The sequence below is a fragment of the Streptomyces sp. NPDC048191 genome, from assembly GCF_040652655.1.
Classification (GTDB): domain Bacteria; phylum Actinomycetota; class Actinomycetes; order Streptomycetales; family Streptomycetaceae; genus Streptomyces.
In genome coordinates, this window is sequence record NZ_JBEZMO010000011.1 from 56,742 (window position 1) to 172,084 (window position 115,343).

Consider the following 115,343-nt stretch of genomic DNA (forward strand, 5'->3'; position numbering starts at 1 on the left):
CGGCTCCTCGGCAATCTCGGCATCGGCATGAGCTACGGCTGGTGGATGAACAAGCACACCCGCCACCACGCCAACCCCAACCACGAGGAACTCGACCCGGATGTCGCCCCGGACATCCTGGTGTGGTCCAAGTCCCAGGCCCGCGACAGCCGCGGCCTGGCGCGTCTGATCGGCGGTCACCAGGCGTGGCTGTTCTTCCCGCTGCTGACGCTGGAGGGTTTCAACCTGCACGTCGCGAGCCTGCGGGCGCTGCGCTCGCCGTCCATGAAGCACCGGGTGCCGGAAGGCGGTCTGCTCCTCCTGCACCTCGCCGCCTATGTGTCCGCGCTGTTCCTGGTGCTCTCGCCCGGCAAGGCGGTCGCGTTCCTCTTCGTGCACCAGTGCCTCTTCGGCGTCTACCTCGGCTGCACCTTCGCACCGAACCACAAGGGCATGCCCACGTTCACCGGTGACGAACGGCCGGACTTCCTGCGCCGCCAGGTCCTCACCTCCCGCAACGTACGCGGCGGCCGGTTCACCGACGTGATGCTCGGCGGGCTCAACTACCAGATCGAGCACCACCTCTTCCCGAGCATGCCCACACCCCATCTGCGGCGGGCCCAGGTCATCGTTCGCCGGTACTGCGCGGAGATCGGCGTCCCGTACCACGAGACCGGCCTGATCCAGTCCTACCGCGAGGCCCTGACCCACATGCACCGCGTGGGAGAACCGATCAGGCAGCGGCGCCGGGCCGCCTGACCGCTGCCGGAACCGTCCGCGCAGGCCCGGGTCCCGCCGCAACGTGATCATGCGCGCGCGGGACACCTACGACTACGGCTTCACTGACCGGGTGTGTACGGCCCCTCCGTACTCATCCCGACCAGGAACCGGCCGTGTTCCCCCCGATCCCGCTCGCGTCGGTGGCGGCCGAGCGACCGATGGGGTGTCACCGGGGTACGCGCTCACCCCGGCGGCGTGACCAGCCCCGCCTCGTACGCGGTGATCACGAGCTGCACCCGGTCCCCGCCACCGGCGTGGCCACGGTCGGCGGCGGGGCCGGGTTTCGCAGCGGTCCGCGTGGGTCGCGGCACGTCGGCGCCCTCCCGGACCCCACCAGGTGCACGGCGGACCCGACGCGGCGGCCCACCTGGGCCGCCCCGGCCCGGAGCAACGGCACCGCGGCGCGCCGGGCCGAGGAGGTGTCGTGGGAGGCCGGTCCGGCAGAGGCGCCGCGCGGAGGCACATCGGCGGCTTCTCGCCCGGCACGGAGGAGCGGCTCGGTATCGCCGCCGCGTCGCCCGGCGATCCGCCGGTGCGGGTGTTCGCCGAGCCGGTCGAAGGCGCGGGTGTTCGACGAGCCGGTCGAAGGCATGCACCCGGTGCGACTTCCGCCGGGACAGCCTCGTCCACGGCACGGGTCGACCGCTGTCCGCCCCGGTACGGACCGGGACGACGACGCGGGAATGCCCGGGGGCCCTGTGCGGTTTCCACGGGCGCGTCCGGAACCGTCGGCCGACCGGCCGGAACACAGGACAGCACCGGGAATGTACGAGCGTCCCGCACTGTTGTGGCCAGTGCTGACATGCTCGGATCAATTCCGGGGTGTGGGTGAAAGGAGACTCTCATGGCACGCAGCACCGTGCGTCCCGTCGTCAAGCTGAAGTCGACGGCGGGGACCGGCGTCACCTACGTGACGCGCAAGAACCGTCTGAGCGACCCCGACCGGCTGGTCCTGCGCAAGTACGACCCGGTCGCCGGCCGGCACGTCCTCTTCCGCGAAGAACGCTGAACCACGCCGCCACCCACCAGGGGCGGACGGCCACAAGGAGGCACCCATGAGGCCAGGCATCCATCCCGAATCCCGGCTGGTCGTCTTCCGCGACCGAGCCGCCGACGCCCTCTTCCTCACCCGGTCGACCGCGTCCACGGCGAAGACCATCGTCTGGGAGGACGGCACCACCTACCCGCTGATCGACGTGGAGACCTCGTCGGCCGGCCACCCCTTCTACACCGGCACCGCACGGGTCGTGGACACCGCAGGCCGCATCGAACGCTTCCAGCGCCGCTACGGCCGTCGCGCCACGCCCCGCCGCTGACCGCCGTGTACTCCTGAACACGTGGAGAACCCAGCCATGAAGGTACGCAAGTCCCTGCGCTCACTGAAGTCCAAGCCCGGCGCCCAGGTGGTCCGCCGCCGGGGTGTGGTCTTCGTCGTGAACAAGAAGAACCCCCGTTTCAAGGCGCGCCAGGGCTGACCCGCCGCGCCGAGCGCAACCGGCCCGGCCCCGCCACCCGCGGGACCGGGCCGTCAGCGTGGCCCCGGACATCCCGGAGCGCCGAACCCGACGGTCGGTCCGGCCCGTGTGCCCAACGCGCCGCGTGCCACCCGGAGTTCACGGCGCGAGTGCTCGCGGCCCCGGCGCGGGGGACGTGCTCCGGGGCCCCCAACGCCGCGTCGACCTCACCGGGCACCGGCTCGCGACCGATTCTGGATGATCTCTTACCAGTGTCTTCACGGTCGTGGGCGGTTCCCTGCATACCGTGGCCGTCATGGGCGGTCGTCGGCCGTGGCGGCCTTCGACCGGGTGGGGGGAAGCGCATGTCGGCTGGTCGCCGTGCGGTGCTGGCCGCCGTGGCGGGAGGGCTGCTCGCCGGTTGCGCGGGCCCGAAGAACGACGGCGCCGCGCCCGCCTCCGCGGCGCCGGGCACGGGCGGGGGCGCGAGGGCCTCGCAGGCTCCCCGCGCCGTCCCCTCGACCACGGCTTCCGCCACGCGGCCTCCCGTCACCCGCGCGCAGACCGTGGCCCGTTACGGGCGCAGCACACCGCACACGTGGGGCTTCGACGCCCCGGGCGTGGTGCACTCGCTGCCGCACACGACCCGTGACATCGCGCTGACCTTCGACGCCTGCGGCGGCCCGGGCGGCAGCGGCTACGACCGGGCGCTCATCCAGTTCCTGCGCACACGGCACATTCCGGCGACCCTGTTCATCAACTCCCGCTGGATCGACGCCAATCCGGCGCAGTTCCGCCACCTGGCCGCCGACCCGCTGTTCGAGATCGCCAACCACGGCACCCGGCACCGTCCGCTGTCGGTCACCGGCCGTTCCGCCTACGGCATCCGCGGCACCCGCAGCGCGGGGGAGGTGTACGACGAGGTCGCCGGCAACCGGGCCAGGCTGACCCGCCTGCTGGGCGCTCCGCCCCGCTTCTTCCGCTCCGGTACCGCCTACTGCGACGACGTCGCGGCACGCATCGTCGGCGACCTCGGAGAACGCTTCGTCAGCTTCTCCGTCAACGGGGACGGCGGCGCCACCTTCACCGCCGAGCAAGTGCACACCACCGTCGCCTCGGCCCGGGCCGGTTCCATCGTCCTGTGCCACATGAACCATCCCGAAGGCGGCACCGCCCGGGGCATCGCGCTGGCGGTCCCGCACCTCCAGGCCCGCGGCCACCGCTTCGTCCGCCTCTCGGACGGCCTGCACCGGCGGTGATGTCCGGGACCGGTGTGTGCCGGACGTGACCGGTCCTCGCGCGACGCGACGGCAACCGCACGCTGCACACCACTCGTCACGGCGCCCACGTAGGACAACAATGTGTCCCAGAGGCAGACCGGCCGCCGGGAGGCGTCATGAGCACATCAGCGGAGCCCAGGGTGTCCGGCCTGGAGGTCAGGTCCATCGACTACGTCCCGCTGAACGAGCGGCACGGCAAGCTCTGGCATCTGGGCCCGCTGTGGTTCATGTCCAACGCCCAGATCGCGACCCTCGCCGTGGGACTGATCAGCATCACCGAGGGCGGCAACCTCATCTGGTCCCTGCTGGCCATCGTCGCCGGCACGGTCATCGGCACCTTCTTCATGGCCTTCCACTCGGCACAGGGCCCCCAGCTGGGCCTGCCGCAGATGATCCAGTCACGCCCCCAGTTCGGCTATGTCGGCGCCCTCCTGGTATGGCTCTTCGCCTATGTGCAGTACGCGGGATTCAACGTCTTCAACAGCATCCTGGCCGCCGACTCCCTGCACACCACCCTGCACGGCAGCGTCAAGCTGTGGGTGGTCGTGGTCACCGTGGTGGCCCTGGTCGTCGCGCTGGTGGGCTACGACATCATCCACAAGGCCGAGCGGCTCCTGACGTACACCTTCCTGATCGTCTTCGGCGTCTTCACCGTCGGTGTGCTCGTCACCCTCCACTACCCGGCGGGCTCCTTCGACCTCGGCGCCTTCAGATGGACCCCGTTCCTCGCACAGTTCGGCGTGGTCGCCGGCTACCAGATCAGCTGGGCCATCTACGTCTCCGACTACTCGCGCTACCTCCCGCCGGACGTCACGGTCCGCAAGACCTTCTACTGGACCTACTTCGGCTCCGCGCTCGGCGGCATCTGGCTGATGGTGCTGGGCACGCTGCTCGCCGCCTGGGCGGGCAAGGGCTTCGACACCATCAGGTCGATCAACGCCGCCGGCGACAAGGTGTTCAGCGGCTTCGGCGCCGTCGTGCTGCTCTTCGCCGCGCTGGGCCTGGTGTCCGTCACCGCGCTGAACATGTACGGCGGTTCGCTGACCCTGATCAGCGGCATCGACTCGTTCAAGCGCGTGCGCCCGACACTCGGCGTCCGCCTGCTGACCATCGGGCTGACCGCCGCGCTCTCCCTGATCGGCGCCCTGGCCGCGACCTCCAACTTCCTGGAGAACTTCAACAACTTCCTGCTGCTGGTGCTCTACCTGTTCATCCCGTGGACCTCCGTGAACCTCATGGACTACTACGTGGTGCGCCGCGGGCACTACGCCATCGCGGAGATCTTCAACCCGCACGGCATCTACGGCCGTTGGGGATGGCACGGCATCATCTCCTACCTGGTCGGCTTCGCCGCCATGATCCCCTTCTTCTCCGTCGGCACCCTGTACGTCGGTCCCGCCGCCAAGGCGCTGGGCGGAGCCGACATCTCGCTGTTCATCGGACTCCCGGTCGCCGCGCTGCTGTACTGGTGGCTGACCCGCTCGATCGACGTGGCGGCCGAGACCCGCGTGGCCCAGGCGGAGGCCGAGGCGCTGGAGCAGGCGGCCCACGAGCACCGCGAGCCCTGAGGCCGACAGAGGCGGACGCGCCCCCGGCCGCGGCCCGCGGCCCCTGGCGGACGGGCCTGATCAGCAACGTCCTCAATCCGAAGATCGCCGTCTTCTCCACCGGGCTGCTGCCCACGCTGGCCCCGCCGCACCTGCCGCGCGCCTGGGCGATGGCCCTCCTCGTCCTCCTGCACGCCGCCCTCACCGTCGCCTGGCTCGGCAGCTGTGTGGTGCTGCTGTCCAAGGCCGGTCCGCTCCTGCGCGGGCCACGCGTCGGCGGCGCCCTCGGCCGAACGACCGGCGTCGTGCTGATCGGCTCCGGCCTCGTCGTCGCGGCCTCCTCCGGCTGAGGGGACCGAGACACGGGTGCCGGGGGCGCCCCGCCCCGCCGATGGCCGCGCTCCGCGCCAACCTCGCCGTGCCGATGATGCCGGTGCCGCGCCCGCCACGCCACGAACGGTTCGCCTGCCACGAGAAGGGAGGCGGACGCGCCCGCGCGGACAGCCCGAGGACCACGCCGGCACACCCGCCGGCCGTGCGCGGCGGAGTCCCGGTTCCCGGCGGCGCGCACCCGGCCGGGACAATCCTCGTCATGAACGACGACATGGACGACGCGGAGGGCCGGCCGGCCCGGATCGAGCGGCTGCTGGAGAGCGGCGAACGCGAACTGGTCCCCGCCTGGCGCCGGGCGACGCGTGGTGAGCCGCGCTGGACGGTGACGGCGGTGATCCTGGCCGCCGTCGCCCTGCAGCTGAGCCTGCCCCACCGGCTCGTCCTCCTGCGCCCGGTCTGGGCCCTGCCCGCGCTGGAGCTGGTGCTGCTGGCCGGACTGATCGCGGCCAATCCCCGGCGCGTGGAGCCCCGTACACAGTGGCTGCGGTACCTGGGCCTGGGGCTCGCCGGTGTCATCAGTCTGGCCAACGGCTGGGCGGCCGTCCGGCTCGTGGGGGATCTGGTGAGCGGCCGCGGGGGAGACGGCGCGGTCCCGCTGCTGTTGACCGGTGGTGTCATCTGGCTGACGAACGTCATCGTCTTCGCCCTGTGGTACTGGGAGTGGGACCGCGGCGGCCCCATGGCCCGGGTCCGGGGACAGCACCAGTACGCCGACTTCCTCTTCGTGCAGATGCAGAGCCCGGAGGTGGCCCCGCCGGACTGGGAACCGGCGTTCCCGGACTACCTCTACCTCTCCTTCACCAACGCCACCGCCTTCAGCCCGACCGACGTGATGCCGCTGTCCCGGTGGGCGAAGATGCTGATGATGCTGCAGTCGTCGGTGTCCCTGGTGACCGTGGTCCTCGTGGTCGCCCGGGCGGTCAACATCCTGAAGTAGGGCGGATCACCGCCCCCATGTCACAACCGGCGGGGCTGTCTCGTCCTGATCCCGGAGAACGACTTCGGGATCAGGAAGGTGATGGTCATGCGCGTGTTCGTGGCAGGCGGTACGGGAGTTCTGGGGCGGCGGCTCGTACCGCGGCTCGTGGCCCACGGCCACCAGGTGACGGCCACGACGACGAGTGCGGCCAAGCTCGGTCAACTGCAGAGGCTCGGCGCGGACGGTGTCGTCATGGACGGACTGGACGCGGCGTCCGTCGGCCAGGCGGTCGCGGCCGCCCGGCCGGATGTGATCGTGCACCAGATGACCGGGATCAGCCCCGCGCACGCCGGCAAGCCCGATCTGAAGCACTTCGACCGTTGGGCCGAGCCCACCATCCGGCTGCGCACCGAGGGGACCGATCATCTGCTCGCCGCGGCCGAGGCGACCGGCGTACCGCACTTCGTCGCCCAGGGCTACGCCAACTGGAACGGAATACGGCGGGATGGATGGGTGAAGACCGAGGACGACCCGCTGGACCTGTACGAGGGGACGCCCGCGTACGTGGCGATGGCGGCGCTGCGGCACGTCGAGGAGTCGGTCGTCGGGGCGGGCGGCGCGGTGCTGCGCTACGGCGGGTTCTACGGCCCGGGCGCCACCGACGACCAGGTCGAACTCATCCGCAAGCGGCAGTTCCCGCTGGTCGGTGACGGCGGCGGGTACGCCTCGTGGGTACACCTCGACGACGCGGCGAGCGCCACCGTCCTCGCCGTGGAGCAGAAGGCCAGGGGCGTGTTCAACATCGTGGACGACGACCCCGCACCGGCGAGCGCATGGCTGCCGTACCTGGCACGGTGCACGGGGGCCAAGCCACCGATGCGGGTGCCGAAGTGGCTGGCCCGGCTGCTGGCCGGGCCGGTGGTGGTGACGATGATGACCGAGGGCCGCGGCTTCTCCAACGCCAAGGCCAAGCGGGAGCTCGGCTGGGAGCTGAGCTATCCCTCCTGGCGTCAGGGCTTCAAGGAGGGGCTCGCGTGAACCGGGTCGAGGAGTTCGAGGAGCTGCGGCCGCTGCTGTTCTCGATCGCCTACCGGATCCTGGGCAGCGTGACCGAGGCCGAGGACGCGGTCCAGGAGACCTGGGTGCGCTACGACCTCTCCGCGACCCGGCCGGTGTCGGCCAGGGCGTTCCTCTCGGCCACGGTCACCCGGATCTCGATCGACGTGCTGCGCTCCGCCCGGGTGCGGCGCGAGGAGTACGTCGGACCCTGGTTCCCCGAGCCGCTGCTGACCGACCCCTACCAGGACCCGGAGCACTCGGCGGAGCTGGCCGACTCGCTGTCCATGGCGTCCCTGCTCCTGCTGGAGCGGCTCAGCCCGCTCGAACGGGCGGTCTTCGTGCTGCGGGACGTGTTCGCGTTCGGCTTTCCCGAGATCGCCTCGGCCGTGGGGCGCTCCGAGGCGGCCTGCCGTCAGCTCGCCGTACGCGCGCGGCGCCACATGGAGGCGGGCAGGCCCCGCTTCGAGGCCGACCGGAAGGAGCGCGACGAACTCGCCGAACGCTTCTTCGACGCCCTGAAGGAGGGCGATCTCGACGGGCTGCGGGATCTGCTCGCCGGCGACGTGTCGATCGTCGCGGACAGCGGTGGCAAGGCTCCGCAGTTCGCCCAGGGAGTCTTCGGTGCCGAGCAGGTGCGCCGGATGCTCGGCATGTTCGTGCCGCCGTTCCTCGGCATCGGCGGACGCGTGGAGCCGCAGTGGATCAACGGCCGTCCCGGGGCGGTCTTCCGCGACCGCGACGGCAAGGTCGTCAACACCTGGACCGTCGAGGTCCTCGACGGGCAGGTCCAGACGATCCGCGCGGTCAGCAATCCCGACAAGCTCGGACACATGGGCCCCGTCGCGGACGCCTGGGCCCTCCTGCGCGAAACAGGACTGGCCCGCCAGGATGGGGGCGCCCCGGGTCCGAGGGACATGTTCACCACGCACCAGCCCGCACCGGAAGCAGACCAGGAGAGCCGGATGTGACCAGGACCGGTGTCCCGGCCGGTGTGCCGCGCACGGCGGACATCGGAGCACAGGTGGCGTTGTCGCTGCGCGAGACTTCGTGAGGCGACGAGGAACTCGGCGGTCCCGGGAGCGGGACCGCCGAGTGCTCAGTCCAGCGTGCCGGGCCCGTCGAGGACCCGGAGCAGTACGGCGGCCTCCGCACGCAGCCGCGCGGCCCGGTCGGCCTGCGCGGGCGCGGTGAACCGTCCCGCGAGCGTGAGCCGTTCCTCGGCTTCGGCCCGCACGATGTCGGTGATGTTCCGCTCGCTCAGCTCACGCCGTGCGGCCTCCGAGGTCCCGACGCCGACCGGCACCTGTTCGAGAGCCGAGCCGCGCAGCTCGGACGCGCCCACCGGCACGGCCTCGGCGTTGTCCAGGGCGGCGAGGGCCGAACGCAGGGCGCTCACGGAGACCTTGTCGCGGGCACGCATCGCTTCCCGCAGGGCTTGACGCATGTGAAGGCGCAGGGACATGCCGGTGACCCTATGGCTCTGCCCCCGCGATCCTCAAAGGGATATCCCCCTCCCGGCGCGCCGCGAGGGGGATCGGCGGCCGCGATCAGGCATGCGGGTCGAAGGGGATTCCCGAGGGCATGGAGTTCGCCAGCCCGGACTGGAAGTCCCCGTCCTTGATCTTGATGGTGGCCTCGCCGAAGTCGGCGCTCATCAGCTTGTCCCGGAAGCCCGGAGGATAGCCCTCCCAGCCCACCAGACGGGGGTAGAACCAGCCGCCGGTCACGTTCTCGGGCGGCTCGTCGTTGCTGTTGGCGAAGCGGAAGTCGTGGGTCGAGAGGCCGTCCTTGTGGTAGACGACCTTCGGGTGGGTGCCGTCGAAACGGATGGAGGAACGGTCGGCCACCTGGTAACCGGTGTGCTGGGACACCGAGACGTACCGCACCTCGTTGTCGTTGATCCACACCACCACGTGCTCCCAGTCGTGGGTGTGGCCGATGGCCAACGGGCCGTAGGTCGCCTGGTCCTTCTCGAAGTAACTGGCGTACACCACGGCGCACCAGCCGTTGTCGCACTTCTCGCGCGAGTAGGTGTTGGCGTTGGCGAGTTGGGCGTAGTCGTGGCAGTGGCCGTTGACGTCGCCGCCGAGCGCCAGACCGGGGTTGATCGTGCCGTCGGCGCCGATGGCGGCGGTGGCGTAGCAGCCGTCGCCGTCGTAGTCGTAGGCGGGGGAGAAGGTCTGTTCCAGGCCGTCGGCGTTCTGCGGCAGCAACTGCAGTACGGCGGCGTCGGCGCGGCCCGGGACCGCCACGGTGAGGGCCAGCGCGGCCGCCGCGGACACCGCCGCGGCCGGGGCGGAACGGCGCAGGCGCCGTGGACGACCGCCGGCTGACGCCGGGGAACGGGACTTCCTCGCACGGGACAGGGGGATGCGCACGTCAACTCCTGATGCTTGAGCGCGGGGGACGGATCCGGAGGGGCCCGGTCAGCAGTAGAGGTTGCCGCCCGGGGGGACGCCGAGGATCTGGGTGAAGCGCTGGTAGGCGTCGACGCGGCTCTGGACCTGGGCAGGGTTCTTGCCGTCGCATTCCAGGGAGCCGTTGATGCTGCGGATGGTCTGGCCGAATCCGGCGCCGTTGACGATGGCGTTGTGCGGGGTCATGGTGCCCGGGCCGGACTGGGTGTTCCAGTACCACAGGCCGGTCTTCCAGGCGACGGAGGCGTTGTTCTCCACCTGCCAGGGGTTGTTCAGGAGGTCGATGCCCAGTGCGTCGCCGGCGGCCTTGTAGTTGAAGTTCCAGGACAGTTGCAGGGGTCCGCGTCCGTAGTAGGCGGCCTGACCGGCGGGGCAGCCGTAGGGCTGGCTCCAGTCGCAGTAGGTGGGGTAGTTGGCGGTGTTCTGCTCGACGACGTGCACCAGGCCGCCGGTCTCGTGGCTGACGTTGGCCAGGAAGGCCGCGGCTTCCTGCTTCTTCACGGTGTCGCTGCCGGTGCCCGCGAAGCCGGGGTAGGCGCTCAGGGCCGCGGTGAGCCCGCTGTAGGTGTAGAAGGGATTCCGGTTCGGGAACATCTGGTCGAACTGCGCCTCGCTCACCACGAAGGCGGACTGTGCCGTCTCGCTGCCGCGGGCGAGCGTGCTCCATCTGCCGACGACGGCGTCGTCGGCGGCGTGGCTGGGGGCGGCGGTGAGCAGACAGGCGGACAGGCCGAGGGCGGCGGTGAAGACGGCCGTCGGACGGGATATGGCCATGGGTGGGGGGTGGCCTTTCGCGTGGGGGAGGGAAGGGACCGGGCTGCAACCTAAAGGTATGGACCATTTCAGTCAAGGGGTGAAGTAAGACTGGAGGAACGGGAGTTGACCCGCCGACGCCCGGTCATGTCACAGCGCTGCGGCCTGTTTCGTCATAGGTGTGCCACCACGAACCGGACCGAGGAGAGACCCTGTGTCCACAGATGAAGTGACGCGCAACAAGGAGACCGCCACGCGCTTCCACGACGCCGTGAACAGCGGCGATGCGGAGGTCGTCGCGAAGGCCATCGACGAATTCGTCAAGCCGGACGTGCTGTTCCACGCACCGGTACCGACGGGCACGACGGGGGCACGGGCGCTCAAGGACGTGTGGACCGTGCTCCTGCGCGCGTTTCCTGACATCCATGTCGCGGTCGAGGACGTCATCGCCGAGGGGGACAGGATGGCGACCAGGAACACGGTGACCGGGACCCACCTGGGCGAGTTCCGGGGACTGGCGCCGACCGGCAGGTCCGTCAGCTACGGCGAGATGTTCGTCTTCCGTTTCGAGAGCGGCCGGATCGCCGAGATCTGGGGCATCGTCGACGTCCTGTCGCAGATGAGGCAACTCGGCGCGCAGTGAAGGCCTTCGGTTCCACGCCTTCCGGAACCCCGTGTCGCGCACCCGGCCGCCGCTGCGACCGCGTGCGCGAGCGCGTTCTCCGGCCTTCTTCGCTCCATGATCGCCGGAAGTGGTGAACCGGGCGCCGGTGCCGCATGGGCTCCCGAGGGCTCGGGCATGCCCTGGCCATGCGTCCCCTCGTGATCATGTCCGCGCCGGCCGCGGCCTTCGGCCCCCGCGTGAAAGGGCGCGCGTACTCCTTCGACTCGCACGCCGCCGTCACCGTCTACGCGATCAGCCATCAGCCCGGCGGCTGCCTGTACCGTGCGATCCGCACCGACGACTACGCCAACTCCTGGGAGCGAGACCGGGAGTTCGACGGCGTCAGTGACACCACGATGGGACGCCGGCCGGGCTGAAACCGAGATGCGACCTCTCACGACGGCCGGTGCCGCGTTCCTGTTCCTCGGCCTCTCCCTGAGCGCCTGCACCACCAGGGCGGACACCTCGCCCCGGCCCACCGCGGACGACGTGGTCAGGGCCGCCACCCGGCCACTCACCGACGACTGCCTCGTCCACCGGGGTCTCGCCCCGCCCCGCCCCGCCCCGGCGGCCCCGCACCCTCGACCGCCGAGCAACGGCGCGTCGACGCCGCGCTGTTCGGGGCCGGACCCGCCGAACTGTCCCTGCGCCTGCCCACCGGCTATGTGGTGCGCGCCCACACCGACGGCTGTCTCGCGGCCGCCCAACGGCGGCTGTACGGCGACCAGGTCCGCTGGTTCCGCACCTCGGTGGTCGTCGACAACCTCGGCCCCGAGGCCACCGCGACCCACCACTCCCTGGCTGAGGTCCGCGCCCGGCACCGCACCCAGATCGCCGAGTGGCGACGGCTGCGGGTGCGTGCCGTCAACGAGGCCACTGCGCTCCTGACCCGTCGTCCATGAACTCGACGACGCCGACGACACCGACGTGTCGCACCTCGGGTGACACACACCTCGGGTGACACACACCTCGAAAGGACTTTTCTGTGTGTGGACCGACGTCGATTTCCAGGGACTGAAGATCGAGCACAGCGGTGACGACCACTGGTGGGAGGGCGACATGGCCGGGCACGACTCCTCCTGGGCGAACCACGGCATCTCCGGACCCGGCGTGAAGGACCACGTCCGGATCTACTCCGGCCGCGAACTGTCCGGCCATGTGACCCTCTGTCTGGCCCCGGGCCAGGAGGTCGGCCACAACGCCGCCGCGAACGACCAGGGCGGCTCCCACACCTGGACGATGAGCTGCTGAGCGCTGCCGCTGCCCCGGGCGTCCCGTCCTAGCGGGCGGCGGACAGGGCTTCCAGCATGCTCCGGGCGGTGACGGTCGCGTCGTAGTCCTCGCTCACGCCCGGAACCAGGATGATGTCGCCCTCGATGTGCCGCGCACGCAGGGGCGCGATGGCCTGGTACGCGTCTGAGTCCCACCAGGCGCGCGCCCGGTCCATCGAGGGGAAACCGATCACGACGACGTGGCCGGGCCACGCGCCCTCCTTCACCTCGTGCGCCGCGCCGTGCACGAGGAACCGGCCGCCGTACGGCTCGAACGTGGCGGTGACCCGCGCCATGTACTCGGCGATCTCCGGGTGCGGGGCCGCTTCCTGGAGATGGGCGATCGCGTAGGCCGACATCGCGTGTCCTTCCGGCTGGTTGGCTTGCTGCTGACGTCGACCATGCTGCCGCCGGGGCGTTCCGTGGTCGATGACCTGCCAGGTAATGAACTCGATGCCGGCCAGGCCGCAGGGACGGGATCCAGCCACCGGGGCCGTATCCAGGCCGACGCCCTGACATGGTGTTTTACAGTGGCTGGCATCAGTGCCGGCGATAACACCTGTGAGGTATGCGCGACCATGCCGACTGAAACGCTCGAGTTTCAGGTAGAGGCCCGTCAGCTGCTGCAGCTGATGATCCACTCGGTCTACTCGAACAAGGACGTCTTCCTGCGTGAGCTCGTCTCCAACTCCTCCGACGCGCTGGACAAGCTGCGCCTGGAGAAGCTGAGGGACGACACGCTGGACGCCGACGTGTCCGATCTGCACATCGAGATCGACATCGACAAGGACACCCGCACCCTCACCGTGCGGGACAACGGCATCGGGATGTCGTACGACGAGGTCGGACAGCTCATCGGCACCATCGCCAACTCCGGTACCGCGAAGTTCCTCCAGGAACTCCGGGAGGCCAAGGACGCGGCCGGGGCGGAAGGGCTCATCGGCCAGTTCGGTGTCGGTTTCTACTCCGGTTTCATGGTGGCGGACGAAGTCACCCTGCTGACCCGGCGCGCCGGCGAGACCAAGGGCACCCGCTGGACCTCGCGCGGCGAGGACACGTACACGCTGGAGCCGGTCGACGACGCGCCGCAGGGCACCTCGGTCACCCTCCACCTCAAGCCCGCCGACCCGGAGAACCAGCTCCACGACTACACCTCCGCGTGGAAGATCAAGGAGATCATCAAGCGGTACTCCGACTTCATCACCTGGCCCATCCGGATGGTGCCCGAGGCACCCGCCGCGGCCGGGGAGAGCGACGAGGCGCCCGAACCCGAGACGCTCAACTCGATGAAGGCGCTGTGGGCGCGCCCGCGTGACGAGGTGTCCGACGACGAGTACCACGAGCTGTACAAGCACATCGGCCACGACTGGCGCGATCCGCTGGAGACGATCCGGCTCCAGGCGGAGGGCACCTTCGAGTTCCAGGCCCTGCTGTTCCTCCCCGCACACGCCCCCCACGACCTGTTCACCCGGGACTTCAGGCGCGGTGTGCAGCTGTACGTCAGGCGCGTGTTCATCATGGACGACTGCGAGGCGCTGCTGCCGCCCTACCTGCGGTTCGTCAAGGGTGTCGTCGACGCGGCCGACCTCTCGCTCAACGTGTCCCGCGAGATCCTCCAGCAGGACCGCCACATCGAGATGATGCGGCGCCGGCTCACCAAGAAGGTCCTGTCCACGGTCAAGGACATGATGGCCAAGGACCAGGACCGCTACGCCACGTTCTGGCGGGAGTTCGGCACCGTCCTGAAGGAGGGCCTGGTCACCGAGCCGGACAACCGCGATGCCATCCTCGCCCTGGCCTCGTTCGCGAGCACGCACCACGACACCGAGCTGACCACGCTCAAGGGTTACGTGGAGCGGATGAAGGAGGGACAGGACGACATCTACTACCTGACCGGCGAGTCCCGTCAGAGCATCGAGAACTCCCCGCACATGGAGGCCTTCCGGGACCGGGGCATCGAGGTGCTGCTGCTCACCGACGCGGTCGACGAGGTGTGGGCGGACGCCGTCGGTGAGTACGAGGGCAAGAAGCTGCGGTCCGTCGCCAAGGGCGTCATCGACCTCGACGCCAAGGACGACGACACCTCCGAGGGCGAGCGGGAGAAGCAGACCGAGGAGTACGCCGGTCTGCTCGGCTGGATGAAGGAGCAGCTGGACGAGGACATCAAGGAGGTGCGCCTGTCCTCCCGTCTCACCGTGTCCCCGGCCTGTGTCGTCTCCGACGCGGGCGATCTGACCCCCGCGCTGGAGAACATGTACCGCGCGATGGGCCAGGAGGTGCCCCGGGCCAAGCGGATCCTGGAACTCAACCCGGACCACCGGCTGGTGAAGGGCCTCAACCAGGCGTACAAGGAACGCGAGGACCGCACGGACCTCACCGAGACCGCCGAACTCCTGCACGGCCTTGCGGTACTCGCCGAGGGAGCCCAGCCGAAGGACCCCGCCCGCTTCGTCAAGCTGATGGCGGACCGCCTGGAACGGGCGCTGTAGCCGTCTCCTGCGGATGCCGGCGGCCTGTCCCGGGGGAACGGGACAGCCGCCGGGGTCCCGCCGGGACGGGGGATCAGGTGCCCGGTTCCAGATCGGCAGGCAGATCTGCTGTCCGCCGCCGTCGCAGGTAGCACAGGGCGCTCGCCGCGACGAGCAGCGGCCAGAGCAGGTACCAGCCCGCCATGACCAGGAGCGCGGCGACCGCGACGAGAGCGAGGAGCGCGCAGCGGTGGGACAGGCCGCCGCGGGGCAGGAGCCGTAGCGCGGCGGCCGTACCCAGCGCGTACACCGTCACGAACGACCCGGTGGTGAGCAGCACGAGCGGCTGCGGGCCCACGCCGGCCATCGCGGTGGCGGCGAGCGCGAGGCCCGACAGCCCCGACACGAGCGCCAGGCTGCGGCGTGGTACCTCGCCGACGCTGCCGCCCCGGGCCAGCCAGGCGGGCAGCGCGCCGTCCCGGCCGAGCGCGGCGCCCAGTCGGGCCGCGCCCGCGAAGTAGGCGTTCATCGTGCCGAGGGTGAGCAGCAGCGCGGCGGCCGCGGCCAGCACGTGGACCGTACCGCCGATGCCGAGGGCCAGCAGTTCGGCCAGCGGGGCGTCGGAGGTGCCGGCGGCCGGGCCGAGCACGAGGACGCTGGTGGCGGCGACGGCGAGGTACAGCACGCCGACGACGGCGACCGCCAGGCCGGTGGCGCGGGGCAGATCGCGCGCCGGGCGGCGGAAGTCGGCGGCCAGGTGGGTGATGGCCTCCCAGCCCGCGAAGCTCCACACCAGCAGGGCCGCGGCGGAGCCGACGGCCGGCCAGCCGTGCGGCGCGAACGGGTGCAGGTTCCGCGGGCGGGCGTGCGGCAGCGCGGTCCCGACCGCCGCCAGCAGCAGCGTGACGAGCAGCACGGCGAGCGCCAGTTGCAGACGGCCCGAGACGGTCAGACCGAACGCGTTGGCCACCGCCACCAGGATCAGCAGCACCGCCGCCGTGACCAGCACGGTGTACCGGCCACCGCCGAGCGCGCTCGCCACGTACGCGCCCGCGAACATCCCCGCAGCCGGCGCACCGGCCGGCACGGCGAAGTAGAAGCACCAGCCGACCACCGCCGCGGCCCGCGAGCCGAAGGCATGCCACACATAGGTGGAGACACCGCCGCCGTCCGGATAGCGGGCGCCCAGCGCGGCGAACGTGGCCGCGAGCGGCACCGAGACCAGGACCAGCCCCAGCCAGGCCAGCAGCGAGGCCGGCCCGGCCGCCCGGGTGGCCAGCGCGGGCAGGGCGATCACACCGGTGCCGAGGACCGCCCCGATGTACAGCGCGGCCCCCTGCCAGAGGGTGAGACTCCCGGACCGCCCGGCGGAGAGCTCGCGTGCGGCCGTCGCCTCGGTCACGCCGGAGCCTGCCCGGACCGGCGGAAGTCCATGGTCCAGTTGGTCTCCCAGGTCAGGCCGCCGTCGGCCGAGAACGCCTGCTCCCAGTGGGCCGACGCCCGTGTGATGTGCGACCAGACGAAGCGGCAGCGCACCGGGGTGCCGTCGTGCGTGTCGTCCCCGTGGAACTCGCCCCGGCCGTCGGCGTCGAACCGGCCGACGACAGGCGGCTGCAGCAGTCCGGTACGGCTGCTCACCCAGTTCAGGGACCACTGCGCGCGGACCGGGTCGAACAGGCGGAGCGTCAGGCCGGTGACCCCTTTCGTCGGGAAGCTGATCTCGTCGAGGTTGGCGGCCCCGCCGAACAGCGTGCCGTGGCACACCGTGGTGCCCGGGAACTCGTCCCACTCGCTGCCGCCGGTCAGCGGCGTGACGAGCCGCCGGTTCGTCACGTCCCAGGTGCCCACCAGGAAGTCGAAGTCCCCGGCCCCGGGCCTGCGGGTGGCTGCATTGCTCATCTGTACATGTCCTTCGCTGTGTCCGTGCGTGGGACCCACGCCCGGCCCGGAAACTAGCCCGGCTCCCCTGACAGCCTGTGTCAGTGGAGTACGGCAGACTCTCGGCATGCGTGCGAGCCGACTGCTGTCCGCCCTGTTGCTGCTCCAGACCCGCGGCCGGATGACCGCCCGGCAGCTCGCCGACGAACTGGAGGTGTCGGTCCGCACGGTCTACCGGGACATGGAGTCGCTCGCCGCGGCCGGTGTGCCGCTCTACGGCGATGCCGGGCACGACGGCGGCTACCGCCTGCTCGACGGTTTCCGCACCCGCCTGACCGGGCTGACCCGCGACGAGGCGGAGGCGCTCGCCCTGGCCGGTCTGCCCGGACCCGCCGCCGACCTCGGGCTGGGCACCGTACTCGCCACCGCACAGCTGAAGTTGACGGCGGCGCTGCCCGAGGAGCTCCGCGACCGGACCGGTGAGATAGGGCAGCGGTTCCACTTGGACACCTCCGGCTGGTACACCGAGGCGGACCCCACCCCGCACCTGGCAGCCGTGACCGACGCGGTGTGGCGGCAGCGCCGCATCCGTGTCCGCTACCGGCGGTGGAAGGCACCCCAGGAGTCGACCAGGACGCTGGACCCCTACGGCCTGGTGCTCAAGTCCGGCCGCTGGTATCTGGTGGCAGCCCGGCAGGGGCGCGTCCGCACGTACCGGGTCTCCCAGATCCTTCGGGCCGAGGTGCTCGCGGACCCCTTCGAGCGCCCGGGCGGCTTCGACCTGACCGCACACTGGCGGTCGTACCTGGCGGACTTCGACGCCCGCCGCCTGAACGCGACAGCGGTCGTACGACTGACCCCGCGGCTCCTCGCTGAGCTGCCCGACCTGATGGAGCCGGCGGTCGCCCGCGCGGCCCAGGACAGCGCCGGGCCGCCGGGACCCGACGGACGGGTCGAGGCCGTGATTCCCATCGAGTCACCCGACCACGCCGCCGGCCTGCTGCTGCGGCTCGGCGCGGAGGCGGAGGTGGTGGCACCGCCCGAACTGCGGTCCCTGATCACACGGACGATCACCGCTCTGGCCGACATCTACCGCGAGCCGGCCACCGAGGGCCCTGTTGGAGAAGCGGGTAGTCTCACCTAGACTGGCGATCCAGAGCTGGACAATCAGTCCAGATCATGTAGGGAGGTCCCCGTGGGAGAGGCGCCGGACCGCCGCGGCAAGGGTGAGTGTGACGGCCACGGCACCGTCGCGTCAGCCTCCGCCGAGGCCGACGAGCACATCATCCGCGAGGCCGAGAAGATCGCCGTGGCGTTGGGCCGCATGTTCCCGGGCCTGTGCGAAGTGGTCCTGCACGACCTGCGGGATCCGGACCACTCGATCAGGGCGATCGAGAACAACCTCTCGGGCCGCGAGGTCGGGGACTCCACGACGGAGTTGGGCCTGGCCCGCATCGAGGACCCCGACTACCCCAGTGTCATCCAGAACTACCCCAACCAGTTCCCCGACGGCCGCCCGGCGAAGAGCACGTCCATCGGCATCAAGAACGCCGCGGGCGAGTACATCGCGGCACTCTGCCTGAACCTGGACGTGTCCGTGCTGTCACCGGTGACGCTGGCGCTGTCCAACCTGGTCGCCACGGACACCGAGCACCGCGAGCAGCCCCTGGAGACCCTGCGGGACCGCAACGCGCGCGAGCTGCGCGAAGCGGTCGAGGCACATGCCGCTGAGCGCGCCGCGACGCCACGGTCGCTGAGCCGCGAGGAAAAGAGGGCACTCGTACGGCAGTTGCAGCGCGACGGCTACTTCGACTCGCGCGACGCCGCGCAGACCATCGCGGACCTGCTGGGCGTGTCCCGGGCGACCGTCTACAACTACGCCAAGTAGCGCAAGCGGTTGACGGGTCTGCTGCACACCTCTCAGGAGACATCTTTCTGTGAACCCCCTCATGAACACCCGTGAGAGCACCACCCCGTCCAGCCCCGCACGGACCCTGGCCGACCCGGACACCCCGTTCGCCGTCGTCGACGTCCACACCGTGCGGCGCAACGTCGCGCGCCTGAGGGACAGGGCCGACCGGCTCGCGGTCACCCTGCGCCCGCACGTCAAGACCGCCAAGAGTCTCGACGTCGCCGCCCTGCTGCACTCCGGCACGCCCTACCCGGTCACCGTCTCCACCCTGGCGGAGGCCGAGGCCTTCGCCGACGGCGGCTACACCGACATCACCTACGCCGTCGGTATCGACCCCCACAAACTCCCGCGCGTCGTCGCACTGTTGCGTCGCGGTGTCGCCCTGCGCGTCCTGCTGGACAGCGCCGAGCAGGCGTCGTGCGTCGCCGAAGCGTCCCGGCAGGCGGGCATCCCCGTCCCCGCCCAGATCGAGATCGACTGCGACGGCCACCGCGGCGGGCTGAAGCCCGACGACCCCGCCCTCCTCACGATCGGCCGTGTCCTGCACGACGCGGGCTGTCTGGACGGCGTCCTCACGCACGCGGGCGAGTCCTACTTCGCGTACACCGCCGAGGAACAGCGCCTGGCGGCGAAGAACGAACGTGACACCGCCGTCGCCGCCGCCGAGCGGCTGCGCGCGGCCGGCCTGCCCGTGAACGTCGTCAGCGTGGGCTCCACCCCCACCGCCCACGCCGCCGAGGACCTCACCGGCGTCACCGAACTGCGCGCGGGGAACTACGTCTTCTTCGACCTGGTCATGGCCGGTCTCGGCGTCTGCCGGGCCGAGGACATCGCCCTGTCGGTGGTCGTCACCGTCATCGGTCACCGGCCCGAGTGCGGCTGGATCATGACCGACGGCGGCTGGATGGCCATGTCACGCGACCGCGGCACCGCCGCGCAGCCGCAGGACCAGGGCTACGGTCTGGTCACCGACCTCGCCGGCCACCTCGTCCCCGGCCTGGTCATGTCGGCGGCGAGCCAGGAGCACGGCACCCTCACGGCCCGCGACGGCGCCGCCCTCCCCGACCTGCCGGTGGGCACGCGTCTGCGCATCCTGCCCAACCACGCCTGCGCCACGGCCGCCCAGCACCGCGGCTACCACATCGTCGACGGCTCCCGCCCCGGCGGCCCGGCACCCGCGATCGAGGCCTTCTGGGAACGCGTCACCGGCTGGTGAGCACCGGCCCCGCGAAAATCGATGTCAGGGGTGCCGCCGGCTCCGCTAGCGTCGGCGGCATGACTCCAGCAGATCTCGCGGCCGTCGTCTCCGACGGCATCCGCACGGCCATCGCGTCCGGACGCCTCTCGACCGAGGTGCCCCAGGAGATCCACGTGGAGCGCCCCCGCCACCGCGGCCACGGCGACTACTCGACCAACGTCGCCCTGCAACTCGCCAAGCCGGCGGGCCTGCCCGCCCGTGCCGTCGCCGAGGTGCTGGCGCCGCTGGTGAGCGCGGCCGCCGGAGTCGCGAAGGCGGAGGTCGCCGGGCCCGGATTCCTGAACATCACCCTCGAAAGCGCGGCGATCGGCGCCCTGGCCCGGGACATCGTCCTGGCCGGTGCGGCCTACGGCCGCTCCGACCGGCTGGGCGGCCTGCGGCTCAACCTGGAGTTCGTCTCCGCCAATCCCACCGGCCCGGTGCACATCGGCGGAGCCCGCTGGGCCGTCGTCGGGGACGTCCTCGCCCGGCTGCTCGAGGCCGCGGGCGCGGACGTGTCGCGGGAGTACTACTTCAACGACGCCGGCGTGCAGATCGACCGCTTCGTCCGCTCACTGCTGGCCGCGGCGCACGGCTCGCCGGTGCCCGACGACGGCTACAGCGGCGCGTACGTCGAGGAGATCGCGGCCGCCGTGCTGCGTCGGCGGCCCGGCGCCCTGGACCTGCCGGAGAGCGAGCGCTACGCCGTGTTCCGGGCCGAGGGCACCCAGCTGATGTTCACCGAGATCAAGACGTCGCTCGCCGCGTTCGGAACGCACTTCGACACCTACTTCAACGAGAAGGACCTGCACGACCGGGGCGACCTGGACGCGGCCGTCGCGCGGCTGCGCGAGGGCGGCCACGTCTTCGAGGACGAGGGCGCGGTATGGCTGCGCACCACGGACTTCGGCGACGACAAGGACCGGGTCCTGGTCAAGAGCGACGGCACGTGGACGTACTTCACCGCGGACTGCGCGTACTACCTGAACAAGCGGTCCCGGGGCTTCGAACGGGTCGTCATCATGCTCGGCGCCGACCACGCGGGCTACGTCGGCCGGATGCGGGCCATGGCGGCCTGCTTCGGCGACGATCCGGACCGGCACCTGGAGATCCTCATCGGTCAGCTGGTCAACCTGGTCAAGGACGGCAGGCCGGTCCGGATGAGCAAGCGGGCGGGTACGGTGCTCACCCTCGACGACCTCACCGAGGCGGTCGGCGTCGACGCCGCGCGGTACGCGCTGGCGCGGGCCAGCGTGGACGCGATGATCGACCTCGACATCGACCTGCTGACCCGTCAGTCGAACGACAACCCGGTCTACTACGTCCAGTACGCGCACACCCGGCCCTGTTCCGTCCTGCGCAGGGCGGCGGAAGCCGGGATCGGCAAGGGCGCCCCGGAGGACTTCGACCCCGCCCTGCTCACCCACGGGCGGGAGGTGGACCTGCTCGGGGTGCTGGCTGAGTTCCCGCAGGTGGTGGCCACCGCGGCCACGCTCCGCGAGCCGCACCGGGTGGCGTACTACCTGGAGGCGCTGGCCGGCACGTACCACCGCTTCTACGACGCCTGCCGGGTCCTGCCGCGGACCGGCGAGGCACCGGACGCCCGTACCCGGGCCAGGCTGTGGCTGACGGAGGCGAGCCGACTGGTGCTGCACAACGGCCTGCAGTTGCTCGGGGTCTCGGCACCGGAACGGATGTAGGCGCGTCCGGCAGGGGCCGCCGGCCCGGTGGTGGCGCGATCCGCGCTACCGGCCGGCGGTCTTCGGCCCGTTCAACCGGCGCGCGGCCGCGACGACGGCCGAGCGGTGCAGCAGCAGAGGGGGAGCGGGCGCGTCCCTACAGCGGCCGGAACAGCCCCGGCGGCAAGGTGCGTTCCGGGCCCCGGACTCCTGCTCCTGTGCTCCTAAGGGAGCCGGAGGCCCAGATAGGTCCAGGACACGCCCGGACGGTTGTGCGGGTCCTCGCGCCGGGCGTGGTGGAGGACGTCCAGGCCGTGCCTGCGGGCGAGGTCGATCGTCTCCTGCGCCGTGACGGGGAACATGCGCCGGCCGACCGGTACCGGACCGTGGCGCAGCGAAAGTATGATCCGGCCGCCGGGAGCCAGCAGGCCGGCCAGGCGGGCCATGGACGAGGCGCGCTGTCCCTCGTCGAGATGCATCCAGACCGCCGTGAGCAGGATCAGGTCGAAGCGGCTCTCCGCGGCCGTCAGGCCGGGCAGTTCGGGCAGCGCGTCGTCGGTCCAGGTGATCTGCTGGTCGGCGTGGAGGCGCCGGCCCAGCAGGCGCAGTTCGACGGTGGGCTCGGCGGCGACGACCCGGTGCCCCCGGGCGGCCAGCGCCGCGGCGTCCCGCCCGCTGCCCGCCCCGATGTCCAGCACCACGCTCGGCCGTGCGGGGAACAGGTGCAGCACCTCACGGTGCACCTCGGCGAAGGTCACGCTCTCGTACTGCTCGGCCAGCGCCTCGGCCGCCGCACCGTATCCCGCGGTGCTGTCCATACCCCGCAACTGCTCCCGCGTCGTGTCGCTGTTCATGGGCGCGACCCTATGGCACCCCTCAGCATCGCCGCCCGAACCAGGGCGGCATGGCGGGACTTGGCAGTCACGTGTCCTCGGCAGCCGGGGTCGGGACTTACCGGACTCGCTGTCCCCCGTGATGAGCAGGCGGTGGCCCCTCCTCCACCTGCGCAGCCGGCCCGGCGACCAGCTGCCCCGGGCAGCCGACTGAACCGGCGGCGGATCAGGGCCGGCGAGGACCGAGGTCAGCGGCCCGGCTCCGGCGTGGCGGAGTCCTATGCTGCGGCGAACTCCCAGACCGCACTCAGAAGTTCGGCCGGAGTCTCGATCTGAGGCAGGTGGCCGCTGCGGGGGATCGGCGTGAACCGGGCGTCGGGTATGGCTTCCGCGAAGGCGCGCCCGTACTCGGTGTCGACGACCCGGTCGCTCGCGCCCCATACGACGAGGGTGGGGTGCGACACCTTGGCCAGGCGCTCGCGGAGGGTGGGATCCTGCATGGCGTGGGGGCCCGAGTAGACCGCCAGCGCGGCGCGGTTGGCGGTCATCACCGCCTGCGCGCCCGGGGGGAGGGCCGTGGGATCGACGGCGAACTTCGCGGGGTCGTGGAAGGCGAGAGCGGACAGCTCGGCAGGGGTCAGGGAGTGCGGGTCGGCGACAGGGTGGCCGGGAACCAGGATGCCGGCGGCGTTGACGAGGACGACCCCCCTGATCCGGTCGCTGCCGAGCAGGGCCATCTCGGCGGCGATCCAGCCGCCGATGGAGTTGCCGACGACGGTCACGTCCGAGAGTCCGAGTTCGCCGAGGAGTTGCTCGTAGACCCGGGCGAGCGTGCCGATGTCGGTGCACCAGTCGGGCCGTACGGTCCCGCCGAAGCCCGGGTGGACGGGGGTGACGACCCTGGCCGGGCGCTGCTCGGCGAGCCGGTCGGCGAACGGGCCGACGGTCTGCGGACCACCGCCACCGTGCAGCAGGAGGAAGGAGCGTCCGTCGCCCTGGTCGTCGAGGGTGAGGTCGAGGTTGCCGGAGGCGAGGGTGAGGGTATGGACGGTGCTGGTCATCGGGGGTCTCCATGCGTGCCGTGGTCGGGGAGGACGGGCCGGCCGCCGGGCGAAGCCGGTGGCGGGGCGAAGTCGGTGGCGGGAACGGTCGCGTACCGGCTCATCACGACGGCGGTCGACTCGGGAGTCAGCTCCTGTCCGCCGGCGATCATGTCCCGCAGGTCGCGGAAGTACTGCACGTAAAGGTCGGGCGTGAAGGTGTTCAGCAAGACCGCCGGCTCGTCGCCGGGGTTGGCGAACGTGTGCGGGGCGCCGGGCGGGATCATGGCGAGCGTGCCGGCCGGTGCGACGTGGGTGGTGTCCCCGACGGTGAAGTGCACGGTGCCGGAGACGACGTAGAAGCCCTCGTCGTGCCGGGCGTGACGGTGCTGCGGTGGCCCCTGGGTGTGCGGGGCGAGGGTGATCTCGCCGATTCCGAGCCGGTGTTGAGTGGTGCTCCCGTCTTCGAGGATGCGCATCTGTGTGGGCCCCAGACGGATCGTCTCGCCGCCCTGCGGACCGACGAGAGAGACCTCGGCCATCACGGACCTCCTTCATGAGAGCTGGCTCTCATGAATCTAGAGGGATGAAACGCATCATGCAAGTGAACTCTCATGAAGAGGGCTGACTAGTATCATGGGCTCGGAGCGACGGAGGAGGGCCCCACGATGGACACGCAGCCCGGCGCGGGCCGCATCAACCAGAAGAAGCGCACGCGCAGGGCGATCGTCGAGGCCGCCCGGGACCTCATCGGCACGGGCGCCGATGTGACCATGCCCGCGATCGCCCGCGCGGCCCTGGTGTCCGAGGCGACCGCCTACCGGTACTTCCCGGATCTCCCCTCCTTGATCAGCGAGGCCCTGGCCGGCACCTGGCCGGCCCCCGCCGACGCCCTGCGGCCGGTGGCGGACTCGGCCGATCCCGTCGAACGCGTCGCCTGCGCCTGCGAGTTCCTGTTGCGGGGCATACTCGCCCGCCAGGGCGCGGTGCGCGCGATGATCGCCGCCACCGTCACCCGCCCCGAATCGGTGAAGGCGCGCCCGGGCATCCGCTTCGGCCTGATCGACCACGCGCTCGAACCGCTGAAGGGCACACTGCGGGCGGCGGACCTCGACGCCTTCACCCAGCTCGAACGGGACCTCGCGGTCGTCGTCAGCGCGGAGGCCCTGTTCTCCCTCACCGACCTGTGCGGCCTCACCCCCGACGAGGCGGTCGCCAGTGCCGTACGCACTGCCACGACCCTGACGGAGGCGGCGCTGCGTGCGATCCGGCGCGAGTGACCGGCACCGCCGGACGGGCACGCCCGGGAGCGAGTGCCTCCAGCCGCCACGCGTGAGCGGCCGTCAGGAGGCCCGAGTCTTTGCATGATCCCGTGCGTTTCTTGGGCTGGACGCGACATGTCGGCCCGCCTGCGTACATGTTCTGGCCCTCGGATGTCGGTGCACGACTCGCATGCTCGTGCCGACTCCCACAGTCCGAGGAGAAGCCATGTCCCGACGTCCGGCCCACCCCGCACGTTCCGTCACGGCGGCAGCGGCCGCCCTGGCCGCGGTCGGTGCGCTCACCGCGGTGGCCGCGCCCGCCTCGGCGCACGTCCCCGCACACCCGAGCCCCGCTGCCCGGCACGTCCTGCTGCTGTCCGTCGACGGTCTGCACCAGTCCGACCTCGCCTGGTACGTCGCCCGCCATCCCCGCTCTGCGCTCGCCGCCCTCACCGCCGGCGGCGTGGAGTACACCCACGCGGCCACCACCAACCCCTCCGACTCCTTCCCGGGCATGGTCGGCCAGGTCACCGGCGGCGACCCGGGCACCACGGGCGTCTACTACGACGACACCTACGACTCCGCCCTCCTGCCCGCCGGTACGACCCACTGCACCGGCGCGAAGCCCGGCGCCGAGGTCGACCTCACCGAGGACCTGGACGAGAACAAGGACTCCCTGGACGCCGGACAGGGCCTGAGCGGCCTGCCCGGCAGCATTCTGCGGATGACCGGTGATCCCACCGGCCTCATCGACCCGTCCAGGCTCCCGGTCGACCCGAAGACCTGCAGAGCGGTCTACCCACACTCGTACCTGCGGGTCAACACCGTCTTCGACGTGGTCCGCACGGCCGGCCTGCGCACCGCGTGGTCCGACAAGCACGCCGCCTACGACATCCTCAACGGCCCCTCCGGCAAGGGCGTCCAGGACCTGTTCGCGCCGGAGATCAACAGCAAGGCCGTCGGCTACGACGCGGGCGACTGGACGAAGGACAACGCCGCGACCGAGCAGTACGACGGCTACAAGGTGCGGGCCGTCCTCAACGAGATCGACGGCTACGACCACGGCCGTACCCGCGAGGTGGGCACACCGGCGGTGTTCGGCATGAACTTCCAGTCCGTCTCGACGGCCCAGAAGCTGCCCGCCTCCGACGGCATGACGGGTGGTTACCGGGCCAAGGGCGTACCCGGGCCCCTGCTGGAGAAGAACCTCGACTTCGTCGACCAGCAGATCGGCGCGTTCCTGACCGAACTTCGCGCACGCCACCTCGCCGACGACACCACGGTCATCCTGTCCGCCAAGCACGGACAGTCGCCCACCGACCCCCGGGCGCTGACCCGCATCGACGACGGTCCGCTGCTCGACGGCCTCAACGCCGCCTGGAAGAGCGCCCATCCGGGCTCCGGCGACCTCGTCGCCCACGCGGTCGACGACGACGCCATGCTCATCTGGCTCACCGACCGCTCGAGGGCCGCCACCGACTTCGCCAAGGCCTATCTGCTCGCCCGGTCCGGCACGGGCAACGACATCGACGGCAACGCCAGGCCGTTCACCGCGAGCGGCCTGAAGTCCCTCTATGCGGGCGCGGGCGCCGCCCGGTACTTCCACGCCCGGCCGGGCGACTCCCGTGTGCCCGACCTGGTGGGCGTCACCCAGTACGGCGTCGTCTACACCGGCGGCAAGGGCAAGATCGCCGAGCACGGCGGCGCCCACGCCGACGACCTCGACGTGCCGCTCGTCGTCTCCGGCGCCGGCGCCCCGCGCGGCGTACGCGTCGACGGGCCCGTGCACACCACGCAGATCGCCCCGACGATCCTGCGGCTGCTGGGCCTCGACCCGCAGGACCTGGACGCCGTCCGTATCGAGCACACCAGCGCCCTCCCCGCGCACTGACCCTCGGCTCTCCCCGCGTCGCTCATGTGGCTGCTCCGGTTGGCGTAGCGGTCCGTTACCCACTTTCGGGTGGCTGCATGAGCATCGGGTGGGGTGGCGCGACCTGGCGGTTGGTTGCCTCGGGCTTGTGTTTTCAAGCGGGCATAGGCCTGATAGAGGCTCAGAGTCCAGCATTCAGGACATAAATGGTCATTGCATGTGAGAGTCATGGATTTATGCAGGATCCGTAATGCCATGCGCGCTTCGCCCACAAAAACGGGCGCAGGTTGGAGGGTGTGGCTGTGCGGCCGACCGGCCGCCGACTCGCGCATCGCGAAGGGGGACCTCGTGTCCGTTTCTTCTTCCGTCCGCCGTGCGACCGCCGTCGCCGCCGTGGCCGCCGCCACGGTGGGCGCTGTGGCGCTCCCCGCCGCTGCCTCCGACCACCAGCCGGGCCACATGCGGCACGGAGTGGTGTACATCAGCGGCGTACAGCACGCCTGGCAGGACCGCGGCGACCGGTCCAACCGCTCCCTGAACAGGCAGTGGGTGGACGTCACCAACAGCTCCCGCCGGGCGATGAACCTGGACAGCTGGACGCTGTCCGACCGGAACGGCCACACCTACACCTTCCACCACACCCTGCTCAGGGGCCGGGCCACCGTCCGCGTCCACACCGGTTTCGGCCGGGACACCAGGACCGACGTCTACCAGGACCGGCGGGCGCGCGTGTGGGACGTCAACGCCGACACCGCGATCCTGCGCGACGACCGCGGCCGCCTCGTCGACTCCTTCTCCTGGAGCCAGAGCCACCGCAATGAGGGCGCCGGCCGGCACCACGCCGGCTACCCGCACGGCGCCTGGCACGTCCACCACGGCGACCACGTCCGCGGCCGCCTGCACTGACACCGGCCCGCGGCGCACGCCGCGGGTGCACCCCCGCCGACACTTCTGAAAGGGCCCGGCCCCGGACGGCCTCCTCGCCGACCGGGACCGGGCCCTTTCCCGTGCCAGGAACCGGACACCGACGGACGCCGCACCCCTCACCGCGGGAGCCTGGTCCCGTGCTCACACGCGCCTGGCCGACCCTGTGCGGCGGGCGTAACCCCTGCTGATCGGGCTCGGAGACACCCGCGTAATGAGCGGTTCGTACGGTCACGAAGGGTGGGATCGGGTCGAGCACAGGAGAGGGGAGGCGCCCGTGGCCGCGCCGGGCTCGCGGAGTGAGGACACGACGAAGGTGCGCACGGTCTGCTCGTACTGCGGCGTGGGCTGCGGCATCGTCCTCGACGTCGGCAGGGGACCGGACGGGCGCCGTACGGTCCTGAGGGTGAGCGGCGACAAGGGGCACCCGGCGAACTTCGGCCGGCTGTGCACCAAGGGCGCCACCACCGCCGACATGCTCGCCGCCCCGGGCCGGCTGACCACGGCCCTCGTCCGGCCGGACCGCGGTGAGGAACCGCAGCCCGCCCGCCTGGCGGCCGCGACCGCGGTCGCCGAGACCGCCCGCCGACTGCGCGCGATCATCGACGAGCACGGCCCCGACGCGGTCGCCCTGTACGTCTCCGGCGTGGCCAAGGACGTCGACCGGGCCCTCCACGAGATCGCCGTCGTCCACGGCGGCCTGGACGAGGCGCGGGCGGCCGCGTACGTCAAGCAGCCCGCCGCCGAGAAGAGGTACGTACGGGACGTGTACTGACCCGGGCCGTACCGGCGTCGGTCCAGCTCGATCCCCGGATTTCACCCCGGCGTGCAGTACCCCGATGCCCGCCTTCGAGCCGCGGGGGACTAGCGTCGTCCCGGCACGGAGCCGCGCCGCATCCTCCGTGTCGAGTCGAAGGAGGACGAACTGCGATGCATGGTCACGCGATGACCGGACTGTCGGCCGGTCAGCTCCCGGAGCTGACCACGGGGCGCCTGCTGGCCACCTGGCACCTGGACGTCCCCGCGCTGCTGCTGGTCATCGCCCTGGGCGCGCTCTACGGCCGGGGCGTCGCTCGGCTGCGCAAGCGCGGCGAGCCCTGGCCGCCCGCCCGCGCCCTCGCGTTCGCGCTGCTCGGCCTGGGCGCGCTGGTGGTGGCCACGATGTCCGGGCTGGCCGTCTACGACCACGTGCTGTTCTGGCCGGCCGCCGTGCAGAACATCCTCCTCGATCTCGTCGCACCCCTGGGCCTCGCCCTGGGCGACCCGTTGCGGCTCGCCGTCGAGGCCCTGCCGGAGGACTCCGCCGCACGAGTGCGCCGCGCCATGACCGGCCGTCTGGTGCGCGTGCTGACGTTCCCCCTGGTCAGTACGGCCCTGGTGCTGGCCACCGAGCTCACGGTGTACTTCACGCCGTACTTCGAGACCGCCCTGCGCGTGGGCTGGCTGCACGAGCTGATGTATCTGCACCTGCTCGTGGCCGGCTGCCTCTTCGTCGTACCGGTGCTGACCCACGAGGAGGCGCTGCCCGCCTGGTGCACCCACCCGGTGCGGGCCGCACTGGTCTTCCTGGACGGCATCGTCGACGCGGTCCCGGGAGTGGTGGTCATGACGCACGGCACCCTGATCGCGGGCGCCTGGTACCTGCACCACGCGCCGGGCTGGTCCCCGGACGTCCAGCACGACCAGCAGATCGGCGGCGGGGCGATGCTCAGCATCGCCGAACTGGTCGCGTTGCCCTTCCTGCTGGCGCTGCTCTACCAGTGGGCGCGCGCGGAGCGGGTCCAGACCGCGGCCCTCGACCGCCGCCTGGACGCGGAACTCGCACCCGCCGCCGCGCCTACCCCGGACCAGTCCCAGGCACCGTCTCCCGAGCGGGTACGTCCCTGGTGGGAGACCGAACAGAACGAGGTGGCCGCGCGGATCCGGAGCCAGCACCGGGAGAGGTGACCCGATCGGCGGCGCAGGGAAACGAGACGTGAGCGGCCGGTCAGGTCTGCCGGGAGTGCATCGGGTTGTTGGCGACCTCGTCCGGGCACTTCCGGCGCCGCGGCCGCGTCCGGCTGTCGCGCCGCCAGTCGGACAGGGCGAGGGCCAGCGATGCCGTCATGCCGACGAGGGCGGCGCCCAGCGCGGTGACGAGGGCGCCGCGGTAGTCGTGGCTCCTGCCGAGCACGAGGTAGAAGAGGCCGGGCAGCGCGGCCGTGCCCACCGCGGCCCCGAGCCGCTGCCCCGTCTGCAGGGCGCCGCCCGCGGCGCCCGCCATGCGGACGGGGACGTCCCGCAGGGTCATGGTGATGTTGGGGGAGACCACGAAGCCGCCTCCGACGCCCCCCAGGAACAGGACGGGGGCGGCGAGCCAGGGCGCGATGCCGAGCGGCGCGAAGCGGAGCAGCAGCGCGGTCGCGCCCAGGCCGACGATCACCCCCGTCAGGCCACAGACGGTGAGCAGACGGCCGTACCGGTCCACCAGCCGGCCGGCGACCACGGCCGCGCCCGCCGAGCCGAGGGCGAACGGGGTCACGGCGAGCCCCGACCGTAGCGGGGAGAAACCCAGGCCGTGCTGGTAGAAGAGGGCGAAGACCAGCCAGACGCCGCTGAAGCCGATGAAGTACAGCGTGCCCACGCCGGCGCCCACGGCGTATCCGCGCACGGTGGAGAACAGACGCGGGTCGAGCAGCGGCTGCGCGCCCCGGGCGACGAGGCGGCGCTGCCACCGGGTGAAGACGACGAGGACGGCCACGCCGGCGAGGAACAGCCACCACAGACTGCCGATGCCGCCGGAGTCCGCATGGACCAGCGGGAACATCAGCGCGAGCACGCCGAGGCCGAGGAGCAGCACACCGGGCAGGTCCACGCGACCCCGTCCGGACCGGCGGGTGCGGGGCAGCAGGCGGCGGCCGAGCAGAACGGCGACCACACCGATGGGCACGTTGACGTAGAAGATCCACCGCCAGCCCTGCTCGCCCGAGGCCAGCGCGAGAATGGCGCCGCCGGTGAGGGGTCCGGCGGCGGAGGAGATGCCGACGGTGGTGCCGAAGAGACCGAAGGCGCGGCCGCGTTCGGCGCCGCGGAACAGCTGCTGGATCAGCGCGGAGTTCTGCGGGGCCATGAAGCCGGCCGCCAGCCCCTGGGCGAGGCGGGCCACCACCAGCAGCGTGATGTCGGGAGCCGCCCCGCATGCCGCGCTGAAGAGCACGAAACAGGTGAGGGCCAGCAGGAAGATGCGGCGCCGGTCCAGGGCGTCGCCCAGGCGGCCGGCGGTGACGAGCGCGAGGGCGAAGGTGAGGGCGTAGCCGGAGACCACCCACTGGACCTGGGCGGGGGAGGCGTGCAGATCCCGTTGGATGGTGGGCAGGGCGACCGCGACGATCGTCACGTCCAGCAGGCTCATGAAGCCGGCCACCAAAGTGACCCACAGGGCCCGCCACCGCTGCGGATCCGGCTCGTACCCGTCCTCCTGGACGTCCGGGTTCCGGCCGCTCGCCGCTGACGTCGTCACCTGGGCTCCTCTCAGCAGGACCCACCCGGATCACGGGGACCCGACCCGGGCGGACCAAGTTCCCGCACCGCGGCATGAGCACACACCACAGACTGCGACCGGCCCTCTCCCGGGAGGAAGTCCTGCCCGGACAGCGGCCCTGATCGTCACCCGCGGTAGCCGGACGGGCGCGGCAGGGAGTTCGTTTGAGCGCGCGAGAACGGTGCACATGTGGGGCAGGGCCGGCGAAGGGAACACCGTCATGGCGGCGACCGACCACGACGAGTCGGCGGACCCCGGTGCGGTGAGACGCCACCGGGCGCTGTTCCGTGCGATCGAAAGACGACGTCACCCGAGGCTGCGCCGCAGCGACATCACGGTCACCGACGAGGCCGCGGTCAGACGCGCCACCAAGGCCGCCGCGCTCGGCAACGCGATGGAGTGGTACGACTTCGGCATCTACAGCTATCTCGCCGCGACCCTCGGAAAGGTCTTCTTCCCCTCGGGGAGCGACACCGCCCAGCTGCTCAGCTCGTTCGCGACCTTCGCGGTGGCCTTCCTCGTGCGCCCCGTGGGCGGCATGGTCCTGGGGCCGCTCGGCGACAAGGTCGGCCGCCGGCGCATCCTGTCCGTCACCATCCTCATGATGGCGGTGGGGACGTTCGCCATCGGTCTGATCCCCTCCCATGCCGCCATCGGCCTGTGGGCTCCGGGCTTGTTGATCTTCTTCCGGCTGGTCCAGGGCTTCTCCACCGGCGGGGAGTACGGGGGCGCCTCGACCTTCATCGCGGAGTACGCGCCCGACAAGCGCCGCGGGTACTACGGCAGCTTCCTCGAACTGGGCACGCTCGCCGGCTACGTCACGGCCTCCGGCCTGGTCGTCGTCCTCAGCAGTGTCCTCAGCGCGGAGCAGATGCTGGGCTGGGGCTGGCGGATCCCCTTCCTGCTCGCGGCCCCGCTCGGTTTCATCGGTCTGTATCTGCGGCTCAGGCTGGACGAGACGCCCGCCTTCCAGAAGCTGGAGGGCGGCCACGTCACGCCGAGCGAGGCCGCCGACGACGTCGAGACCTCGGCCGCCGCCGACCTGGGGAAGATCTTCACCCGCTACTGGCGGGCGCTGCTGCTGTGCCTCGCGCTCGTGGCGGCGTACAACATCACCGACTACATGCTGCTGTCGTACATGCCGACGTACCTGTCCGACGAGCTCGGCTACGGCACCGACCACGGGCTGCTGATCCTGCTGATCGTGATGGTCGTCCAGATGTGCGTCATCAACCAGGTCGGACGGCTCTCGGACCGCTTCGGGCGCAAGCCGCTGCTGATGGCGGGAATGCTCGGTTTTCTCTTCCTTTCCGTGCCGTCCTTCCTCCTCATCCGGCAGGGCGGCGTCCTGCTCATCGCCTTCGGACTGATCCTGATGGGGCTTTCCCTGGTGGCGATGCTCGGCACGATGTCGGCGGCGCTGCCGGCGATCTTCCCCACCCACGTCCGCTACGGCTCCCTCTCGGTCGCCTACAACGTCGCCACATCGGTCTTCGGCGGCACGACTCCCTTGGTGATCACTGCTCTGATCAGCGTCTTCAACACCAGTCTCATGCCGGCCTACTACTCCACGGCCGCCGCCGTCGTGGGCGTGGTGGCCGTCCTGTGCATGAGGGAAACGGCCAACGAACCCCTGCCCGGGTCCCCGCCCGCGGTCGCGACGGAAGAAGAGGCCGCCGCACTCGTGAGGGTCCGGTCCCCCGTCCCGGGGTCCTGAACACGGTCGCGCGGAAAACGCCTTTCGCGCGGGTGATCCGTCGCAGGGGAGGATCCCTAGCGGGTCTCGCGCTCCAGGACCCTGCGGGCTGCCTCGGCCTCCGCCGCCGGCGGGGACAGCTCGTCGAGGGTGTCGAGCTCGTCGTCCGCTTCCAGTTCCCGTTCCCAGGCCGCCGCGAGCTGTTCCTGCTCCGCGCGCGGCTTGGCGCCGATCGCGTCCCGGTGTTCCGGGTCCAGGGCCGCCAGGAATCGTCCGACCGAATCCGTCGGCATACCGTGCTCCTTGTCGCAGGGAAGGACGAGTGCCACTCCTGGCCCAGGATGGCCAAGGGCGACCCGCGCCGGCCGCACGACACCGCGTGGGAACACCCTGATGGCCCCGCCGCTCACCCCGCCTGGGGGCGACGCCCGCCTGCCTCGGGAGAGCCTCCCGCGCAGGGTCCGGGCCCCGTTCCCGCATGGTCGAAAGGTTGCCGACCCCGTCGCCAGGACACGGGCGGCGGCGCCGGTGGCGGCCCGCCGACGCGGCCCGAGCGAAACCGGACGCGCCGAGTGCGGCGCGGTCGTGCCGGGATCGTCAGCCGAAGCGAGCGCGGAATGCCGGCGGTGCGTACGGCGCGGTGGCACGTACCGGACTCGACGCCGTGCCCTCGGCGGGGGTGCTCAGCGCCCGGGCGCCGTCGTTCGCAGGCCGTCCATGACCAGGTCGAGGAGCCGGGCGGCGCGCGGCTGCCAGTCGTCGTACGCGTCGAGCTGCCACAGGCCCGCGATGGCCAGCATGAAGTCGTCCGTGGTGACTCCTGGCCGGATCGTGCCGGCTTCGTCGTTGGCGCGGAGCAGGAGTTCCGCCGCCGACGTGACGGGTGTGGGGGGCGGCTTCGCCGGGCCGCCCGGGACGCTGGTCACCTGCCGGATCGCGTCGGCCATTCCGGCCTTGGCCATGGCGAACTGGGCCAGCCGGTCCATCCAGGCCCGCAGGGCCTCGTCGGGTGCCCGGCTGGCGAGCAGGTGCGCGGCGGCGTCGGCGACCTGCTGCATCTCGTGGCGGTAGATCTCGAGGACGAGGGACTCGCGGTTGGGGAAGTTGCGGTAGAACGTGCCCTGTCCGACGCCCGCCTTCTTGGCGATCACGCTCAGCGGGACGTCGGCGCACCGGGACAGTTCGGCGAGTGCCACGTCGAGGATGCGCTCGCGGTTGCGCTGCGCGTCCGAGCGCCGGGGTGTGTCCTTGTGCTGCGGCACTCGGTCCTCCTCGAGAGTTCGTGGCCGAACCTCGCCCTTGCTAAGCGGACAGTTGTCCGTTACGTTTCCAGGTAGCGGACAGCTGTCCGCTTATGTCCACCATAGCCGTGAACGCGGCCCCGCGGCAGTCGCCGGCTGCCGTTGTCCGGTCCCGGAACACCGCACGTTCGCTTCGCCGTCGCGGCGCAGGCCCGCACGATCTCCGCGCAGCGCTCCACTCCGGCTGCCGGATCCCTCCCGTTTGTACTGGAAATGCGAAAGAAGCAGCTCATGGCCTCATCGACGTCCAGTGTCATCACCTTGAAGATCAACGGCGAGAAGTTCACACTGCCCGTCGACCACCGCACCACCCTGCTCGACGCACTGCGCGAGCGCCTCGACCTCACCGGCACCAAGAAGGGCTGTGACCAAGGACAATGCGGAGCCTGCACCGTCCTGCTGGACGGGCGCCGGGCCGTTGCCTGTCTGCAGCTGGCGGTGGCGGCCGAGGGCCGCGAGATCACCACCATCGAAGGCGTCGCCGACGGTGAGCGGTTGCACCCCGTACAGCAGGCCTTCCTCGATCTGGACGGTTACCAGTGCGGCTACTGCACCCCGGGACAGATCTGCTCGGCGATCGGGGTGATCGCCGAACACGCGGCGGGCTGGCCGAGCGCCGCGACCGAGGACGTCCGCCCCGAAGCCGGGCCACCGGCCCTGACCGCTGAGGAGATCCGCGAGCGGATGAGCGGCAATCTGTGCCGCTGTGGCGCGTACGTCTCGATCGTGGAGGCGGTGGCCCGGGCGGCGAAGGACCACGCGGGCCAGGGGCGCACGGACGCCGTCGCGGCGGTGAAGGAGGTCCTCGCATGAGGGAGTTCGACTACCAGCGGGCCTCCGACGTCGCGGGCGCCGTCGCGTTGCTCGGCGCCGATCCGGACACGCGCTTCCTCGGCGGCGGGACCAACCTCGTCGACCTCATGAAGGCCGGTGTCGAGCGACCCGCCCGGCTCATCGACATCCGCGAACTCCCGCTCGACGGGATCGAGTCGACGCCCGAGGGCGGCCTGCGCATCGGCGCCACGGTCACCAACGGCGACCTGGCCGCCCACCCCGAGGTCCGCCGGCGCTTCCCCGCGCTGGCGCAGGCCGTGCTGGCAGGGGCGTCCGGTCAGCTGCGCAACATGGCCACGGTCGGCGGGAACCTGCTGCAGCGCACCCGCTGCGGCTACTTCACCGACGTCACCCAGCCCTGCAACAAGCGTGTGCCCGGCAGCGGTTGTCCCGCTCTGGAGGGTGAGCACCACAACCACGCCGTCCTGGGCGCGTCCGGCCACTGCGTGGCCGTACACCCCTCGGACATGGCCGTGGCCCTGGCCGCCTTCGACGGCGTCGTCCACTTCGAAACGGCGGACGGGCCGGGGGAGCTGGCCCTCGCCGACTTCTACCTGCCCGTCGGTGACACCCCGCACCTCGAGACCGCCCTGCCGCCGGGAGCGCTGATCACCGGCGTCACCCTGCCGCCCGCCCCGGTGGCCGCAGTCTCCCGCTACCGAAAGGTGCGCGAGCGCGCCTCGTACGCCTTCGCCATCGGCTCCCTCGCCGCCGCGCTCGACGTCCGTGACGGTGTCGTCCGGGACGCGCGCCTGGCATTCGGCGCCGTCGCCTCGCGCCCGTGGCGGGCCGTTGCGGCCGAACGGGTCCTGATCGGCGCGCCCGCCGTCGCCGAGACCTACGCCGCCGCGGCGGACGCCGAGCTGGCGGCGGCGCGGCCGCTGCCGCACAACGGCTACAAGGTGGAGCTGATGCGCAACCTCGTGGTGGCCGTCCTGTCCGAACTCGCCGAGGAGGCCGCACGATGACCACCCTCACCACCGGAACGTCCGTACAGGCGCGCTCCGTCGGCACGGCCCACACCCGCATCGAGGGGCGGGACAAGGTCACCGGAGCGGCCCGCTACGCCGGCGAGGTGCCCTTCGCCGACCTCGCGTACGGCTGGCTGGTGCTGTCCACGGTCGCCCGCGGCCGTATCCGCGCCGTGGACACCGACGCCGTCCTCGCCATGCCGGGCGTCCTCGCCGTCCTGGACCACCGCAACGCGCCACGCGTCGACACCGAGTACACCGGCATGCTGGGCAAGCCGGACCCGACCTGTGCCGTCTTCCAGCACGACCGGGTGCCGCACCTGGGCTGGCCGGTGGCGCTGGTCGTGGCCGAGACCTCCGAGCAGGCCAGGGAGGCCGCCGAGGCGTTGGTGGTGCACTACGAACAGGAGCCCCACGCCATCGAGTTGACCGCCGGGCACCCGGACGCCCACCCGGTGGACGGCCATATGCCGGCGGTGACGGAGAAGGGCGACCTCGACGCCGAACTGGCCGCCGCGGCCGTCGTCCTGGACGCCGAGTACAGCACTCCCGAAGAACATCACAACCCCATGGAGCCCCATGCGGCGACCGCCCGCTGGGACGACGGCCGGCTGGAGGTGATCGACTCCAACCAGGGTGCCACCTGGGTCGTCTCCGAACTCGCGAACCTCTTCTCGCTCGACCCGGGCTCGGTGCGCGTACGCTCCGAACACGTCGGCGGCGGCTTCGGCAGCAAGGGCGTCCGCGCCCACCAGGTGGCCGCCGTGATGGCCGCGACCGTCCTGCAGCGGCCGGTGCGGGTCGTCCTGACCCGACGTCAGATGTTCTCCCTGGCCGGTCATCGCAGCCCCACCGCGCAGCGCGTCAGGCTCGGCGCCGACGCCGACGGACGCCTGCGCGCCCTGGAACACAGCTCGGTGAGCCGCACCTCCACCGTGCACGAGTTCGTCGAGCCGAGCGCCGGGGTGGCCCGGGTGATGTACGACGCCGTCGCCCACCACACGGCCAACCGTGTCGTACGGCTCGACGTGCCGACCCCGACGTTCATGCGTGCCCCCGGCGAGGCGCCGGGTTCGTTCGCGCTGGAGGCGGCGCTCGACGAACTCGCCGAGCGGTGCGGGATCGACCCGATCGAGCTGCGCCTGCGCAACGAACCCGACGCGGGGCCGGTGTCCGGCCTGCCGTTCGCCGGCCGCAATCTGGCCGCCTGCTTCCGGGAGGGCGCCCGCAGGTTCGGCTGGGCGGACCGGGACCCGCGCCCCGGGCTGCGCCGGGACGGCCGCTGGCTGCTCGGTACCGGTACGGCGGCGGCCTCCTTCCCGGCGGGCGCCGCCCCCTCGACCGCGTCCGCGACCGCGCACCCGGACGGCACCTTCACCGTCAGGATCTCCGCGGCCGACATCGGCACCGGGGCCCGTACCGCGCTCACCCTGGTCGCGGCGGACGCGCTCCAGGTGTCCCCGGAGCGGGTCCGGGTGCGCATCGGCGACAGCGACTTCGGGCCGGCGATGATCGCGGGTGGTTCCATGGGCACCCGCTCCTGGGCCTGGGCCGTCGGGGCCGCGGCCGGCGAACTGCGCGAGAGGCTGGCTCTCGGAGCCGACATTCCTCCGGAGGGCGTCACGGTACGGTCCGACACCACGGCCGCCATCGGTGCCCTCGCCGCCGCCGAACGGCACTCCTTCGGGGCGCAGTTCGCCGAGGTCGCCGTGGACGTCACCACCGGCGAGGTGCGCGTGCGGCGCATGCTCGGCGTCTTCGCGGCCGGCCGGATCGTCAACCCGCTCACCGCGCGCAACCAGTTGCTGGGCGGCATGATCTGGGGCATCTCCATGGCCCTGCACGAGGAAGCGGTGCGCGACCGGGCCTCGGGCGGCAACGTCGGCGCCGATCTCGCGGGCTACCACGTGGCGACGCACGCCGACGTGCCCCGGATCGAGGCCGACTGGGTGGACGACGCCGACCCCGACGACCCGGTCGGCATCAAGGGCATCGGCGAGGTCGGCATCGTGGGTGCCGCGGCCGCCATCGCCAACGCGGTCTGGCACGCGACCGGCGTACGCCATCGCAGCCTGCCCATCAGGCCGGACCGCGTCCTGTCGGCAGCCGCGGGGGCGCCGGATGCTTGACCTGGCCCAGGAGCTGGCCGACTGGATCGAGGAGGGCCGGGAGTTCGCCGTCGCGACCGTGGTGGCGGTCGGCGGCAGCGCACCACGCGGTCCCGGTGCCGCCCTCGCCGTCGACGGTGCGGGCGCCGTCATCGGCTCGGTCTCCGGCGGATGCGTGGAGGGCGCGGTCTACGACCTGTGCCGCGAGGCGCTGCGGACCGGGGAGAGCGTGCTGGAACGGTTCGGCTACAGCGACGAGGACGCCTTCGCCGTGGGGCTGACCTGCGGCGGGACGATCGACGTCCTGATCGTGCCGGTGACCGGACCGGCTCGTCCGGTCCTGGCGGCGGCTGTGACGGCCGCCGCCGGGAGCGAACCGGCGGCCCTCGCCCGGGTCGCCCGCGGCCCGGCCGAACTCCTCGGACGCGCCCTGCTGGTCCGGTCCGACGGCACGCACGAGGGCGGCCTCGGCGGACACCCGGACCTGGACCGGACGGCGGGGACCGAGGCCCGGGCCCTCCTGGAGGCGGGCCGCACCGGCACGGTGGAGCTCTCGGCGGACGGCTCGCACTGCCCCGGCGGTCTGACCCTGCTGGTCGAGTCGAACGTGCCGCCGCCCCGCCTGATCATCTTCGGCGCCGTCGACTTCGCGGCGGCGCTGGCGCGGGCGGGCAGGTTTCTCGGGTACCACGTGACCGTCTGCGACGCCCGTCCCGTCTTCGCGACACCGGCCCGCTTCCCCGACGCCGACGAGGTCGTCGTCGACTGGCCGCACCGCTATCTGCGGCGCACCGGAACCGACGCCCGCACGGTCCTGTGCGTGCTGACCCACGACGCGAAGTTCGACGTACCCCTGCTGAAGGCGGCCCTGGGCATGCCGGCGGCCTACATCGGTGCCATGGGTTCCCGCCGCACCCACGCCGACCGCGAACGGCGGCTGCGCTCGGAAGGCGTGAGCGAGCGCGAGCTGGCCCGGCTGCGGTCCCCCATCGGCCTCGATCTGGGGGCCCGGACGCCGGAGGAGACCGCCCTGTCGATCGTGGCGGAGATCGTCGCCGCCAGGCGGGGAGGCACGGGCATTCCGCTGACCGGGGCGCGGACACCGATCCACCACGACGGCGCGGAACCCGGGAGGACGGCGGTCGCCTGAAGGAGTAGGGTATTCATCGACCGATGAATTACTGCTCTCTTCGCGAAGGGCAGGTCTGTCATGGAACGGACCACCTGCTGTGTGGTGGGAGGCGGCCCCGCCGGGATGGTGCTCGCGCTGCTGCTGGCGCGGGCCGGTGTCGAGGTGACGGTGCTGGAGAAGCACGGCGACTTCCTGCGCGACTTCCGCGGGGACACCGTCCACCCCTCCACCCTGGCGCTGCTGGACGAGCTCGGTCTGGGCGAGCGTTTCGCCCGGCTGCCGCAGCGCCGGGTGCGCACCGTCCAGCTGCCGGTCGGCGCCGGCCGCTCGAACGTCACGGTCGGGGACCTCTCGGTGCTGCCCGGCCCCTACAACTACATCGCGATGGTGCCCCAGTGGGACCTGCTGGACCTGCTCGCGGACGAGGCCCGGCGTGAGCCGTCCTTCCACTTGCGGATGAACACGGAAGCGGTCGGCTTCCTGACCGAGTCCGGGCGCGTGAGCGGAGTGCGCTACCGAACCTCCGAGGGCCGTACCGGAGAGTTGCGCGCCGCCCTCACGGTCGCCTGCGACGGGCGGGGATCACTGGCCCGCACGAGGCCGGAGCTCGGCCTGCGCCGCTTCGGCTGCCCGATGGACGCCTGGTGGTTCCGCGTGCCGCGACAGGAGGACGACCCGCGCGGACTCGTCGGCGGCGTCGGCGACCGCTTCCTGACCGCGATGATCGACCGCGGCGACTACTGGCAGTGCACCGCGCTCATCCCCAAGGGCACCGACGCCGAGCGCCGCGCCGCCGGACTGGACCGGTTCCTGGCGCAGTTCACGGCGGCCGCCCCCTGGCTCGCCGACCGCGCGTACGCGGTGCGCTCGTGGGGCGAGGTCAAGCTCCTCGACGTACGCCTGGACCGGCTGCGCCGCTGGCACCGGCCGGGCCTGCTGTGCATCGGCGACGCCGCGCACGCGATGTCCCCGGTGTTCGGCATCGGCATCAACCTCGCGGTACAGGACGCCGTGGCCGCCGCCCGCCATCTCGCGGGTCCGCTGCGCCGCGGGACCGTGCGCCGGCGCGACCTGCGCGCGGTGCAGCGCCGCCGCCGTCCCACCACGGTCGTCACGCAGACCCTCCAGCGGGCGGCCCACGCCCGCTTCATCGCTCCGGTCCTGCGGGGCCGGCCACCCCTCGGGAGCGCGAAGAGGGCTCAGCGCGCGGCGCACCTGCTCGCCGAGTCCAGGTGGGTCCGCCGGGTCCCCGCGTACTTCGTCGCCTACGGGGCTCTTCGCGAACGGCCACCCGCCGCGGCCGTCCGGTAGCCGCCACGGCGCACCGCCGGTTCGAGGCCGAGCCCGCCCGGTACGACGTCACCGTCTCCCCATGGGGTGTGCGGGCCGGCGTGTTCCCCAGCCACGACAGCACCGAGGCCGTGGCCGCGCGCATGGCCACCGCTTCCGGAGCCCTCTCACGCCTGGCCGACCGCCTCGCGGCCAGGGGCCTCGTCCGCCGCGAGGCCGATCCCGACGCGCGGCGGACGGCTCGTCCTGACTGGCAGGGGCAGGTCCTCGTCCCCGTACTGTCGTAACCGGCGAACCGGTCACCTACCTGCCGCACACGATCCTCAGCACCTCCTCCGCCCCGCTCGTCCGACGCCACCAGGGGGCAGGACTCTTCGCCTCCGTCTCCCTGGTCGCCGCGGCCGGTCCGGCCGCTGAACGTCTCGCGCGCGGCCGGTGGTTGGTACTGGTCAGGCGCGTGGCCGCGTTCACCGCGTGGTGATCCCGACCGCGGGCAGGCCGGCGGCAAGACGGGGGCCATGGGGCGGATGTCCGCGCGCAGCCGGCCCGACCCGCAGCGGTGATCCGCATCGTGCGCCGGCGGTCCTGGGGCCGCGCGCCGCACTCGGCGACGCCGCCCGGCGAAGCGCGGCCGGTCGGTCGGAAAGCAGGTCTCGCCTCCGGACGTCGGCGAAGCGGCCCGCGGCTGCTGATCACCGCGCATGCCGTGAGCGGTCAGCGGCCCTGCGCCGAGACACCCCCTTACCCACCGCCGGGGGCCCTGGGGGCTGTAGGGGTGTCCCGCGTCATCGCCGCCTGCCTAGCCTCCGACAGCGGAGGGGAAGCGGACCGGACACCGTCCGGAGGCTGTCCGCACGACCGAGGCCCTCACTTCGATCTCGATCGGATGGCGCGCTGGTGAACAACGAAGAGCAACTGCTCGACTATCTCAGGCGGACGACCGCGGACCTGCGGGAGGCGCGGCGACGGCTGCGTGAGAACGAGCAACGCGCACACGGCCCGGTCGCCGTCGTCGGCATCGGCTGCCGCTACCCGGGCGGCGTCACCACTCCCGAGGAGCTGTGGGGCCTGGTCGCGTCGGGGACCGACGCGGTGTCGGACTTTCCGGCCGACCGCGGCTGGGACGTGGACGCGCTGTACGACCCCGATCCGGACGCCACCGGCAGGACGTACGCCCGCACCGGCGGATTCCTGCACGACGCCGCCGACTTCGACCACGACTTCTTCGGCATCAGCCCCCGCGAGGCCCTCGCCATGGACCCGCAGCAGCGGCTGCTGCTGGAGACCTCTCACGAGGCCTTCGAACGGGCCGGCATCGTCCCGGCCTCCCTGCGCGGCAGCCGCACCGGTGTGTTCGCCGGTGTGATGTACAACGACTACGCCACCCGCCTCACCTCCGTCCCCGAGGATCTGGACGGCTACCTCGCCAACGGAAGCGCCGCCAGCATCGCCTCCGGACGCGTCGCCTACACCTTCGGCCTCGAGGGCCCGGTGGTCACCGTCGACACCGCCTGCTCCTCCTCCCTGGTCGCCCTGCACTGGGCGGTGCGGGCGCTGCAGTCGGGCGAGTGCTCGCTCGCCCTGGCCGGCGGCGTCACCGTGATGTCCACGCCGGAGACGTTCATCGACTTCAGCCGGCAACGCGGACTCGCCCCGGACGGCCGCTGCAAGGCGTTCGCCGCCGCGGCGGACGGCACCGGCTGGGGTGAGGGCGCCGGCATGCTGCTGCTGGAGCGGCTCGCCGACGCCCAGCGCCACGGCCACCCGGTACTCGCCGTCATCCGGGGCAGCGCGGTCAACTCCGACGGCGCCAGCAGCCGGCTGACCGCACCCAACGGCCCCTCCCAGCAGCGGGTCATCCGCCAGGCGCTGGCCGGCGCCGGGCTCACCGCCGCCGACGTCGACGTGGTGGAGGCACACGGCACCGGCACCTCCCTCGGCGACCCCATCGAAGCCCAGGCGCTGCTCGCGACGTACGGCAAGGAACACCCCGCCGAGCGGCCGCTGTTGCTGGGCTCGGTCAAGTCCAACCTCGGACACACCCAGGCCGCCGCGGGCGTCGCCGGGGTCATCAAGATGGTGCTGGCCATGCGGCACGGTGAGGTTCCGCCGACGCTCCACGTCGATGCCCCCACCGACCAGGTGGACTGGAGCGCGGGCGCCGTCGAACTGGCCCTGGAGCGGCGCCCGTGGCCCGACACCGGACGGCCCCGCCGCGCCGCCGTCTCCTCCTTCGGCATCAGCGGCACCAACGCGCACGTCGTCCTGGAACAGGCGCCCGCCCGGGAGGCGGACGACGCGCCCGCAGGAGAGGGCGGTTGCCTCCCCTGGATCGTGACCGGGCGCACGCGTCAGGCCCTGGCCGCGCAGATCTCGCGCCTGCGCGACCACCTCGACGCGCACCCCGGCACGCGGCCCGCCGACCTCGGTCTGTCGCTGGCCACCACCCGCGCCCGCTTCGAACACCGCGCCGTCGCGGTCGGCCGGGACACCGGCGAGCTGCTCGCCCGGCTCGCCACCGCGACCCCGCTCACCCCGGCCCGCGGCAGGACCGCCTTCCTGTTCACCGGTCAGGGAGCGCAGCGGCTCGGCATGGGCCGGGACCTGCACCGGGCTTTCCCGGCGTACGCCGCGGCCTTCGACGCGGTGTGCGCACTCGCCGACCGGGACCTGGAACGGCCCCTCGCCGACGTCATCGACACGGACGCCGACCTGCTCACCCGTACCGACTACGCGCAGATCGCCATCTTCGCGACCGAAGTGGCGCTGTACCGGCTGCTGGAGTCCTGGGGCGTGACCCCCGACCACCTGGCCGGGCACTCCGTCGGTGAACTGGCCGCCGCCCATGTCGCCGGCGTCCTCTCCCTGCCGGACGCCGTCCACCTCGTGCTCGCCCGCGGTCGCCTGATGGCGGCCCTGCCGGCCGGCGGCGCCATGGCCGCACTGCGCGCCACCGAGGACGACGTCATCCCCCACCTGAACGACCGGGTGGGCCTCGCCGCCGTCAACGGTCCCCGCTCCGTGGTCGTTTCGGGCGACGAGGACGCCGTGGACGCGCTCGCCGCCCGCTTCGACAAGAGCAAGCGGCTGACGGTCTCGCACGCCTTCCACTCGCCGCTGATGGAGCCCATGCTGGCCGACTTCGCCGAGGCCGCCGCGCAGTGCACCTTCCACGAGCCGCGCATCCCGATCGTCTCCACGCTCACCGGCGCCCTCGCCGGCCCCGGCCAGATGACCAGCCCCGGCTACTGGGTGGACCACGTCCGCCGGCCCGTCCGCTTCGCCCCCGCCCTGGCCGCTCTGCACGAGCTGGGCGTCCGGGTGTTCCTCGAAGTCGGCCCGGACGCCGCCCTCACCGCCCTCGCCGTGGACTGCGTGCCCGAGGACAGCGTGACCGTCGCCGGGCTGCGCCGCGACGGTGACGAGGAGCGGGACCTGGTCACGGCCGTGGCCCGGCTGGACGCGGCCGGCACCGGCGTGGACTGGACGGCGTTCTTCGCCCCGCACGCCGCCCGCCACACCAGCCTGCCCACCTACGCCTTCCAGCGGGAACGGCACTGGCTGGAGGCCGGCGCCGGGGGCAGCGGCGACGCCGGCGGTCTCGGGCAGAGCGCCACCGGCCATCCGCTGCTGGCCGCCGCGACCGACCTGCCCGGCACCGGGGGAGCGGTCCTCACCGGCCGGATCTCCCTCGCCTCCCACCCGTGGCTCGCCGACCACGCCGTACACGGCACCGTGCTGCTGCCCGGCACCGCCTTCGTCGAGATGGCCCTGCAGGCCGCCGAGCGCACCGGCTGCGACACCGTCGACGAACTCACCCTGCACACCCCGCTGATCCTGCCCGAGCAGGGCGCAGTGGCCGTACAGGTCGCCGTCGGCGCCGAGCGGGACGGGCGGCGCGAACTGACCGTCTGGTCCCGGCGCGCCGACAGTCCCGACGCCCCGTGGGCGCGCAACGCCGCCGGCACCCTCACCTGCGCACCCGCCGGGGAAGCGGTCCCGGCGACCCCGACGGCCTGGCCGCCCGCGGACGCCGAACCCGTCGACCTGGACGGCCTGTACCCCGGCCTGGCAGCCACCGGCTACGGCTACGGCGAGGTCTTCCAGGGGCTGCGCGCCATGTGGCGGCGCGGCGACGAGCTGTTCGCCGAGGCGGCGCTGCCCGAGCGCGCCCGCGCCACCGCCGCCCCGTTCGGCGTGCACCCCGCTCTCCTGGACGCCGTCCTGCACGTCAACCTGCTCGACCTCCCCGGCGGACAGGCCGTGCTGCCGTTCGCCTGGGGCGGCGTCACCCTGCACCGCGCCGGCACCGGCACCCTGCGCCTGCACCTGACCCCGGCGGGCCCCGACGCCGTCTCCCTCGCCCTCTCCGACGCCGCCGGCGTGCCGGTGGCGACCGTGCGCAGCCTCGTGGCCCGCCCCGTCTCCGCCGAACAGCTCGCCGGGGACGGCGAGGACCCGCTGTTCCGGGTCGATCTGGTCCCGGCGCCCGGCCCGGGGGCCGTGGACATGCCCGCACTCGCCGTGTGCGGCCACGACACCGGCCTCGACGCGCCCCACCACCGCGACCCGGCCGGCCTCCTGGCCGCCGGTGCGGTGCCCGGCCTGGTCGTCCTGGCCCCACCACACGCCCCCGATGCCCCCGAGGACCTGCCCGCCCTGGTACGGGACCAGGTGAACGCCCTCCTGGACACCCTGCGTGCCTGGCTGAACGACGAGCGCTGCGCCGGCCGGCGGCTCGCCGTCCTCCTGCGCACCGGCGACCTCACCCACGCCGCCCTGTACGGGCTCGTGCGCGCCGCCCAGGCCGAGAACCCCGGCCGGTTCCTGCTCGTCGACAGCGACGGCAGCGCCGCCCCGGGGCCCGCCCTCGCCACGGCCCTCGCCTCCGACGAGCCGGAGGTCGCGGTGCGGGACGGCGAGGTACGGGTGCCGCGGCTGGCCCGGGCCAAGCCCGGTGGCCCGCTCGCCTGGGACCCGGACGGCACCGTCCTGATCACCGGCGGCACCGGAGGCCTCGGCGCCCTGATCGCCCGTCACCTGGTGACCGAGCACGGGGTACGGCGCCTGCTGCTCGCCGGGCGGCGCGGCGCGGACGCCCCCGGAGCCACCGAACTGCGCGCCGAACTGGCCGGGTTGGGGGCCGAGGTGACGCTGGCCCGCTGTGACGCCGCCGACCGGGCGGCGCTGGCCGCGCTGCTCGACGAGCACGAGGACGAGCACGGTCACGGGGTGCGGGCCGTGGTGCACGCCGCCGGCGTCGTCGACAACGGACTGCTGGCCACCCTCGGCCCGGACAAGGTCGACCGCGTGCTGCGGCCCAAGGCGGACGCCGCCTGGAACCTCCACGAACTGACCCGCGACAAGGACCTGACGGCCTTCGTCCTGCTGTCCTCCACCGCCGGTCTGCTGGTCGGCGGCGGGCAGGCCAACTACGCCGCCGCCAACACCTTCCTCGACGGTCTCGCCGCCCACCGCCGCGCGCTCGGTCTGCCCGCCGTCTCCCTCGCCTACGGCCTGTGGTCCGGCTCCGCGGGCATGAGCGCCGGCATCGACGCCGCCGACCTGGAGCGGCTGCGCCGGCTCGGCCTGCCGCCGCTGACCCCCGTACAGGGACTGCGCACCTTCGACGCCGGACTCGTTGCCGAGGACGCCGTCGTGGTGCCCGTACGCCTGGACGCCGCGGCGGTGCGCACCCGGCCCGACGGCGTGCCCGCGCTGCTGCGCGGCCTGGTGCGGCCCGCCCGGCGGCGTGGTCCCGAGCCCACCGCGGGCGCGTCGGCCGGCTCCTGGCGCGACCGGCTCGCGCCGCTGGCCGACTCCGAACGCGACCGCACCCTGCTGGAGTTGGTGCGCACCCATGTCGCCGGCGTGCTCGGGCACCCCTCGCCCGCGTCGGTCGACCCGGGGCGCGCCTTCCAGGAGATGGGCTTCGACTCGCTCGCCGCCGTCGAACTGCGCAACCTCCTCGCGGGTGCCACCGGACTGACCCTGCCCGCGACGCTCGTCTTCGACGAGCCCACACCCCTCGCCCTCGCCGTCCACCTCAAGAGCGCACTCGTCCCCGGCCCGGCCGACCTCACCCGGTCCGCGCTGGCCGGGCTGGACCGCCTCGAAGCCGCCCTGCACGACCTGCCCGACCAGGACGGCAGCCACGCCCGCGTCACCGCGCGCCTCGAAGCGCTGCTGCGCAGCTGGCAGGACACCCACGCACGTCGCACAGCGCCCGAGGCGCCCGCGGACGTCCGGGAAGCCAGCGACGAAGAACTCTTCGCCAGGATCGACAACGAACTGGGAGCCCAGTGATGGAAGACTCGGCCACGGCCGGCAAGCTCCGCGACTACCTCAAGCGGGCCACGACCGAGCTGGAGCGCAGCCGCCGCCGCGTACGGGAGCTGGAGGAGCAGCACCGCGAGCCCGTCGCCATCATCGGCATGGGCTGCCGCTACCCCGGCGGCGTGCGCACCCCCGAGGACCTGTGGCGCATCGTCGACGAGGGCGTCGACGTCGTCACCGAGTTCCCCACCGACCGCGGCTGGGACGTCGAGGCGATCTACGACGCCGAGCCCGGCGTCCCCGGCAAGTCCTACGTCCGCCACGGCGGCTTCCTGCACGACGCCGCCGAGTGCGACCCCGCGTTCTTCGGCATCAGCCCCAAGGACGCACCCGGCACCGACCCCCAGCAGCGACTGCTGCTGGAGGTCACCTGGGAGGCCTTCGAACGCGCCGGCATCGACCCCACCACCGTCAAGGGCTCCCAGACCGGCGTCTTCGTCGGCCTGATGCACCACGACTACACCGGCGGCACCATCTCCGGCAGCATCGTCTCCGGCCGCATCGCCTACACCCTGGGCCTGGAGGGCCCCGCGGTCACCATGGACACCGCCTGCTCGTCCTCCCTGGTGGCGCTGCACTCGGCGATCCAGTCGCTGCGCAAGGGGGAGTGCTCCCTCGCGCTCGCGGGCGGCGCCGCCGTCATGGCCAGCCCCGAGATGTTCATCGAGTTCAGCGAACGCCGCGCGCTGTCCCCCGACGGCCGCTGCCACTCCTTCTCCGACGACGCCGCGGGCGCCGCCTGGGCCGAGGGCGCGGGCATGCTGCTCGTGGAGCGGCTGTCCGACGCCCTGCGCAACGGCCACGAGGTGCTCGCCGTCGTCCGTGGCAGCGCCGTCAACCAGGACGGCGCCTCCAACGGCCTGACCGCGCCCAGTGGACCGGCCCAGATCCGCGTCATCCAGCAGGCCCTCGCCGACGCGCAGCTCGCCCCGCACCACATCGACGCGGTCGAGGCGCATGGCACCGGCACCACCCTCGGCGACCCCATCGAGGCCCAGGCCGTCATCGCCGCCTACGGACAGGACCGGCCCGAGAACCAGCCGGTGTGGCTCGGCTCCATCAAGTCCAACATGGGCCACCCGCAGGCCGCCGCCGGCGTCGGCGCCGTCATCAAGATGGTCATGGCGATGCGCCACGGCACCTTGCCCCGCACCCTGCACGCCGAGAAGCCGTCCACCGCCGTCGACTGGAGCGCGGGCGACGTCCGCCTGCTCACCGAGCCGCGTCCCTGGGACACCCCCGACGGCCGTCCCCGGCGGGCCGGCGTGTCCTCCTTCGGCATCTCCGGCACCAACGCGCACACCATCCTGGAGCAGGCGCCGCCCGTCGAGGCCGAACAGCCCGCCCCGCAGCGCGCCGAGCTGCCGGTCATCCCGTGGGTGCTCTCCGGCAAGGGCTCCGACGCCGTCCGGCGGCAGGCGGAACGGCTCCTCGCGGCCGCCGGCGACCTCGACCCGTACGACGTCGGTCACTCGCTGGCCACCACGCGCGCGCTCTTCCCGCACCGGGCCGCCGTCACCGGCCGCGACCGGGAGGAGCTGCTGGCCGGCCTGCGGGCCGTCGCCGACGGCAGCCGGGCAGCCGTGGCGGCGCCGGAGCCCGGCAGGCTCGGCGTGCTGTTCTCCGGCCAGGGCTCCCAGCGGCCCGGCATGGGCCGTACCCTGCACGCCGCGTTCCCGGTGTTCGCCGCCGCCTTCGACGAGATCTGCGCCGCCTTCGACGCCCATGTGGAACGGCCGCTGTGCGAGGTGATGTTCGAGGAGGCCGCCGACCCCGCCGCCTCGCCGCTGCACCAGACCGTGTACGCGCAGGCGGCCCTGTTCACCTTCGAAACCGCCCTGTACCGGCTGCTGGAGCACTGGGGCATCCGCCCGGACCTGCTCGCCGGGCACTCCATCGGCGAGGTCGTCGCCGCGCACGTCGCCGGCGTCCTGGAGCTGAAGGACGCGGTCGCCCTCGTCGCCGCCCGAGGCCGGCTCATGCAGGAACTGCCCGCGGGCGGCGCCATGGTGTCCCTGCTGGCCTCCGAGGCCGAGGTGGCGCCGCTGCTCACCGACGGCGTCGACATCGCGGCCGTCAACGGCCCCCGCTCCGTGGTCGTTTCGGGCGACGAGGAGGCCGTACTCGCCGTCGCAGCGAAGGTGGAGAAGACCACCCGGCTGACGGTCTCGCACGCCTTCCACTCCCGCCGCATGGACCCCATGCTCGAGGCGTTCCGCGAGGTGCTGGCCGGCCTCACTTTCCACGAGCCCGCCCTGCCGGTCGTCTCCAACGTCACCGGGCGCATGGCCGACGAGCTCACCTCGCCCGAGTACTGGGTGCGGCACGTCCGCGAGGCCGTCCGCTTCCACGACGGGGTCACCACCCTGGCCGCCGAGGGCGCCACCCGCTTCCTCGAGGTCGGGCCCGACTCGGTGCTCACCAACATGGCCCAGGACGTGGTGCCCGACGTCATCGGCACCCAGCGCCGCGACCGGGACGAGGACGCCGCCCTCGTGGAGGCGATCTGCCGGCTGCACCTGACCGGCACCGGACCCGACTGGACGGTCGTGTTCGCCGGAGGCCGCAAGGTCGGCCTGCCCACCTACCCGTTCCGGCGCGACCGGCACTGGGAGGACGCCCCCATCCTGCAGGCCGAGCGCTCCGCTGCCGCCCGCGCGGGCGGCGACCCGAACGACCCGTTCTGGGAACTGGTGCGGGACCAGGACGTGACCGCCGTCGCCGCCACCCTCGGCGTCACCGACGAGACGTCCGTCGCCGCCGTCGTACCGGCCCTCGCCGCCTGGCACGAACAGCGGCAGGCCAACGCGACCGCCGACGGCTGGCGTTACCGCGTCGCCTGGGAGCCGCTGGCCCCCGCCGCCACCCCCGCGCTCGGCGGCCACTGGCTGGCCGTCGTCCCCGCCGCCGACGACCCCTGGACGACCGCCGTCCTGACCGGGCTCACGGACCGGGGCCTGCGCGTCGACACCCTCACGGCACCGGCATCGGCCCGTCGTTCCGAGCTCGCCGGGCTGCTCGCCGGCCGGGGTGACGCCGACGGCGTGCTGTCCCTCCTGGCGCCCGTCACCGAACCGGCCGCGACCGCGGCTCTCGTGCAGGCCCTCGGGGACGCCGGGATCACCGCCCCGCTGTGGTGCGTCACCCGCGACGCCGTCGCCCACGGGACGGCCGCCGAGGTCACCGGCTTCGCACAGGCCCAGGTGTGGGGCCTCGGCCGGGTCGCCGCCCTGGAGCACCCCGACCGGTGGGGCGGACTCGTCGACCTGCCCGCCGAGATCGGTCCGCAGACCGTCGCCCGGCTGGCCGCGCTGCTCGGCGACGCCGGGGGCGAGGACCAGGTCGTCGTCCGCGAGTCCGGCGCCTACGGCCGGCGGCTGGAGCACGCCCCGGCCCGTGCCGGCGCCCCCTGGAAGCCCTCCGGCACGGTCCTGGTCACCGGGGCCACCGGCGCGGTCGGTACGGCCCTCGCCCGTCGGCTCGCCGCCGGGGGCGCCGGACATCTGCTGCTGACCTCCCGCCGCGGCGCGGACGCGCCCGGTGCCGCCGAGCTCGTCCGCGAACTCACCGAGGCCGGTACCGAGGTGACCCTCGCCGCCTGCGACGTCACCGACCGCGAGGCACTGGCCGCGCTGCTGGACTCCGTACCGCGGGAACACCCCCTCACCGCCGTGATGCACCTGGCCGGCGTCCTCGACGACGGCGTCCTGGACGCCCTCACCCCCGAACGCTTCGCCGGTGTCCTCGCCGCGAAGGCCGACGCCGCCCGCCACCTGCACGAACTGACCGCCGACCGGGACCTGTCGGCGTTCGTGCTGTTCTCCTCCCTGACCGCCACCGTCGGCGGCGCCGGACAGGCCAACTACGCCGCGGCCAACGCCTACCTGGACGCCCTCGCCGAGCACCGGCGCGCCGCCGGACTGCCCGCCACCTCGGTGGCCTGGGGACCGTGGGGCGGCGACGGGATGGCCGCCCACGGCACCGTCCGCTCGGCCGCCCGGGCGATGGGCATGTCCCCCCTCGACCCCGAGCGCGCCCTCACCGCGCTCGGCCGTGCCCTGGACGGCGGCGACACGACCGTCACCGTCGCCGACGTCGACTGGTCCGTGTTCGCGCCCGCGTTCACCGCCAGCCGGCCCAGCGCCCTGCTGTCCGCGCTGCCCGAGGTGCGGCGCGGCACGGGCGGGGGCGCCCAGGCGGGCGTGGCCGACGGCTTCGCCGAGAAGCTCGCCGGCCTCACCGGCGGCGAACGCGAGCGCGCCCTGCAGGAGTTGGTGTGCGGACAGGCCGCCGCGGTCCTCGGCCACGGCAGCGCGGACGCGGTCGAGCCGACCGCCGCCTTCCGCGACCTCGGCTTCGACTCGCTCACCTCCGTCGACCTGCGCAACCGGATCAGCGGCGCCGCCGGGGTGCCGCTGCCGGCCACGCTCGTCTTCGACTACGCCACCCCCGCCGCCCTCGCCAAGTACCTGGGCACCGAACTCGCGGGCGCCGACACCTCGGTGGACTCGGTCGTCGCCGAACTCGACCGGGTCGTCGCCCGCCTCGGTGACCTCACCGCCGAGGACATCGAGCAGGGCCGGATCACCACCCGCCTGCAGGCCCTGCTCGGCGACCTGAACAAGACCCTCGGCCAGGACGCCGCCGCTGTCGCCGGACGGCTGGAGGACGCCTCCGCCGACGACGTCTTCGCCTTCATCGACAACGAACTCGGCTCGGCGTGAGGCCGCCCTCCCACGGCACCCCGGCCCCACCGCAGTCCACCTCTTCGCACAGGAGTGGCGACACCCGATGACCAACGACGACAAGCTGCTCTCCTACCTCAAGAGGGTCTCCGCCGACCTGGCCCAGACCCGTCAGCGGCTGCGCGAGGTGGAGACACAGGACCGGGAACCCATCGCCATCGTCGGAATGAGCTGCCGCTTTCCCGGCGGCGTGACCACCCCGGAGGAGTTCTGGCGACTCGTCCACGACGGCACCGACGCCATCGGTGACTTCCCCGCCGACCGGGGCTGGGACGTCGACGTCCTGTACGACCCCGACCCGGACGCCACCGGCAGGACGTACGTCAGGCGCGGCGGGTTCCTGGACGACGCGGCCGGGTTCGAGCCGGACTTCTTCGGCATCAGCCCCCGCGAGGCGGTCGCGATGGACCCCCAGCAGCGGCTGCTGCTGGAGGTGTCGTGGGAGGCGCTGGAGAGGGCCCGGATCGCCCCCGACTCGGCGCACGGAGCCCGGATCGGGGTGTTCGCGGGCACCAACGGCCAGGACTACAAGGACCTGCTGGCGAAGATGCCGGAGGACAGCGAGGCGGCGCTCGGCACCGGCGTGCTGGCCGCCGTGATCTCCGGGCGCATCTCCTACACCCTGGGCCTGGAGGGCCCCGCCGTCACCATCGACACCGCCTGTTCCTCCGCGCTCGTCGCGGTGCACCTCGCCGTACAGGCGCTGCGCGACAAGGAGTGCACCCTCGCCCTCGCGGGCGGCGCGACCGTGATGTCCACGCCGGGCAACTTCATCGCCTTCTCCCGCCAGCGCGGCCTCGCCCTCGACGGCCGCTGCAAGTCCTTCGCGGACGCCGCCGACGGCACCGGCTGGAGCGAGGGCGCCGGCATGCTGGTGCTGGAACGGCTCTCCGACGCCCGCCGCAACGGCCACGAGGTGCTGGCCGTCGTCCGCGGCTCCGCCGTCAACCAGGACGGCGCCTCCAACGGCCTGACCGCGCCCAACGGGCCCTCCCAGCAGCGCGTCATCCGGGCCGCGCTGACCGGCGCCCGGCTCGGCCCGGCCGACGTGGACCTGCTGGAGGCGCACGGCACCGGCACCACCCTCGGCGACCCGATCGAGGCCCAGGCACTGCTCGCCACCTACGGCCAGGACCGGCCCGCGGACGCCCCGCTGTGGCTCGGCTCGGTGAAGTCCAACATCGGGCACACCCAGGCCGCGGCCGGCGTCGCCGGGATCATCAAGGCGGTCATGGCGATGCGGCACCGGATCCTGCCCAGGTCGCTGTTCGCCGACGAGCCGTCCACCAAGGTCGACTGGACCCAGGGCCAGGTCCGGCTGCTGACGGAGAACCGGCCCTGGACCGACCCCGGCCGCCCGCGCCGGGCCGCCGTCTCCTCCTTCGGCGCCAGCGGTACCAACGCGCACACCATCCTGGAGGAGGCCCCCGCGGAGGAAACGGCGCAGGCTGAGCCGCGTACGGCGCCGCCGCTGGTGCCGTGGGTGCTCTCCGGCCGGACCGAGCGCGCCCTGCGCGAGCAGGCCGCCCGCCTGGTGGCCGCCGCGGGCGAAGCGGACCCGGTCGACGTGGCGCACTCCCTGGCCGCCACCCGCACCGCCCACCAGTACCGGGCCGTGGTCCTCGGCACCGGCCTCGACGCGCTCATGGCGGCGACGGCGCGCGTCGCCGAGGGCGGCCAGGGCGCCGCCTGGGGCCGCGTCCGCAAGGGACAGACCGCCTTCCTGTTCACCGGGCAGGGCTCGCAACGCGCCGGCATGGGCCGCGAACTGTACGCGCGCTTCCCGGTGTTCGCCCGCACCGTCGACGAGATCTGCTCGCTGCTCGGCGACGCCCTGCGCGACGTGATGTTCGGCGACGACCCCGAGCCGCTGAACCGGACCGCCCGCACCCAGACCGCGCTGTTCACCTTCGAGGTCGCGCTGTACCGACTGGTGGAGTCGTGGGGCCTCGCGCCCGACTGCCTGGCCGGGCACTCCGTCGGCGAGATAGCCGCCGCCCATGTGGCGGGCGTCCTGGACCTGAAGGACGCGACCACGCTGGTCGCCGCGCGCGGCCGGCTGATGCAGGCGCTGCCCGGGGGCGGCGCGATGTTCGCCGTACGCGCCACCGAGGAGGAGGTCCGCCCGCTGCTGACCGAGCGGGTCGGTGTCGCCGCCGTCAACGGCCCCGGCTCCGTGGTGATCTCCGGCGACGCGGCCGAGGCCGAGGCGGTGGCCGCGCGCTTCGACAAGAGCCGGCGGCTGAAGGTCTCGCACGCCTTCCACTCGCCGCTCATGGATCCGATGCTGGCCGAATTCCGGTCGGTAGCCGAGTCCCTGACCTTCCACCGGGCCACCGTCCCGGTGGTCTCCAACGTCACCGGCGCCCTCGCCACCAAGGATCTCGCCGGCCCCGACTACTGGGTACGGCACGTGCGCGAGGCGGTCCGCTTCCACGACGGGATACGCTCCCTCGCCGCCGCGGGCGTCACGCGCTTCCTGGAACTCGGCCCCGACGCCGTGCTGACGGCCATGGCCCGTGAGTGTCTGGCCGCCGACGGCACGGACGCCGGCGCCGTGCTCGCCGCCGCCACCCGCCGCGAGCGCGACGAGACGGAGACGCTCCTCACCGCCGTGGCGCAGATGTACACCGGCGGGGCCGCGCTGGACTGGACCGCCCTGTTCACCGGCGCCCGCACCGTCGACCTGCCCACCACCGCCTTCCAGCGCGAACGGTTCTGGCCCGAGGCGTCCGCCCCGGTCGGTGACGTCGGCTCCGCTGGACTGGACTCCGCCGACCACCCGCTGCTCGGCGCGGCGACGATGCTGGCCGACTCCGACGGTGCCGTGCTCACCGGCCGGCTGGCGGTCCGCACCCACCCCTGGCTCGCCGACCACGTCGTCGGCGGATCGGTTGTCGTCCCCGGCACCGCCATGGTCGAGCTTGCCGTCCGCGCCGGCGACCAGGTCGGCTGCGGACGCCTGGAGGAACTCGCCCTGGAAGTACCGCTGGTACTGCCCCGGGACGACGGGACGCGCGTCCAGGTCGCCGTCGGGGCGCCGGATGCCTCCGGCGCCCGGAGCGTGCACGTGTACGCCCGCGCCGAGAGCCTGCCCGCCGACGAGTCCTGGACCCTGCACGCCTCCGGCCTCCTCACCGCCGCCACCGGCACGCCGGGCACCCGGCTGGACGTCTGGCCGCCCGAGGACGCCGAGCCCCTCGACATCACCGGTCTGTACGAGCGGCACGCCGCCGCCGGTCTGGAGTACGGCCCCGTCTTCCAGGCGCTGACGGCGGCCTGGCGACGCGGCGAGGAGGTCTTCGCCGAGGTGCGGCTGCCGGAGCGGCCCGCCGCCGAGGCGCCCCGCTTCGGCCTGCACCCGGCCGCCTTCGACGCCGCCCTGCACTCCCTCGCCCTGCTCGGCGACGGATCCGCCGCCGACACCGCCCGGCTGCCCTTCATGTTCGAGGGCGTCACCCTGCACGCGGTCGGCGCCTCCGTGCTGCGCGCCCGGCTGGTGCCCAGCGGGCCGCACGCCTTCGCCGTAGACCTGGCCGATGCCACCGGCGCCCCCGTCGCCACGGTCACCTCACTGGCCTCCCGCCCGCTCGCCAACCTGCGCGCTGCCCGCGACACGACCGCCGACGCCCTGTTCGCCCTCGACTGGCAGCCGGTGCCCCTGGACGGCGACGCCCCGGACAGCGAGCACCGGGTGCTGTACAGCGCTCCGGGGACGGACCCCGCTGCCGTACGGGAGGCGCTGCACCGCGCGCTCGAGGCTCTCCGGGACGACGATCCCCGCCCGCTGGCCGTCGTCACCCACGGCGCGGTGGGCGTCGTCGCCGGGGAGGACGTGCCCGACCTGGCCGGGGCCGCCGTATGGGGTCTGGTGCGGTCCGCGCAATCGGAGAACCCCGACAGGTTCGTGCTGCTCGACCTCGAACCGGGCACGGACGCCACCTCCGTCCTGCCCGCCGTGCTCGCGTCCGGCGAGCCGCAGATCGCCCTGCGCTCCGGCACCGCTCACGCGGCCCGGCTCGTGCGCGCCGAAGCACCGGAGGAATCGGGCGAGTTGAGTCTCGATCCCGAGGGAACCGTGCTGCTGACCGGCGCCACGGGAGGCCTGGGGCCGGTGCTGGCCCGGCATCTGGTCGCCGCGTACGGCGTCCGTCACCTCGCGCTGCTCAGCCGGTCGGGCGACTCGGGCGACCTGGTCGCCGAACTCGCCGGCCTCGGCGCCACCGCGACCGCCCACGCCTGCGACGTCGCCGACCGGGACGCCCTCGCCGCCGTGCTGGCCGGCATCCCGGCCGCGCACCCGCTCACCGCGGTCGTGCACGCCGCCGGTGTCCTCGACGACGGTGTGGTCTCCTCCCTCACCCCCCAGCGGATCGACACGGTCCTCGCGCCGAAGGCGCTCGCCGCCCTGCACCTGCACGAACTGACCGAGGGGCTCTCGGCGTTCGTGCTGTTCTCGTCCGTCGCCGGCACCGTGGGCGCCCCGGGCCAGGGCAACTACGCCGCCGCCAACGCCCTCCTGGACGCCCTCGCCGCCCGCCGCCACGCCCGGGCCACACCCGCGCTGTCGCTGGCGTGGGGGCCGTGGGCGCCGTCCGGTGGCATGACCGGCTCCCTCGACGAGGCCGACCGCGCCCGTATGGCCCGCGGCGGCATGACGGCCCTGTCCGCGGAGGAGGGTACCGCCCTGTTCGACCTGGCGGTGCGCGCCGGACGTCCCGCCCTGGCACCGGTGCGCCTCAGCCTGCCCGCGCTGCGCGCCCAGGGCAGCGGCCTCGCGCCCGTCTTGCGTGCGCTGGCCGGCCGGCCGGTGCGCCGGGAGGCCGCCGCCGAGGGCGCCGACGTCACCTTCGCCGAGCGCATGGCCGCCCTCGGGGACGAGGAGCGCGCCGAGGCGCTGCTGCACACCGTCCGCGCACACGTCGCCGCCGTGCTCGGGCACGCCGACGCGGGCAGCGTGGAGACCGACCGGGCGTTCAAGGACCTCGGCTTCGACTCGCTCGCCGCCATCGAACTGCGCAACTCCCTGTCCGCCCAACTGGGCCGGCGGCTCAGCGCCACCCTCGTCTTCGACCACCCCTCGCCCGAGGCGCTCGCCACCCACCTCGGCACCCTGGTCGGCGGCGCCCGCACCGGGGCGCGCCGCGGTCGTCGTACCGTCAAGGCCCGCGCCGACGAACCGCTGGCGATCGTCGGTCTGGCGTGCCGCTACCCGGGCGACGTCCGCAGCCCCGAGGACCTGTGGCGGCTGGTCGCCGACGGCACCGACGCCATCACCCCGTTCCCGGCCAACCGGGGCTGGGACGTCGACCGGATCGTCGACGCCACCCGGCAGCGCCCCGACACCTCCTACGTCGGTGAGGGCGGATTCCTGCACGACGCCGGCGCGTTCGACGCCGCGTTCTTCGGCATCAGCCCCAAGGAAGCCCTCGTCATGGACCCCCAGCAGCGGCTGCTGCTGGAGACCTCGTGGGAGGCCCTGGAGAGCGCGGGCATCGACCCGCACAGCCTCAGGGGCAGCCGCACCGGCGTGTTCACCGGCGTCCAGTACCACGACTACTTCGGCAGCTTCGGATCCGGCAGCATCATCTCCGGGCGCGTCGCCTACACCCTGGGTCTGGAGGGCCCGTCGCTGTCCGTCGACACCGCGTGCTCCTCGTCGCTGGTGGCCCTGCACCTGGCCGCCCAGTCGCTGCGGCAGGGCGAGTCCGCTCTCGCCCTCGTCGGCGGCGTCGCCGTCATGGCCACCCCGGAGACGTTCATCGAGTTCAGCCGGCAGGGCGCGCTCGCTCCCGACGCCCGTACCCGCGCCTTCGCCGACGCGGCGGGCGGCACCGTGTGGGGCGAGGGCGTCGGCGTCATGGTGGTGGAACGGCTCTCCGACGCCCGGCGCAACGGCCACGAGGTGCTGGCCGTCGTCCGCGGGACCGCCGTCAACCAGGACGGCGCCTCCAACGGCCTCACCGCCCCCAACGGCCCCTCCCAGGAACGCGTCATCCTGGAAGCCCTGGAGAACGCCCGCCTCACCACCGCCGACGTCGACGTCGTGGAGGCACACGGGACGGGTACGACGCTGGGTGACCCGATCGAGGCGCAGGCGCTGCTGGCCACCTACGGTCAGGAACGGGCAGAGCCGCTGTGGCTGGGCTCGGTCAAGTCCAACATCGGGCACACGCAGGCCGCCGCCGGTGTCGCGGGCGTCATCAAGATGGTCATGGCGATGCGGCACGGGGTGCTGCCGCAGACCCTGCACGTGGACGCGCCGTCCACGAAGGTCGACTGGGACGCCGGGCGGGTACGGCTGCTGACGGAGCAGCGGGACTGGCCGCGGCTCGGCCGGCCGCGCCGGGCCGGTGTGTCCTCGTTCGGGATCAGTGGCACCAACGCCCACGTCATCCTCGAACAGGCCCCGCCCGCTCCCGCCGAGCCGCGGCACACCGGCCCCGACGGCCTCGCCGTCCCGTGGCTGCTCACCGCGAGGACGCCCGCCGCCCTCGCCAGCCAGGCCGCGGCCCTCCTCGGCCACCTCGACACCCACCCCGGGCTCGGCCCGGCCGACGTCGGCTGGTCGCTGGCCACGACCCGCGCCCGTTTCGCGCACAGGGCCTCGATCACCGGAGCCGACCCGGACGAACTGCGCGCCGCCCTCACCGCGCTGGCCGACGGCACCACGGCCCGCACCCTCGCCCTGGGCACCGCGGCCGGCCGCGCCCGGCCCGTGTTCGTCTTCCCCGGCCAGGGCTCCCAGTGGTCGGGCATGGCCACCCAACTCCTCGGCGACTCCCCGGTGTTCGCCGCCCGCATGGCCGAGTGCGCCGCCGCACTCGCGCCGCACACCGACTGGGACTTCCACACCGAGCTGCGCGGCGACCTCGACCGGGTCGACGTCGTCCAGCCGCTGCTGTGGGCCGTCATGGTGTCCCTGGCGCACCTCTGGAGCGCGTACGGAGTCACCCCGGCCGCCGTCATCGGCCACTCCCAGGGCGAGATCGCCGCCGCCTGCGCGGTCGGCGCGCTGTCCCTGGAGGACGGCGCCCGTGTCGTCGCCTTGCGCTCCCAGGCCATCGCCGAACTGCTGTCCGGTTCCGGCGGCATGATGTCCGTCGGAGAGGGCGCCGACGCGGTCCGTGCCCGGCTCGCCGCCTGGGACGGCCGGCTGTCGGTCGCCGCCGTCAACGGCGCCGCCTCCACGGTGGTGTCCGGCGACCCCGACGCATTGGACGAACTCCTCACCCGGCTGCGGACGGAGAAGGTCCGCGCCAAGCGCCTGCCCGTGGACTACGCCTCCCACAGCGCCCATGTCGAGACCCTGCGCGAACGCCTCGCCGACGTACTCGACGGCATCGAACCGCGGGCCGTACCGGTGCCGTTCTACTCGACCGTCACCGGCGGCCTCGTCGACACCGCTCGACTCGGCGCCGGGTACTGGTACACCAACCTGCGCGGAACCGTGCTGTTCGAGCAGGCGGTGCGCGCGGCCGTCGCCGACGGACACCAGCTGTTCATAGAGTCCAGCCCGCACCCGGTGCTGACCCTCGGCATCCAGGAGACCGACGACGCCGTGGCCGCCGTCGGCTCCCTGCGCCGCGACGAGGGCGGCCGGGACCGGCTGCTGACCGCCCTCGGCGAGGCTTTCACCCAGGGCGCGACCGTCGACTGGGCCGCCGTCGCCGAGGGCCGCCGGCCGCGCCGCGTCCCACTGCCCGGCTACGCCTTCCAGCACGAGTGGTACTGGCTCGACAGCACGGCGAACGGAGCCGACGTCACCTCCGCCGGGCTCGCCCCCACCGACCACGCCCTGCTCGGCGCCGCGATGGTACGGGCCGACAGTGAGGGCGTCGTCCTCACCGGACGGCTCTCTCCGGCCGCCCAGCCCTGGCTCGAGGACCACCGCGTCGGCGGCCGGCTGCTCTTTCCCGGCACCGGCCACCTGGAACTCGCCCTGCGCGCCGGGGACCAGGTCGGCTGCGGCGACATCGCCGAACTCACCCTGCACGCACCGCTGGTGCTGCCCGACCACGGTGCCGTCCAGCTGCAGGTCGTCGTGGGCGCGCCCGAGGGGGAAACCCGCCCGGTGTCCATCTGGTCGCGTCCGGAGAGCCCCGACGAGGAACTGCCGTGGACCCGGCACGCCGACGGCCTGCTCGCGCCGACCGGCACCCTCCCGGCCGACACCGCCCCGCTCACCGCATGGCCCCCGCAGGGCGCCGAAGTCATCGGCCTGGACGGCCTGTACGACGAGCTCGCCGCGCTCGGCCTCGGCTACGGGCCGCTGTTCCAGGGCCTGCGCACCGCCTGGCGCACCGGGGACGACCTGTACGCGGAGGTCGCCACCGACGCGAACCCCGACGGCTTCGGCCTGCACCCGGCCCTCTCCGACGCCGCCCTGCACACGATCGGCCTGACCGACGCCGCGGGCGACGCGGCTCTGCTGCCCTTCACCTGGTCCGGGGTACGCCTGCACGCCACCGGAGCGACCGCACTGCGCGTCCGTGTCCGGCCCACCGGCGAGGGCACCGTCTCCCTGGCCCTCGCCGACCCCACCGGCGCGCCCGTCGCCACGGTCGACTCCCTCACCCTGCGCCCCCTGCGGACCGATGCGCTGCAGGCCGCGGCCCGCTCGGCCCGGGCGGGCGGGCTGTACCGGGTGGACTGGGTGCCGGCCCCGGTCGCCACGGGGGCCGCTCCGGCAGCGGAGATGCTGCGTGCCCCGGCCGGGGTGAGCGCCGCCGAGACCCGGGCGGCCGTCGAGACGGTCCTGGACGAGCTGCGTACCCGGCTCGCCGAGGACGACCGAGCCACCGTTGTCGTCGCCACCGGCACCGATGCGGCAGGAGCCGCGGTCGGCGGTCTGGTCCGCTCGGCCCAGTCGGAGAACCCCGGCCGCCTCGTACTGGTCGAGGCCGAGGAGGAGCCGGACGCCGGACGCCTCGCCGAGGCAGTGGCCACCGGCGAGCCGCACCTGGCCCTCCGGGACGGCGCCTGGCAGGTGCCGCGACTGACCCGCGTCACCGACGGCCCGGACACGGCCCTCGCCGCCGGCGATCTCGGCACCGGCACCGTCCTGCTCACCGGCGCCACCGGTGCCCTCGGCCGGATCCTCGCCCGCCACCTGGTCACCGAACGGAACGTGCGGCACCTGCTGCTGCTCAGCCGCAGCGGCGCCACCGGCGCCCTCGTCCCGGAACTCACCGGGCTGGGCGCCGAGGTGACGAGCGTCGCCTGCGACGTCGCCGACCGGGCCGCGCTCCGCGCCGTGCTGGACGCCGTACCGGACGACCGGCCGCTGACCGCCGTGATCCACGCGGCCGGAGTCCTCGCCGACGGCGTGCTCACCTCCCTGACGCCGGAGCGCATCGACACGGTGTTCCGGCCGAAGGTCGACGCCGCCTGGAACCTGCACGAACTCACCGCGGACCTGGACCTGTCGGCGTTCGTGCTGTTCTCCTCGTCCGCCGCCACGCTCGGCTCGCCGGGCCAGGCCAACTACGCCGCCGCCAACGCCTACCTCGACGCGCTCGCCGTGCACCGCCGGGCCCTCGGACTGCCCGCCCACTCCCTGGCCTGGGGCCTGTGGGCGCAGGCCGGCGGCATGACCGGCACGCTCGACGAGACGGACCGCGCGCGCATCGCCCGCGGCGGTGTCGCACCCCTGGAGACGGAGGAGGGTGTCGCGCTGTTCGACGCCGCCCTGAGCGGCGACGACCCCGCCGTGCTGCCCGTCAAGCTGGACATGGCCTCGCTGCGTGCCCAGGGCGAGGGCCTGGCCCCGCTGTTCCGCGCCCTGGTGCCCGTCCGCCGGGCCGGCGCGGCCACCGGGCGGAGCCCGGCCGGTGGCGCCGACGCGCTGCGGGAGCGGCTCGCCGGGCTGCTGGAGACGGAGCGCGAGCCGTTCCTCACCGAACTCGTGCAGAGCCATGTCGCCACCCTCCTCGGCTACCGCTCCGCCCAGGACGTCGGCCGCACTCTGGCCTTCCGGCAACTCGGCTTCGACTCGCTGGCCGCCGTGGAACTGCGCAACCGGCTCACCGCGGCGACCGGCCTACGGCTGCCCGCCACCCTGGTGTTCGACCACCCCACCCCGTCGGAACTCGCCCGTCACCTGCTCGGCGAACTCACCGGCACCCTCGCCGAGGCGGCCGCCCGCATCGAGCCCCGGGGCGCCGCCGCCGACGAGCCGATCGCCGTCATCGGCATGGCCTGCCGCTTCCCCGGCGGCATCGCCTCGCCGGAGGACCTGTGGCGTCTGGTCGCCGAAGGACGGGACGCCGTCGGCGAGTTCCCCGCCGACCGCGGCTGGGACGTGGAGAACCTCCACGACCCGACCCTGGACCGGCCCGGCACCAGCTACACCCGGCACGGCGCCTTCCTGTACGACGCCGCCGACTTCGACCCGGCGTTCTTCGCCATGGACGACGAGGAGGCCGAGGTCACCGATCCCCAGCAGCGGTTGCTGCTGGAGACCTCGTGGGAGGCCCTGGAGCGCGCCTCCATCGACCCCGCCGTCCTGCGCGGCTCCGACACCGGCGTGTTCGCCGGCGTGATGTACCACGACTACTTCGGCAGCTTCGGCTCCGGCAGCGTGGTCTCCGGCCGGGTGGCCTACACCCTGGGCCTGGAGGGACCGACCCTGTCTGTCGACACGGCCTGCTCCTCGTCGCTGGTGGCGCTGCACCTGGCCGCCCAGTCGCTGCGGCAGGGCGACTGCTCGCTGGCGCTGGCCGGGGGAGTGACCGTGATGGCGACCCCGGGCACCTTCGTGGAGTTCAGCCGGCACCGGGGGCTGTCCCGGGACGGCCGCTGCAAGCCCTTCGCGGACGCCGCCGACGGCACCGGCTTCGGCGAGGGCGCCGGCGTCCTGCTCCTGGAGCGGCTCTCCGACGCCCGCCGCAACGGCCACAAGATCCTCGCCGTGCTGCGCGGCACCGCCGTCAACCAGGACGGCGCCTCCAACGGCATCAGCGCCCCCAACGGCCCCGCCCAGCAGCGCGTCATCCGCCGCGCCCTGGAGGCGGCCGGCGTAGCGGCGGCCGAGGTCGACGTGGTCGAGGCGCACGGCACCGGCACCACCCTCGGTGACCCCATCGAAGCCCAGGCGCTGATCGCCACCTACGGCGCCGAGCACACCGAGGACCGCCCGCTGTGGCTCGGCTCGGTCAAGTCCAACCTCGGCCACACCCAGGCCGCCGCCGGTGTCGCCGGCGTCATCAAGATGGTCGAGGCCATCCGCAACGAGACCCTGCCGGCCAGCCTCGGCGTGGACCGGCCCTCCCGGCACGTGGAGTGGGAGGGCGGCAACGTCCGGCTGCTCACCGAGAACCGCCCCTGGCCCGACCCGGGACGCCCGCGCCGCGCCGGCATCTCCTCCTTCGGCATCTCCGGCACCAACGCCCATGTGATCGTCGAGGCCGCACCACCGGCCGGACAGCGCTCCGGGGAACCCGCCGCCCCCGCGACCGGCACCGTGCCGTGGCTGCTCTCCGGCCACACCCGGGACGCCCTGCGCGCCCAGGCCGCCCGGCTGCTCGAGCACCTGTCCGCCACCCCGGACACCGACCCGCACCGCCTCGCCGGCGCGCTGGCCCACGCCCGCGGCCGGCTGGGCCACCGCGCCGCCGTCCTCGGCCGCACCCCCGACGAACTGACCACGGGCGTCCGGGCGTTGGCGGACGGCCGCACCCCGCAGACCGGTGTCGTCGGCACCGCCACCGACGGCCGGCTCGCCTTCCTCTTCTCCGGGCAGGGCTCGCAGCTGCCGGGCATGGGGACCCGCCTCGCGGCGGCGTTTCCCGTCTTCGCCTCCGCCTTCGACGAGGTCCGCGCCCATCTGGACCCGCTGCTGGACCGGCCGCTCGCCGACGTCCTGGACTCCGCCGACCTGCTGGAGCGCACCGCCTACACCCAGCCCGCGCTGTTCGCTGTCGAAGTGGCCCTGTACCGCCTGCTGGAGTCCTTCGGCCTCCGGCCCGACCTGCTCGCCGGCCACTCCGTCGGCGAGTTCGCCGCCGCCCATGTCGCGGGCGTGCTCGGCCTCAAGGACGCCTGCACCCTGGTCGCCGCCCGGGGGCGCCTCATGCAGGCCCTGCCCGAGGGCGGCGCCATGATCGCCGTGCAGGCCGCCGAGGCCGAGGTCACGCCGCTGCTGGGCGAAGGAGTCGGGATCGCCGCCGTCAACGGGCCGGCGTCCGTGGTCGTCTCCGGCCCCGCCGGAGCGGCCCGCGCGCTGGCCGCCCGCTTCGAGCGCACCAAGGAGCTGGCCGTCAGCCACGCCTTCCACTCGGCCCTGATGGAGCCGATGCTGGAGGAGTTCCGCGAGATCGCCGCCTCGCTGTCGTACGGCACGCTGCGCATCCCGCTGGTGTCCACCCTCACCGGCGCCCCGGCCGCCCCCGAGGAGCTGTCGACGCCCGAGTACTGGGTGCGGCACGCCCGCGAGGCCGTCCGCTTCGCCGACGCCGTCACCGCCCTGCACGAGGCGGGCGTACGACACTTCGCCGAGGTCGGCCCGGGTGCCACGCTCACCCCCGCGGCCGCCGGATGCCTGCCCGACGAGGCGGCGGTCGTACCGCTGCTGCGCAAGGACCGTGAGGAGACCGAGGCCCTGCTCACGGGACTCGCCGCCCTGCACGTGCACGGCGCCGCCGTCGACTGGAGCGACCTGCTGCCCCACCGCGACGGCTCGGACCTGCCCACCTACGCCTTCCAGCGCCGCCGCTACTGGATGACCGGCGACCTCGGCCTGCCACGCCCGGCCGCCGACCATCCGCTGCTCGGCACCGCCGTCGAACTCGCCGGCGCCGACGGCACCCTGTACACCGGCCACCTCTCCCTCACCGACCAGCCGTGGCTGGCCGACCACAGCGTCGGCGGCGTGCCGCTGCTGCCCGGCACCGCCTTCGTCGAGATGGCCCTCGCCGCCGGAGCCCGCGTCGGCTGCGGTGCGGTGGAGGAACTGACCGTCACCGAACCGCTGGTCCTGCCCGAGGACGGCGCCGTACGCCTGCAGTGCTCGGTCGGCGAGCCCGACGCGACCGGCGCCCGCGCCTTCCGCGTCTACGCCGCGACGGCCGACGGCGACCCGTGGACCACCCACGCCGCCGGTGTGCTGCGGCCCGCGGAGGAGCGGCCCGGGCACGATCTCACCGCCTGGCCGCCGGCCGGTGCCGAACCGGTCGGCCTGGACGGTGTCTACGAGCGGCTCGCGGAACTGGGCGCCGAGTACGGGCCCCGCTTCCAGGGCCTGCGGGCGGCCTGGCGGCGCGGCGAGGAGGCGTACGCCGAGGTCGCCGTGCCCACCGACACCACCGCGTTCGGACTGCACCCCGCGCTGCTCGACGCCGCTCTGCACACCATCGGGCTGCGCGCGGGCGCGGAGGAGCGCATGTCGCTGCCCTTCGCCTGGAACGGCGTGGAGCTGTACACGCGGGGCGCGACCGGCCTGCGGGTGCGGATCACCCCGGCGGGTACCGGCGCGGTGCGCATCGAGGCCGCCGACGACACCGGCAGGCCGGTGGCCCGGGTGACGTCGCTGTCACTGCGGGAGGTGGACCCGGAGCGGATCGCCGCGGCCGCCGCGGGCGGACACGACGACCTGTTCGCCGTGGACTGGCTGCCCCTCTCCGTGCCCACGGCTCCGCAGGCCGGGCGGTGGAGCGTGCTCGGCGCCGGCCGCGAGGAGTTGGCCGCCGCTCTGGCGGGCGAGGTGGCCGAGGTCGCCGTCGCCGCCGACCTCGCCGAGGCCGCCGAGCAGGCCCCGGACGCCCTGGTCGTCGTGCACACCGGTGGCGAGGGACCGGAGGAGGTCCGGGCAGGCGTCCGCCGGCTGCTCGCCCAGACGCAGGACTGGCTGGCCGATGCCCGGTTCGCCGAGACCACCCTCGTCCTGGCCACCCGGGGCGCAACCGGTCCCGGGGACGTCACCGACCCCGGTGCCGCGGCCGCGTGGGGACTGATCCGTTCCGCCCAGTCCGAACACCCCGACCGGCTGGTTCTCGCCGACCTGGACGACTCGGACGCCTCCCGGCGGCTGCTGCCCTCCGCCGTCGCCTCCGGTGAACCCCAACTGGTGCTGCGGCAGGGCGGATTGACCGTGCCCCGGCTGGCGCGGGCGCCGCGCCGGGACGAACCCGCCCCGGCCGACTGGTCCGGCGGGGTCCTCGTCACCGGCGGCACCGGAGCCCTGGGCCGGCTGGTCGCCCGGCACCTGGTCACCGCGCACGGCGCCGAGCAGCTGGTGCTGCTCAGCCGAGGCGGACCCGAGGCACCCGGCGCGGCCGAACTGGCCGAGGAACTGACCGGGCTCGGCGCGCGGGTGACGGTCGTCGCCTGTGACGCCGCCGACCGTGCCGCCCTCGCCCGGGTCCTGGACGAGCACCCGGTCTCCGCGGTCGTGCACACGGCCGGCGTCCTCGCCGACGCCGTCCTGACCTCCCTCACACCCGAGCGGATGGACACCGTGCTGCGGCCGAAGCTGGACGCCGCCTGGCACCTGCACGACCTGACCCGGGAACGGCCGCTGACGGCGTTCGTGCTGTTCTCCTCCGCGGCCGGCCTGCTCGGCAGCCCCGGCCAGTCCGGCTACGCCGCGGGCAACGCCTTCCTCGACGCCCTCGCCGCCCACCGCAGGTCGCTCGGCCTGCCCGCGGTCTCGCTCGCCTGGGGCGCCTGGGCGGGCAGCGGCGGCATGGCCGGCCGGCTCGGCGACACCGACGCCCGCCGCATGGCCTCCGGCGGCGTGCTCGGCCTCGACGCCGAGGCGGGGCTCGCCCTGTTCGACACCGGCGTCGGCCGCGCCGAACCGGTCCTGCTGCCGGCCCGCCTCGACCTCGCCCCGCGCGAGGCCACCCGCGTCGCCCCGCTGCTGCGCTCCCTGGTACGGGCACCGCGCCGGACCGGGTCCGCCGCGACGGCCGCCGCGTCGGCGCTGCGCCGCGAACTGGCCGCGCTCGCACCCGAAGAACGGACCGAACGGCTGCTGCGCCTGGTGCGCGACGAGGCCCGGTCGGTGCTCGGCGTCGAAGAGATCGAGAATGAACTGCCCTTCAAGGACCTCGGGTTCGACTCGCTCACCGCCGTCGAGTACCGCAACCGGCTCAACGAGTCCACCGGCCTGAGGCTGACCGCCACGCTCGTCTTCGACCACCCCACACCGGCCGCGCTCACCGACCACCTCGCCGCCGAACTGACCCCGGGCACCGGCGACCGGCCGAGCGACGAGGAGGACACCGTGCGGTCCGCGCTCGCCGCCATCCCGCTGGGGCGGCTCCGCGAGGCCGGCCTGCTGGACAGCCTGCTCGAACTCGCCGGGCTGCGCCCCGCGCCCGAGCCGACGGCGGCCGGCGGTCCCAGCCGCGCGTCGATCGACACGATGGACGCCGAGGGCTTGATCAGCCTGGCACTCGACGACCTCGTCGGGGACGACGACGCCCTGTGACGACGTACAGCGACGACGTCCCTGCGACAAGGAAGAGAACCATGGCCGAGAAGCCGGACACCAGGACGGTCGAGGCACTGCGCGCCTCGCTGAAGGAGATCGAGCGGCTGCGGGAACGCAACCGCGCGCTGACGGCGGCGGCCCGGGAACCGGTCGCGATCGTCGGCATGGCCTGCCGCTACCCGGGCGGTGTCCGGTCCCCCGAGGACCTGTGGCGCCTGGTCGCCGACGGCCACGAGGGCATCACCCCGTTCCCCGACGACCGCGGCTGGGACCCGGACCTGTACGACCCGACCCCGGGCGTGCCCGGCCGCTCCTACACCCGGGTGGGCGGATTCCTGCACGACGCCGGCGACTTCGACGCCGCGTTCTTCGCTATCAGCCCCAACGAGGCCCTCGTCATGGACCCGCAGCAACGACTGCTGCTCGAAGGCTCCTGGGAGGCGCTGGAGAACGCCGGCATCGACCCCGTCGCCCTGCGCGGCAGCCGCACCGGTGTCTTCGCGGGCGTCATGTACCACGACTACTTCGGCAGCTTCGGGTCCGGCAGCATCGTCTCCGGCCGGGTCGCCTACACCCTCGGTCTCGAGGGTCCGACGCTCAGCGTCGACACCGCCTGCTCCTCGTCGCTCGTCACGCTGCACCTGGCCGCCCAGGCCCTGCGGCAGGGGGAGTGCACCCTGGCACTGGCCGGGGGAGTGACGGTGATGGCCTCGCCGGGCACCTATGTGGAGTTCAGCCGGCAGGGCGCCCTCTCCCCGGACGGACGCTGCCGCTCCTTCGCCGACGACGCGGCCGGTACCGGATTCTCCGAAGGGCTGGGCGTGCTCGTGCTGGAGCGGTTGTCGGACGCGCGGGTGAACGGTCATCCGGTGCTGGCGGTGGTCCGGGGTTCGGCCGTGAACCAGGACGGTGCGTCCAACGGGCTGACGGCGCCGAACGGTCCGGCGCAGCAGCGGGTGATCCGGCAGGCGCTGGCGGCGGCGCGGTTGTCGGTGGCCGACGTGGACGTGGTGGAGGCGCACGGGACGGGTACGACGCTGGGTGACCCGATCGAGGCGCAGGCGTTGCTGGCCACTTATGGTCAGGGGCGGGATGTGCCGTTGTGGCTGGGGTCGGTGAAGTCCAACATCGGGCACACGCAGGCGGCGGCCGGTGTCGCGGGTGTCATCAAGATGGTCATGGCGTTGCGGCACGGGGTGCTGCCGAGGACGTTGCACGTGGACGAGCCGTCGACGAAGGTGGACTGGGGTGCGGGCCGTGTGTGTCTGCTGACCGAGGAGCGGGCCTGGCCGGTGACGGACCGGCCGCGCCGGGCGGGGGTGTCGTCGTTCGGCATCAGCGGCACCAACGCGCACACGATCATCGAGGAGGCCTCCGCGGAGGACCGGCCCCCGTCGGACACCGCACCCGACGCACCGGCCGTCGTATGGCCCCTGTCCGCCCGTTCCGCACAGGCCCTTCCCGCGCAGGCCGAGCGGCTGCACGCCTTCCTGGCGGACCGGCCCGAGCTGCGCCCGACGGCCGTGGCGCGGGCCCTCGGCACCCGGCGCGCCACGTTCGACCACCGCGCTGCCGTCACCGGCACCGACCGCGAGCACCTCATGGCCGCACTGCATGCCCTCGCCACCGGTACGCCCGCCCCCACGGCCGCCACCGGAAAGGCCCGGACGGGGACCCGTACGGCGTTCCTGTTCACCGGGCAGGGCGCCCAGCGCCTCGGCATGGGCCTCGGACTCCGCGCCCACTACCCGGTGTTCGCCGACGCCTTCGACGAGATCGACGCCCGCCTCGGCCTGGACCTGGCCTCGATGCTGGCGGGTGACGACGCCGACGCCGACGCCGTCCACCGCACGCAGTACGCGCAGACGGCGCTGTTCGCCTTCGAGGTGGCCCTGTTCCGGCTGCTGGAGTCCTTCGGCGTACGACCCGACCTCGTGGCCGGACACTCCGTCGGGGAACTCGCCGCCGCCCATGTGGCGGGTGTGCTCGACCTGGACGACGCCTGCACCCTGGTCGCCGCCCGCGGCCGTCTCATGCAGGAGCTGCCCGAAGGCGGTGCGATGGTCGCCGTGCAGGCCGGCGAGGACGACGTACGGCCGCTGCTGAACGACCGCGTCGGGCTCGCCGCCGTCAACGGACCGTCCTCCGTGGTCCTTTCCGGAGCGGAGGACGCGGTGCTCGCCGCGGCGGCGGGCTTCGCGAAGACCAGGCGGCTCGCCGTCTCGCACGCCTTCCACTCGCCGCTGATGGACGGCATGCTCGACGCCTTCCGGGCCGTGGCCGAGAAGCTGACCTTCCGCGAGCCGCGGATCCCGCTGGTCTCCACCCTGACCGGTCGCCCGGCCGAGACCGAGCGGCTGAGCGACCCCGCCCACTGGGTGCGGCACGTACGGGAGACGGTCCGGTTCGCCGACGCCGTCGCCTCCCTCACCGCCGCGGGCGCCGGGCGGTTCCTCGAACTCGGCCCCGACGCGGTCCTGACCGGGCTCGCCCGCGAGTGCCCCGAGACCGACGGTGTCGTCTTCGTCGCCCTCGGCAGGCGCCACGGCAGCGAGCCCGCGGCCCTGATGTCCGGCCTGGCCGGTCTGTACACCGACGGCCTCGCCCCCGACTGGGCGGCGCTCTTCCCCGGCACGGTCCGCGCCGAACTGCCCACCTACGCCTTCCGGCACGAACGGTACTGGCTGAACGCGGACGTGGCCCTGACGGCCGGACCGCTCACCGACCCCACGCCCACCCACCACCCCGAAACCGCGGACGCCGAGCCGTTGCGGCAGCGGCTGGCAGGTGTCACGCCGGCCGAACAGGAGGCCCTCCTGACCGACATGGTCCGCGCCCAGACCGCGAGCATCCTCGGACACCCGGGGCCCGAGGCCGTCGACCCCGACGCCGTGTTCCTGGAGATCGGCATGGACTCCGTCTCCGCCGCCGAACTCCGCAACGCCCTCGGCGGTGCCCTGGGTACCAGCGTGCCGGCCGGTGCCGTCTTCGACCACCGCACCCCGGCCGCTCTCGCCGGCGCCCTGTGCGGACACCTGGTGGCCGGCGGGGCGGCACCGGTCGCAGGCGCCCAGGAACTCGAATCGGTCAGCGGGCTGGTGCGGCGCGCGGCGGCGGACGGGCGGATGCCGCGGGCCATCGAACTGCTGCGCACCGTCGCCGAGATCCTCCCCGGCTTCTCCTCCCTGGCGGAACTCGGCGACATCACCGACCCGGTACGGCTGGCCACCGGCGACGCGGCCCCGCGGTTGGTCTGCCTGCCCTCTCCGATGGCGCTCGGCGGTGCCCACCAGTACGCCCGCTTCGCCCGGCACTTCCAGGGCCGGCGTGACGTGCTGGTGCCGGCCGTGCCCGGTTTCGGCCCCGGTGAGGCACTGCCGCGCTCTGTGGACGCGGTGGTGGAGGTGGTCGTCGAGGGCATCCGCCGGGCGTGCCCGGACGAGCGGCCGTACGTCCTCGTCGGCTACTCCTCCGGCGGCCAGTTCGCCCACGCGGCGGCCGAGATCATGGAGAAGGCGGGACAGCTGGCCTCGGCCGTGGTGCTGCTGGACACCTATCTGCCCGGGGACGACGGCAAGGACGACCTGTGGCGGCAGATGTTCGACGGGATGCTGGACCGGGAGTCGGCCCTCGGCGGCTTCGGGACTGCCCGCCTCGCCGCCATGAGCCGCTACAGCGACCTCATCCAGCACTGCGTGCCGGGCGCCCTGGCGGCGCCGGTGCTGTTCGTGCGGCCCGAGGAGTCCTTCGCGACCGGCACGGCCACCGACGACTGGCGGGCCAGGTGGCCGGCCGAGCACGAACCCGTCGACGTGCCCGGCACCCACTTCACGATTCTGGAGGATTTCGCGGAGGCCACCGCCGAGGCGGTCGAGGCGTGGCTGCGCGCAGCGGGGGCCGTCGGCACTCCCTGAAACCGAGCCGGGCCGGACGTGCTCGGGCGAGGGCGGCCGAAAGGCTTCCCTCGCCCGTTTTTCCTCAGTCGCCGGCCTCGTGGAAATGCGCCAACCATGCCTGGATATCGCAGCGGATACTGTCCGGATCGACACCTAATCGCAGGGCGATTTCGTTCGCCGCCGATTCCGGCTGCCAGCCACTGCGCTGGAGCGCCAGCCACATCGTCGTGCCGCGTGGCCCGCATCTGTGGCGCTTCCCCGTGCGCAGGGAGAACAGCTCCAGATATCCGTCGGGCCGGACCTGCGCGGTCAGCTCGTGGTCAGGCCTCCTGGCCATGGGACTTCCCATCGTTCGTGGATTCTTCGGACGGATTCGACCGTACCCGCAGGCGCAGGCCGGGACACGGGTGGCAACCGGCCCTTTCGTAGAGGAGCCAGATATGCGGACAAGGTGGTGACACCGCTGCGCAAAGTGCCCGAGCGCCCGCCGAAACCTGGCGTCCCGAGGTAGAGAAACCTCTACCTCGAACCGGCCGGAGAATGCCAATGTGCCGCGGCCGCGCCGTTCCTAATCTGGTTCACAGACACCGCGTGGGAAACGCGATATCTCATAGGGGAGCCCGCAGTGCACACTTCACAGGACCTCCGCCGGGCGGAGGCGGTACGGCTCGACGCCGTGTCGAAGACCTACGGCCGAGGAGACAGCCAGGTGGCCGCGCTCCGCGGGCTCACCATGAGCTTCGCCGACGGCACCTTCACCGCCGTAATGGGCCCGTCCGGATCGGGCAAGAGCACCTTCCTGCACTGCGCCGCGGGACTGGTCCGGCCCAGCTCCGGGAAGGTCACCGTCGGCGGCACCGACCTCGCCGGCCTGGACGACACCGGGCTGACCAAGCTGCGCCGCGACCGGATCGGCTTCATCTTCCAGTCCTTCAACCTGCTGCCCGCGCTGACCGTCATGCAGAACATCACGCTGCCGCTGCAACTGGCCGGACAGCGGCCCGACAAGGGCCTGATCCGCACTGTCGTACAGCGCGTGGGACTGGCCGACCGGCTCGGCCATCTGCCGTCGCAGCTGTCCGGCGGCCAGCAGCAGCGGGTCGCCATCGCCCGTGCCCTGGTGACCCGGCCCGCCGTGGTCTTCGCCGACGAACCCACCGGCGCCCTGGACACCCGCACCGCCGCGTCCGTGCTCGCCCTGCTGCGCGAGTCCGTCGACACCGCACGCCAGACGCTGGTCATGGTCACCCATGACCCGGTCGCCGCCTCCTACGCCGACCGCGTGGTGTTCCTCGCCGACGGGACCTTCGCCGGCGAACTGCACCGGCCGACCCCCGACGCGGTCGCCGCCCGGATGACCAGGCTCGGCGCCTGGGAGGACGACACCCAGCGGCAGAGCTCGCCGATGTCCTCCGGGGGGCGTTACTGATGTGGCGCCTGGCACTGCGCACCCTGAAGTTCCGCAAAACGAGCTTCGTCGCCACCTTCCTCGCCATGTTCCTCGGCGCCGCCATCGTCATCGGCTGTGGCGGCCTGATGGAGACCGGCGTCCGCATGGCGGCCCACCCGCAACGCCTCACCGGCGCCCCGGTCGTCGTCACCGGCCAGCAGACCTACGACTCCGCGGCCCTGACCGAGCGTCACCGCCTCGACCCCGGCCTGCTCGGCACGGTGGCCAGGGCCGACGGCGTGCGCACGGCCGTCGGCGACGTGTCGGTGCCGGCCACCGTCCTCGAGGACGGCAAGCCGCTGACGGGCAAGGCCGACTCGTACGGCCACGGCTGGGCGAGCGCCCGGCTCGCCCCCTATACCCTCGCCGCCGGTGGATCCCCCGCCGCCGACGGCGAGGTCGTCCTCGACTCGGGACTGGCGAAGCGCGCGGCCGCCCGCCCCGGGTCCGTGGTCGACATCGTCGTCCAGGGCACCACCCGGCGGTTCCGGGTCAGTGGGATCGCCGAACAGCACGGCGACCACAACCCGCACGCCGCCGTGTTCTTCACGGACGACGAGGCACGCACCCTCGCCGGCGGGCGCATCGACTCCATCGGCGTGCTGCCCGAGCCCGGCAGGAGCGTCGGCGCCGTCGCGGACGCGGTGCGCTCGGCGGTCGGCGACCGCGCCGAGGTGCTCACCGGCGAGCAGCGCGGACTCGCCGAACTGCCCGGCACCCTTCCCAGCCAGCGCACCGTCGTCATCCTCGCGGCGGTCTTCGGCTCCTCGGTCGTGCTGATCGTCATGTTCGGCGTCGCCTCCACCCTGGGCCTCTCCCTCCAGCAGCGCGCCCGCGAGATGGCGCTGCTGCGGGCGGTCGGCTCCACCCCGCAGCAGCTGCGGCGGATGATCCTCAGCGAGACCGCCGTGCTGTCGGTGGGATCCGTGGTGCTGGCCCTGCTGCCCGGATGGGCCATCGGCCGACTGTTGTTCGGGGTGCTGACCTCCAGCGGCGTCGTGTCGTCGGAGATCGTCTACCACGCGGGCTGGATCCCGATGGCCGTCGGAGCCGTCGTCACCGTCCTGGCCGCGGCCGGCGCCACCCGCTTCGCGGGACGCAGGGCCGCCCGCACCGAACCGGTCGCCGCGCTGGCCGAAGCCGACGCCGCCACCCGCTGGTTGAGCGTGCCCCGCCTGCTGCTCGCGCTGTTCTTCCTCGCCGACGGCATCGGCCTGGCCGTCGCCACCGCCACCGTCATGGGCGACGGCCCCACTCTCGCCAGCACCGCCGGACCCGCCTCCGTGCTCTTCTGCATCGGGCTCGCCCTGCTCGCTCCCGGCATCACCAAGGCCATGGTGGCGCTGCTGCGGCTGCCGGTGCGCGCCTGCACCGGACTCTCCGGCCGGCTCGCGCTGCGCAACGCCGCCACGGCCGCCGTCCGCATGGCAGGCGCGGTCGCGCCGATCGTCCTGCTCATCGGCATCGCCACCGGCACCCTCTACATGCAGTCCACCGAGGACCACGTCTCCCGGACCTCGTACGACAAGAACATCCTCGCCGACTACGTCCTGGACTCCACGACAGGCGGGTTCGCCCCCGGCGTCGTCGAGAAGGTACGCGCCACCCCTGGCGTGGCCGCGGCCACCGAGCTCGTCATCAGCCGCGGCTTCGTCGACCGGCCGGACGGCCCGGCCGACGCCGACCTGCGCGGGGTCTCCGCCGAGGGCGTACGCCAGAGCCTGGACCTGCCCGTCGTGGCCGGCTCGCTCACCGACCTGCGCGGTGACACCGTGGCCCTGTCCGACAAGAAGGCCCGCGAGTACGGCGTCAAGGTCGGCGACCGGCTGCCGATGCACCTCGGCGACGGCACCGCCGTACGCCCCACCGTCGTGGCCCTCTACACCGACAACCCCAAACAGGAGTACCTGACGCTGCCCGCGGCCGGCCTCGCTCCGCACACCGGCGACGCACTGCCGCACCAGATCCTGGTCCGCACCGCACCCGGCCACGGCACCGAGGCCCATGACCGGCTCGCCGCGCTGGCCGCCCGGGTGCCCGGTACCGAACTCGACGTCAGCTCCTCGCTGGCCGGCCGGAACAACCAGATCCAGCAGATCCTGGTGTCCGCCAACTACACCATCGTCGCCATGATCGTGGGCTACGCCGCCATCACCGTGGTCAACACCCTGGTGTCGGTCACCCGGAAACGGCGCGCGGAGTTCGGTCTGCAGCGGCTCACCGGCGCCACCCGCCCCCAGGTGCTCGCCATGCTGACCGTCGAGGGCGTGCTGATCGGCGTCATCGCCACCGTCCTCGGCACCATCGCCTCGGCGACGACGATCGTCCCGTACAGCCTCGTCAAGAGCCACTCGTACCTGCCCTCCGGATCCATCGGCATCTACCTCGCCATCGTCGGCGGATCACTGCTGCTGGTGTTCGGCGCCACCCTGCTGCCCTCCTGGCGCGGCATGCGCGAACCCGCCGTCGACACGGTGAAGGCCGCGTGAGCCACCCCCTGACCGGGCCGTTCCCGCCACCCCCGGGCGGGAGCGGCCCCTCCACGACCGGTGCCGAGGAATGGGAACATGAGGGCATGGAGACTGTGCCGGTCACATGGCGGGCCCGACTCGGCCGCGCCACCCTGGACACCCTGGTCGGCGTGGCGATCGCCGCCGGAGCCCTGCTGTCGATCGTCCTCTTCGTCACCACCGCCTACTTCATCGTCATCTCCGTGATCGGCATCGGCTTTCTCGCGCTGCCCTACTGCACCAGGGCGGTGCGCCGGCTGGCCGACCTCAACCGGCGCGCGGCCGCCCACGCCGGTGTCCCCGTGGAGCGGCCCTACCGGCCCGAACCGCAGGAGATCGAGAAGGACATCGTCGGCTGGATGCGCCGCTGCAAGTGGATCCTCACCGACCCCGCGACCTGGCGGGACCTGCTGTGGCTGCTGCTCAACTGCGTGGTCGGCCTGGCCGGTTTCGTACCGGCCGGCCTGCTCTACTACGCGGGGGAGGGGCTGTTCCTGGCCTGCGGCCTGTGGCAGCCCGTCGCGGCGGGCGGACAGGGCCGCTGGTACGCCTTCGTCACGGTCGACAGCTGGCCGGCCGCGCTGGCCGCGGGACTGCTGGCGCTCCTCGTCCTCACCGGGTGGGTGCTCCTCAGCCCCCTGGTCCTCAAGGGATACGCCTGCTTCGTCCGCTTCCTGCTCGGCCCGACCCGGCAGTCCCAACTGGCCTCCCGCGTGCAGCACCTGTCGGAGACCCGCTCCGGCGCCCTCGACATCCAGGCGGCCGAACTGCGCCGCATCGAACGCGACCTGCACGACGGCGCCCAGGCCCGGCTGGTCAGCCTCGGCCTCCAACTCGGCGCCGTCGACCGGCAGATGGCCCAGGATCCCGAAGAGGCCCGGCGGATGCTGCGGGAGGCCCGCAGCTCCTCCGTGCAGGCCCTGAGCGAACTGCGCGACCTGGTCCGCGGCATCCACCCGCCGGTCCTCGCCGAGCGGGGCCTGGCCGACGCCCTGCGCGCCCTGGGCCTGGCCAGCCCGTTGCAGGTCACCGTGGTGGCGGACCTCCCGGACACCCTCCCCGACCCGGTCGAGTCCGCCGTCTACTTCGCGGTGTCGGAGCTGCTCACCAACGCCCTCAAGCACGCCGAGGCCCAGCGCGTCGAGGTCCTCGCCTGGTGCGCGGACGGCACCCTGCACGTGCGCGTCACCGACGACGGCCGGGGCGGCGCCGAGGCTTCGGCCGGGAGCGGTCTGGAGGGCATCCGACGGCGCCTGGCATCCTTTGACGGGGTCCTGGAGATCAGCAGTCCCCCGGGCGGTCCGACCGTGATGAAGCTGGAGCTACCGTGCGCGTTGTCCTCGCCGAAGACCTCTTCCTCCTGAGGCAGGGGATCATCCAACTCCTGGAGGCCTACGGGTTCGAGGTGGTAGCCGCCGTCGACAACGGCACGGACCTCGCCGGCGCGATCGCCGAGCACCGGCCCGACGTCGCCATCGTCGACGTACGGCTGCCGCCCACCTTCACCACCGAGGGCCTCCAGGCCGCCCTGCGCGCCCGTAGGGAGCAGCCCGGCCTGCCGATCCTCGTCCTCTCCCAGCACGTGGAGCAGATGTACGCCCGCGAACTGCTCGCCGACGGCACCGGCGGTATCGGCTATCTGCTCAAGGACAGCGTGCTGGACGACGAGCAGTTCATCGATGCCGTACGACGGGTCGCGGCCGGCGGCACCGCCATGGACCCCGCCGTCGTAGCCCAGCTGATGACGAGTCACTCCCGGGACGAGCCGCTGGCCGCGCTCACCGGGCGGGAACGCGAGGTGCTGGAGCTGATGGCCGAGGGCTGCTCGAACACGGCGATCGCCCAGCGCCTCACCATCACCGAGGGCGCGGCCGCCAAGCACATCTCCAACATCTTCACCAAGCTGGTGCTGCCCCCGTCGAGCGACAGCAACCGCCGCGTGCTCGCGGTGCTCGCCTACCTCAACGCCTGAGCCACGACACGCCGTTGGGGCCGGTAGGGGTGGGCCGGGGTGCCGCCGGGGTGTGAGACTGCCAGGGCATGCCGTGCGAAGCGCGCCGCAGTCGCCACCAGGAAGGAAACGCCCGCCCCATGACCACGCTCACCGAGCAGGACCGCCTCTGGATACGCCGCTACCACCCCCGTCCGGACGCGGCGGCCAGACTGGTGTGCCTGCCTCACGCGGGTGGTTCGGCGTCCTTCTACCGCCCGGTGTCGGCGAGCATGCCGGATTCCGTGGACGTGCTCGCCGTGCAGTACCCGGGGCGCCAGGACCGGCGCCACGAGCCGTGCGCCACGAGCATCCAGGAACTGGCCGACGACGTCACCTCCGTCCTGCTGCCCTGGACGGACCGCCCGCTGCTCGTCTTCGGGCACAGCCTGGGCGCGACCCTCGGTTTCGAGGTCGCCCGCCGGCTGGAACGCGACCACGGCGTCGTCCTGCGCGCACTCTTCGCCTCCGCCCGCCGCGCCCCCTCCTGCCCGCGTGACGAATCGGTCCATCTGCGCGACGACGACGGACTCGTGGCGGAGATGCGGCAGTTGAGCGGGACGGACGCGGCGATCCTCGAGGACGTGGAACTGATCCGCATGGCCCTGCCAGCGATCCGCGCCGACTACCGGGCCGCCGAGACCTACGTCTACGAGCCCGGCCCGAACCTGAACTGCCTGGTCATCGGCCTGGTCGGCGACGACGACCCCAAGGTCACGGTGGACGAGGCGCGCGCCTGGTCGCGTCACACCGACGCCTCGTTCGACTTCCACGTGTTCCAGGGCGGCCACTTCTACCTGACGTCCCATCAGAAGGACGTCATGGAGCTGCTGGTGAAGCAGGCAGTGCGGTCATGACCGCGGTTCTCGTCACCGGGTGCAGCAGCGGCATCGGTCTGGAGACGGCGCTGGCGTTCGCGCGGCGGGGCGACCGGGTGCACGCCTGTGTGCGCACCCCCGGCAGCGCGCGGGAACTGCTGCGGCGTGCCCACGCCGAGGGCCTCACCCTCGACGTCCCCGAACTGGACGTCACCGACGACGACTCGGTCACCGCTGCCGTCACCGCCGTGCAGGACCGGCACGGACCGGTCGACGTCCTCGTCAACAACGCCGGCATCGACCGTACCGGCCCCGCGGAGACCATGCCGCTCGACGAGGCGCGCCTGCTGATGGAGACCAACTTCTGGGGGCCGCTGCGCATGTGCCGTGCCGTGCTGCCCCGGATGCGCGCCCGGGGCAGCGGCGTCGTCGTCAACGTCTCCTCCCTCGCGGGCCGTACGTTCGCCGTGCCGCACGGCGGCCTGTACGCGGCGAGCAAGGCGGCCCTGGGCGCGCTCAGCGAGGCCATGTCCGCGGAGGTCCAGCCCTTCGGCATCCGCGTGGTGTGCCTGGAACCGGGCAGCTTCGCCTCCGGCATCAGGGGCAGGTCCGTGCCGGCTCCGGATGCCCGGCTGTCCAGGACAGGTCCGTACGGCGCCGACCACGCCTGGCTGACCGGATTCCTCGCGGGTGTGGCGGAAGGCGCCGGCGACTGCGCCGACGCGGCCGAGGCGATCGTCGCCGCCGCGGTGGACCCGGACACCCCGTTGCACACGCCGGTCGGCAAGGACGCGGAAGCGGCACTGCGGTTCCTGACGGGCGTCACCTACGAGCAGTGGCTGCCCCGCTTCCTCGAACAGGCCGAGTCCCTCGTGGGCCCGCGCCCCGCCCCGCCGACCGCGGGCGGCTGAAGGACGGGCCCCTAGGCCATACGTGTGCCGGCCAGGGCGGCCTGCCACGGGGTCCGGGCCGCGACCAGGGAGCGCCATGTGCGCAGGGTCCGGGGCGGTACTCCCGCGGCGAGCACGCCCGTGATCCGGTCGCCGGTGCGGTACACGACGAGCAGTCGTCGGCCGGTGGGGTCGCCGTCGAGGACCAGTGCCTCGTCGTGGCCGCGCAGGTGGCCATGGGCCTGGACCCTGGTGTCGTACTGGTCGGACCAGAAGTACGGCACCGGTGCGAAGGGCAGCCGTTCCTCGGGCCGTAGGAGTCCACGGGCGACGGCCATGCCCTGCTCGGCGGCGTTGGTGCGGTGCTCGGTCCGCATCGCCGTGCCGAACAGCGGGTTGTACCAGCGGGCCACGTCACCGACCCCGTACACGCCGGGGCGCCGCGGCGCAGTACGCGTCGCACACCAGCCCGTCCTCGACGTCGAAGCCGCTGCCCGCGAGCCACTCGGTGTTCGGCACGCAGCCGATGGCCACGAGTACGTCGTCGGCGGGTACGGCACTCGTCCCGGCGGCCTCGGCCAGCCGGACGCCGGTCACACCGCCTCCGGAGCTCAGGACGCCGGTCACCGTGGCGCCCGTGCGCACGTCGACGCCGTGGTCCAGGTGGAGCCGGGTCAGGAACCGTCCCGCCTGCTCCCCGACGGCCGCGGCCAACGGCACCGGAGCCGGCTCCACCAGCGTCACCTCGACGCCGAGGCCACGGGCCACGGAGGCGACCTCCGTGCCGAGGAATCCGGCGCCGACGACCACCAGCCGGCGGCCGGGAAGCAGACGGGCCCGCAGTGTCAACGCGTCCTGGAGGGTCCGCAGGGTGTGCACTCCGGTGATGCCGTCGGTGCCCGGCAGGCGCCGCGGCCGTACGCCGGTGGCCACGACCAGGGCGTCGTACCCGATCCGGGCGCCGTCGGCCAGCAGGACCGACCGGGCGACCGGATCCAGCCCGGTCGCCGGCACACCGAGACGCAACTCCAGTGCCAGCGCGCCGAGTTCGGAAGCGGTACGCAACGCGAGCCGGTGCGGCTCCCAGGTGCCGCTCAGCAGGTCCTTGGACAGCGGCGGGCGGTCGTAGGGCGGCTCGGTCTCGTCGCCGACGAGTGTGATCGCGCCCTCGTACCCGGCCCGGCGCAGCGCCTCGGCGGTGGTCAGGCCGCCTGCTGACGCTCCGACGACGACGACGCGGTTCACGGCTCGGCCTCCCAGAGGATCTTCCGGTCGTCGGGCCGGCGGCGAGGTGCCGGTCGACCCGGTCGGCACGGCCCGCGACGGCGGGCGGCGTGGGTCGGGCGAGGGCTGTCCGCCACCTTTCCTCAGCCGTCGACGCGGATGGAGCGCGACGGGCACAGGTCGGCCGCCTGGAGGACGCCCTCGCGCAGGTCCTCGGCCGGCTCCTCCCGCAGGACGATCACGAGACCGGCGTCGTCCTGGTCGAACACCTCCGGGCTGAGCATGGCGCACTGGCCGGAACCCACGCACCGGTCGCGCTCGGTGGTGACACGCATGAGGGGGACTCCGATCGGGTCGGCCGTCACCAGGTGACGGGGAGTTCGTAGACGCCGTAGACCATGGCGTCGTCCTTGAAGCGCAGGGCGTCCGGTTCGGCCGCGAGCCGCAACCCGGGGATGCGGCGCAGCAGCGTGCCGTAGACGGTCTCCAGCTCCACCCGGGCGAGGTTGGCGCCGATGCACTGGTGGACGCCGTAGCCGAACGCGAGGTGGCTGCGGGCCTCCTTGCGGTGGATGTCGAGGGCGCCGGGGTCCGGGAAGACGGACTCATCGTGGTCGGCGGCGTTGTTCAGGGCGAGGATGCCCTCGCCGGCGCGGATGGTGACGTCGCCGACCTCGATGTCCTCCAGCGCGACCCGTGCCGTGCCGGAGTCCGAGATGGAGAAGACACGGAGCAACTCCTCGATGGCGTTGGGGAGCAGAGCGGGATCGGCCCGCAGCTCGGCCATCTGGTCCGGGTGCCGCAGCAGGGCCAGCACACCGAGGGCGATCATGTTGGCCGTCGTCTCGTGGCCGCCGACCAGCATCAGCCGCGCCATCGTCACCACGTCGGCATGGTCGGCGACCTGCTCGGTGCGGTTCTTCTCCAGGAAGCGGCTGATGAGGTCGTCGCCCGGCTCGTTCTCCTTCAGGGTGACGAGCTTGTCGAGGTACGTGTCCAGGGCCTGGACCGCCGCCCCGTACTCGGCCGGGCTCAGATCGTGGTTCATCATCGCCGCCGACCACTCCTCGAACTGCGCATGGTCCTCGTAGGGCACCCCGAGCAGCTCGCAGACCACCAGCGAGGGCACCGGCAGCGCGAGGGCGGTGACCAGGTCGACCGGGCCGCCCGCGGCCAGCATCGCGTCGACCCGCTCGTCGACGATCTCCTGGATGCGCGGGCGCAGCTCCTTCACCCGGCGTGCGGTGAACTCCGGTATGAGCATGCGCCGCTGGGCGGTGTGCTCCGGCGGGTCCATGTTCAGCAGCATCAGCCGGACCTGCGCCAGCATCTCCTCGGGAATGTGGAACTGGTGCGGGTAGCCCGGCAGCTTCAGGTTGGAGCTCACCCGGCCGTCACCCAGCACCTGCCGGACGTGCTCGTGCTGGGTGACCAGCCAGGTCGGCTTGCCGTTCACCTTCAGCGCGGCGCGCGAGACCGGTTCGTGCGCACGCATCTCGGCGTACTCGCGCGGCTCGCTGAACGGGCAGGTGCGCCGCATCGGGAACCGCGGAAGCGGCGACCCCGCCTCGGGCACGGCGTCGGCGGACTGGGTCATGGCTGCCTTTCGGTGACGGAACAGGAACAGGAACGGGTGCGGGTGCGGGGAAGGTCCGTCACCAGGTGACGGGCAGCTCGTACAGGCCGTAGACCATGGCGTCGTCCTTGAACCGCAGTTCGTCGACCGGCGTGGCCAGACGCAGCGTCGGGATGCGCCGGAACAGGGTCGTGTAGACGACGTCCAGCTCCATGCGCGCCAGGTTCTGGCCGATGCACTGGTGGACGCCGTAGCCGAACGCGAGGTGGCTGCGGGCCTCGCGCCGGACGTCGAGGCGGTCGGGGTCGGGGAAGACCCGCTCGTCGTGGTTGGCCGCGTTGTTCAGCGGGAGGATGCCCTCGCCGGCCTGGATGGTGACTCCGTCCAGCTCGATGTCCTCCATGGCGACCCGCGCGGTCCCCGCGTCGGAGATGGAGAAGAAGCGCAGCAGCTCCTCCACCGCCTTCGGCATCAGCTCCGGCTCCGCGCGGACGGCGGCGAGCTGGTCGGGGTGTTCCAGCAGGGCCAGCACGCCCAGCGCGATCATGTTGGCGGTGGTCTCGTGCCCGGTGACCAGCATCAGCTTGGACATGCTGACGATGTCGGAGTGCTCCACCGCGGGGGCGTGCCGGTTGAACTCGATCAGCCGGCTGATCATGTCGTCGCCCGGTTCGCTCTCCTTGGCGGTGACCAGCCCGTCCACGTAGGCGTCGAGTGCGTAGTGCGCGCGGCCCCGGTCCTCGTCGCTGATGTCGTGGTTCATGATGGCCCACGCCCACTCCTCGAACCGGCCGTGGTCCTCGTAGGGGACGCCGAGCAGTTCGCAGATGACGAAGGACGGCACCGGCAGGGCCAGCGCGGTGACCAGGTCGACCGGGGCGCCCGTGCCCTTCGCGAGCATCTGGTCGATCTGCTGGTCCACGATCTGCTGCACCCGCGTCCGCAGCTCACGCATCCGGCGGACACTGAACTCGGGGGCGAGCATGCGGCGTTGCACCGTGTGGTCCGGCGGGTCCATGGACAGGAAGGTCAGCGGCACCGACTGGAGCGTCTCCTCCGGCACCGGCACCTGCAGCGGGTACCCGGGCAGCTTCAGGTTCGCGCTGACCCGCGCGTCACCCAGCAGCTTCTTGTACAGGTCGTGCCGGGTGACCAGCCAGGTCGGCTTGCCGTTGACCTTCAGCCGCGCCCGGGAGACCGGCTCGGTCTCGCGCAGCTCGGCGTAGGCGGCCGGCGGGCTGAAGGGACAGGCCCGCCGCATCGGAAACTCCGGCAGCGCGGCCTCGTCGGCCGGTTCGGCAGGTGCAGTCATCATGTCCTCTTCGCACGGGAGGGAACGGAAGCGCCGGCATCGGAGCGGGCCCGGGCTCGGCGCCGGTGCGGCGCTGCCGGCCGTCTCCCGCACGCTAGGCAGCCGCGGTCCGGGCCCCCAACCCCTAGGTGCCCCTAGGGACCGGCCGGAGACCGGGTGACCGGTGAACGCCCGCACCCGGCGGCCGGTGCACGGACTCCGGCCCCGAGTGGACCGGTGCCCTTCGACACCCCTGGAACCCCTGGAACCCCTGGCACCGCCTAGGGGCGGCTAGGGGTCCGGTGGCGGGGTGGCGGCCGTTAGCGTCGGCTGCGGACCACGGCAGAGGCACGGACGGCGCGGCGGGTGCGCCCGTCGCCCCGGCTCTCCCGGTCCCGGCCGGCGTCACTTCCCCGGCCGCCGTCGTCCCGCAGCCGAGCAGAGGTGATCAGCGTGTCTCCGGATCCCAGCGCGAAGGGCACCGTCCCCTTCGGGGAGTACCGGACCTGGTACCGGGTGACCGGTGCGCTCGGTGCGGGACGGCCGGCCGTCGTCGCCGTGCACGGCGGGCCCGGCAGCACCCACGACTACCTGCTGCCGCTGGCCCGCCTCGCCGAGGACGGCTGGCCCGTCGTCCACTACGACCAGCTGGGCAACGGCGGCTCGACCCATCTGCCCGGCAAGGGCGCCGACTTCTGGACCGTCGAACTCTTCGAGCGTGAACTGGCCAATCTGCTCGAACAGTTGGGCATCGCCGACGACTACGTGCTGTTCGGTCAGTCCTGGGGCGGTCCCCTGTGCGCCCGGCACGCCATGACCGCCCCGCCCGGACTGCGCGGACTGGTCGTCGCCAACGCCCCGGCCTCGTACCCGACATGGCTGCGGGAGATGGCCCGGCTGCGCGCCGAGCTGCCGCCGGGCGTGGAGGAGACCCTGCGGAGGCACGAGGCGGCCGGCACCTATGACAGCGACGAGTACCTGGCCGCGATGCGGGTCTTCTACGACCGTCATGTGTGCCGCGTGACGCCGTGGCCCCGTGACTTCCTGTCCTCCTTCATGGAGATCTACAACGATCCGACGGTCTACTACGCCATGAACGGGCCCAACGAGTTCCATGTCATCGGTTCCCTCAAGGACTGGTCGATCGTGGACGAGCTGCACCGGATCAGTGCCCCGACCCTGTTGATCAGCGGCCGCCACGACGAGGCCACCCCGGCGGTCGTCCAGCCGTACGAGGACCACATCCCCGGGGCACGCTGGGAGATCTTCGAGGAGTCGAGCCACCTTCCGCACCTGGAGGAACCGGAGCGGTTCTTCGCGGTGCTGACCGATTTCCTCAAGAGCCTGTGACGGCCGAGAACCTGTGACGCGCACGAACCAGTGAAAGGGGGCGGGGATCCCGCCATGGCACACGACACCGCTCTCGTCTTCCCCGGCATGGGCCCCGTCCCGTTCTCCGAGGTGGGCAGGTTCATGGTGGCCAGCCCCTACGCCCGGGACCTGGTGGCGGTCGCCGACGAGGCCCTCGGCTACTCGCTCGTCGACGCCTTCCGGACGTCCGTCGGCGACTACACCGAGGCCGCCCAGGTCGCCTTCTTCGTCAACTGCCTGGCCTGTGCGCACTGGGCCCGGGACCACCTCGGCGTGGAACCCGACATCGTCGCCGGACCCAGCTTCGGCGAGAAGGCGGCCATCGCCCACACCGGCGCCCTGGAGCTGCCCGACGCGATCCGCCTGACCGCCGGGATCGCCCGCTGTCTGGAGGAGTACTTCGCCGAGGAGCACCGGGACATCGTCACCCTGTCCTTCGTCCGCGCACCGCGCGACGGCCTCGACGCGATCCTCGCCGAGCTCGACGAGGCGGGGGAGTGGCACGAGATCTCCTGCCACGTCGACGAGGGCTTCTACATGATCTCCCTGTCCGAGCGGCGTGTGGCGTGGCTGGAGGAGCGGCTGCGCGGCATCGGCAGCCTGCCGCTGTACACCATGCGACCCCCCATGCACGCCTCGGTGTTCCGGTCGCTGCGTGACAAGGCCGCACGAGAGGTGGTGTCGCGCTACTCCTTCGCCGACCCCAAGCTGCCCGTCGTCGCCGACCAGGACGGCACGCTGCTGCACACCGGCGAGGAACTGCGCACCATGCTGCTCGACGGCTTCGACCACCCGATGAACTGGCCGAGCGTCACCACGGCCCTCAAGGACGCCGGCGTCCGCCGCGTCTGTGTGGCCGGGCCGGACACCCTCTTCGGCCGGGTTCCCTGCACGACCCGCCACTTCGACGTCGTCGCCGCACAGCCGCGGTCGGCGATGATTCCCCGGCGCCGTACCCGCGCCGCCTGACCCGACCGACTTCTTGGAGGCCCCCATGTGGGACGACCGGTTCGAACAGATACTCCGCCCCTTCCTGCCCTTCCTCCCCCCGCAGGAGGAGCTGACCCCGGACTCCGATCTGAAGGACCTGGGCCTGGACTCGCTCGGCACCGTCCAGCTGCTCGGCACGCTGGAGGAGGCCTATCAGCTCCGCTTCCGCGACAGCGCGCTGACCATGGAGACGTTCCGCACCCCCGGCGTGCTGTGGGACACCATGCGGAGCATGCTGCCCAGCGCCGCGAGCTGACGGGCGGCCACCGTGGACCCCACCATGGACGGCACGCTGCCCGGCCGGTTCGTGCGCGGCCTGGCCCTCGCCCCGGACCGGCCCGCGCTGTGCGTCGACGGCGTCGACACCACCTACCGCGAACTGCACGAACGCGCATCGGTCCTGGCCGGCTCCCTTCTGGCCGGGCTCTCCGACGAGCCGCCCGCCGTCGGTGTGCTGGCCGGCAAGGGCCCCACGGCGTACACCGCCCTGCTGGCCGGCCTGTACAGCGGCGTCACCGTCGTACCGCTGCAGCCGGCCTTCCCGGCGTCCCGCACCCGGCAGATGATCGAGGCCGCCGGGGTCGGGGCGCTGCTCGCCGACGACGACGCCCTGCCCGCCCTCACCGACCTGCACGCGTCCGGCCTCACCCTGCCGACGCTGTTCGCGCCCGGCGGTCAGCCCATGCCGTCGCTCGCCGTCGACGCGGACAGCGCGCTGAAGGCCCCCATGCCCGCCCGGCCCTCCGACACCGCCTATGTGCTGTTCACCTCCGGCTCCACCGGCCGGCCCAAGGGCGTGCCCGTCACCCACGCCAACACCGCGCACTACTTCCACCTGCTCGACCAGCGTTACGACTTCGGCCCGCACGACGTCTTCTCGCAGACCTTCGACCTCAACTTCGACTGCGCCATGTTCGACCTGTTCTGCGCCTGGGGGGCCGGCGCCGCCGTCGTACCGGTCCCGCCACGGGCGTACGCGCACCTGCCGGAGTTCGTGGACGAGCAGCGCATGACCGTGTGGTTCTCCACGCCCAGCGCGATCACCCTGGTGCGCCGCACCGGAGGGCTCGAGCCGGGCGCGCTGCCGTCGCTGCGGTGGAGCTTCTTCGCGGGGGAGGCGCTCAGCTGCAAGGACGCCGGGGACTGGGCAGCCGCCGCGCCGGGCGCGACGCTGGAGAACCTGTACGGTCCGACGGAACTCACCATCACCGTCACCGCCCAGCGCTGGACACCGGGGCGGTACCTCAACGACATGGTGCCCATCGGCGCCGTACACCCGGGCCACGAGACGCTGCTCCTGGACGCCGAAGGTGCGCCCACCGACGGTGACGAGGGCGAACTGTGCATCGCCGGCCCGCAGTCGACCCCTGGCTACCTCGACCCGGCCGACGACGCCGGACGGTTCCTGGAATGGGACGGTCACCGCTTCTACCGCACCGGCGACCGGGTCCGGCGCGCCGCCGACGGCGGCTGGCACTACCTGGGCCGGCAGGACGCCCAGGTCCAGGTGCACGGGGTGCGGGTGGAACTGGCCGAGGTGGACGCCGCAGCGCGCACCTGTCCCGGTGTCGAGGACGCCGTGACCGTGGCGGTGCCCGTGGACGGCACGGTGGAGCTGGCCGTCTTCCACACCGGCGAACCGGTGCCGCCCGCCCGGCTCGCCCGCCATCTGCGGGAGCTGCTGCCGGGCGCGGTCGTCCCGCGCGCCTACCACCACCTGGACGCCCTCCCCCTCAACTCCAACCGCAAGACCGATCGCAGAAAGCTCGCCTCCCGGGCCACGGCCATGCGGCAGTCCGCCGGGGCGGGACGCACACACGAAAGGCGGCAGGAGTCGCAGTGAACGGTCAACCGACAGTGCGGGCCCGTACTGACGCCCGGGTGCACGACCTGCTCGACGAGGCCACCGCCGACCGCCCCGACGCCCCGGCGGTCGCCGACGCCGCCGGCCGGTGGACGTACCGGGAGCTCTTCGCCCACAGCCACGCCGTCGACGCCTGGCTCGAGGAGCACGGCATCGGCCTCGGCGACCGGGTCCTGGTCCAACTGCCCAGCACCCGCGAACTGGTCGCGCTGATGTACGGCACCGCGCGCCGCGGTGCCGTCCTGGTCCCGGTGAACACCGGCATGAAGGACTACCACCTGCGGGCGGTCCTGGAGAACGCCGAACCCTCGCTGGTCGTGGTCACCGATGCGGCTGTGGACCGGATCGCCGCCCTCGCCGAAGGCGTACCGGTCCTCGGCCTCGGCGAGGCGTGGGAGGAGATCACCGCCCTGCGCGAGCGCGAGGCCCGCTCCGGCGGTGGGCAGGCAGGCCCCGAGGACATCGCCGTGCTCGTCTACACCTCCGGTTCGACCGCCGCCCCGAAGGCCGTGATCTGCCCGCACGGCCGGATGGTCTTCGCCACCGAGGCCATCAACCTGGAACTCGGCTACCGCCCCGACGACGTGGTGTTCTGCCGCTTCCCCATCTCCTGGGACTACGGCCTGTACAAGGTGCTGCTCACCGCCGCCGGCCGCAGCGAACTCGTGCTCGCCGACGGCGAGTCCGACCTGGTGCTGCTGCGCCGCATCCGGGAGACCGGCGCCACCGTCGTCCCGATCGTGCCGTCCCTCGCCACCATGATCGTCGCCCTCGCCGAACGCGAACCGGGCCGGGAGTCCCGGGTGCGCATGTTCACCAACACCGGTGCCGCGCTGCCCAAGTCGACCGCCGACGGGCTGCGCACGGCCTTCCCCGGCGCGGAGGTGGTCATCCAGTTCGGGCAGACCGAATGTAAACGCGTGTCCGTGCTGCCGCCCGCGTACCAGGACGCCAAGCCCGACTCGGTGGGCCGCCCGCTGCCCGGCACCCGCGCCTTCGCCGTCGACGACGAGGGCAGGACGCTGGAGCCCTGGCAGACCGGCGAGATCGTCGTCGAGGGACCCCACGTCATGCCCGGCTACTGGCGGGCACCGGAACAGACCGCTCGCGCCTTCCGCCCCGCCCCGGACGGCGGACTGAGGCTGCACACCGGCGACTTCGGCCATGTGGACGAGGACGGCTTCCTCTACTACGAGGGCCGCCGCGACGACATGTTCAAGCACAAGGGCGTGCGCATGAGCACCACCGAGATCGAGGCCGCCGCCACCGACATCCCCGGCGTGCGCGCCGCCGCCGTCCTGCCGCCCGCCTCCGGCCGCGACCTGGCGGTGTTCGCCGAGGGCGACATCGACCCGCACGCCCTGCTGAAGGAACTGTCGCTGCGGCTGGAGCCCGCCAAGGTGCCCGGTGTGAGCCGCGTCGTCGACGAGCTGCCGCTGACCCCGCACGGCAAGCACGACCGCAAGCAGCTCGCCCGTCTCCTGGAAGGAACCACCCCGTGACCGCCCCGACCGAGCTCGCCGAGCGCTTCGGTACCCCGTCCTACGTGTACGACCTGGACCGGGTGGCGGCGGCCCGCGACGACCTCTTCGCCGCGCTGCCCGACGAGGTCGAGGTGTTCTACGCCGCCAAGGCCAACCCGCACCCCGAACTGCTGCGCGAGCTGCGTTCCGGCGGAGCCCGCGGCTGCCGCGCGGAGATCAGCTCCGTCGGCGAACTCGACGCCGCCCTGCAGGCCGGCTTCCCCGGCGACCGGATCCTCTACACCGGACCCGGCAAGACCGCGGAGGAACTGACCGAGGCGATGACCCGAGGCGTCCGCCTGTTCTCGACGGAGTCCCACGGCGACCTGCGCCGCGTCGGCGAGGTCGCCCTCAGGCTGGGCATCACCACCGACTGCCTGATCCGGGTCAACAACGCCACCGGCGCGGCGGCCACCAGCATCCGCATGACCGGTGTGCCCTCGCAGTTCGGCTTCGACGGCGAGACCCTGCCCGGCCTCTCCGCCGACCTGCGCGAGGTGCCCGGCACCAGCATCGCCGGGCTGCACTTCTTCCCGCTGAGCAACGCCAAGGACGAGGCGAGCCTCATCGCCGAGTTCCGCCACACCGTCGCCACCGCCGCCGCCCTCCAGGACGCCCTCGGCGTCGCGTTCCGCTTCGTCGACATCGGCGGGGGGTTCGCCGCACCCTACGCGGTGCAGGGGGAGCGGCCGGTCTACGGCGCCCTGCGCGACGCGCTCGCCGAGTCGCTGGACGAGCACTTCCCCGGCTGGCGCGAGGGCGCCCCGCGGATCGGCTGCGAGTCGGGCCGCTACCTGGTCGCCGACAGCGGCACCCTGCTCACCTCGGTCGTCAACGTCAAGGACAGCCGCGGCCAGCGCTACGTCGTCCTCGACGCCGGCATCAACACGTTCGGCGGCATGTCCGGCCTCGGCCGCATCATGCCCGTGTCCGTCGAGCCGTACGAGTCCCTCGGCGTCGACGGCACACCCGCGAGCCTCGCCGGGCCGCTGTGCACCCCCGGCGACCTGCTCGGCCGGAACGTCCCGCTGTCCGAGCCGGCGCCGGGCGACCTGCTCACCGTGCCCAACGCCGGTGCCTACGGCCCCACGGCCAGCCTCCTGATGTTCCTCGGCAGGCCCGCACCCGCCGAGATCGTCGTCCGCGGCGACGACGTCGTATCCGTCTCCCGAATCCAGCACACACGCACCTACCACCACGGACAGGCCCTGTGATGAGCCCCTTCCCGATCACCCCCGCCCCCGGCGACCGGCCCGTGCTCGTCGCCGGCGGCATCTCCGACTCCCACACCTGGAACCTCGTCTACCTCCAGCTCCTCCTCGAAGAGCACGGGCACCGCGTGGTCAACCTCGGCCCCTGCGTCCCCGAGGACCTGCTCATCACCGAGGCCCTGGCCCACCGGCCCGCCCTCATCGTCGTCAGCAGCGTCAACGGCCACGGCTACCACGACGGCATGCGCACCATCACCCGGCTGCGCGAGCACGCCGAACTCACCGGTGTGCCCGCCGTCATCGGCGGCAAGCTCGGTATCGCCGGACCCTGCGGCAGCGAGGAGACGGCCGCGCTCGGCGCCGCCGGCTACGACGCGGTGTTCGACGACAGCGCCGAGGGCGTCGCCGCCTTCCGGCGGATGCTCGACGCGCTTGCGCAGCGGGCCCTGGTGTGACCGGCGTCGGGTTCGGCGCGTTCGTGCGCCGGGCTCACGACGCCGGGCGGCTGGTGGTCCAGCCCCGGATGGGGATGAGCGGCCCGGACCGGATGCGGGCCGGGCTGCTCGCCACCCGCGACGCGACGGCGACCACCGTCGGCACGATCACCCTGGACAGCTACACCCGGGTCGGCGACCTGGAGTCGGCCAAGCTGGCCGTGCTGGAGGGCGTCGCCCTCAACGGCTATCCGCTGGTGAGCCACGGGACGGCGACCACCCTGGAGGTGCTCGACGGGATCCACGGCCCCGACTTCCCGGTCCAGGTCAGGCACGGCTCGGCCGCGCCGCGGGACATCTTCCGGGCGCTGATGGCCGTCGGACTCGACGCCTCCGAGGGCGGGCCGGTCTCCTACTGCCTGCCCTACGGCCGCGTCCCGCTCGGCGAGTCCGTCGCCCACTGGGCGGCCTCCTGCGAACTGCTGGCCACCTTGCGGGAGTCGGGCGCGGAACCGCACCTGGAGACCTTCGGGGGCTGCGTCCTCGGCCAGCTCTGCCCGCCCGGTCTGCTCGTCGCCGTAAGCGTGCTCGAGGCGATGTTCTTCCACCGCCACGGTGTCCGCAGCATTTCGGTGAGTTACGCCCAGCAGACCGATCCGCGGCAGGATGCCGAAGCGGTGGCCGCGCTGCGCGCACTGTGCGCGCGGTTCCTGCCGGACACGGAATGGCACGTCGTCGTCTACGCCTACATGGGGCTCTTTCCGGAAACCGAGCACGGCGCCCGCCGACTGCTCGGGAAAGCGGCCGAACTCGCCGTCGCCAGCGGTTCCGAACGGCTCATTGTGAAAACGGTCGCGGAATCCCGTCGCATTCCGACCGTCGCCGAGAACGTCGCCGCCCTGGAATACGCGGCACAGGTGGCCGCGCGCACGCCGCGCGCCCCGCTCGACGGCACCGGCACCGAGACGTACGCGGAGGCCTCGGCGCTGGTCGACGCGGTGCTGGAGCTGGACGACGACCTCGGCGCGGCCCTGCTCACGGCGTTCGACAGAGGGTTTCTCGACGTTCCCTATTGTCTGCACCCGGACAACGCCGGATTCAGCCGCAGTCACATCGACGGGGACGGCCGGCTCCGCTGGTCCGACATCGGAAGGATGCCGCTGGACGGCATCGCCGACGTACGCCCGGCCGAGGGCATCACCTCCGCCGATCTGCTCGACTCCCTGTCTTATGTGCGCCGTTCGTTCGACCGGCACGACCCGCAGGACGCGACGGTCCTGGAACGGGCCCGCCCCTAGGGGTGCTTAAGGGTGTGGCCTTTCGGAGGCCGTCACTAGCGTGTGGAAAAAGTGAGGAACAACGGTGTCGGCCGAAAGTGGAGATGCGTGGATGAACGGGCCCGGATCCGACTCGACTCTGGGACGACGGCTCGCCACGGCCGTACCCTCCCAGCACCGCAGGCTGGTGACCGAACTGGTGCGCACGGCCGTGACCGAGGCGATCGAAGCGGCCCGGCCGGGCACCGTGGACTCGCTCGACCCGGCCGCCCCGCTCGCCGCACTGGGACTCGACTCGCTCGCCGCCGTCGACCTGCACCGGCGGCTGACCGAGCGGACCGGTCTGGAGCTGCCGGTCGGCCTCGCCTACGACTGCCCCACGGTCCACGACCTGGCCGCCCGGCTCCTCGCGGAGGTGCACGGCACGGCGGAGGACCACCCCGAGCCGTCCGGTGACGGTGGTGCCGACGAACCGATCGCCGTCGTCGGCATCGGCTGCCGGTTCCCCGGCGGCATCTCCTCGCCCGCCGACCTGTGGCGGCTGCTGACCGAGGGCGGCGAGGTGCTGTCCGGCTTCCCGCAGGACCGCGGCTGGGACCTGGACGCCCTGTTCGACGACGACCCCGAGGTACCCGGCAGCACATACGTCCGCAGCGGCGGATTCCTCGACACCGCCACCGAGTTCGACGCCGAGTTCTTCGGCATCAGCCCGCGCGAATCGCTCGGCATGGACCCGCAGCAGCGGCTGGTCCTGGAGACCTCCTGGCAGGCCCTGGAGGACGCCGGAATCGACCCCACGGCCCTGCGCGGCACCCCGGCCGGCATGTTCTTCGGCGCCGAGGTGCAGGAGTACGGGCCGCGCCTGCACGACGCCCCGGACGGGCTCGACGCCTACCTGCTCGCCGGGAACGCCTCCAGCGTCATCTCCGGCCGCGTCGCCTATGTGCTGGGCGGCGAGGGCCCGGCGGTCACCGTCGACACCGCCTGCTCCGCCTCCCTGGTCGCCCTCCACCTGGCCTGTCGCTCGCTGCGGCAGGGCGAGTCCTCGCTCGCTCTCGCCGGCGGTGTGGCCGTGATGGGCGGGCCCGGCGTGTTCACCGCCTTCAGCCGGCAGCGCGGCCTCGCCTCCGACGGCCGCTGCAAGGCCTTCGCCGCCGCGGCCGACGGCACCGGATTCGCCGAGGGCGTCGGGGTGCTCGTCCTGGAGCGGCTCGGCGACGCCCGCCGCAACGGACACCGCGTGCTGGCCCTCGTGCGCGGCTCCGCCGTGAACCAGGACGGTGCCTCCAACGGCCTGACCGCGCCCAACGGCACCTCGCAGCAGCGGCTGATCCGCCGGGCCCTCGCCGACGCCGGGCTCACCGCCGCCGACGTCGACATGGTCGAGGCGCACGGCACCGGCACCCGGCTCGGCGACCCCATCGAGGCCACCGCGCTCCTCGCCACCTACGGCCAGGGCCGCCCCGCCGACGCCCCGCTGCTGCTCGGCTCGGTCAAGTCCAACCTCGGGCACACCCAGGCCGCGGCCGGCGTCGCCGGAGTGATCAAGACGATCCTCGCCATGCGGCACGGGCGGATACCGGCGACCCTGCACGTCGACGCGCCCACCCCGCACGTCAACTGGTCGTCCGGGGCCGTGGAACTCGTCACCGAGCAGCGTGCGTGGCCGCGGACCGGCCGGGTCCGGCGGGCCGGTGTGTCGTCGTTCGGGGTCAGCGGAACCAACGCCCACGTCATCCTGGAGCAGGCGGAGCAGCCGGAGCAGCCGGAGCAGCCGGAGCAGCCGGAGCAGCCGGAGCAGCCGGAGCCGGCGGACAACGGCGTCAGGGAGCGTCCGGCGCCGGCGGCCGGCGGCCCGGGGGAGGGCCGGGAGCCCGAGGAGGCCGCGGCGGACACGCGCCCGGCCCCGCCCGCCGGGACACCGCTGCCCTTCGCCCTGTCCGCCCGGGGGGAAGCCGCCCTGCGGGCCCGCGCCGCCGATCTGCTGCCCCTGCTGGACGAGACGGACCCCCTCGACCTCGCCCACTCGCTGGCCACGACCCGCGCCGCCCTGCCCGACCGTGCCGTCCTCGTCGCCGCCGACCGCGCCGAACTGCGCTCCGCGCTCGAGGAGTTGGCCGCAGCGGACGCGCCGGTCGCAGCGCGCGCCGACGGCGAGCTCGGCTTCCTCTTCACCGGGCAGGGCAGCCAGCGCGTCGGCATGGGCCGCGAACTCGCCGCCACCTACCCGGTCTTCGCCGACGCCCTCGAGGACACCTCCGCCCATTTCGACCTCCAGCTCGCCCGGCCGCTGAAGGAGGTCCTGTTCGCCGGGCCCGGCACCGAGGAGGAGCGGCTGCTGCACCGTACGGAGTACGCGCAGCCCGCCCTGTTCGCTGTGGAGGTCGCCCTCCACCGGCTCCTGGAGAGCTGGGGCCTCACCCCGGACCAGCTTGCCGGGCACTCCGTCGGTGAGATCGCCGCCGCGCACGTGGCCGGCGTGCTCACCCTCCAGGACGCGACGATCCTCGTCGCCGCCCGCGGCCGGCTCATGCAGCAACTCCCCGAGGGCGGCGCCATGGTCGCCGTACGCGCCGCCGAGGACGAGGTGGCGTCGCTGCTCACGCCGGGCACCGGAATCGCCGCCGTCAACGGCCCGGGCGCCGTGGTGGTCTCCGGCGACGCCGCCGAGGTGGAGCGCATCGCCGCCGAACTCGCCGCACGCGGCCACGACACCAAGCGCCTGCGGGTCAGCCACGCCTTCCACTCGCCGCTGATGGAACCGATGCTGGCCGAGTTCCGCCGGGTCGTGCACGTCCTGGACTACGCCGAGCCGAGACTGCCGGTCGTCTCGACCGTCACCGGCGCCCCCGTCACCGCCGAACTGTGCGACCCCGAGTACTGGGTGGAGCACGTCCGTGCCCGGGTCCGCTTCCACGACGCCGTCCGCGCGCTCACCGACGCCGGGGTACGGACGTTCCTGGAGGTCGGCCCCGACGTGGTGCTGTCCGCCATGGGCCCGGACTGCACCGACACACCCGGCACCGCCTTCCTGCCGGTGCTCCGGCGCGAGCGGTCCGAGGCCCGCGAGGCCGTCACCGCACTCGCCGCCGCCCACGCCCGGGGCGTCCCCGTCGACTGGCAGCGGCACTTCGCCTCCCTGGGCGGGCGCCGCATCGACGTGCCCCTCTACCCCTTCCAGCGGCGCCGCTTCTGGCTGGAGCAGAGCACCGCCACCGACGCCGCGGGCCTCGGCCAGCTCCCCGCCGGCCATCCGCTGCTGGCGGCCGTGGTCGCCGTCGGCGCCGAGGGCGTCGTGCTGACCGGGCGCCTGTCCACGCGGGCCCAGCCGTGGCTCGCCGACCACGTGATCGCCGGGCAGGTGCTGTTCCCCGGCACCGCGTTCGTCGAACTCGCCCTGCGCGCCGGCGGCCACGTCGGCACGGACACCCTGGAAGAGCTGACCCTCGGCACCCCGCTCGTGCTGCGCGCCGACGCGGACGTCGCCGTCCAGGTCGCCGTCGGCGAACCCGACGACTCCGGGCGCCGCACCGTCACCGTCCACTCCCGCGCCGACGAGGCCGCCGCCTGGATCCAGCACGCCGCCGGGATCCTCGCCGCCACGGCCCCGCCCGCGGCGACCGACCTGACCGTGTGGCCGCCGCAGGGAGCCCGGCCGATCGACACCACGCACGTCTACGCCGACCTCGCCGGCCAGGGCTACGGCTACGGGCCCGCCTTCCAGGGGCTGCGCGCCGCCTGGGCGCACGGTGACGACGTCTACGCCGAGGTCGCCCTGCCCGAGGAAGCCGCCGCCGACGCGTCCGGGTTCGGCCTGCACCCGGCGTTGCTCGACGCCGCCCTGCACGCGGCCGATCTCGACGCCCCGCCGCGCCCCGAGGTGCTGGTGCCGTTCGCCTGGACCGGTGTCACCCTGCACGCCACCGGCGCGTCGGCCCTCCGTGTGAAGATCACCCGCGGCGGCGGTGACGCCATCGCCCTGCACCTCGCCGACGCCACCGGCGCCCCGGTGGCCGACATCGAGGCGCTGGCCTCCCGACCCGTGCCGACGGGCGACGTCCTGTACGCCGTGCGGTGGTCGCCGTACCCCCGGCCCGCCACCACCGCACCCCTGCGCACCGCCGTCCTCGCGGACTCCGCCGACGCCCTGCCCGACGGGCCCGCCCCGGACGCCGTCGTGCACCGCGTGCCCGGCCCGGCGGGCGCCGACGCCACCGCGGCACGCGCACACGTCCTCGACGTCCTGCGCCTGCTGCGCGGCTGGCAGACGGACGAGCGGCTCGCCGGGACCCGCCTGGTCGTGGTCACCCCGCCCGCCGGCCCCGCCCACGCGGCCGTCCGGGGCCTGGTCCGCTCCGCCCAGGCGGAGAACCCCGGCCGTTACGTCCTCGTCGAGCACGAGACGCTGCCCTCCGAGGCCGACCTGCGTCAGGTCCTAGCCACCGGCGAACCCGAACTCTCCCTCGCGGACGGCCGGTTCAGCGTTCCGCGGCTGACCGCGCAGCCCTCCGCCGAACCGGCCCCCGCCGCGGACTGGGGCACCGTCCTCGTCACCGGTGGCACCGGCGGCCTCGGCGCGCTGCTCGCCCGGCACCTGGTCGGCACCCACGGCGTGCGCCGCTTGGTGCTCGTCGGCCGCCGGGGTACCGCTCCGGAACTGGAGGCCGAACTCACCGCGCTCGGTGCCGAGGTGACCGTGGCCGCCTGCGACGTCGGCGACCGCGCGGCACTGCGCCGCCTGCTCGACCAGCACCCCGTCGACTCCGTCGTGCACGCCGCGGGCACCGTCCGCGACGGCGTCGTCGACACCCTCACCGACGAGATGGTCGACGAGGTCTTCCACGCCAAGGCGCTCGGTGCCTGGCACCTGCACGAGCTGACCCAGGACCGGGACCTCGCCCACTTCGTGCTGTTCTCCTCCCTCGCCGCCGTCCTCGACGGACCCGGCCAGGGCAACTACGCCGCCGCCAACGCCTACCTCGACGCCCTCGCCGAACACCGCGCCGCCCTCGGCCTGCCGGCCACCGCGCTCGGCTGGGGCCTGTGGGCCACCGACAGCGGCATGGGCGCCGCCCTGGACGACACCGCCCAGGATCGCATCGCACGCCTCGGCATCCCCGGGCTGTCCGCCGAACGCTCCCTGGAGCTGTTCGACGCGGCCCTCCGCTCGCGCGCGCCGCACCTGGTGCCCGTGGAGATCGACGCCGCCGCGGTACGCCGCCGCCCCGACGGCATACCGCCGCTGCTGACCACCCTGGTGCGCCCGGTGACCCGCCGGGCCGCGGCGAGCACCGCCCCGGCGGCGCCGGGCGCGCGGCTGGCCGCACTGCCCGCCGCCGACCGCGACCGCGCCCTGCTCGACCTGGTGCGCGCCGAAGTGGCGGCCGTACTGCGGCACGACGGGCCCTCCGCCGTCGACCCCGGCCGGGCCTTCACCGACCTCGGCTTCGACTCGCTGGCCGCCGTGGAGCTGCGCAACCGGCTGGGCACCCTCACCGGACTGCGGCTGCCGGCGACCCTCGTCTTCGACCACCCCACCTCCCGTGCCCTCGCCGACCACATCCGCGACACCCTCTTCGGCACCGGCCCGCAGCAGACCACCGCCCTCGCCACGCGCACCACCACCGACGACGACCCGATCGTCATCGTCGGCATGAGCTGCCGCTACCCCGGCGGGGTCCGCTCCCCGGAGGACCTGTGGCGGCTCGTCGCCGACGGCGTCGACGCGGTCGGCGGCTTCCCGGCGGACCGCGGCTGGGACGCCGAGGCGCTGTACGACCCGGAGCCGGGCACCCCCGGCCGCACCTACACCCGCGAGGGCGCCTTCCTGTACGACGCGGCCGAGTTCGACGCGGCCTTCTTCGGCATCAGCCCGCGCGAGGCGACCGCCATGGACCCGCAGCAGCGGCTTCTGCTGGAGGTGTCCTGGGAGGCGCTGGAGCGCTCCGCCATCGACCCGCACCGCCTGCGCGGCTCCCGTACCGGCGTGTTCGCGGGCGTCATGTACCACGACTACGGCACCTGGCTCACCGAGGTGCCCGAGGACCTCGCCGCCTACCTCGGCAACGGCAGCCTCGGCAGTGTCGTCTCCGGCCGTGTCGCCTACGCCCTCGGTCTGGAGGGGCCGGCGGTCACCGTCGACACCGCCTGCTCCTCCTCGCTGGTCACCCTGCACCTGGCGGCCCAGGCCCTGCGGCAGGGCGAGTGCGACCTCGCCCTCGTCGGCGGCGTCACCGTCATGTCGACGCCGGACACCTTCGTCGACTTCGCCCGGCAGCGCGGGCTGGCCGCCGACGGCCGCTGCAAGTCCTTCGCGGCCGCCGCCGACGGCACCGGCTGGGGCGAGGGCGTCGGCATGCTCGTCGTCGAGCGCCTGTCCGACGCGCGCCGGGCCGGCCACCGGGTGCTCGCGCTGGTCCGCGGGTCCGCCGTCAACTCCGACGGCGCGTCCAACGGCCTGACCGCCCCCAACGGCCCCTCCCAGCAGCGCGTCATCCGTGCCGCACTGGCGGCCGCCGGGCTCACCGCGGCCGACGTCGACGCCGTCGAGGCACACGGCACCGGCACCACCCTCGGCGACCCGATCGAGGCCCAGGCGCTGCTCGCCACCTACGGCGCCGCGCGCCCCGGGGACAGCCCGCTGTGGCTCGGCTCGGTCAAGTCCAACATGGGACACACCCAGGCCGCCGCCGGTGTCGCCGGCGTCATCAAGATGGTCATGGCGATGCGCAACGGAGTGCTGCCGCAGACCCTGCACGTCGACGCGCCCTCCCACCAGGTCGACTGGAGCGCCGGCGCCGTGGCCCTGCTCACCGAACAGCGTCCGTGGCCCGCGCCGGACCGACCGCGCCGGGCCGGTGTGTCCTCGTTCGGGATCAGCGGCACCAACGCCCACGTGATCCTGGAGGAGTTCACCGAGCCCGAGCCGCCCGAGGCGGACCCCGCCACCGCCCCGCCGGTGCTCGCCCTCCCGGTCTCCGCCCGGTCGCCGGAAGCCCTGCGCGGCCAGGCCCGGCGCCTGCTGGAGCTGACCGGCACCGCCCCCGCCGACCTCGGCCTGGCCCTCGCCACCACCCGCGGCACCCACCCCCACCGCGCCGTGCTCCTCGCGACCGGCGACGACCAGGCCGCCACGGCGCTGGACGCCCTGGCCCGCGGCGCCGAGGCACCCGGACTGCTCGTCACCGGAACCGCCACCGACGGCACCCTGGCCTACCTGTTCTCCGGTCAGGGCGCCCAGCGCCCCGGCATGGGCCGCGACTGGTACGACGCCTTCCCCGTCTACGCCGAGCAGTTCGACCGCACCGCCGCACTCTTCGACAAGCACCTGGAACGCCCCCTCGCCGAGGTCGTCTTCGGCGACGACGCCGAGACCCTGGAGCGGACCGCGTACACCCAGGCCGCCCTGTTCACCCTGCAGGTCGCCCTCTACCGGCTGCTGGAGTCCTTCGGGCTGCGCCCCGACTGGCTGGCCGGGCACTCCGTCGGCGAGTTCGCCGCCGCGCACGTCGCCGGCGTGTGGTCGCTGCAGGACGCCGTCACCGCCGTCGCCGCCCGCGGCCGGCTCATGCAGGAGCTGCCCGAGGGCGGCGCGATGATCGCCGTGCAGGCGTCGGAGGACGAGGTGACGCCGCTGCTGGACGGACGGTGCGGGATCGCCGCCGTCAACGGGCCCCGTGCCGTGGTGATCTCCGGTGACGAGGACGCCGTCACCGAGGTCGCCGCCCGCTTCACGACCACGCGCAGGCTGCGCGTGTCCCACGCCTTCCACTCGCCCCGCATGGAGCCCATGCTCGCCGCGTTCCGGGCGGTCATGACCGGCATCGAGGCGGTGGAACCGGCCGTGCCGATCGTCTCCACCCTCACCGGCGCCCCGGCCACCGCCGCCGAACTCGGCTCCCCCGACTACTGGGTACGGCACGTGCGGGAGACCGTGCGGTTCGCCGACGCCGTCACCACCCTGGCCGCGAAGGGCGCCGACACCTTCCTCGAACTCGGTGCCGCGCCCGTGCTCACCGCCGTCGGCCCCGACTGCCTGCCGGACGCCGAGGACATCGCCTTCGTCTCCACCGCCCGCAAGGACACTCCCCAACTGCCCGGCTTGCTCGGAGCGTTGGCCGCCGTGCACACACGGGGTCCGGCCGTCGACTGGTCGGTGCTGTACGAGACCTACGCGGGGCGGCGTGCCGAGCTGCCCACCTACGCCTTCGACCACCACCACCACTGGCTGCCCACACCCGCCGTCACCGCCGGTGACGCCGCCGGGCACGGCCTCGCCGCCGACGACCACCCCCTGGTCAGCGCCCGCCTGGACCTGCCCGGCGACGCAGGTCTGCTGCTCACCGGCCGGATCTCCACCGCCACCCACCCCGTCCTCGCCGAGCACGCCGTGCTGGGCACGGTGCTGGTGCCCGGTGCCGCGCTGGTCGATCTCGCGCTGCACGCCGGACGCCTGACCGGACGCCCCGTCGTCGAGGAACTGACCCTGCAGGCCCCGCTGGTGCTGCCCGCGGACACCGCCGTACGCCTCCAGGTCGCCGCGGGCCCCGACGGCACCGTCGAGATCCACTCGCGCGCCGAGAACGCCCCCGAGGACGAGGGCTGGACCCGGCACGCCACCGGCACCCTCACCGGTCCCGCCGCCGCGCCCCCGGCCGCCTCCGGGGTGTGGCCGCCGCCCGGCGCCACCCCGCTCGACGTCACCGGTCTCTACCCGCGCCTGCACGCCGAGGGATACGACTACGGCCCCGTCTTCCGCGGCGTACGGGCCGCCTGGCGGGACGGCGACACCCTGCTCGCCGAACTCGAACTGCCCGCCGACGCCGGACGGGACGCCTCCCGGCACGCCCTGCACCCGGCCCTGCTGGACTCCGCCCTGCACGTCACGTCCCTCCTGGACGGTGCGGCGGAGACCGGCGGGGGCATCGCCCTGCCCTTCGCATGGTCGGGGGTCGCCCTGCACACCCAGGGCCCCCTCACTGCCCGCGTCCGTGTCACACCGGGCAGCGACGGCACCCGCATCGAACTGGCCGACACCGAGGGCCGTACCCTCGCCACCGTCGAGTCGTACGTCACCCGCCCCGTCGCCGCCGACCGGCTCACCCGGCAGCAGCGCCACCTCTACACCGTCACCGGCGAACCGCTGCCCGAGGCCGCCGGGCGCCCCGACCGCCGTACCTGGGCGATCCTCGGCGACGACGACCTCGGCCTCGGCGCCCCCGTGCACGCCGACCTGGACGCGCTCCCCAGCACCGTGCCCGACGTGGTGATCCTGCCGGTCAACGCTCCGCACGCCGAGGGCGACCAACTGCCCGACGTCGTACGGGCCGTCCTCGGCCGCACACTTCAGACCCTGCGGACCTGGTCGGCCGACGCCCGCTACGCCGATTCCGCGCTCGTGGTCCTCACCGGGGGCGGACTCGCCGACGCCGCCGCTCACGGACTGGTACGGGCGGCGCAGGCCGAGGACCCCGGCCGGATCCTCCTCGTCGCACGAGCCGCCCCCGACGGCCCCGTACCGGACCGGGCCGCGCTGGCCGCCCTGCTCGACTCCGGGGAGCCCGAGGTGCGGTGGCGGAACGGCCGGGCGTACGCGCCCCGCCTCGTCCGCGCCGACGACTCCCCGGGGCCGGACCGCCCCTGGGGCACCGTCCTCGTCACCGGCGGCACCGGCGGACTGGGCGCCCTGGTCGCCCGTCACCTGGCCGAGCGGCACGGCGTCACCCGCCTGGTGCTCACGAGCCGCCGTGGACCCGAGGCACCCGGCGCCTCCCGACTGCGGGCGGATCTGAGCGCGTTGGGAGCCGACGCCGAGATCGTCGCCTGCGACGTCTCCGACCGCACGGCGCTCACCGCCCTGCTGCGCGCGCACCCCGTCGACAGCGTCGTGCACACCGCCGGCGTCCTCGACGACGGCCTGATCGGCACCCTGACCCCGGAGCGACTGAACACCGTGCTCCGGCCCAAGGCGGATGCCGCCTGGCACCTGCACGAACTGACGTCGGAGCGGGAGCTGTCCCACTTCGTGCTGTTCTCCTCCGCCGCCGGCACCGTCGACGCCTCCGGCCAGGGCAACTACGCCGCCGCCAACGCCTTCCTCGACGCGCTGGCCGCCCACCGCGCCGCCCTCGGCCTGCCCGCCACCTCCCTCGCCTGGGGCCTGTGGTCCGGCGGCGGCATGGGCGCCGGCCTGGACGCGGCCGGGGTGCAGCGCATCGAACGCTCCGGCATCGGCGCCCTCCACCCGGACGAGGGACTGGACCTGTTCGACGCGGCCGTCGCCTCCGCGAGCCCCGCCCTGGTCCCGGTACGGCTGGACACCGCGGCCCTGCGCCGGCGCGGCGACGACCTTCCGGCCGTGCTGCGCACCCTGGCCGGAGTCACCGCCCGCCCGGACCCCGGCCTCCGGGCCCGCACACTGGGCGAGCAGCTGGCCGAACTCCCCACCGCCGACCACGAGCACACGGTGCTGGAAGCGGTCCGCACCGAGGTCGCCGCAGTTCTCGGGCACGCCGGACCCGCCGCCGTCGAGCCGCGCCGCGCCTTCACCGAACTCGGCTTCGACTCGCTCGCCGCCGTCGAACTGCGCAACCGGCTCAACGCGGTCAGCGGGTTGCGCCTGCCGTCCACGCTGATCTTCGACTACGCCACCCCGGCCGCGCTCGCCACTCACCTCCGCGAACGGCTGCTGCCGGACACGACCGACCCCGGGCCCGCCGAACTCCCGCACGCCGACGACGAGGTGCGGGCGCTGATCTCCCGCATCCCCGTCGCCCGAATCCGGGAAGCCGGCCTGCTCGACAGTCTGCTGAAGCTGTCCGAGCCGGACGCGGCCCCCGCCGGCGCCGACCGGTCCCTGGACATCAAGTCCATGGCCGTGGCCGACCTCGTGCGCGCCGCGCTCGACCGCGGCGGCGCTCACTGACCCCCGCCCGGTGCCCGACGACGCGCCGCGTCGGCCACCGGGCCCCCGTCCCCGGCGCACGCCCACCGCCTCACCAGCGCCGCCGAACCAGCAGGGAGCGACACCGACCGTGGACACATCCGTCGAGCAGATCGTCGAGGCGCTGCGCGAGTCATTGCTCGAGAACGAGCGGCTGCGCCGGCAGAACGACCACATCACCGAGGCGGCGCAGGAACCCGTCGCGATCGTCGCGATGAGCTGCCGCTACCCCGGCGGCGTCGGTTCGCCCGAGCAGCTGTGGCAGCTGGTCGACGCCGGCACCGACGCCGTGGGCGACTTCCCCGCGGACCGCGGCTGGGACGTCGAGGGCATCTACGACCCCGACCCCGACGCGCCCGGCAGGACACACGTACGCGAGGGCGGGTTCCTCTACGACGCCGCGCAGTTCGACCCCGGCTTCTTCGGCATCAGCCCGCGCGAGGCCCTCGCCATGGACCCCCAGCAGCGGCTGCTGCTGGAAACCGCCTGGGAGGCCTTCGAACGGGCCGGCATCGACCCCCACAGCCTGCGCGGCAGCCGCACGGGCATCTACGCGGGCGTCATGTACCACGACTACGGCAGCTGGCTCACCGAGGTACCGGAAGGCGTGGAGGGCTACCTCGGCAACGGCAACCTGGGCAGCGTCGCCTCCGGACGCGTCTCCTACATCCTCGGCCTGGAGGGGCCCGCCGTCACCGTCGACACCGCCTGCTCCTCCTCGCTCGTCGCCCTCCACCTCGCGGTGCAGGCGCTGCGCACCGGCGAGTGCGGCCTGGCCCTCGCGGGTGGCGTGACGGTGATGTCCACCCCCGACACCTTCATCGACTTCTCCCGCCAGCGCGGCCTCGCCGAGGACGGCCGCTGCAAGTCCTTCGCGGAGGGCGCCGACGGCACCGGCTGGGGCGAGGGCGCCGGCCTGCTCCTGCTGGAACGGCTCGGCGACGCCCGCCGCAACGGCCACCGCGTGCTGGCCGTCGTGCGCGGCACGGCCGTCAACCAGGACGGTGCCTCCAACGGCCTCACCGCGCCCAACGGCCCCTCCCAGCAGCGCGTCATCCGCGCCGCCCTCGCGGGCGCCCGCCTGGAACCCCGCCAGGTGCACGCCGTCGAGGCCCACGGCACCGGCACCCCGCTCGGCGACCCGATCGAGGCGCAGGCCCTGCTCGCCACCTACGGCCAGGACCGGCCCGGTGGCGAGCCGTTGTCGCTCGGGTCGGTCAAGTCCAACATCGGACACACCCAGGCCGCCGCCGGTGTCGCGGGCGTCATCAAGATGGTGATGGCCATGCGGCACGGCCGACTGCCCAAGACCCTGCACGCCGAGCGGCCCACCTCCCAGGTCGACTGGGCGGCCGGCGCCGTGGAACTGCTCCGCGAGGCCCGCGACTGGCCCACCGAGGACGGCGAGCCCCGCCGCGCCGCCGTGTCCTCCTTCGGCATCAGCGGCACCAACGCCCACGTCATCCTCGAGGCCGCCCCCGAGCCAGAGCCACGCGCCGCGGAGCCCTCCTGGACCGGACCGCTCCCACTGGTGCTCTCCGGCAAGGGCGAGCAGGGCCTCGCCGCCCAGGCCCGCCGCCTCCTCGCCCACCTCACCGCCGGCACCGACCCCGTCCCCGACATCGCCCACACACTCGCCACCGGGCGCGCCGCGCTGGACGAGCGGGCCGTCGTCACCGGCGCCGGCCTGCCCGCCCTCACCGCGGGCCTGACCGTGCTCGCCGAGGGCGGTACCGCGCCGAACGTCGTACGCGGCAGGCCGGCGGGGGAGTCCCGGATCGTCTTCGTCTTCCCCGGCCAGGGCTCGCAGTGGGCCGGGATGGCCGCCGACCTGCTCGACACCTCACCCGTGTTCGCCGCCACCATGGCCGACTGCGCGGCGGCCCTCGCACCCGTCACCGACTGGGACCTCATCGAGACCGTGCGGGCGCGCCGTCCGCTTCAGCGGGTGGACGTCGTCCAGCCCGTGCTGTGGGCGATCATGGTGTCGCTCGCCGAGGTGTGGCGCGCACACGGGGTCCGGCCCGCCGCCGTCATCGGCCATTCCCAGGGCGAGATCGCGGCCGCCTGCGTGGCCGGCGCGCTCTCCCTCGCCGACGGCGCCCGCATCGTGGCCCTGCGCAGCCAGGCCATCGCCCGTGAACTCTCCGGCCTCGGCGGCATGATGTCGGTGGCCCTGCCCGAGGCCCGGGTGCGCGCGCTCGTCGCCCGCCACGACGGCCGGGTCGCGGTGGCCGCCGTCAACGGCGCCTCCTCCGTGGTGCTCTCCGGCGACGCCGACGCCCTCGACGAACTCCGCGAGACGATCGTGGCCGGCGGCGACCGCGCCAAACGGCTCCCGGTGGACTACGCCTCGCACAGCGCCCATGTCGAGTCGATCCGTGAGCAACTGCTCGCCGACCTGGCAGGCGTTCGGGCCCGGCCCGCCGAGGTGCCGTTCTACTCCACTGTCACCGGCGCCCGGCTCGACACCACCGCCCTGGACGCCGGCTACTGGTACACCAACCTGCGGCAGAGCGTGCTGTTCGAGCCGACCACGCGCACCCTGCTCGACGCCGGGTACGGGGTGTTCGTCGAGTGCAGCCCGCACCCCGTCCTCCTGCACAGCATCGCGGAGACCGCCGACGACGCGGGCGCCGACATCACCGGGATCGGCTCCCTGCAGCGTGACAACGGCGGCCCCGAGCGCCTCCTGGCCGCCCTCGGCGAGGCCTTCGTCGCCGGCGTACCGGTCGACTGGTCCGCGGTGTTCGACGGCATGCCGGTACGCTCCGCCGATCTGCCCACCTACCCCTTCCAGCGCGAGCCGTACTGGCTCGGGCGGTCGGCTTCCGCAGGCGACGTCGGCACGGCCGGGCTGGAGACCACCGGCCACCCGCTGCTGGGCGCAGCCGTCCCCGTCGCCGAGGGCGGCACCCTCTTCACCGGCCGCCTCGCCACCGCCACCGCACCCTGGCTGGCCGACCACGCCGTCGCCGGCACCACCCTGCTGCCCGGCACCGCCCTCGTGGAGCTGGCGCTCGGCGCCGGCCACCACCTCGGCTGCGGACACCTGGCCGAACTCACCCTCCAGGCACCGCTGGTGCTGCCCGACCGGGGCGCGGTCCAGCTGCAGCTGCACGTGGCCGCCGCCGACGACAGCGGGCACCGCGCGCTGACCGTCCACTCCCGACCCGAGGGCGCCGCCGTCTGGACCCGGCACGCCACCGGTCTGCTCGCCCCCCAGACCACCGCGCCCGCCTTCGACCTCGCCGCCTGGCCGCCGCAGGGCGCCGAGCCCGTACCGGTCGAGGACGCCTACACCCACCTGGCCGGCCTCGGCTACGACTACGGGCCCGCCTTCCAGGCCCTGCGGGCGGTCTGGCGGCGCGGCGACGAGACCTTCGCCGAGGTCGAACTGCCCCTCGACGCCGACACCTTCGCCCTGCACCCGGCCCTGTTCGACGCCGCCCTGCACGCCGACGGCCTCGGCACCGACGGCCAGGGCACCGCCCGCCTGCCCTTCGCGTGGACCGGGGTCTCGCTGTACGCGGCCGGGGCCACCGCCCTGCGGGTCCGGCTGCACGGCGGCGAGACACTGTCCCTCCAGCTCGCGGACCCCACGGGCGCCCCGGTCGCCGAGGTCGAGGCCCTGGTCTCCCGGCCCGTCGACCCTGCCGCACTCACGTCGACCGCGCACATGGACGACCTGTACCGCCTGGAATGGCCGGCGCTGCCCGTGTCCGGCGCGCCGACACCCGAGTACACCGTCCTCGACGAACCGGGCCTGCCCGCGCCGGCCACCATGCCCGAGTGGGTGGTGCTGCGCGCCGGCGGTGACGGCGACCCGGTCACCGGTTCCCGCCGTGCGACCGAGCGGGTCCTGGCCGCCGTACAGAACTGGCTGGCCGACGAACGCACCTCCCGGGCACGGCTGTTGGTACTCACGCGGGGTGCCGTGGCGGTGGGGGAGGAGGACGTCACCGACCTGCCGGGTGCCGCCGTGTGGGGGCTGGTCCGGGCCGCGCAGGGTGAGCATCCCGGCCGGTTCGTGCTCGTGGACTGCGCCGACGGCGACGCGGCTGCCGCGGTGACCGCCGCCGACGCGAGCGACGAGCCCCAACTCGCTCTGCGCGACGGCACGGTGCACGTCCCGCGGCTGGCCCGCTCCGGCGCGCGCGGACCGGCCCCGGTACTCGACCCGGACGGCACTGTACTGATCACCGGCGGCACCGGCGTTCTCGGCGCCCTCGTCGCCCGGCACTTGGTCACCGAGCACGGGACGCGCCGCCTGGTGCTGGCCGGGCGCAGCGGCACCGCCGCCGACGACTTCGCCGACCTGGACGCGGAGATCGTCGTGGCCCGCTGCGACGCCGCCGACCGTGAGCAACTGGCCGGGCTCATCGCCGCGATGCCCGCCGACCACCCCCTGACCGCGGTCGTCCACCTCGCCGGAGTCCTCGACGACGGGCTGGTGACCGACCAGAGCCCCGGGCGCCTGGACGCCGTACTGCGCCCCAAGGCCGACGCCGCCTGGTACCTGCACGAACTGACGCGCGACCTGGACCTCGCCGCGTTCGTGCTGTTCTCCTCCGCCGCCGGCACGGTCGACGGAGCCGGACAGTCCGGCTACGCCGCCGCCAACGCCTTCCTCGACGCGCTGGCCGCCCACCGCAGGCATCACGGACTGCCCGCGCACTCGCTCGCCTGGGGCTTCTGGGAGCAGCGCACCGGACTGACCGCCCACCTCACCGACGCCGACGTGGACCGCATGGCGCGCGCCGGTGTCCGCCCCCTCCCCACCGAGGAGGGACTGCGCCTGCTCGACGCCGCCCTCGGGGCCGACGAGCCGCTGCTGCTCCCGGTCGGCCTGGACCTGACCGTCCTGCGCCGCGCCACCGACGTCCCGGCGGTCCTGCGGGGCCTGGTCCCGGCACGCGCCCGCCGTACCGCGGCCTCCCGCACGGACTCCGCGAGCCTCGCCGACCGGCTGGCCGCCCTCGGCCCCGCCGAACGCGACGCGGCCCTCATGGAACTGGTCCGCACCCACGTGGCCGCCGTGCTCGGGCACGGCAGCGACATGACGCTCGATCCTCGCCGTTCCTTCCGCGAGGCCGGCTTCGACTCGCTGACCGCGGTGGAACTGCGCAACCGCCTCGGCAACGCCGTAGGCCTGCGCCTGCCGGCCACCCTTGTCTTCGACTACCCGGACGCCGGCGCGCTCGTGGGACACCTCAGGACGGAACTCTTCGGCGCGCAGGCGGAGTCGACGGCCGAAGTCACCGCTCGGGAAGCGGACGAACCGATCGCGATCGTCGCCATGGCCTGCCGCTACCCGGGAGGTGTCAGCACCCCCGAAGAGCTCTGGGGGCTGCTGGCCGACGGCGGCGACGGCATCGGCGCCTTCCCCGCCGACCGGGGCTGGGACCTCGACGGCCTGTACGACCCCGAGCCCGGCAAGGCCGGCCACTGCTCCACCCGTGCGGGCGGGTTCCTGTACGACGCCGCCGACTTCGACCCCGGTTTCTTCGGCATCGGCCCCCGCGAGGCCCTGGCGATGGACCCGCAGCAGCGGCTGCTGCTGGAGACGTCCTGGGAAGCCCTGGAGCGGGCGGGCATCGACCCGTACTCCGTGCGCGGCAGCCGTACCGGTGTCTTCGCGGGCGTCATGTACCACGACTACGGCAGCCGCCTGCGGCACGTCCCCGAGGCCGTGCGCGACCACCTCGGCAACGGCAGCCTCGGCAGCGTGGCCTCCGGCCGGGTCGCCTACGCCCTCGGCCTGGAGGGCCCGACCCTCACCGTCGACACGGCGTGCTCGTCCTCGCTGGTGGCGCTGCACCTGGCCGCGCAGGCCCTGCGGCACGGGGAGTGCACCCTGGCACTGGCCGGGGGTGTCTCCGTGATGTCGACGGTCGACACGTTCGTGGACTTCAGCAGGCAGCGCAACCTCGCGACGGACGGCCACGCCAAGTCCTTCGCCGAGGCGGCGGACGGCACGGCCCTGTCCGAGGGAGCCGGAATGCTCGTGCTGGAGCGGTTGTCGGACGCGCGGGTGAACGGTCATCCGGTGCTGGCGGTGGTCCGGGGTTCGGCCGTGAACCAGGACGGTGCGTCCAACGGGCTGACGGCGCCGAACGGTCCGGCGCAGCAGCGGGTGATCCGGCAGGCGCTGGCGGCGGCGCGGTTGTCGGTGGCCGACGTGGACGTGGTGGAGGCGCACGGGACGGGTACGACGCTGGGTGACCCGATCGAGGCGCAGGCGTTGCTGGCCACTTATGGTCAGGGGCGGGATGTGCCGTTGTGGCTGGGGTCGGTGAAGTCCAACATCGGGCACACGCAGGCGGCGGCCGGTGTCGCGGGTGTCATCAAGATGGTCATGGCGTTGCGGCACGGGGTGCTGCCGAGGACGTTGCACGTGGACGAGCCGTCGACGAAGGTGGACTGGGGTGCGGGCCGTGTGTGTCTGCTGACCGAGGAGCGGGCCTGGCCGGTGACGGACCGGCCGCGCCGGGCGGGGGTGTCGTCGTTCGGCATCAGCGGCACCAACGCGCACACGATCATCGAGGAGGCACCGGCCGAAGAGCCCGTACCCGACAGGGCACCGGCCCCGCTCCTGCCCCTCGTGCTCTCCGGGGCCACTCCCGAGGCACTGGCCGCCCAGGCCTCACGGCTGCGCACGGTCGCCGACCAGCCGCTGCCCGACCTCGCCCGCTCGCTGGCCACGGGCCGCGCCGCCCTCACCCACCGCGGTGCGATCGTCGCCCGCGACCGCGACGAACTCCTCGCCGGGCTGGACGCGTTGGCCGGGGGTACCGCCGCCGACCCCGTGGTCCGGGGCCGGCCAGCCGGAGGCGCGACCGCCTTCCTCTTCACCGGCCAGGGCGCCCAGCGCGTCGGCATGGGCCGCGAGCTGTACGCCGCCCACCCCGTCTTCCGGCAGGCGCTGGACGAGGTCTGTGAGGCGCTGGACACCCACCTCGATCGCCCGCTGCGGGAGGTGATGTGGGCCCGGCCCGGCACCGGGGAAGCCGACCTGCTCGACCACACCGGCTACGCACAGAGCGCGCTGTTCGCCGTCGAGGTGGCCCTGTACCGGCTGCTGGAGTCCCACGGCCTTCGCCCGGACTGGCTCGCCGGCCACTCCATCGGCGAACTCGTCGCCGCGTACGTCGCCGGCGTGTGGAACCTGGCGGACGCCGCCCAACTGGTGGCCGCGCGCGGCCGGCTGATGCAGGCGCTGCCCGCCGGAGGCGCGATGCTCGCCGTCGACGCCGCCGAGGCCGAGGTGCTCCCGTACCTCGGCCCCGAGGTGTCCATCGCCGCCGTCAACGGTCCCCGCGCGGTCGTCGTCTCCGGCACGGAAGCCGCCGTGGAGGCCGTGGCCGCGGCCTTCCTCGGCCGCCGGACCAAGCGACTGCGGGTCAGCCACGCCTTCCACTCCCCGCTGATGGATCCGATGCTGGCGCAGTTCGAGAAGACCGCCCGCGAGCTGCGGTACGCGCCGCCGGCCCTTCCCGTCGTCTCCAACGTGACCGGAGCGCGCGCGGGCGAGGACGAGCTGTGCGACCCCGCGTACTGGGTCCGGCACGTCCGTGAGGCCGTCCGCTTCGGCGACGGCGTCCGCACGCTGGAGGCCGACGGAGTGCGCACGTTCCTCGAACTCGGCCCCGACGCCGTCCTTTCGGCTATGGGCGCGCACGCCGTCGCCGACGCCGAACGGGCGGCCTTCGTCCCGGCGTTGCGGCGCGACCGCGACGAGCAGCAGACCTTCGCGCTCCTGCTCGGCACCGCCCACGTGCGCGGTGTGACCGTCGACTGGCAGCGGGTGTTCGCCGGCACCGGAGCCCGTCGCACCGACCTGCCGACCTACGCCTTCCAGCGGCAGCGGCTGTGGCTGGACGACGCGCCCGGCGCCGCCACCGACGCGGGCGGGCTGGGTCAGCTGCCCACGGGACACCCGATGCTCGGCGCCGCCCTGGAGCTGGCCGGTGCCGACCACGTGGCCCTGACCGGCCGCCTCTCCCTGGCCACGCACCCGTGGCTCGCCGACCACGCCGTGGCGGGGGTCGTCCTCGTCCCGGGCAGCGCCTTCGTCGAAGTGGCCGTGCAGGCCGGCGACCGCACCAACTGCCCGCACGTGGAAGAGCTCACCCTGGAACGGCCGCTGGTCCTGCCCGAGCACGGCGCCGTCCACCTCCAGGTGGCCACCACGGCCCCCGACGCCGAGGGGCGCCGCCGGCTGACCGTGCACGCCCGCCCGGAGGGCACGGACGGCGAGTGGACCCGGCACGCCACCGGCGTCCTCGCCCCGCGCACCGCACCCGAACCGGCCGCCGAGACCAGCTGGCCGCCCGCCGGAGCCGTACCCGTGGACGTCACCGGCACCTACGGCCACCTGGCCGAACAGGACTACCACTACGGGCCGTTGTTCCGCTGCCTGCGCGGTGCCTGGCGGCTCGGCGAGGAGGTGTGCGCCGAACTCGCCCTGCCCGAGGGCGCCGCGGCCGACGGCTTCGGACTGCACCCGGCGCTGCTCGACTCCTCGCTGCACGCCATCGACCTGCTCGACGGCCAGGACCCGACCGTGATGACCCTGCCCTTCTCCTGGGAGGGCGTCACCCTGTACGCCACCGGTGCCACGGCGGTGCGCCTGCGCCTCACCCCGCACGGCACCGACCACATGACCCTGCGCCTGTACGACGGCGCGGGGGCGCCCGTGGCCGAGGTGACCTCGCTGCGCATCCGCCAGGTCACCGCCGAGCAGTTGAACGCCGCCACGCCCGCACCCGGCGACCTGTTCCGCGTGCGGTGGACCCCGCTGCCCGTGAGCACCGACGGCCCGGCACCCCGCACCCTGGCCGTGGACCCCGGAACCGGCGCCGATCCGGCGGCGCTGGCCCGCGAGAGCGCCGTACAGGCCCTCGCCGCGCTGCGACAGCACCTCGCCGAGGCGGCCGACGGCGAGCCGCTGGTGGTCCTCACCCGGTCCGCCGTCGCCGTACACGCCGACGGCGCGCCCGACCCGGCGCAGGCCGTCATCTGGGGCATGGTGCGGGCGGCCGCCGTCGAACACCCCGGCCGGTTCGTGCTCGTCGACACCGACGGCGATCCCGCCTCGGCCGCCGCGCTGCCGGCCGCCGTCGCCACCGGCGCGCCCGAGCTCGCCCTCAGGACGGGCACGGTGTACGTACCGGAACTGGCCAGGATCGCCGACGCGGAGACGGCCGAAGCGCCGGCTCTGGACCCGGACGGCACCGTCCTCGTCACCGGTGGCACCGGCAGCCTCGGCCGGCGGATCGCCCGGCACCTGGTCACCCGGCACGGCGTACGCCATCTGCTCCTGGCCGGCCGCGGCGGCCGCCCTGCCGATCCCGGTGCCCTGGACCACCTGTCCGCCCTGGGTGCCACGGTGACCGTCGCCGCCTGCGACGCCACCGACCGGGACGCGCTCGCCGCACTGCTCGCGACCGTGCCGGCCGAGCACCCGCTCACCGCAGTGGTGCACGCCGCGGGCGTCCTGGACGACGGGCTGCTCACCGACCTCACCCCCGAACGGCTGACGGCGGTCATGCGGCCCAAGACCGACGCCGCCTGGCATCTGCACGAGCTGACGCGCGACCTCGGGCTCGCCGCGTTCGTCCTGTTCTCCTCCGCCGCCGGCACACTGGGCGCGGCGGGCCAGGCCAACTACGCCGCCGGCAACGCGTTCCTGGACGCGCTGGCCGCACGGCGCCGCGCCGAGGGGCTGCCCGCGCTCTCGCTCGGCTGGGGACTGTGGGACACCGGCGAGGGCATGGCGGCCGGTCTCGGCGAGACCGGGATACTCCGTCTGGCCCGCGACGGCATCCTGCCGCTGCCCGCCGACCGGGCACTCACCCTGTTCGACCGGGCGCTGACCGCCGCGGACAACCGGGCCGCCGACCGGGCCCTGCTGCTGCCGGTCCGCGTCCAGGTCACCGACGACGCCCCGGCCCTGGTGCGGGGCCTCGCCCCGGCGGCCGCGCGGCGCACCGCACAGGCGGCGACCGAGGCGCCGGCGTCCGCCGAGGCGCTGCCGCAGCGGCTGGCCCGGCTGGGTGGCGCCGACGCGCTGCGGTTGCTGGTGCAGACGGTGTGCGGGCATGTCGCCGACGTCCTCGGCCACGGCTCCGGCAGCGCCGTCGACCCCGAACGGTCCCTGGGCGACCTGGGCGTGGACTCACTGGCCGCCCTGGAACTGCGCAACCGGCTCGGCGCCGACACCGGCCTGCGGCTGTCCACCACCCTCACCTTCGACTACCCGACCTCCGACGCCCTCGCCCGGCACCTGTTCGCCGAGCTCGGCGGGGACGCCTCCGGTGACCTCGTCGACATCGAGGCCGAAGTGGTGCGCCTGGAGGCGGCGTTGGGCGCCGCGCTGGACTCGTCCGCGCTGGACGAGGAGCAGCGGGCCCGGGTGGCCGCACGGCTGCGCACCCTCAGCGCCCGGTGGGACGGCACGGGGGAGTGGCGGGAGAACGGGGCCGGGCGCACCGAAGGCAACGGCCTGGAGACGGCCACCGCCGACGAGCTCTTCGGCATCCTCGACGACGAGCTCGGCAGCTTCGGCTGAGCCACGCGTCCGCGGCCGGCGGCCCCGGACACCGGCCAGGTGCCCCGGGCCACCCGGCCGCGGACGCCGGAGATGCCGTACGGCCGACAGGGCGCGGCCCCACCGGTGACACCCCCGGTGGGGCCGCGCCCCTGATCCATGGACGCCGACGCGCCCGGGTCCGCTCAGCCGGCGGACGAGTGGGTGCTCGCCCAGCGGTCCGACAGCTTCGGGATCCGGTGCTCCAGCATCTTCGACGGCAGCTCCGAACGGCTGGCCACGTTCAGCTTGCGGTACACCCGGGTGAGGTGCTGCTCCACGGTGCTGACGGTGACGTGGATACGGGCGCTGATCTCGCGGTTGGTGTACCCGAGCGCGGCCAGCCCGGCGACCCGGCACTCCGCGTCGCTCAGGATGGCGGGACCGTCCTCGGACTCGGCGCTCTCGGGCCGTACCGGATCCTCCAGCAGATGCGCGTCGACCGGCGACTCGATGCGGCAGGCCTCGGCCTCTCCCGCCGCCTGCCGGGCCACCAGACGGGCCCGGGCGTACTCACCCAGCTCGTAGTGCGCCGCTGACAGATCGGCGTAGGCCTGGGCCAGCGCGTACCGGTCCCCGCAGGCCTTGAGCAGGTCGATCGACTCGCGCAGCAGCGAGGCCCGGCGGTGCGGCTTGCAGGTCGCGGCCAGCAGGCGCAGTGCCATGGCTCGGGCCCGGGAACTGTGCCCGCCGGGCAGCTGCAGCTGCTTCTCGGCCCACTCCCGGGCCGTGCGGGCCTTGCCGATCCGCAGGTTGGCCAGGGCCAGGTCGGACCGCCAGGGGATGCCCTTCTGCAGACTGGGGTTGCCTTCCCGCAGCAGCCGTCCGCAGGTCTCGAAGTCGTTGAGCGCCGCGAAGGGCCGGTCGGTGGCGAGGTAGTGGTGGCCGCGGGCACGCAGGTACTGGATGCCGAACACGGTACGGAACATCGGCTCCGGCACATCGTGACCGAGCAGTTCCTCGGCCTCGGCGTAGGAGCCCATGGCGGTCAGCGCGGCGATCGCCGTCGACAGCGGGAGGCCGATGAGCACGCCCCAGCTCTGGGCGCCCAGGATGCCGAGTGCGGCGAGCGCGCCCCGCGAGGCGGTGGTCACATCGCCCTGGAGCAGGGCGATCTCCGCCCGGATGCTGCCGAGCAGGGCCCGCCATGTCGTCGCCCCGCGTTCCACGGAGCACTCGAGCAGCGCGTCGCAGGCCTCGGCGGCCATCGCGGGCCGGTCGGCGTGAGCGATCGCCAGGAGTGACATCGCGACCAACTCCAGGTTGAGGTGGTCCAGTTGATGTCCCTGCAGGGCCTGGGCGACGGCCGCCGCCGACTCGTCGGTCGCCTCGCCGCCGATGAGCGCCGCCACCCGGGTGGCCAGTCCACTGCTGTCGGCACGCACATGGCGGCGGCGGGAGTCGAGACCGGCGACCGGGGCGCCCTTGCCGGGAAGTGCCACCCCGTAGAACCACTGGCGTACGAATTCCACCTCGGTGACGATCTGGGCGTCGGCGGGCGACTGCGCGTGGACGAGGCTGGCGACGGCCTGGGCGGCCAGCTCGGTGTCGCCCTGCCACAGCAGGTAGCGCAGGACGGTGGCGGTGTCCTGCATCCCCAGGTCACCGTCGAGCGCGGCCTCGCGCAGCGGCTCCAGATGGGGACCGGCGGCTGCCGGGTTGGTGCGCCACTCCGCGCGCGCCAGCGCCACCGACAGGGCGTTGCGTTCGCGGTCGTCGGCGCAGTCGCGCAGGACCAGGCCCAGGTAGTCGGTGCAGCGTTCCACCTCGTCCGCGGCCAGCGCCTGTTCGGCGGCGGCGCGCAGGATTCCCGCGCCCCAGCCGTCCGGGACGAGGTCGGCCGCATGGAGGTGACGTGCCACTTCCACCGCGGGCGCGCCGGAACGATACAGCAGGTGGGCGATCCGGCGGTGCAGCCCGGTGCGCTCGGCGGCCGCCATGTCCTCCAGGACCGTGGCGGCGGCGGTCGGGTGCCGGAAGGCGTAACCGTCAAGCAGTCCCGAGGAGTTGAGCGCGTCGACGGCTTCCTGGGTGCCGGCCGGTGTGGTGCCGGTCAGCTCGCCGAGGGGTACGGCCCCCGCGGCGGTACCGAGGGCGGCCAGGGCCCGGGCCACCCGGACCTGGCCCGCTTCGCCGCGGTGCAGCAGCGACAACACGGCCTGGCGGTAGGCGGCGCCGGCGATGGGTCGGCCGATCTCGGGGCCGTAGCGCGTTCCGTCGTCCAGCAGGGCGTGCACCAGCAGGGGACTGCCGGCGGTGGCCCGGTGGTAGGCGCTGCGGACGTTCTCCGGCAGGGTCCGCCCGGCGTGCGCGGCGAGCAGTTCGCCGAGGCTCGTCTCCGACAGCGGAGCCAGGCGTACCCGCCGGTGCGGCTGGCGCAGGAGGTGGGTGTGCGCGGGGGAGCGTATCTCGCCGAAATGCCCTGAGGTGGCGCACACCACCAGAACCCGCCGGAAGCGGCTGCGGCGCAGGAGATGGACGACGGTGTGCAAGGAGGCCCGGTCCAT

Annotated in this window: 67 protein-coding genes and 3 pseudogenes (2 of these 70 cut by a window edge); 51 read left to right on the forward strand and 19 right to left on the reverse strand. The window is 73.6% G+C overall.

Features of this window, described 5'->3' with window-relative positions:
• On the forward strand, positions 1–738 hold the 3' portion of the coding sequence (locus AB0D93_RS19670) for an acyl-CoA desaturase (RefSeq protein WP_362120942.1). The gene continues 336 nt to the left of window position 1, outside the view; 738 of the gene's 1,074 nt are visible here — the last part of the coding sequence; its start codon lies off the left edge, out of view; its stop codon occupies positions 736–738.
• A gap of 203 nt (positions 739–941) precedes the next feature.
• Here the strand turns inward: AB0D93_RS19670 and AB0D93_RS19675 are convergent, their stop codons facing one another.
• The gene (locus AB0D93_RS19675; protein ID WP_362120943.1) at positions 942–1,070 is read right to left on the reverse strand and encodes a hypothetical protein; all 129 of its coding nucleotides are present in this window, start codon (positions 1,068–1,070) and stop codon (positions 942–944) included.
• Between the two features lie 533 nt (positions 1,071–1,603).
• On the opposite strand from AB0D93_RS19675, the gene rpmG reads away from it, so the two are divergent.
• From rpmG to AB0D93_RS19720, 9 genes are all read left to right on the forward strand, one after another.
• On the forward strand, positions 1,604–1,768 hold the full coding sequence (rpmG, locus tag AB0D93_RS19680; RefSeq protein WP_362120944.1) for a 50S ribosomal protein L33: 165 nt from the start codon (positions 1,604–1,606) through the stop codon (positions 1,766–1,768).
• Positions 1,769–1,814: 46 nt separating this feature from the next.
• The gene (locus AB0D93_RS19685; RefSeq protein WP_362120945.1) at positions 1,815–2,075 is read left to right on the forward strand and encodes a type B 50S ribosomal protein L31; all 261 of its coding nucleotides are present in this window, start codon (positions 1,815–1,817) and stop codon (positions 2,073–2,075) included.
• A 36-nt stretch (positions 2,076–2,111) separates the two neighbouring features.
• Entirely contained in the window at positions 2,112–2,234 is a 123-nt protein-coding gene (gene ykgO / locus AB0D93_RS19690) for a type B 50S ribosomal protein L36 (RefSeq protein WP_054244622.1), read from the forward strand.
• 344 nt (positions 2,235–2,578) lie between these two features.
• On the forward strand, positions 2,579–3,472 hold the full coding sequence (locus tag AB0D93_RS19695; protein WP_362120946.1) for a polysaccharide deacetylase family protein: 894 nt from the start codon (positions 2,579–2,581) through the stop codon (positions 3,470–3,472).
• A 137-nt stretch (positions 3,473–3,609) separates the two neighbouring features.
• Positions 3,610–5,061, forward strand: a complete 1,452-nt coding sequence (locus AB0D93_RS19700) for a cytosine permease (protein WP_362120947.1) — start codon at positions 3,610–3,612, stop codon at positions 5,059–5,061.
• A 149-nt stretch (positions 5,062–5,210) separates the two neighbouring features.
• A complete protein-coding gene (locus AB0D93_RS19705; RefSeq protein ID WP_362120948.1) occupies positions 5,211–5,390 on the forward strand; it encodes a hypothetical protein in 180 nt (59 codons plus the stop codon).
• A gap of 242 nt (positions 5,391–5,632) precedes the next feature.
• Complete coding sequence (locus tag AB0D93_RS19710; protein WP_362120949.1) at positions 5,633–6,370, forward strand: hypothetical protein; 738 nt, start codon at positions 5,633–5,635, stop codon at positions 6,368–6,370.
• Between the two features lie 81 nt (positions 6,371–6,451).
• On the forward strand, positions 6,452–7,390 hold the full coding sequence (locus AB0D93_RS19715) for an NAD(P)-dependent oxidoreductase (RefSeq protein WP_362120950.1): 939 nt from the start codon (positions 6,452–6,454) through the stop codon (positions 7,388–7,390).
• Positions 7,387–8,379: an RNA polymerase sigma-70 factor gene (locus tag AB0D93_RS19720; protein ID WP_362120951.1), complete on the forward strand. Its 993-nt coding sequence runs from the start codon at positions 7,387–7,389 to the stop codon at positions 8,377–8,379. Before AB0D93_RS19715 ends, AB0D93_RS19720 begins: the two co-directional genes overlap by 4 nt.
• Positions 8,380–8,507: 128 nt before the next feature.
• On the opposite strand, the gene AB0D93_RS19725 is transcribed toward AB0D93_RS19720, so the two are convergent.
• From AB0D93_RS19725 to AB0D93_RS19735, 3 genes are all read right to left on the reverse strand, one after another.
• Complete coding sequence (locus AB0D93_RS19725) at positions 8,508–8,831, reverse strand: hypothetical protein (RefSeq protein ID WP_362121137.1); 324 nt, start codon at positions 8,829–8,831, stop codon at positions 8,508–8,510.
• 127 nt (positions 8,832–8,958) lie between these two features.
• The gene (locus AB0D93_RS19730; protein ID WP_362121139.1) at positions 8,959–9,693 is read right to left on the reverse strand and encodes an NPP1 family protein; all 735 of its coding nucleotides are present in this window, start codon (positions 9,691–9,693) and stop codon (positions 8,959–8,961) included.
• A gap of 144 nt (positions 9,694–9,837) precedes the next feature.
• A complete protein-coding gene (locus tag AB0D93_RS19735) occupies positions 9,838–10,602 on the reverse strand; it encodes a chitinase (RefSeq protein WP_362120952.1) in 765 nt (254 codons plus the stop codon).
• 193 nt (positions 10,603–10,795) lie between these two features.
• On the opposite strand from AB0D93_RS19735, the gene AB0D93_RS19740 reads away from it, so the two are divergent.
• The 4 genes and pseudogenes from AB0D93_RS19740 to AB0D93_RS19755 form a co-directional block, all read left to right on the forward strand.
• A complete protein-coding gene (locus AB0D93_RS19740; protein WP_362120953.1) occupies positions 10,796–11,224 on the forward strand; it encodes an ester cyclase in 429 nt (142 codons plus the stop codon).
• Positions 11,225–11,391: 167 nt separating this feature from the next.
• The gene (locus AB0D93_RS19745) at positions 11,392–11,622 is read left to right on the forward strand and encodes a hypothetical protein (RefSeq protein WP_362120954.1); all 231 of its coding nucleotides are present in this window, start codon (positions 11,392–11,394) and stop codon (positions 11,620–11,622) included.
• A 291-nt stretch (positions 11,623–11,913) separates the two neighbouring features.
• Entirely contained in the window at positions 11,914–12,147 is a 234-nt protein-coding gene (locus AB0D93_RS19750; protein ID WP_362120955.1) for a hypothetical protein, read from the forward strand.
• Between the two features lie 73 nt (positions 12,148–12,220).
• Positions 12,221–12,496: pseudogene (locus AB0D93_RS19755) on the forward strand (peptidase inhibitor family I36 protein); the annotation flags it as partial.
• Positions 12,497–12,524: 28 nt separating this feature from the next.
• On the opposite strand, the gene AB0D93_RS19760 reads toward AB0D93_RS19755, so the two are convergent.
• On the reverse strand, positions 12,525–12,875 hold the full coding sequence (locus AB0D93_RS19760) for a DUF1330 domain-containing protein (RefSeq protein ID WP_362120956.1): 351 nt from the start codon (positions 12,873–12,875) through the stop codon (positions 12,525–12,527).
• Between the two features lie 219 nt (positions 12,876–13,094).
• On the opposite strand from AB0D93_RS19760, the gene htpG reads away from it, so the two are divergent.
• Positions 13,095–15,005 carry a molecular chaperone HtpG gene (gene htpG, locus AB0D93_RS19765; protein ID WP_362120957.1) on the forward strand — a complete coding sequence of 637 codons (1,911 nt, stop codon included), beginning with the start codon at positions 13,095–13,097 and terminating at the stop codon, positions 15,003–15,005.
• Positions 15,006–15,078: 73 nt separating this feature from the next.
• Here htpG and AB0D93_RS19770 read toward each other — a convergent pair whose 3' ends face one another.
• Positions 15,079–16,386: an amino acid permease gene (locus tag AB0D93_RS19770; RefSeq protein WP_362120958.1), complete on the reverse strand. Its 1,308-nt coding sequence runs from the start codon at positions 16,384–16,386 to the stop codon at positions 15,079–15,081.
• Entirely contained in the window at positions 16,383–16,883 is a 501-nt protein-coding gene (locus AB0D93_RS19775; RefSeq protein WP_362120959.1) for a hypothetical protein, read from the reverse strand. The genes AB0D93_RS19770 and AB0D93_RS19775 overlap by 4 nt, the downstream gene beginning before the upstream one ends.
• Positions 16,884–16,989: 106 nt before the next feature.
• On the opposite strand from AB0D93_RS19775, the gene AB0D93_RS19780 reads away from it, so the two are divergent.
• The 4 genes from AB0D93_RS19780 to argS all read left to right on the forward strand — a co-directional run bounded on the left by AB0D93_RS19780 (position 16,990) and on the right by argS (position 21,711).
• Complete coding sequence (locus tag AB0D93_RS19780) at positions 16,990–18,006, forward strand: WYL domain-containing protein (protein ID WP_362120960.1); 1,017 nt, start codon at positions 16,990–16,992, stop codon at positions 18,004–18,006.
• A 138-nt stretch (positions 18,007–18,144) separates the two neighbouring features.
• Positions 18,145–18,750, forward strand: coding sequence for a PAS domain-containing protein (locus AB0D93_RS19785; RefSeq protein ID WP_362121141.1), 606 nt, complete (start codon positions 18,145–18,147; stop codon positions 18,748–18,750).
• 61 nt (positions 18,751–18,811) lie between these two features.
• On the forward strand, positions 18,812–19,990 hold the full coding sequence (locus AB0D93_RS19790; RefSeq protein ID WP_362121143.1) for a DSD1 family PLP-dependent enzyme: 1,179 nt from the start codon (positions 18,812–18,814) through the stop codon (positions 19,988–19,990).
• A gap of 59 nt (positions 19,991–20,049) precedes the next feature.
• Positions 20,050–21,711 (forward strand): arginine--tRNA ligase, encoded by a 1,662-nt coding sequence (argS, locus tag AB0D93_RS19795; protein WP_362120961.1) that lies wholly within the window; start codon positions 20,050–20,052, stop codon positions 21,709–21,711.
• 203 nt (positions 21,712–21,914) lie between these two features.
• Here argS and AB0D93_RS19800 read toward each other — a convergent pair whose 3' ends face one another.
• The 3 genes from AB0D93_RS19800 to AB0D93_RS19810 all read right to left on the reverse strand — a co-directional run bounded on the left by AB0D93_RS19800 (position 21,915) and on the right by AB0D93_RS19810 (position 24,105).
• Complete coding sequence (locus AB0D93_RS19800) at positions 21,915–22,544, reverse strand: class I SAM-dependent methyltransferase (RefSeq protein WP_362120962.1); 630 nt, start codon at positions 22,542–22,544, stop codon at positions 21,915–21,917.
• 257 nt (positions 22,545–22,801) lie between these two features.
• Positions 22,802–23,584, reverse strand: a complete 783-nt coding sequence (locus tag AB0D93_RS19805) for an alpha/beta hydrolase (protein WP_362120963.1) — start codon at positions 23,582–23,584, stop codon at positions 22,802–22,804.
• Complete coding sequence (locus tag AB0D93_RS19810) at positions 23,581–24,105, reverse strand: cupin domain-containing protein (protein WP_362120964.1); 525 nt, start codon at positions 24,103–24,105, stop codon at positions 23,581–23,583. Before AB0D93_RS19810 ends, AB0D93_RS19805 begins: the two co-directional genes overlap by 4 nt.
• Before the next feature lie 126 nt (positions 24,106–24,231).
• Here AB0D93_RS19810 and AB0D93_RS19815 point away from each other — a divergent pair, with 126 nt between their 5' ends.
• The 5 genes and pseudogenes from AB0D93_RS19815 to AB0D93_RS19835 all read left to right on the forward strand — a co-directional run bounded on the left by AB0D93_RS19815 (position 24,232) and on the right by AB0D93_RS19835 (position 29,566).
• Positions 24,232–24,843 carry a TetR/AcrR family transcriptional regulator gene (locus AB0D93_RS19815; RefSeq protein ID WP_362120965.1) on the forward strand — a complete coding sequence of 204 codons (612 nt, stop codon included), beginning with the start codon at positions 24,232–24,234 and terminating at the stop codon, positions 24,841–24,843.
• Between the two features lie 208 nt (positions 24,844–25,051).
• The gene (locus tag AB0D93_RS19820; protein WP_362120966.1) at positions 25,052–26,716 is read left to right on the forward strand and encodes an alkaline phosphatase family protein; all 1,665 of its coding nucleotides are present in this window, start codon (positions 25,052–25,054) and stop codon (positions 26,714–26,716) included.
• A 327-nt stretch (positions 26,717–27,043) separates the two neighbouring features.
• On the forward strand, positions 27,044–27,601 hold the full coding sequence (locus AB0D93_RS19825; RefSeq protein ID WP_362120967.1) for a lamin tail domain-containing protein: 558 nt from the start codon (positions 27,044–27,046) through the stop codon (positions 27,599–27,601).
• A 295-nt stretch (positions 27,602–27,896) separates the two neighbouring features.
• Positions 27,897–28,265, forward strand: a pseudogene (locus AB0D93_RS19830) (hypothetical protein); the annotation flags it as partial.
• Between the two features lie 299 nt (positions 28,266–28,564).
• Positions 28,565–29,566, forward strand: coding sequence for a cytochrome c oxidase assembly protein (locus AB0D93_RS19835; protein ID WP_362120968.1), 1,002 nt, complete (start codon positions 28,565–28,567; stop codon positions 29,564–29,566).
• Positions 29,567–29,606: 40 nt separating this feature from the next.
• On the opposite strand, the gene AB0D93_RS19840 is transcribed toward AB0D93_RS19835, so the two are convergent.
• Complete coding sequence (locus tag AB0D93_RS19840) at positions 29,607–31,118, reverse strand: MFS transporter (RefSeq protein WP_362120969.1); 1,512 nt, start codon at positions 31,116–31,118, stop codon at positions 29,607–29,609.
• A 241-nt stretch (positions 31,119–31,359) separates the two neighbouring features.
• On the opposite strand from AB0D93_RS19840, the gene AB0D93_RS19845 reads away from it, so the two are divergent.
• Complete coding sequence (locus tag AB0D93_RS19845; RefSeq protein ID WP_362120970.1) at positions 31,360–32,856, forward strand: MFS transporter; 1,497 nt, start codon at positions 31,360–31,362, stop codon at positions 32,854–32,856.
• Between the two features lie 56 nt (positions 32,857–32,912).
• Here AB0D93_RS19845 and AB0D93_RS19850 read toward each other — a convergent pair whose 3' ends face one another.
• Positions 32,913–33,128 carry a hypothetical protein gene (locus tag AB0D93_RS19850; RefSeq protein ID WP_362120971.1) on the reverse strand — a complete coding sequence of 72 codons (216 nt, stop codon included), beginning with the start codon at positions 33,126–33,128 and terminating at the stop codon, positions 32,913–32,915.
• Between the two features lie 390 nt (positions 33,129–33,518).
• On the reverse strand, positions 33,519–34,097 hold the full coding sequence (locus tag AB0D93_RS19855) for a TetR/AcrR family transcriptional regulator (protein ID WP_362120972.1): 579 nt from the start codon (positions 34,095–34,097) through the stop codon (positions 33,519–33,521).
• Positions 34,098–34,367: 270 nt separating this feature from the next.
• On the opposite strand from AB0D93_RS19855, the gene AB0D93_RS19860 reads away from it, so the two are divergent.
• From AB0D93_RS19860 to AB0D93_RS19905, 10 genes are all read left to right on the forward strand, one after another.
• A complete protein-coding gene (locus tag AB0D93_RS19860; protein WP_362120973.1) occupies positions 34,368–34,949 on the forward strand; it encodes a 2Fe-2S iron-sulfur cluster-binding protein in 582 nt (193 codons plus the stop codon).
• Positions 34,946–35,938 carry a xanthine dehydrogenase family protein subunit M gene (locus tag AB0D93_RS19865; protein WP_362120974.1) on the forward strand — a complete coding sequence of 331 codons (993 nt, stop codon included), beginning with the start codon at positions 34,946–34,948 and terminating at the stop codon, positions 35,936–35,938. Before AB0D93_RS19860 ends, AB0D93_RS19865 begins: the two co-directional genes overlap by 4 nt.
• Entirely contained in the window at positions 35,935–38,070 is a 2,136-nt protein-coding gene (locus AB0D93_RS19870) for a xanthine dehydrogenase family protein molybdopterin-binding subunit (protein ID WP_362120975.1), read from the forward strand. The genes AB0D93_RS19865 and AB0D93_RS19870 overlap by 4 nt, the downstream gene beginning before the upstream one ends.
• Positions 38,063–39,199 carry an XdhC/CoxI family protein gene (locus tag AB0D93_RS19875; protein WP_362120976.1) on the forward strand — a complete coding sequence of 379 codons (1,137 nt, stop codon included), beginning with the start codon at positions 38,063–38,065 and terminating at the stop codon, positions 39,197–39,199. The genes AB0D93_RS19870 and AB0D93_RS19875 overlap by 8 nt, the downstream gene beginning before the upstream one ends.
• A gap of 60 nt (positions 39,200–39,259) precedes the next feature.
• Entirely contained in the window at positions 39,260–40,492 is a 1,233-nt protein-coding gene (locus AB0D93_RS19880; protein ID WP_362120977.1) for an FAD-dependent oxidoreductase, read from the forward strand.
• 80 nt (positions 40,493–40,572) lie between these two features.
• Positions 40,573–40,758, forward strand: a complete 186-nt coding sequence (locus AB0D93_RS19885; protein ID WP_362120978.1) for a MarR family transcriptional regulator — start codon at positions 40,573–40,575, stop codon at positions 40,756–40,758.
• A 610-nt stretch (positions 40,759–41,368) separates the two neighbouring features.
• Complete coding sequence (locus AB0D93_RS19890; RefSeq protein WP_362120979.1) at positions 41,369–46,777, forward strand: SDR family NAD(P)-dependent oxidoreductase; 5,409 nt, start codon at positions 41,369–41,371, stop codon at positions 46,775–46,777.
• Complete coding sequence (locus AB0D93_RS19895) at positions 46,777–51,531, forward strand: type I polyketide synthase (RefSeq protein ID WP_362120980.1); 4,755 nt, start codon at positions 46,777–46,779, stop codon at positions 51,529–51,531. Before AB0D93_RS19890 ends, AB0D93_RS19895 begins: the two co-directional genes overlap by 1 nt.
• A gap of 67 nt (positions 51,532–51,598) precedes the next feature.
• Positions 51,599–66,985 carry a type I polyketide synthase gene (locus tag AB0D93_RS19900; protein ID WP_362120981.1) on the forward strand — a complete coding sequence of 5,129 codons (15,387 nt, stop codon included), beginning with the start codon at positions 51,599–51,601 and terminating at the stop codon, positions 66,983–66,985.
• A 41-nt stretch (positions 66,986–67,026) separates the two neighbouring features.
• Positions 67,027–70,902 (forward strand): alpha/beta fold hydrolase, encoded by a 3,876-nt coding sequence (locus AB0D93_RS19905; protein ID WP_362120982.1) that lies wholly within the window; start codon positions 67,027–67,029, stop codon positions 70,900–70,902.
• A gap of 64 nt (positions 70,903–70,966) precedes the next feature.
• Here AB0D93_RS19905 and AB0D93_RS19910 read toward each other — a convergent pair whose 3' ends face one another.
• On the reverse strand, positions 70,967–71,221 hold the full coding sequence (locus AB0D93_RS19910; RefSeq protein ID WP_362120983.1) for a hypothetical protein: 255 nt from the start codon (positions 71,219–71,221) through the stop codon (positions 70,967–70,969).
• 288 nt (positions 71,222–71,509) lie between these two features.
• Between AB0D93_RS19910 and AB0D93_RS19915 the strand changes: the two genes are divergently transcribed.
• The 6 genes from AB0D93_RS19915 to AB0D93_RS19940 all read left to right on the forward strand — a co-directional run bounded on the left by AB0D93_RS19915 (position 71,510) and on the right by AB0D93_RS19940 (position 78,563).
• Positions 71,510–72,313 (forward strand): ABC transporter ATP-binding protein, encoded by an 804-nt coding sequence (locus tag AB0D93_RS19915; RefSeq protein WP_362120984.1) that lies wholly within the window; start codon positions 71,510–71,512, stop codon positions 72,311–72,313.
• The gene (locus AB0D93_RS19920) at positions 72,313–74,823 is read left to right on the forward strand and encodes an FtsX-like permease family protein (protein ID WP_362120985.1); all 2,511 of its coding nucleotides are present in this window, start codon (positions 72,313–72,315) and stop codon (positions 74,821–74,823) included. Before AB0D93_RS19915 ends, AB0D93_RS19920 begins: the two co-directional genes overlap by 1 nt.
• Before the next feature lie 86 nt (positions 74,824–74,909).
• Positions 74,910–76,208, forward strand: coding sequence for a sensor histidine kinase (locus AB0D93_RS19925; protein ID WP_362120986.1), 1,299 nt, complete (start codon positions 74,910–74,912; stop codon positions 76,206–76,208).
• Complete coding sequence (locus AB0D93_RS19930) at positions 76,172–76,816, forward strand: response regulator transcription factor (RefSeq protein WP_362120987.1); 645 nt, start codon at positions 76,172–76,174, stop codon at positions 76,814–76,816. The genes AB0D93_RS19925 and AB0D93_RS19930 overlap by 37 nt, the downstream gene beginning before the upstream one ends.
• 119 nt (positions 76,817–76,935) lie before the next feature.
• Positions 76,936–77,691 carry an alpha/beta fold hydrolase gene (locus AB0D93_RS19935; RefSeq protein WP_362120988.1) on the forward strand — a complete coding sequence of 252 codons (756 nt, stop codon included), beginning with the start codon at positions 76,936–76,938 and terminating at the stop codon, positions 77,689–77,691.
• Positions 77,688–78,563: an SDR family oxidoreductase gene (locus tag AB0D93_RS19940; protein WP_362120989.1), complete on the forward strand. Its 876-nt coding sequence runs from the start codon at positions 77,688–77,690 to the stop codon at positions 78,561–78,563. Before AB0D93_RS19935 ends, AB0D93_RS19940 begins: the two co-directional genes overlap by 4 nt.
• Positions 78,564–78,574: 11 nt before the next feature.
• Here AB0D93_RS19940 and AB0D93_RS19945 read toward each other — a convergent pair.
• The 4 genes and pseudogenes from AB0D93_RS19945 to AB0D93_RS19960 form a co-directional block, all read right to left on the reverse strand.
• Positions 78,575–79,787 (reverse strand): annotated as a pseudogene (locus tag AB0D93_RS19945) (FAD-dependent oxidoreductase).
• A gap of 122 nt (positions 79,788–79,909) precedes the next feature.
• Positions 79,910–80,101 carry a ferredoxin gene (locus AB0D93_RS19950; protein ID WP_362120990.1) on the reverse strand — a complete coding sequence of 64 codons (192 nt, stop codon included), beginning with the start codon at positions 80,099–80,101 and terminating at the stop codon, positions 79,910–79,912.
• 26 nt (positions 80,102–80,127) lie between these two features.
• Positions 80,128–81,363, reverse strand: coding sequence for a cytochrome P450 (locus tag AB0D93_RS19955; protein WP_362120991.1), 1,236 nt, complete (start codon positions 81,361–81,363; stop codon positions 80,128–80,130).
• 58 nt (positions 81,364–81,421) lie between these two features.
• Positions 81,422–82,654: a cytochrome P450 gene (locus AB0D93_RS19960; RefSeq protein ID WP_362121145.1), complete on the reverse strand. Its 1,233-nt coding sequence runs from the start codon at positions 82,652–82,654 to the stop codon at positions 81,422–81,424.
• Positions 82,655–83,086: 432 nt separating this feature from the next.
• Here AB0D93_RS19960 and AB0D93_RS19965 point away from each other — a divergent pair, with 432 nt between their 5' ends.
• The 10 genes from AB0D93_RS19965 (at position 83,087) to AB0D93_RS20010 (ending at position 112,818) form a co-directional block, all read left to right on the forward strand.
• The gene (locus AB0D93_RS19965) at positions 83,087–83,983 is read left to right on the forward strand and encodes a proline iminopeptidase-family hydrolase (RefSeq protein ID WP_362120992.1); all 897 of its coding nucleotides are present in this window, start codon (positions 83,087–83,089) and stop codon (positions 83,981–83,983) included.
• A 54-nt stretch (positions 83,984–84,037) separates the two neighbouring features.
• Positions 84,038–84,973, forward strand: a complete 936-nt coding sequence (locus AB0D93_RS19970; protein ID WP_362120993.1) for an acyltransferase domain-containing protein — start codon at positions 84,038–84,040, stop codon at positions 84,971–84,973.
• A gap of 25 nt (positions 84,974–84,998) precedes the next feature.
• Positions 84,999–85,250 (forward strand): phosphopantetheine-binding protein, encoded by a 252-nt coding sequence (locus tag AB0D93_RS19975; protein WP_362120994.1) that lies wholly within the window; start codon positions 84,999–85,001, stop codon positions 85,248–85,250.
• A 24-nt stretch (positions 85,251–85,274) separates the two neighbouring features.
• A complete protein-coding gene (locus tag AB0D93_RS19980; protein ID WP_362120995.1) occupies positions 85,275–86,837 on the forward strand; it encodes an amino acid adenylation domain-containing protein in 1,563 nt (520 codons plus the stop codon).
• Positions 86,834–88,360: an AMP-binding protein gene (locus tag AB0D93_RS19985; protein WP_362120996.1), complete on the forward strand. Its 1,527-nt coding sequence runs from the start codon at positions 86,834–86,836 to the stop codon at positions 88,358–88,360. Before AB0D93_RS19980 ends, AB0D93_RS19985 begins: the two co-directional genes overlap by 4 nt.
• Positions 88,357–89,595: a type III PLP-dependent enzyme gene (locus AB0D93_RS19990; RefSeq protein WP_362120997.1), complete on the forward strand. Its 1,239-nt coding sequence runs from the start codon at positions 88,357–88,359 to the stop codon at positions 89,593–89,595. The genes AB0D93_RS19985 and AB0D93_RS19990 overlap by 4 nt, the downstream gene beginning before the upstream one ends.
• Complete coding sequence (locus AB0D93_RS19995; protein WP_362120998.1) at positions 89,595–90,047, forward strand: cobalamin-dependent protein; 453 nt, start codon at positions 89,595–89,597, stop codon at positions 90,045–90,047. Before AB0D93_RS19990 ends, AB0D93_RS19995 begins: the two co-directional genes overlap by 1 nt.
• Positions 90,044–91,324 carry a methylaspartate mutase gene (locus AB0D93_RS20000; RefSeq protein WP_362120999.1) on the forward strand — a complete coding sequence of 427 codons (1,281 nt, stop codon included), beginning with the start codon at positions 90,044–90,046 and terminating at the stop codon, positions 91,322–91,324. Before AB0D93_RS19995 ends, AB0D93_RS20000 begins: the two co-directional genes overlap by 4 nt.
• A gap of 91 nt (positions 91,325–91,415) precedes the next feature.
• Positions 91,416–102,227 (forward strand): type I polyketide synthase, encoded by a 10,812-nt coding sequence (locus tag AB0D93_RS20005; RefSeq protein ID WP_362121000.1) that lies wholly within the window; start codon positions 91,416–91,418, stop codon positions 102,225–102,227.
• 109 nt (positions 102,228–102,336) lie between these two features.
• A complete protein-coding gene (locus AB0D93_RS20010) occupies positions 102,337–112,818 on the forward strand; it encodes an SDR family NAD(P)-dependent oxidoreductase (RefSeq protein WP_362121001.1) in 10,482 nt (3,493 codons plus the stop codon).
• 164 nt (positions 112,819–112,982) lie between these two features.
• Here AB0D93_RS20010 and AB0D93_RS20015 read toward each other — a convergent pair whose 3' ends face one another.
• On the reverse strand, positions 112,983–115,343 hold the 3' portion of the coding sequence (locus AB0D93_RS20015) for an AAA family ATPase (RefSeq protein WP_362121002.1). 423 nt of this gene lie beyond the right edge of the window; 2,361 of the gene's 2,784 nt are visible here — the last part of the coding sequence; its start codon lies beyond the right edge, outside the window; its stop codon occupies positions 112,983–112,985.

What these genes read in the sequence shown, in the direction of transcription:
- AB0D93_RS19685 (WP_362120945.1), top strand. Translation starts at nt 1,815, where the DNA reads ATGAGGCCAGGCATCCATCCCGAATCCCGGCTGGTCGTCTTCCGCGAC.
- AB0D93_RS19895 (WP_362120980.1), top strand. Translation starts at nt 46,777, where the DNA reads ATGGAAGACTCGGCCACGGCCGGCAAGCTCCGCGACTACCTCAAGCGG.
- AB0D93_RS19950 (WP_362120990.1), bottom strand. Translation starts at nt 80,101, where the DNA reads ATGCGTGTCACCACCGAGCGCGACCGGTGCGTGGGTTCCGGCCAGTGC.
- AB0D93_RS20005 (WP_362121000.1), top strand. Translation starts at nt 91,416, where the DNA reads ATGAACGGGCCCGGATCCGACTCGACTCTGGGACGACGGCTCGCCACG.
- AB0D93_RS19735 (WP_362120952.1), bottom strand. Translation starts at nt 10,602, where the DNA reads ATGGCCATATCCCGTCCGACGGCCGTCTTCACCGCCGCCCTCGGCCTG.
- AB0D93_RS19910 (WP_362120983.1), bottom strand. Translation starts at nt 71,221, where the DNA reads ATGGCCAGGAGGCCTGACCACGAGCTGACCGCGCAGGTCCGGCCCGAC.
- AB0D93_RS19760 (WP_362120956.1), bottom strand. Translation starts at nt 12,875, where the DNA reads ATGTCGGCCTACGCGATCGCCCATCTCCAGGAAGCGGCCCCGCACCCG.
- AB0D93_RS19805 (WP_362120963.1), bottom strand. Translation starts at nt 23,584, where the DNA reads ATGACCAGCACCGTCCATACCCTCACCCTCGCCTCCGGCAACCTCGAC.
- AB0D93_RS19780 (WP_362120960.1), top strand. Translation starts at nt 16,990, where the DNA reads ATGCGTGCGAGCCGACTGCTGTCCGCCCTGTTGCTGCTCCAGACCCGC.
- AB0D93_RS19790 (WP_362121143.1), top strand. Translation starts at nt 18,812, where the DNA reads ATGAACACCCGTGAGAGCACCACCCCGTCCAGCCCCGCACGGACCCTG.
- AB0D93_RS19700 (WP_362120947.1), top strand. Translation starts at nt 3,610, where the DNA reads ATGAGCACATCAGCGGAGCCCAGGGTGTCCGGCCTGGAGGTCAGGTCC.
- rpmG (WP_362120944.1), top strand. Translation starts at nt 1,604, where the DNA reads ATGGCACGCAGCACCGTGCGTCCCGTCGTCAAGCTGAAGTCGACGGCG.
- AB0D93_RS19725 (WP_362121137.1), bottom strand. Translation starts at nt 8,831, where the DNA reads ATGCGTGCCCGCGACAAGGTCTCCGTGAGCGCCCTGCGTTCGGCCCTC.
- AB0D93_RS19960 (WP_362121145.1), bottom strand. Translation starts at nt 82,654, where the DNA reads ATGACTGCACCTGCCGAACCGGCCGACGAGGCCGCGCTGCCGGAGTTT.
- AB0D93_RS19850 (WP_362120971.1), bottom strand. Translation starts at nt 33,128, where the DNA reads ATGCCGACGGATTCGGTCGGACGATTCCTGGCGGCCCTGGACCCGGAA.
- AB0D93_RS19970 (WP_362120993.1), top strand. Translation starts at nt 84,038, where the DNA reads ATGGCACACGACACCGCTCTCGTCTTCCCCGGCATGGGCCCCGTCCCG.
- AB0D93_RS19775 (WP_362120959.1), bottom strand. Translation starts at nt 16,883, where the DNA reads ATGAGCAATGCAGCCACCCGCAGGCCCGGGGCCGGGGACTTCGACTTC.
- htpG (WP_362120957.1), top strand. Translation starts at nt 13,095, where the DNA reads ATGCCGACTGAAACGCTCGAGTTTCAGGTAGAGGCCCGTCAGCTGCTG.
- AB0D93_RS19815 (WP_362120965.1), top strand. Translation starts at nt 24,232, where the DNA reads ATGGACACGCAGCCCGGCGCGGGCCGCATCAACCAGAAGAAGCGCACG.
- AB0D93_RS19975 (WP_362120994.1), top strand. Translation starts at nt 84,999, where the DNA reads ATGTGGGACGACCGGTTCGAACAGATACTCCGCCCCTTCCTGCCCTTC.
- AB0D93_RS19845 (WP_362120970.1), top strand. Translation starts at nt 31,360, where the DNA reads ATGGCGGCGACCGACCACGACGAGTCGGCGGACCCCGGTGCGGTGAGA.
- AB0D93_RS19710 (WP_362120949.1), top strand. Translation starts at nt 5,633, where the DNA reads ATGAACGACGACATGGACGACGCGGAGGGCCGGCCGGCCCGGATCGAG.
- AB0D93_RS19880 (WP_362120977.1), top strand. Translation starts at nt 39,260, where the DNA reads ATGGAACGGACCACCTGCTGTGTGGTGGGAGGCGGCCCCGCCGGGATG.
- AB0D93_RS19940 (WP_362120989.1), top strand. Translation starts at nt 77,688, where the DNA reads ATGACCGCGGTTCTCGTCACCGGGTGCAGCAGCGGCATCGGTCTGGAG.
- argS (WP_362120961.1), top strand. Translation starts at nt 20,050, where the DNA reads ATGACTCCAGCAGATCTCGCGGCCGTCGTCTCCGACGGCATCCGCACG.
- AB0D93_RS19905 (WP_362120982.1), top strand. Translation starts at nt 67,027, where the DNA reads ATGGCCGAGAAGCCGGACACCAGGACGGTCGAGGCACTGCGCGCCTCG.
- AB0D93_RS19715 (WP_362120950.1), top strand. Translation starts at nt 6,452, where the DNA reads ATGGTCATGCGCGTGTTCGTGGCAGGCGGTACGGGAGTTCTGGGGCGG.
- AB0D93_RS19980 (WP_362120995.1), top strand. Translation starts at nt 85,275, where the DNA reads ATGGACGGCACGCTGCCCGGCCGGTTCGTGCGCGGCCTGGCCCTCGCC.
- AB0D93_RS19935 (WP_362120988.1), top strand. Translation starts at nt 76,936, where the DNA reads ATGACCACGCTCACCGAGCAGGACCGCCTCTGGATACGCCGCTACCAC.
- AB0D93_RS19900 (WP_362120981.1), top strand. Translation starts at nt 51,599, where the DNA reads ATGACCAACGACGACAAGCTGCTCTCCTACCTCAAGAGGGTCTCCGCC.
- AB0D93_RS19820 (WP_362120966.1), top strand. Translation starts at nt 25,052, where the DNA reads ATGTCCCGACGTCCGGCCCACCCCGCACGTTCCGTCACGGCGGCAGCG.
- AB0D93_RS19810 (WP_362120964.1), bottom strand. Translation starts at nt 24,105, where the DNA reads ATGGCCGAGGTCTCTCTCGTCGGTCCGCAGGGCGGCGAGACGATCCGT.
- AB0D93_RS19865 (WP_362120974.1), top strand. Translation starts at nt 34,946, where the DNA reads ATGAGGGAGTTCGACTACCAGCGGGCCTCCGACGTCGCGGGCGCCGTC.
- AB0D93_RS19870 (WP_362120975.1), top strand. Translation starts at nt 35,935, where the DNA reads ATGACCACCCTCACCACCGGAACGTCCGTACAGGCGCGCTCCGTCGGC.
- AB0D93_RS19705 (WP_362120948.1), top strand. Translation starts at nt 5,211, where the DNA reads ATGGCCCTCCTCGTCCTCCTGCACGCCGCCCTCACCGTCGCCTGGCTC.
- AB0D93_RS19860 (WP_362120973.1), top strand. Translation starts at nt 34,368, where the DNA reads ATGGCCTCATCGACGTCCAGTGTCATCACCTTGAAGATCAACGGCGAG.
- AB0D93_RS19695 (WP_362120946.1), top strand. Translation starts at nt 2,579, where the DNA reads ATGTCGGCTGGTCGCCGTGCGGTGCTGGCCGCCGTGGCGGGAGGGCTG.
- AB0D93_RS19925 (WP_362120986.1), top strand. Translation starts at nt 74,910, where the DNA reads ATGGAGACTGTGCCGGTCACATGGCGGGCCCGACTCGGCCGCGCCACC.
- AB0D93_RS19835 (WP_362120968.1), top strand. Translation starts at nt 28,565, where the DNA reads ATGACCGGACTGTCGGCCGGTCAGCTCCCGGAGCTGACCACGGGGCGC.
- ykgO (WP_054244622.1), top strand. Translation starts at nt 2,112, where the DNA reads ATGAAGGTACGCAAGTCCCTGCGCTCACTGAAGTCCAAGCCCGGCGCC.
- AB0D93_RS19800 (WP_362120962.1), bottom strand. Translation starts at nt 22,544, where the DNA reads ATGAACAGCGACACGACGCGGGAGCAGTTGCGGGGTATGGACAGCACC.
- AB0D93_RS19745 (WP_362120954.1), top strand. Translation starts at nt 11,392, where the DNA reads ATGCGTCCCCTCGTGATCATGTCCGCGCCGGCCGCGGCCTTCGGCCCC.
- AB0D93_RS19995 (WP_362120998.1), top strand. Translation starts at nt 89,595, where the DNA reads ATGAGCCCCTTCCCGATCACCCCCGCCCCCGGCGACCGGCCCGTGCTC.
- AB0D93_RS19955 (WP_362120991.1), bottom strand. Translation starts at nt 81,363, where the DNA reads ATGACCCAGTCCGCCGACGCCGTGCCCGAGGCGGGGTCGCCGCTTCCG.
- AB0D93_RS19875 (WP_362120976.1), top strand. Translation starts at nt 38,063, where the DNA reads ATGCTTGACCTGGCCCAGGAGCTGGCCGACTGGATCGAGGAGGGCCGG.
- AB0D93_RS19920 (WP_362120985.1), top strand. Translation starts at nt 72,313, where the DNA reads ATGTGGCGCCTGGCACTGCGCACCCTGAAGTTCCGCAAAACGAGCTTC.